The 110,016-nt window shown below is 46.1% G+C and carries 136 protein-coding genes, 3 pseudogenes and 1 riboswitch (1 of these 140 running past the window's edge); of the genes and pseudogenes, 60 read left to right on the top strand and 79 right to left on the bottom strand.

The annotated features are described in order from the left end of the window. The 8 genes from B2U10_RS08735 to B2U10_RS08700 all read left to right on the top strand — a co-directional run. On the top strand, positions 1–1,949 hold the 3' portion of the coding sequence (locus tag B2U10_RS08735; protein ID WP_290786877.1) for a DEAD/DEAH box helicase. It extends 661 nt beyond the left edge of the window; only the last 1,949 of its 2,610 coding nucleotides appear in the window; its start codon lies beyond the left edge, outside the window; it ends in the stop codon at positions 1,947–1,949. Further along, positions 1,946–2,476 carry a glycerol-3-phosphate acyltransferase gene (locus B2U10_RS08730; RefSeq protein ID WP_290786874.1) on the top strand — a complete coding sequence of 177 codons (531 nt, stop codon included), beginning with the start codon at positions 1,946–1,948 and terminating at the stop codon, positions 2,474–2,476. The genes B2U10_RS08735 and B2U10_RS08730 overlap by 4 nt, the downstream gene beginning before the upstream one ends. Positions 2,477–2,489: 13 nt before the next feature. Next, positions 2,490–4,040, top strand: coding sequence for a GNAT family N-acetyltransferase (locus B2U10_RS08725; RefSeq protein ID WP_290786871.1), 1,551 nt, complete (start codon positions 2,490–2,492; stop codon positions 4,038–4,040). Between the two features lie 290 nt (positions 4,041–4,330). After that, the gene (locus B2U10_RS08720) at positions 4,331–5,002 is read left to right on the top strand and encodes a 50S ribosomal protein L25/general stress protein Ctc (protein WP_214728666.1); all 672 of its coding nucleotides are present in this window, start codon (positions 4,331–4,333) and stop codon (positions 5,000–5,002) included. 95 nt (positions 5,003–5,097) lie between these two features. Further along, a riboswitch (TPP riboswitch) is annotated at positions 5,098–5,197 on the top strand. Between the two features lie 100 nt (positions 5,198–5,297). Further along, positions 5,298–5,870 carry an ECF transporter S component gene (locus B2U10_RS08715; RefSeq protein WP_290786868.1) on the top strand — a complete coding sequence of 191 codons (573 nt, stop codon included), beginning with the start codon at positions 5,298–5,300 and terminating at the stop codon, positions 5,868–5,870. After that, a complete protein-coding gene (locus tag B2U10_RS08710) occupies positions 5,867–7,396 on the top strand; it encodes an ABC transporter ATP-binding protein (protein WP_290786865.1) in 1,530 nt (509 codons plus the stop codon). The genes B2U10_RS08715 and B2U10_RS08710 overlap by 4 nt, the downstream gene beginning before the upstream one ends. Then, on the top strand, positions 7,368–8,090 hold the full coding sequence (locus B2U10_RS08705) for an energy-coupling factor transporter transmembrane component T family protein (RefSeq protein WP_290786862.1): 723 nt from the start codon (positions 7,368–7,370) through the stop codon (positions 8,088–8,090). The genes B2U10_RS08710 and B2U10_RS08705 overlap by 29 nt, the downstream gene beginning before the upstream one ends. A gap of 55 nt (positions 8,091–8,145) precedes the next feature. After that, positions 8,146–9,177: an NAD(P)/FAD-dependent oxidoreductase gene (locus tag B2U10_RS08700; protein WP_290786858.1), complete on the top strand. Its 1,032-nt coding sequence runs from the start codon at positions 8,146–8,148 to the stop codon at positions 9,175–9,177. A gap of 71 nt (positions 9,178–9,248) precedes the next feature. On the opposite strand, the gene B2U10_RS08695 is transcribed toward B2U10_RS08700, so the two are convergent. After that, a complete protein-coding gene (locus B2U10_RS08695; RefSeq protein WP_290786854.1) occupies positions 9,249–10,067 on the bottom strand; it encodes an alpha/beta fold hydrolase in 819 nt (272 codons plus the stop codon). Positions 10,068–10,221: 154 nt separating this feature from the next. Between B2U10_RS08695 and B2U10_RS08690 the strand changes: the two genes are divergently transcribed. Both B2U10_RS08690 and B2U10_RS08685 read left to right on the top strand, forming a co-directional pair. Next, entirely contained in the window at positions 10,222–11,490 is a 1,269-nt protein-coding gene (locus B2U10_RS08690) for a hypothetical protein (protein ID WP_290786851.1), read from the top strand. Then, entirely contained in the window at positions 11,487–12,758 is a 1,272-nt protein-coding gene (locus B2U10_RS08685) for a hypothetical protein (protein WP_290786848.1), read from the top strand. The genes B2U10_RS08690 and B2U10_RS08685 overlap by 4 nt, the downstream gene beginning before the upstream one ends. A 1-nt stretch (position 12,759) precedes the next feature. Here B2U10_RS08685 and B2U10_RS08680 read toward each other — a convergent pair whose 3' ends face one another. The 4 genes from B2U10_RS08680 to B2U10_RS08665 all read right to left on the bottom strand — a co-directional run bounded on the left by B2U10_RS08680 (position 12,760) and on the right by B2U10_RS08665 (position 14,526). Continuing rightward, positions 12,760–12,996, bottom strand: a complete 237-nt coding sequence (locus B2U10_RS08680; protein ID WP_035407893.1) for a hypothetical protein — start codon at positions 12,994–12,996, stop codon at positions 12,760–12,762. Between the two features lie 115 nt (positions 12,997–13,111). Further along, a complete protein-coding gene (locus tag B2U10_RS08675; protein ID WP_035407890.1) occupies positions 13,112–13,441 on the bottom strand; it encodes an antibiotic biosynthesis monooxygenase in 330 nt (109 codons plus the stop codon). 33 nt (positions 13,442–13,474) lie between these two features. Next, the gene (locus B2U10_RS08670; protein WP_035407887.1) at positions 13,475–14,098 is read right to left on the bottom strand and encodes a hypothetical protein; all 624 of its coding nucleotides are present in this window, start codon (positions 14,096–14,098) and stop codon (positions 13,475–13,477) included. Further along, positions 14,095–14,526, bottom strand: a complete 432-nt coding sequence (locus B2U10_RS08665; protein ID WP_290786844.1) for a GNAT family N-acetyltransferase — start codon at positions 14,524–14,526, stop codon at positions 14,095–14,097. Before B2U10_RS08665 ends, B2U10_RS08670 begins: the two co-directional genes overlap by 4 nt. Before the next feature lie 44 nt (positions 14,527–14,570). Between B2U10_RS08665 and B2U10_RS08660 the strand changes: the two genes are divergently transcribed. After that, the gene (locus B2U10_RS08660; RefSeq protein WP_290786841.1) at positions 14,571–15,356 is read left to right on the top strand and encodes a pentapeptide repeat-containing protein; all 786 of its coding nucleotides are present in this window, start codon (positions 14,571–14,573) and stop codon (positions 15,354–15,356) included. 70 nt (positions 15,357–15,426) lie between these two features. Here the strand turns inward: B2U10_RS08660 and B2U10_RS08655 are convergent, their stop codons facing one another. Both B2U10_RS08655 and B2U10_RS08650 read right to left on the bottom strand, forming a co-directional pair. Beyond that, complete coding sequence (locus B2U10_RS08655) at positions 15,427–16,128, bottom strand: nucleotidyltransferase domain-containing protein (RefSeq protein ID WP_290786839.1); 702 nt, start codon at positions 16,126–16,128, stop codon at positions 15,427–15,429. 10 nt (positions 16,129–16,138) lie between these two features. After that, positions 16,139–16,612, bottom strand: coding sequence for a hypothetical protein (locus B2U10_RS08650; RefSeq protein WP_035407879.1), 474 nt, complete (start codon positions 16,610–16,612; stop codon positions 16,139–16,141). Between the two features lie 199 nt (positions 16,613–16,811). Here B2U10_RS08650 and B2U10_RS08645 point away from each other — a divergent pair, with 199 nt between their 5' ends. Next, positions 16,812–17,381, top strand: a complete 570-nt coding sequence (locus tag B2U10_RS08645) for a recombinase family protein (RefSeq protein WP_290786837.1) — start codon at positions 16,812–16,814, stop codon at positions 17,379–17,381. Positions 17,382–17,407: 26 nt separating this feature from the next. Here the strand turns inward: B2U10_RS08645 and B2U10_RS08640 are convergent, their stop codons facing one another. Further along, entirely contained in the window at positions 17,408–17,815 is a 408-nt protein-coding gene (locus B2U10_RS08640; protein WP_035407875.1) for a hypothetical protein, read from the bottom strand. A 145-nt stretch (positions 17,816–17,960) separates the two neighbouring features. On the opposite strand from B2U10_RS08640, the gene B2U10_RS08635 reads away from it, so the two are divergent. Next, a complete protein-coding gene (locus B2U10_RS08635) occupies positions 17,961–18,344 on the top strand; it encodes a hypothetical protein (protein WP_035407873.1) in 384 nt (127 codons plus the stop codon). Between the two features lie 16 nt (positions 18,345–18,360). On the opposite strand, the gene B2U10_RS08630 is transcribed toward B2U10_RS08635, so the two are convergent. Beyond that, positions 18,361–18,888, bottom strand: coding sequence for a hypothetical protein (locus B2U10_RS08630; protein WP_290786835.1), 528 nt, complete (start codon positions 18,886–18,888; stop codon positions 18,361–18,363). A 110-nt stretch (positions 18,889–18,998) separates the two neighbouring features. Here B2U10_RS08630 and B2U10_RS08625 point away from each other — a divergent pair, with 110 nt between their 5' ends. Further along, the gene (locus tag B2U10_RS08625) at positions 18,999–19,598 is read left to right on the top strand and encodes a TetR/AcrR family transcriptional regulator (protein ID WP_035407868.1); all 600 of its coding nucleotides are present in this window, start codon (positions 18,999–19,001) and stop codon (positions 19,596–19,598) included. A gap of 40 nt (positions 19,599–19,638) precedes the next feature. Here the strand turns inward: B2U10_RS08625 and B2U10_RS08620 are convergent, their stop codons facing one another. From B2U10_RS08620 to B2U10_RS08590, 7 genes are all read right to left on the bottom strand, one after another. After that, positions 19,639–20,928 (bottom strand): MATE family efflux transporter, encoded by a 1,290-nt coding sequence (locus tag B2U10_RS08620; RefSeq protein WP_290786833.1) that lies wholly within the window; start codon positions 20,926–20,928, stop codon positions 19,639–19,641. Between the two features lie 384 nt (positions 20,929–21,312). Then, positions 21,313–22,227, bottom strand: a complete 915-nt coding sequence (locus B2U10_RS08615) for a methyl-accepting chemotaxis protein (RefSeq protein ID WP_290750521.1) — start codon at positions 22,225–22,227, stop codon at positions 21,313–21,315. 115 nt (positions 22,228–22,342) lie between these two features. Continuing rightward, complete coding sequence (locus B2U10_RS08610; protein ID WP_035407863.1) at positions 22,343–23,101, bottom strand: glucose 1-dehydrogenase; 759 nt, start codon at positions 23,099–23,101, stop codon at positions 22,343–22,345. A 580-nt stretch (positions 23,102–23,681) separates the two neighbouring features. After that, entirely contained in the window at positions 23,682–24,119 is a 438-nt protein-coding gene (locus B2U10_RS08605; protein ID WP_035407860.1) for an Asp23/Gls24 family envelope stress response protein, read from the bottom strand. A 42-nt stretch (positions 24,120–24,161) separates the two neighbouring features. Further along, the gene (locus tag B2U10_RS08600) at positions 24,162–24,368 is read right to left on the bottom strand and encodes a DUF2273 domain-containing protein (RefSeq protein WP_290750526.1); all 207 of its coding nucleotides are present in this window, start codon (positions 24,366–24,368) and stop codon (positions 24,162–24,164) included. 15 nt (positions 24,369–24,383) lie between these two features. After that, on the bottom strand, positions 24,384–24,926 hold the full coding sequence (gene amaP, locus B2U10_RS08595; protein WP_290750529.1) for an alkaline shock response membrane anchor protein AmaP: 543 nt from the start codon (positions 24,924–24,926) through the stop codon (positions 24,384–24,386). A 282-nt stretch (positions 24,927–25,208) separates the two neighbouring features. Beyond that, positions 25,209–25,658, bottom strand: a complete 450-nt coding sequence (locus tag B2U10_RS08590) for a hypothetical protein (RefSeq protein WP_290786831.1) — start codon at positions 25,656–25,658, stop codon at positions 25,209–25,211. Positions 25,659–25,743: 85 nt separating this feature from the next. Here B2U10_RS08590 and B2U10_RS08585 point away from each other — a divergent pair, with 85 nt between their 5' ends. Continuing rightward, positions 25,744–26,472 carry an SDR family oxidoreductase gene (locus B2U10_RS08585; protein ID WP_035407846.1) on the top strand — a complete coding sequence of 243 codons (729 nt, stop codon included), beginning with the start codon at positions 25,744–25,746 and terminating at the stop codon, positions 26,470–26,472. 65 nt (positions 26,473–26,537) lie between these two features. On the opposite strand, the gene B2U10_RS08580 is transcribed toward B2U10_RS08585, so the two are convergent. The 3 genes from B2U10_RS08580 to B2U10_RS08570 all read right to left on the bottom strand — a co-directional run bounded on the left by B2U10_RS08580 (position 26,538) and on the right by B2U10_RS08570 (position 28,760). Beyond that, the gene (locus B2U10_RS08580) at positions 26,538–27,506 is read right to left on the bottom strand and encodes an LLM class flavin-dependent oxidoreductase (protein ID WP_290786829.1); all 969 of its coding nucleotides are present in this window, start codon (positions 27,504–27,506) and stop codon (positions 26,538–26,540) included. Between the two features lie 62 nt (positions 27,507–27,568). Then, positions 27,569–28,258, bottom strand: a complete 690-nt coding sequence (locus B2U10_RS08575) for an ABC transporter ATP-binding protein (protein ID WP_050677982.1) — start codon at positions 28,256–28,258, stop codon at positions 27,569–27,571. A 109-nt stretch (positions 28,259–28,367) separates the two neighbouring features. Next, the gene (locus B2U10_RS08570) at positions 28,368–28,760 is read right to left on the bottom strand and encodes a hypothetical protein (RefSeq protein WP_050677983.1); all 393 of its coding nucleotides are present in this window, start codon (positions 28,758–28,760) and stop codon (positions 28,368–28,370) included. A 197-nt stretch (positions 28,761–28,957) separates the two neighbouring features. On the opposite strand from B2U10_RS08570, the gene B2U10_RS08565 reads away from it, so the two are divergent. Then, positions 28,958–29,476: a DUF4256 domain-containing protein gene (locus B2U10_RS08565; RefSeq protein WP_290786826.1), complete on the top strand. Its 519-nt coding sequence runs from the start codon at positions 28,958–28,960 to the stop codon at positions 29,474–29,476. A 138-nt stretch (positions 29,477–29,614) separates the two neighbouring features. Next, positions 29,615–30,478 carry a sensor domain-containing diguanylate cyclase gene (locus tag B2U10_RS08560; RefSeq protein ID WP_290786824.1) on the top strand — a complete coding sequence of 288 codons (864 nt, stop codon included), beginning with the start codon at positions 29,615–29,617 and terminating at the stop codon, positions 30,476–30,478. On the opposite strand, the gene B2U10_RS08555 is transcribed toward B2U10_RS08560, so the two are convergent. Both B2U10_RS08555 and B2U10_RS08550 read right to left on the bottom strand, forming a co-directional pair. After that, entirely contained in the window at positions 30,440–31,129 is a 690-nt protein-coding gene (locus tag B2U10_RS08555) for an alpha/beta fold hydrolase (protein ID WP_290786822.1), read from the bottom strand. The two genes, B2U10_RS08560 and B2U10_RS08555, sit on opposite strands and share 39 nt — an antisense overlap. Next, positions 31,126–31,962: an alpha/beta fold hydrolase gene (locus B2U10_RS08550; RefSeq protein WP_290787657.1), complete on the bottom strand. Its 837-nt coding sequence runs from the start codon at positions 31,960–31,962 to the stop codon at positions 31,126–31,128. Before B2U10_RS08550 ends, B2U10_RS08555 begins: the two co-directional genes overlap by 4 nt. 48 nt (positions 31,963–32,010) lie before the next feature. Between B2U10_RS08550 and B2U10_RS08545 the strand changes: the two genes are divergently transcribed. Further along, positions 32,011–32,679 carry an HAD family hydrolase gene (locus B2U10_RS08545; RefSeq protein ID WP_290786820.1) on the top strand — a complete coding sequence of 223 codons (669 nt, stop codon included), beginning with the start codon at positions 32,011–32,013 and terminating at the stop codon, positions 32,677–32,679. After that, complete coding sequence (locus B2U10_RS08540) at positions 32,676–33,059, top strand: GNAT family N-acetyltransferase (protein ID WP_290786818.1); 384 nt, start codon at positions 32,676–32,678, stop codon at positions 33,057–33,059. Before B2U10_RS08545 ends, B2U10_RS08540 begins: the two co-directional genes overlap by 4 nt. A gap of 99 nt (positions 33,060–33,158) precedes the next feature. On the opposite strand, the gene B2U10_RS08535 is transcribed toward B2U10_RS08540, so the two are convergent. Genes B2U10_RS08535 through B2U10_RS08530 form a run of 3 tightly spaced genes read right to left on the bottom strand, consistent with a single transcriptional unit; the run spans position 33,159 to position 34,100 of the window. Beyond that, a complete protein-coding gene (locus B2U10_RS08535) occupies positions 33,159–33,614 on the bottom strand; it encodes a hypothetical protein (protein WP_290786816.1) in 456 nt (151 codons plus the stop codon). Then, entirely contained in the window at positions 33,611–33,742 is a 132-nt protein-coding gene (locus B2U10_RS15555; RefSeq protein WP_369792027.1) for an RNA polymerase sigma factor, read from the bottom strand. The genes B2U10_RS08535 and B2U10_RS15555 overlap by 4 nt, the downstream gene beginning before the upstream one ends. Further along, entirely contained in the window at positions 33,732–34,100 is a 369-nt protein-coding gene (locus tag B2U10_RS08530; protein ID WP_290786814.1) for a sigma factor, read from the bottom strand. Before B2U10_RS08530 ends, B2U10_RS15555 begins: the two co-directional genes overlap by 11 nt. 158 nt (positions 34,101–34,258) lie before the next feature. On the opposite strand from B2U10_RS08530, the gene B2U10_RS08525 reads away from it, so the two are divergent. From B2U10_RS08525 to B2U10_RS08470, 12 genes are all read left to right on the top strand, one after another. After that, positions 34,259–34,669, top strand: coding sequence for a group-specific protein (locus B2U10_RS08525; RefSeq protein WP_290786811.1), 411 nt, complete (start codon positions 34,259–34,261; stop codon positions 34,667–34,669). Continuing rightward, on the top strand, positions 34,666–35,217 hold the full coding sequence (locus B2U10_RS08520; protein WP_290786809.1) for an AAA family ATPase: 552 nt from the start codon (positions 34,666–34,668) through the stop codon (positions 35,215–35,217). The genes B2U10_RS08525 and B2U10_RS08520 overlap by 4 nt, the downstream gene beginning before the upstream one ends. A gap of 179 nt (positions 35,218–35,396) precedes the next feature. After that, positions 35,397–36,203: a phosphotransferase gene (locus tag B2U10_RS08515; RefSeq protein WP_290786807.1), complete on the top strand. Its 807-nt coding sequence runs from the start codon at positions 35,397–35,399 to the stop codon at positions 36,201–36,203. Between the two features lie 53 nt (positions 36,204–36,256). After that, positions 36,257–36,688, top strand: a complete 432-nt coding sequence (locus tag B2U10_RS08510; protein ID WP_290786805.1) for a hypothetical protein — start codon at positions 36,257–36,259, stop codon at positions 36,686–36,688. 46 nt (positions 36,689–36,734) lie between these two features. After that, entirely contained in the window at positions 36,735–37,718 is a 984-nt protein-coding gene (locus B2U10_RS08505) for a DUF2268 domain-containing protein (protein ID WP_290786802.1), read from the top strand. Between the two features lie 9 nt (positions 37,719–37,727). Further along, positions 37,728–38,042 (top strand): hypothetical protein, encoded by a 315-nt coding sequence (locus B2U10_RS08500; RefSeq protein ID WP_290786799.1) that lies wholly within the window; start codon positions 37,728–37,730, stop codon positions 38,040–38,042. Positions 38,043–38,675: 633 nt separating this feature from the next. After that, positions 38,676–39,371 carry an ABC transporter ATP-binding protein gene (locus B2U10_RS08495; RefSeq protein ID WP_290786796.1) on the top strand — a complete coding sequence of 232 codons (696 nt, stop codon included), beginning with the start codon at positions 38,676–38,678 and terminating at the stop codon, positions 39,369–39,371. A gap of 26 nt (positions 39,372–39,397) precedes the next feature. Further along, complete coding sequence (locus B2U10_RS08490) at positions 39,398–40,171, top strand: hypothetical protein (RefSeq protein WP_290786793.1); 774 nt, start codon at positions 39,398–39,400, stop codon at positions 40,169–40,171. A 19-nt stretch (positions 40,172–40,190) separates the two neighbouring features. After that, a complete protein-coding gene (locus B2U10_RS08485; RefSeq protein ID WP_290786790.1) occupies positions 40,191–42,827 on the top strand; it encodes an ABC transporter permease in 2,637 nt (878 codons plus the stop codon). Positions 42,828–42,879: 52 nt separating this feature from the next. After that, a complete protein-coding gene (locus B2U10_RS08480; RefSeq protein WP_290786787.1) occupies positions 42,880–43,296 on the top strand; it encodes an NUDIX hydrolase in 417 nt (138 codons plus the stop codon). Between the two features lie 14 nt (positions 43,297–43,310). After that, entirely contained in the window at positions 43,311–45,938 is a 2,628-nt protein-coding gene (locus B2U10_RS08475) for an ABC transporter permease (RefSeq protein ID WP_290786784.1), read from the top strand. A 17-nt stretch (positions 45,939–45,955) separates the two neighbouring features. Then, positions 45,956–46,483, top strand: a complete 528-nt coding sequence (locus B2U10_RS08470; RefSeq protein WP_290786781.1) for an HAD-IIIA family hydrolase — start codon at positions 45,956–45,958, stop codon at positions 46,481–46,483. A 203-nt stretch (positions 46,484–46,686) separates the two neighbouring features. Here the strand turns inward: B2U10_RS08470 and B2U10_RS08465 are convergent, their stop codons facing one another. Continuing rightward, entirely contained in the window at positions 46,687–46,809 is a 123-nt protein-coding gene (locus B2U10_RS08465; protein ID WP_255344362.1) for a hypothetical protein, read from the bottom strand. A gap of 159 nt (positions 46,810–46,968) precedes the next feature. On the opposite strand from B2U10_RS08465, the gene B2U10_RS08460 reads away from it, so the two are divergent. Next, positions 46,969–48,225 (top strand): hypothetical protein, encoded by a 1,257-nt coding sequence (locus B2U10_RS08460; protein ID WP_290786778.1) that lies wholly within the window; start codon positions 46,969–46,971, stop codon positions 48,223–48,225. A gap of 30 nt (positions 48,226–48,255) precedes the next feature. Then, positions 48,256–49,530 carry a hypothetical protein gene (locus tag B2U10_RS08455; protein ID WP_290786774.1) on the top strand — a complete coding sequence of 425 codons (1,275 nt, stop codon included), beginning with the start codon at positions 48,256–48,258 and terminating at the stop codon, positions 49,528–49,530. On the opposite strand, the gene B2U10_RS08450 is transcribed toward B2U10_RS08455, so the two are convergent. Both B2U10_RS08450 and B2U10_RS08445 read right to left on the bottom strand, forming a co-directional pair. Then, positions 49,511–50,041, bottom strand: coding sequence for a hypothetical protein (locus B2U10_RS08450; RefSeq protein ID WP_290786771.1), 531 nt, complete (start codon positions 50,039–50,041; stop codon positions 49,511–49,513). The genes B2U10_RS08455 and B2U10_RS08450 overlap by 20 nt on opposite strands. Beyond that, the gene (locus B2U10_RS08445) at positions 50,038–50,625 is read right to left on the bottom strand and encodes a TetR/AcrR family transcriptional regulator (RefSeq protein WP_290786768.1); all 588 of its coding nucleotides are present in this window, start codon (positions 50,623–50,625) and stop codon (positions 50,038–50,040) included. Before B2U10_RS08445 ends, B2U10_RS08450 begins: the two co-directional genes overlap by 4 nt. A 154-nt stretch (positions 50,626–50,779) precedes the next feature. Between B2U10_RS08445 and B2U10_RS08440 the strand changes: the two genes are divergently transcribed. Both B2U10_RS08440 and B2U10_RS08435 read left to right on the top strand, forming a co-directional pair. Then, a complete protein-coding gene (locus B2U10_RS08440; protein WP_290786765.1) occupies positions 50,780–51,496 on the top strand; it encodes an ABC transporter ATP-binding protein in 717 nt (238 codons plus the stop codon). Continuing rightward, positions 51,496–52,509: an ABC transporter permease gene (locus tag B2U10_RS08435; RefSeq protein WP_290786762.1), complete on the top strand. Its 1,014-nt coding sequence runs from the start codon at positions 51,496–51,498 to the stop codon at positions 52,507–52,509. Before B2U10_RS08440 ends, B2U10_RS08435 begins: the two co-directional genes overlap by 1 nt. 15 nt (positions 52,510–52,524) lie before the next feature. Here the strand turns inward: B2U10_RS08435 and B2U10_RS08430 are convergent, their stop codons facing one another. Next, positions 52,525–53,229: a hypothetical protein gene (locus tag B2U10_RS08430; RefSeq protein WP_290786760.1), complete on the bottom strand. Its 705-nt coding sequence runs from the start codon at positions 53,227–53,229 to the stop codon at positions 52,525–52,527. An 82-nt stretch (positions 53,230–53,311) separates the two neighbouring features. Here B2U10_RS08430 and B2U10_RS08425 point away from each other — a divergent pair, with 82 nt between their 5' ends. From B2U10_RS08425 to B2U10_RS08415, 3 genes are all read left to right on the top strand, one after another. Next, positions 53,312–53,656, top strand: a complete 345-nt coding sequence (locus B2U10_RS08425; protein WP_290774776.1) for a DUF2200 domain-containing protein — start codon at positions 53,312–53,314, stop codon at positions 53,654–53,656. Positions 53,657–53,668: 12 nt separating this feature from the next. Then, entirely contained in the window at positions 53,669–53,839 is a 171-nt protein-coding gene (locus tag B2U10_RS08420) for a hypothetical protein (RefSeq protein WP_023468416.1), read from the top strand. Between the two features lie 75 nt (positions 53,840–53,914). After that, a complete protein-coding gene (locus B2U10_RS08415) occupies positions 53,915–54,124 on the top strand; it encodes a hypothetical protein (RefSeq protein WP_290786758.1) in 210 nt (69 codons plus the stop codon). Positions 54,125–54,183: 59 nt separating this feature from the next. On the opposite strand, the gene B2U10_RS08410 is transcribed toward B2U10_RS08415, so the two are convergent. The 7 genes from B2U10_RS08410 to B2U10_RS08380 all read right to left on the bottom strand — a co-directional run bounded on the left by B2U10_RS08410 (position 54,184) and on the right by B2U10_RS08380 (position 58,214). Then, a complete protein-coding gene (locus B2U10_RS08410) occupies positions 54,184–54,726 on the bottom strand; it encodes an NADPH-dependent FMN reductase (RefSeq protein WP_290786756.1) in 543 nt (180 codons plus the stop codon). Positions 54,727–54,771: 45 nt separating this feature from the next. Beyond that, the gene (locus B2U10_RS08405) at positions 54,772–55,755 is read right to left on the bottom strand and encodes a ring-cleaving dioxygenase (protein ID WP_290786754.1); all 984 of its coding nucleotides are present in this window, start codon (positions 55,753–55,755) and stop codon (positions 54,772–54,774) included. A 58-nt stretch (positions 55,756–55,813) separates the two neighbouring features. Next, the gene (locus B2U10_RS08400; RefSeq protein ID WP_290786752.1) at positions 55,814–56,248 is read right to left on the bottom strand and encodes a MarR family winged helix-turn-helix transcriptional regulator; all 435 of its coding nucleotides are present in this window, start codon (positions 56,246–56,248) and stop codon (positions 55,814–55,816) included. 136 nt (positions 56,249–56,384) lie between these two features. Further along, positions 56,385–57,008: a Type 1 glutamine amidotransferase-like domain-containing protein gene (locus tag B2U10_RS08395; RefSeq protein WP_290786750.1), complete on the bottom strand. Its 624-nt coding sequence runs from the start codon at positions 57,006–57,008 to the stop codon at positions 56,385–56,387. Between the two features lie 25 nt (positions 57,009–57,033). Next, on the bottom strand, positions 57,034–57,525 hold the full coding sequence (locus tag B2U10_RS08390) for a phosphotransferase family protein (RefSeq protein WP_290786748.1): 492 nt from the start codon (positions 57,523–57,525) through the stop codon (positions 57,034–57,036). A gap of 63 nt (positions 57,526–57,588) precedes the next feature. Beyond that, complete coding sequence (locus B2U10_RS08385; protein WP_290786746.1) at positions 57,589–57,792, bottom strand: hypothetical protein; 204 nt, start codon at positions 57,790–57,792, stop codon at positions 57,589–57,591. Beyond that, a complete protein-coding gene (locus B2U10_RS08380) occupies positions 57,789–58,214 on the bottom strand; it encodes an Lrp/AsnC family transcriptional regulator (RefSeq protein ID WP_290786744.1) in 426 nt (141 codons plus the stop codon). Before B2U10_RS08380 ends, B2U10_RS08385 begins: the two co-directional genes overlap by 4 nt. Before the next feature lie 136 nt (positions 58,215–58,350). On the opposite strand from B2U10_RS08380, the gene B2U10_RS08375 reads away from it, so the two are divergent. Continuing rightward, positions 58,351–58,509: a DUF1272 domain-containing protein gene (locus tag B2U10_RS08375; RefSeq protein ID WP_290786742.1), complete on the top strand. Its 159-nt coding sequence runs from the start codon at positions 58,351–58,353 to the stop codon at positions 58,507–58,509. A 35-nt stretch (positions 58,510–58,544) separates the two neighbouring features. Here B2U10_RS08375 and B2U10_RS08370 read toward each other — a convergent pair whose 3' ends face one another. Together B2U10_RS08370 and B2U10_RS08365 are read right to left on the bottom strand one after the other, a co-directional pair. Further along, complete coding sequence (locus tag B2U10_RS08370) at positions 58,545–59,009, bottom strand: DUF4188 domain-containing protein (protein ID WP_056061633.1); 465 nt, start codon at positions 59,007–59,009, stop codon at positions 58,545–58,547. A 1-nt stretch (position 59,010) separates the two neighbouring features. Beyond that, positions 59,011–59,547, bottom strand: a complete 537-nt coding sequence (locus B2U10_RS08365) for a PadR family transcriptional regulator (protein WP_290786740.1) — start codon at positions 59,545–59,547, stop codon at positions 59,011–59,013. 147 nt (positions 59,548–59,694) lie between these two features. On the opposite strand from B2U10_RS08365, the gene B2U10_RS08360 reads away from it, so the two are divergent. Continuing rightward, complete coding sequence (locus B2U10_RS08360) at positions 59,695–59,967, top strand: hypothetical protein (protein ID WP_290786738.1); 273 nt, start codon at positions 59,695–59,697, stop codon at positions 59,965–59,967. A gap of 8 nt (positions 59,968–59,975) precedes the next feature. On the opposite strand, the pseudogene B2U10_RS08355 reads toward B2U10_RS08360, so the two are convergent. Beyond that, positions 59,976–60,458 (bottom strand): annotated as a pseudogene (locus B2U10_RS08355) (histidine phosphatase family protein); the annotation flags it as partial. 68 nt (positions 60,459–60,526) lie between these two features. Further along, positions 60,527–61,189: a Type 1 glutamine amidotransferase-like domain-containing protein gene (locus B2U10_RS08350; RefSeq protein ID WP_290786736.1), complete on the bottom strand. Its 663-nt coding sequence runs from the start codon at positions 61,187–61,189 to the stop codon at positions 60,527–60,529. A gap of 152 nt (positions 61,190–61,341) precedes the next feature. Here B2U10_RS08350 and B2U10_RS08345 point away from each other — a divergent pair, with 152 nt between their 5' ends. From B2U10_RS08345 to B2U10_RS08330, 4 genes are all read left to right on the top strand, one after another. Further along, on the top strand, positions 61,342–62,049 hold the full coding sequence (locus B2U10_RS08345) for a hypothetical protein (RefSeq protein ID WP_290786733.1): 708 nt from the start codon (positions 61,342–61,344) through the stop codon (positions 62,047–62,049). 10 nt (positions 62,050–62,059) lie between these two features. Beyond that, positions 62,060–62,764: an ABC transporter ATP-binding protein gene (locus B2U10_RS08340; RefSeq protein ID WP_023468433.1), complete on the top strand. Its 705-nt coding sequence runs from the start codon at positions 62,060–62,062 to the stop codon at positions 62,762–62,764. A 105-nt stretch (positions 62,765–62,869) separates the two neighbouring features. Continuing rightward, a complete protein-coding gene (locus tag B2U10_RS08335; RefSeq protein WP_290786731.1) occupies positions 62,870–63,217 on the top strand; it encodes a hypothetical protein in 348 nt (115 codons plus the stop codon). After that, on the top strand, positions 63,198–63,416 hold the full coding sequence (locus B2U10_RS08330) for a helix-turn-helix domain-containing protein (protein ID WP_290786729.1): 219 nt from the start codon (positions 63,198–63,200) through the stop codon (positions 63,414–63,416). Before B2U10_RS08335 ends, B2U10_RS08330 begins: the two co-directional genes overlap by 20 nt. Here the strand turns inward: B2U10_RS08330 and B2U10_RS08325 are convergent. From B2U10_RS08325 to B2U10_RS08315, 3 genes are all read right to left on the bottom strand, one after another. Beyond that, a complete protein-coding gene (locus B2U10_RS08325) occupies positions 63,391–63,801 on the bottom strand; it encodes an SRPBCC family protein (RefSeq protein ID WP_290750681.1) in 411 nt (136 codons plus the stop codon). The two genes, B2U10_RS08330 and B2U10_RS08325, sit on opposite strands and share 26 nt — an antisense overlap. Positions 63,802–63,887: 86 nt before the next feature. Further along, complete coding sequence (locus B2U10_RS08320; protein WP_290786725.1) at positions 63,888–64,106, bottom strand: hypothetical protein; 219 nt, start codon at positions 64,104–64,106, stop codon at positions 63,888–63,890. Next, positions 64,103–65,389 carry a right-handed parallel beta-helix repeat-containing protein gene (locus B2U10_RS08315; RefSeq protein WP_290786724.1) on the bottom strand — a complete coding sequence of 429 codons (1,287 nt, stop codon included), beginning with the start codon at positions 65,387–65,389 and terminating at the stop codon, positions 64,103–64,105. Before B2U10_RS08315 ends, B2U10_RS08320 begins: the two co-directional genes overlap by 4 nt. Before the next feature lie 116 nt (positions 65,390–65,505). On the opposite strand from B2U10_RS08315, the gene B2U10_RS08310 reads away from it, so the two are divergent. Then, positions 65,506–66,084, top strand: coding sequence for a hypothetical protein (locus B2U10_RS08310; protein ID WP_290786722.1), 579 nt, complete (start codon positions 65,506–65,508; stop codon positions 66,082–66,084). A 36-nt stretch (positions 66,085–66,120) separates the two neighbouring features. Here the strand turns inward: B2U10_RS08310 and B2U10_RS08305 are convergent, their stop codons facing one another. Further along, positions 66,121–66,735 (bottom strand): histidine phosphatase family protein, encoded by a 615-nt coding sequence (locus B2U10_RS08305; protein ID WP_290786719.1) that lies wholly within the window; start codon positions 66,733–66,735, stop codon positions 66,121–66,123. Positions 66,736–66,879: 144 nt separating this feature from the next. On the opposite strand from B2U10_RS08305, the gene B2U10_RS08300 reads away from it, so the two are divergent. Further along, a complete protein-coding gene (locus tag B2U10_RS08300; RefSeq protein WP_290786717.1) occupies positions 66,880–67,767 on the top strand; it encodes an alpha/beta hydrolase in 888 nt (295 codons plus the stop codon). Between the two features lie 70 nt (positions 67,768–67,837). Here the strand turns inward: B2U10_RS08300 and B2U10_RS08295 are convergent, their stop codons facing one another. The 18 genes and pseudogenes from B2U10_RS08295 to B2U10_RS08210 all read right to left on the bottom strand — a co-directional run bounded on the left by B2U10_RS08295 (position 67,838) and on the right by B2U10_RS08210 (position 87,430). Next, complete coding sequence (locus B2U10_RS08295; RefSeq protein ID WP_035407717.1) at positions 67,838–69,238, bottom strand: MFS transporter; 1,401 nt, start codon at positions 69,236–69,238, stop codon at positions 67,838–67,840. A gap of 204 nt (positions 69,239–69,442) precedes the next feature. Continuing rightward, positions 69,443–70,129, bottom strand: a complete 687-nt coding sequence (locus tag B2U10_RS08290) for a hypothetical protein (protein ID WP_290786715.1) — start codon at positions 70,127–70,129, stop codon at positions 69,443–69,445. 67 nt (positions 70,130–70,196) lie between these two features. Next, a complete protein-coding gene (locus tag B2U10_RS08285) occupies positions 70,197–70,679 on the bottom strand; it encodes a nucleotidyltransferase family protein (RefSeq protein WP_290786713.1) in 483 nt (160 codons plus the stop codon). Between the two features lie 155 nt (positions 70,680–70,834). Next, on the bottom strand, positions 70,835–71,758 hold the full coding sequence (locus tag B2U10_RS08280) for a DMT family transporter (protein ID WP_290786711.1): 924 nt from the start codon (positions 71,756–71,758) through the stop codon (positions 70,835–70,837). Positions 71,759–71,863: 105 nt separating this feature from the next. Continuing rightward, the gene (locus B2U10_RS08275) at positions 71,864–72,334 is read right to left on the bottom strand and encodes a hypothetical protein (RefSeq protein WP_035407707.1); all 471 of its coding nucleotides are present in this window, start codon (positions 72,332–72,334) and stop codon (positions 71,864–71,866) included. Positions 72,335–72,365: 31 nt separating this feature from the next. Continuing rightward, complete coding sequence (locus tag B2U10_RS08270) at positions 72,366–72,683, bottom strand: hypothetical protein (protein ID WP_290786709.1); 318 nt, start codon at positions 72,681–72,683, stop codon at positions 72,366–72,368. 29 nt (positions 72,684–72,712) lie between these two features. Then, positions 72,713–75,157: an ABC transporter permease gene (locus tag B2U10_RS08265; protein WP_290786707.1), complete on the bottom strand. Its 2,445-nt coding sequence runs from the start codon at positions 75,155–75,157 to the stop codon at positions 72,713–72,715. Next, a pseudogene (locus B2U10_RS08260) lies at positions 75,154–75,897 on the bottom strand (ABC transporter ATP-binding protein). The gene B2U10_RS08265 and the pseudogene B2U10_RS08260 overlap by 4 nt, the downstream one beginning before the upstream one ends. Positions 75,898–76,382: 485 nt before the next feature. After that, positions 76,383–78,443 (bottom strand): beta-galactosidase, encoded by a 2,061-nt coding sequence (locus B2U10_RS08255; protein ID WP_290786705.1) that lies wholly within the window; start codon positions 78,441–78,443, stop codon positions 76,383–76,385. Between the two features lie 36 nt (positions 78,444–78,479). Then, a complete protein-coding gene (locus B2U10_RS08250) occupies positions 78,480–79,295 on the bottom strand; it encodes a sugar ABC transporter permease (protein ID WP_290787654.1) in 816 nt (271 codons plus the stop codon). A 38-nt stretch (positions 79,296–79,333) separates the two neighbouring features. Next, a complete protein-coding gene (locus B2U10_RS08245; RefSeq protein ID WP_290786703.1) occupies positions 79,334–80,590 on the bottom strand; it encodes a carbohydrate ABC transporter permease in 1,257 nt (418 codons plus the stop codon). 75 nt (positions 80,591–80,665) lie between these two features. Further along, positions 80,666–81,934, bottom strand: a complete 1,269-nt coding sequence (locus tag B2U10_RS08240) for a sugar ABC transporter substrate-binding protein (protein WP_290750730.1) — start codon at positions 81,932–81,934, stop codon at positions 80,666–80,668. A 115-nt stretch (positions 81,935–82,049) separates the two neighbouring features. After that, complete coding sequence (locus tag B2U10_RS08235) at positions 82,050–83,042, bottom strand: LacI family DNA-binding transcriptional regulator (RefSeq protein WP_214854065.1); 993 nt, start codon at positions 83,040–83,042, stop codon at positions 82,050–82,052. 284 nt (positions 83,043–83,326) lie between these two features. Next, a complete protein-coding gene (locus B2U10_RS08230) occupies positions 83,327–83,749 on the bottom strand; it encodes a cytidine deaminase (RefSeq protein ID WP_290786701.1) in 423 nt (140 codons plus the stop codon). A gap of 10 nt (positions 83,750–83,759) precedes the next feature. Beyond that, entirely contained in the window at positions 83,760–84,530 is a 771-nt protein-coding gene (locus B2U10_RS08225; protein ID WP_290786699.1) for an ABC transporter permease, read from the bottom strand. Next, positions 84,527–85,228, bottom strand: coding sequence for an ABC transporter ATP-binding protein (locus B2U10_RS08220; protein WP_290786697.1), 702 nt, complete (start codon positions 85,226–85,228; stop codon positions 84,527–84,529). The genes B2U10_RS08225 and B2U10_RS08220 overlap by 4 nt, the downstream gene beginning before the upstream one ends. Before the next feature lie 96 nt (positions 85,229–85,324). After that, positions 85,325–85,765 carry an NUDIX domain-containing protein gene (locus tag B2U10_RS08215; RefSeq protein ID WP_290786695.1) on the bottom strand — a complete coding sequence of 147 codons (441 nt, stop codon included), beginning with the start codon at positions 85,763–85,765 and terminating at the stop codon, positions 85,325–85,327. Between the two features lie 39 nt (positions 85,766–85,804). Further along, entirely contained in the window at positions 85,805–87,430 is a 1,626-nt protein-coding gene (locus B2U10_RS08210; protein ID WP_290786693.1) for a M3 family metallopeptidase, read from the bottom strand. 159 nt (positions 87,431–87,589) lie between these two features. Here B2U10_RS08210 and B2U10_RS08205 point away from each other — a divergent pair, with 159 nt between their 5' ends. Then, positions 87,590–87,796, top strand: coding sequence for a helix-turn-helix transcriptional regulator (locus B2U10_RS08205; RefSeq protein ID WP_035407684.1), 207 nt, complete (start codon positions 87,590–87,592; stop codon positions 87,794–87,796). Continuing rightward, positions 87,793–88,491, top strand: coding sequence for a DUF3169 family protein (locus B2U10_RS08200; protein WP_290786690.1), 699 nt, complete (start codon positions 87,793–87,795; stop codon positions 88,489–88,491). Before B2U10_RS08205 ends, B2U10_RS08200 begins: the two co-directional genes overlap by 4 nt. 44 nt (positions 88,492–88,535) lie before the next feature. On the opposite strand, the gene B2U10_RS08195 is transcribed toward B2U10_RS08200, so the two are convergent. Further along, entirely contained in the window at positions 88,536–88,685 is a 150-nt protein-coding gene (locus tag B2U10_RS08195; RefSeq protein WP_023468457.1) for a hypothetical protein, read from the bottom strand. A gap of 289 nt (positions 88,686–88,974) precedes the next feature. Between B2U10_RS08195 and B2U10_RS08185 the strand changes: the two genes are divergently transcribed. Next, a complete protein-coding gene (locus tag B2U10_RS08185) occupies positions 88,975–89,838 on the top strand; it encodes an NAD-dependent epimerase/dehydratase family protein (RefSeq protein WP_290786688.1) in 864 nt (287 codons plus the stop codon). 48 nt (positions 89,839–89,886) lie between these two features. Here B2U10_RS08185 and B2U10_RS08180 read toward each other — a convergent pair whose 3' ends face one another. Then, positions 89,887–90,885, bottom strand: a complete 999-nt coding sequence (locus B2U10_RS08180) for a phosphotransferase (protein WP_290786686.1) — start codon at positions 90,883–90,885, stop codon at positions 89,887–89,889. A 77-nt stretch (positions 90,886–90,962) separates the two neighbouring features. Here B2U10_RS08180 and B2U10_RS08175 point away from each other — a divergent pair, with 77 nt between their 5' ends. After that, on the top strand, positions 90,963–91,364 hold the full coding sequence (locus tag B2U10_RS08175; RefSeq protein WP_290758764.1) for a VOC family protein: 402 nt from the start codon (positions 90,963–90,965) through the stop codon (positions 91,362–91,364). Positions 91,365–91,373: 9 nt separating this feature from the next. Continuing rightward, positions 91,374–91,697 (top strand): YnfA family protein, encoded by a 324-nt coding sequence (locus tag B2U10_RS08170; protein WP_414655316.1) that lies wholly within the window; start codon positions 91,374–91,376, stop codon positions 91,695–91,697. 96 nt (positions 91,698–91,793) lie between these two features. Here B2U10_RS08170 and B2U10_RS08165 read toward each other — a convergent pair whose 3' ends face one another. From B2U10_RS08165 to B2U10_RS15550, 9 genes are all read right to left on the bottom strand, one after another. After that, positions 91,794–93,245 (bottom strand): 6-phospho-beta-glucosidase, encoded by a 1,452-nt coding sequence (locus B2U10_RS08165; RefSeq protein WP_214854095.1) that lies wholly within the window; start codon positions 93,243–93,245, stop codon positions 91,794–91,796. Between the two features lie 14 nt (positions 93,246–93,259). Next, positions 93,260–95,098 carry a beta-glucoside-specific PTS transporter subunit IIABC gene (locus tag B2U10_RS08160; protein ID WP_290786681.1) on the bottom strand — a complete coding sequence of 613 codons (1,839 nt, stop codon included), beginning with the start codon at positions 95,096–95,098 and terminating at the stop codon, positions 93,260–93,262. A 166-nt stretch (positions 95,099–95,264) separates the two neighbouring features. After that, a complete protein-coding gene (licT, locus tag B2U10_RS08155) occupies positions 95,265–96,107 on the bottom strand; it encodes a BglG family transcription antiterminator LicT (RefSeq protein ID WP_290773905.1) in 843 nt (280 codons plus the stop codon). Positions 96,108–96,282: 175 nt separating this feature from the next. Then, positions 96,283–96,582 (bottom strand): hypothetical protein, encoded by a 300-nt coding sequence (locus tag B2U10_RS08150; protein ID WP_290786678.1) that lies wholly within the window; start codon positions 96,580–96,582, stop codon positions 96,283–96,285. Positions 96,583–96,632: 50 nt separating this feature from the next. Next, a complete protein-coding gene (locus B2U10_RS08145) occupies positions 96,633–96,848 on the bottom strand; it encodes a helix-turn-helix transcriptional regulator (RefSeq protein WP_290773911.1) in 216 nt (71 codons plus the stop codon). 63 nt (positions 96,849–96,911) lie between these two features. Then, positions 96,912–97,064 (bottom strand): hypothetical protein, encoded by a 153-nt coding sequence (locus tag B2U10_RS08140; RefSeq protein ID WP_290786676.1) that lies wholly within the window; start codon positions 97,062–97,064, stop codon positions 96,912–96,914. 3 nt (positions 97,065–97,067) lie between these two features. Further along, positions 97,068–97,253, bottom strand: coding sequence for a GNAT family N-acetyltransferase (locus B2U10_RS08135; protein WP_290786674.1), 186 nt, complete (start codon positions 97,251–97,253; stop codon positions 97,068–97,070). Positions 97,254–97,333: 80 nt separating this feature from the next. Beyond that, positions 97,334–97,726, bottom strand: coding sequence for a DUF3147 family protein (locus tag B2U10_RS08130; RefSeq protein ID WP_290786672.1), 393 nt, complete (start codon positions 97,724–97,726; stop codon positions 97,334–97,336). A 147-nt stretch (positions 97,727–97,873) separates the two neighbouring features. Beyond that, entirely contained in the window at positions 97,874–98,095 is a 222-nt protein-coding gene (locus B2U10_RS15550; protein WP_414655315.1) for a MarR family transcriptional regulator, read from the bottom strand. A gap of 90 nt (positions 98,096–98,185) precedes the next feature. On the opposite strand from B2U10_RS15550, the gene B2U10_RS08125 reads away from it, so the two are divergent. Together B2U10_RS08125 and B2U10_RS08120 are read left to right on the top strand one after the other, a co-directional pair. Next, positions 98,186–98,542 (top strand): hypothetical protein, encoded by a 357-nt coding sequence (locus tag B2U10_RS08125; protein ID WP_290786670.1) that lies wholly within the window; start codon positions 98,186–98,188, stop codon positions 98,540–98,542. Between the two features lie 12 nt (positions 98,543–98,554). Then, entirely contained in the window at positions 98,555–99,322 is a 768-nt protein-coding gene (locus tag B2U10_RS08120; protein WP_290786668.1) for a nucleotidyltransferase domain-containing protein, read from the top strand. Here the strand turns inward: B2U10_RS08120 and B2U10_RS08115 are convergent. Beyond that, a pseudogene (locus B2U10_RS08115) lies at positions 99,311–99,995 on the bottom strand (SAM-dependent methyltransferase). The gene B2U10_RS08120 and the pseudogene B2U10_RS08115 overlap by 12 nt on opposite strands. A gap of 210 nt (positions 99,996–100,205) precedes the next feature. On the opposite strand from B2U10_RS08115, the gene B2U10_RS08110 reads away from it, so the two are divergent. Next, positions 100,206–100,841 carry a homing endonuclease associated repeat-containing protein gene (locus B2U10_RS08110; protein ID WP_290786665.1) on the top strand — a complete coding sequence of 212 codons (636 nt, stop codon included), beginning with the start codon at positions 100,206–100,208 and terminating at the stop codon, positions 100,839–100,841. Between the two features lie 48 nt (positions 100,842–100,889). On the opposite strand, the gene B2U10_RS08105 is transcribed toward B2U10_RS08110, so the two are convergent. The 3 genes from B2U10_RS08105 to B2U10_RS08095 are packed head-to-tail and all read right to left on the bottom strand — an operon-like array spanning position 100,890 to position 102,162. Beyond that, positions 100,890–101,300: a DUF4362 domain-containing protein gene (locus B2U10_RS08105; protein ID WP_056061751.1), complete on the bottom strand. Its 411-nt coding sequence runs from the start codon at positions 101,298–101,300 to the stop codon at positions 100,890–100,892. 18 nt (positions 101,301–101,318) lie between these two features. Further along, a complete protein-coding gene (locus B2U10_RS08100; protein WP_056061754.1) occupies positions 101,319–101,825 on the bottom strand; it encodes an SRPBCC family protein in 507 nt (168 codons plus the stop codon). Beyond that, a complete protein-coding gene (locus tag B2U10_RS08095) occupies positions 101,797–102,162 on the bottom strand; it encodes an ArsR/SmtB family transcription factor (protein ID WP_056061757.1) in 366 nt (121 codons plus the stop codon). The genes B2U10_RS08100 and B2U10_RS08095 overlap by 29 nt, the downstream gene beginning before the upstream one ends. Positions 102,163–102,298: 136 nt before the next feature. On the opposite strand from B2U10_RS08095, the gene B2U10_RS08090 reads away from it, so the two are divergent. Next, complete coding sequence (locus tag B2U10_RS08090; RefSeq protein WP_290786663.1) at positions 102,299–103,153, top strand: LysR family transcriptional regulator; 855 nt, start codon at positions 102,299–102,301, stop codon at positions 103,151–103,153. Here B2U10_RS08090 and B2U10_RS08085 read toward each other — a convergent pair. After that, positions 103,141–103,767: a hypothetical protein gene (locus B2U10_RS08085; RefSeq protein ID WP_290786662.1), complete on the bottom strand. Its 627-nt coding sequence runs from the start codon at positions 103,765–103,767 to the stop codon at positions 103,141–103,143. The genes B2U10_RS08090 and B2U10_RS08085 overlap by 13 nt on opposite strands. Before the next feature lie 118 nt (positions 103,768–103,885). On the opposite strand from B2U10_RS08085, the gene B2U10_RS08080 reads away from it, so the two are divergent. Beyond that, the gene (locus tag B2U10_RS08080; protein WP_290750812.1) at positions 103,886–104,653 is read left to right on the top strand and encodes an SDR family NAD(P)-dependent oxidoreductase; all 768 of its coding nucleotides are present in this window, start codon (positions 103,886–103,888) and stop codon (positions 104,651–104,653) included. Positions 104,654–104,715: 62 nt separating this feature from the next. Beyond that, positions 104,716–105,513, top strand: coding sequence for an SDR family NAD(P)-dependent oxidoreductase (locus B2U10_RS08075; RefSeq protein ID WP_290786661.1), 798 nt, complete (start codon positions 104,716–104,718; stop codon positions 105,511–105,513). A 36-nt stretch (positions 105,514–105,549) separates the two neighbouring features. Here B2U10_RS08075 and B2U10_RS08070 read toward each other — a convergent pair whose 3' ends face one another. Then, positions 105,550–106,797: a polysaccharide deacetylase family protein gene (locus B2U10_RS08070; RefSeq protein ID WP_290786659.1), complete on the bottom strand. Its 1,248-nt coding sequence runs from the start codon at positions 106,795–106,797 to the stop codon at positions 105,550–105,552. Positions 106,798–106,991: 194 nt separating this feature from the next. On the opposite strand from B2U10_RS08070, the gene B2U10_RS08065 reads away from it, so the two are divergent. After that, entirely contained in the window at positions 106,992–108,407 is a 1,416-nt protein-coding gene (locus tag B2U10_RS08065) for an NAD-dependent succinate-semialdehyde dehydrogenase (protein ID WP_290786657.1), read from the top strand. Positions 108,408–108,564: 157 nt separating this feature from the next. Then, positions 108,565–109,020 (top strand): NUDIX hydrolase, encoded by a 456-nt coding sequence (locus B2U10_RS08060; RefSeq protein ID WP_290773946.1) that lies wholly within the window; start codon positions 108,565–108,567, stop codon positions 109,018–109,020. An 11-nt stretch (positions 109,021–109,031) separates the two neighbouring features. On the opposite strand, the gene B2U10_RS08055 is transcribed toward B2U10_RS08060, so the two are convergent. Continuing rightward, positions 109,032–109,451 carry a carboxymuconolactone decarboxylase family protein gene (locus tag B2U10_RS08055; RefSeq protein ID WP_035407609.1) on the bottom strand — a complete coding sequence of 140 codons (420 nt, stop codon included), beginning with the start codon at positions 109,449–109,451 and terminating at the stop codon, positions 109,032–109,034. A 119-nt stretch (positions 109,452–109,570) separates the two neighbouring features. Here B2U10_RS08055 and B2U10_RS08050 point away from each other — a divergent pair, with 119 nt between their 5' ends. Next, complete coding sequence (locus tag B2U10_RS08050) at positions 109,571–110,002, top strand: Lrp/AsnC family transcriptional regulator (protein ID WP_290786654.1); 432 nt, start codon at positions 109,571–109,573, stop codon at positions 110,000–110,002. Positions 110,003–110,016 lie beyond the last annotated feature (14 nt).

The raw sequence follows: 110,016 nt of genomic DNA, 5'->3' as shown, positions 1-110,016 counted from the left end.
TCGATGAGACGATTTACGCTGGGCGCGATCAGGTAACGGAGCAAAGTGTCTTACGCTATTTACGTGAATTCCAAGCAACACCATCGAATTCGCACTATGTCATCACCAGTGATGCCGCGCAGTATGCTTTTTTGCGGAGTCTGCTTGACGAACGGGTTGCGCTCGGTCAACTGGAGTTATTTGCAACGCAAGCCATCCGAACGACGTTACCAAAAGGACCCTTTCATCCGCGGATCGAAGTCGACGTGACAGACCGCCTCGACTGGCTCGTATTCAACTTTTCGATGAATGGGATTCCGGAAGACGAGCTGAAACGTGTCCTGGAGTCGCTCGTCTTACAAAAACGCTATCATCGCTTGAAATCCGGACAGTTCGTATCTTTAGAGACACGAGCCTTTCAGCAGTTGCAACGGGTTCTCGCCCAGATGGAAGCGAGTGAACGCGACTTACGCGACGGGCGACTCGTCTTACCTGCCGTCCGGAACATGAAGCATCTGATCGGTGCCTCCATCCTGCATCTCCATGCCGATTTGCTCGAGAAATGGTTCGAATTGAAATCCGGACAAGGATTCCGGCTCGACTTGCCGAATTCATTAGAGTCACAACTCTATCCGTATCAACGGACGGGCATTCAATTTCTGAAGAATTTGGACGCGCAAGGATGTCACGGCATCTTGGCCGATGAGATGGGGCTTGGAAAGACAATTCAAGCGATTGGTTATATAGCAACGATTTCGGATAGTCGTGCACTGATCGTCGCACCAGCATCACTGCTCCGCAACTGGGAGGCGGAACTGAAGCGCTTTTTACCCGGTCGACCGGTTCATGTCGTGACGGGATCTCAAACTAGCCGACTTTCCGAACTGAAGTACTTGGCTGAAAACACAGTGACGATCGTCTCCTATACGACGCTTCGGACCGACGTCCGTCGCCATCCTGTATATGACGTCGTTTTCTTTGATGAAGCACAGCACTTGAAGAATCCGCAGTCACAAACGGTCAGTCAACTGCGACATCTGCAAGCAAAACGCCGGTTCGCCTTGACAGGAACACCACTTGAGAATCGGCCGCGCGATATCTGGTCGATCTTCCATGTCTTGTTTCCGGAATTACTGCCGGATTTAGCGACGTTTGAGAAATGGTCGTTTGATGACATGCAACAATTCATTCAACCATTTTTATTACGGCGTGAGAAAAAAGATGTCTTACAGGACTTACCAAAGAAGCAGATCGAGCATCATTATGTCGAGCTCGGACCGAATCAAAAACGGTTATATGCGTCGTATCTCGCCAAATTGCAACTCGAGACGCTGCAGCATTTAGACGAAACGAAACGTGAAGATCGTTTGAAGTTACTGGCGGGCTTAACGCGGTTGCGGCAAATTTGCAACGATCCGGGATTATTCGTCGAGGGGTACACAGGGGAAGCAACGAAACGAACGCGTCTGCTCTCACTGATTGCAGAAAAACGAGCAGCCGGAAAACGGATCTTGATCTTCTCGCAGTATACGCAAATGCTCGAGCGCATTCGTTCGGATCTCGCGCAACGTCACCTCCCCCACTTCCTATTGACGGGTGAGACACCGCTCGAAGACCGGGTCGCGTTATGCGACCGGTTCAATGACGGTGAAGTCGATCTCTTCTTGATTTCGCTTAAAGCTGGCGGAACGGGACTCAACCTCGCCTCCGCTGATACCGTCATCCTGTTTGACAGCTGGTGGAATCCGGCCGTCGAACAACAGGCAGCCGATCGCGCCCATCGGCTTGGACAACAGTCTGACGTGACGGTCATCAAATTGCTGACACGCGGAACGATCGAAGAGAAGATGACGGAATTACAAGATCGAAAAGCCAAAATGGTCGATGCCGTCCTGACGGCTCCAGACAGTGACGCCTTGACCGTCAAGGAACTCGTTCATCTCGTAACGACAAAGGAGGAACAACGGTGATCCTTGATCTCCTGCTTGGTTATCTCATCGGTAGTATTTTAGGTGGTACGCTCTTTAAGTACATTAGTCGTACCGATTTGGCACAGGTCGGTTCCGGAAACATCGGTGCCCGCAATGCCCATCGTGCCGGTGGGCTTCCGGCTTTTTTATTCGTTTATCTGTTTGATGCCGCGAAGACAGTCCTTGCGTTGCAGATCACTGACACGTTTTATCCGGTCGCCCTCGCCGTGCTCATCGGTCACTTGTTTCCGTTGTTTCACCCACGACGCGGCGGTAAAGGGTACGCTGTATTTTCCGGAATCGTCTTCGCTATCACGCCATGGGCATATCTTGCCGGATTAGGCATACTCGGTTTGTCTTATCTCGTAACGAAAGATAGTGTCAAAGCGGGGCTTATTCCGGTCGTTTTACTTCCGTTACTACCCGTCTTCTTAGACGCAGGGTCAGTCAATATCTTGTGTACCGTTGCCGTAAGTCTACTTGTCCTGTGGGCTCATGATGCACTCCACAAGCCAGCCATTACATAAGGAGGACGTCTCCATGATCGACTTTTCCATTGCAACTGCGGACGACGCGGAAGCAATCCATGAATTGAACTACCTCACCTTTACAGAAGAGATTCCGCAACATCAACCGAACATCGAACGGAAACGAATTGATCGATTCCATGATCAGAACACTTACTTGATCGGTAAGGAAGACGATCGACTCGTCGCGATGATCGCCATTCGAAAGCATCGTCCCTTTTCGCTTGAGGAAAAGGGCGTGACGCTAGAAGAGACACTGACGGACCCAGCGGAAATCCGCTTACTTAGCGTTCGTCCCGAATACCGCAATAGTCGTACGTTCATGCAATTGATGCGCTTTTTAATGGTCTACCTCGAGCGGGAGACGATTGATCATGTCTATATCAGTGGTACGACGCGGGAAGCAAAACTATACGCGCGGTTCGGCTTCACACCGATTGCAGCTACGCTTGGTAGTGGTGACGCCCAGTTTGTACCGATGTTGTTGTCGCGCGCAACATACGAACGATCCGTCATCGCGGATGTCTTACGTCCCCTGCATTTTCTAGCCGGTCCGGTCGAGGTTGCGCCGACGGTCCGTCAAGCGGCGCAACAAGCACCGCGTCCACATCGGACGGCCTCGATGCGGCAGCTCGATCAAGATTTACGTGGCCGAATGTGTCAGTTGCTGGATTTGCCACATGTCTCGATGGCCGTCGGCAGCGGTACGCTCGCCAATAATATTGTCGCGCAACAACTCACTGGACATGGATTGATCCTGAACGGCGGCGAGTTCGGTCAACGCTTGATTGATCACGCGTCACGTGCCGGCAAGTCCTTTGATGTCCATACGCTTCCCCCCGGTCACCCGATCGACTTGAAGCAACTCGCTCATCAATTGAGGCAAACGGCATACAACTGGATCTGGTTGACGCATTGTGAGACGTCAACGGGTGTTCTCTATGATCTTGATGCAGTAAAAGTGCTGTTAGATCAACGAACCGCACTCGTCGTCGATGCGATCAGCGCTGTTGGAACCGGACGTTTCTCATACGCTGGTTGCAAATTCGTCACGACTGTTTCCGGGAAAGCGATTGGTGGTTTACCGGGTCTTGCGTTCATTGGTCACGCAGATCGCGTCCTACCTTCTCTCTGTATTCCCCGTTATCTGGATTTAGGACTCTATGCGGAAGGGGTTGCCTTTTCCGGCTCGTCGAACCTGTTGCTTGCCTGTCAGGCAGCGCTTGATGCCCTCGATCTTAATCAAGCAGCAATCAAGATGACCTATCTCGAACAAGCCGTCCGCGCAACTGGATTCCAACTCCTCGCACAACAAGAAGCACAAGCGCCGGGAATACTGACGATCGTTCATCCGTCCGCAACCGATTTAGGCGACGCTCTGCGCATTCAGGGGTATCACGTCCAGTACGAAAGCGACTATCTCGTTTACAATCAGTGGCTTCAAATTTCGACGATGGGACAGACGACGATGCGGCAAATTGAACGTCTCGTTCGTGTTTTAGTTCGTGAAAATCAACGAATCATCATAAAGAATGAAAAAAACGAAAGACCTCTCAACCCCTGATTTCAAGCGGTTTGGAGGTCTTTCGACTTCAAAAAGATAAAAAAGAGGTTTATGGATTTAAAACATAGGGGTATAAACTCATTAGCACCGCATCAAACCGGTGACTTACTCACACATGTTTCTCAATATCAGCGTAATGACCTGGGAGAGAAATGCAAAGTCACGAAAGCGTCAGATTCATGAGAGTCTGAAACCGATTGTCTTAGCATGATTCATATTGTTCAGGATTCGTCCTGCTCCTACATTCATTACCTTTTGAGGGCTATACCAAATTCAAGGGGGAAATGAACATGTCAGTTAATTTAACAGCCGAAAAACGCGAGGTACGTCCACGCTCACTCCGTAAACAATTGCGTCATGAAGGAAAAGCTCTTGGCGTCGTGTATGGTTACAAAGTGGAAAGTACACCAATCGCATTTGAAGAAAAAGAATTGCTTAAAATCGTCCGAGAAAACGGTGAAAATGTCTTGATTTCACTCAAACTCGATGGTAAAAATATTAACGTCTTGATCAATCGCCGTGATATGGATGTCTTCACACCAACAGTCGATCACGTTGAATTCATCGCCGTGAAAATGGATGAAGAAACAGAAGTCGAAGCAGACGTTGTACTCGTTGGCGAAGCAGCCGGTGCAAAAGTTGGTGGCTTCCTATCACAAACACTCTTTAAAGTAACAGTCGCCGCTACACCAGATAAATTACCAGAGAACGTCGAAGTCGACGTCACGAACCTCGAAATCGGCGATTCGATTTCTGTAGCCGATCTTCCAGAACAAAAAGATTTCCGCATCGTTACAGAAGGCGATATTCAAGTCGCAGCTGTCGTCGAATCGACACTCGAGCAGGATCTTGAAGAAATCGAGGAAGCAGAGGCACAAGCAGAAGCTGGCGAAGACAACGAAGCGGAAGCAACAGAAGCGTCTTCAGAAGAAACAGCTGAAGAGAACGAAGACAATAAATAAGTCATTTAACGATACGCCCTTTGCGGCGTATCGTTTTTTTGTGTCTTGACAACAGACGCTGGATTGCCTAAAGTGAACAGCGTATCACCTATTACCATATCCACTAGGGGAGCCCAATTGGCTGAGACGATTCACTTCGGACCCTTCGAACCTGATCTAGTTCATACTAGCGTAGGAAAGTGGAGCGATCACATCCAATGACTCCTGCTGCGCGCAGTTTTTCTGAGGACCGCTCTCTTTTTTACGGAGGGCGGTCTTTTTTGGCGTCTCCCCCATTCAAAGGAGGACGTATCTAATGCAACACTGGAAAATGAAAGAAATCATGGTCATGATGATGCTCGCCGTCGCTTGCGGCGTCATCTATCTTGGTTGGTCAACACTCTGGTTACCGATCTCAGCGATCTTCGGTCCTGTCGGTGCCAACTGGATGTTTGGCATCTGGATCATTGCGAGTCCGCTCGTCGCAGCAATCATTCAAAAGCCAGGTGCCGCTTTAATTGCGGAAGTCGTCGCGGCAGCCGTCGAACTGTTCACAGGTAGTCATTTTGGTTTATCCGCTCTTCTGATCGGAGTCTGCCAAGGACTTGGTGCGGAACTCGTCTTCGCGATGACGCGTTACCGTCATTATGACACATGGACCTTGATGTTATCGGGTGTTGGAGCCGCGATTGGTAGCATCGTTTATAGTCTAATCGCGAACGGATTCGGTTACTACACAACGACGACGTTGCTTGCGACAACTGGCTTACAATTGATCAGCGGCGCATTACTCGGTGGCTTGCTTGCAGCCATTCTCGTCCGTCGCCTTGTTGCGACTGGTGTCTTGAACGGGTTTGCGGCAGGAAGTGCGAAACGAGAAATCGCATGATTACTGTCGACGACCTCAGCATCCGCTATCCCGGTCAGATGAAATCGGTGCTCAATCATGTATCGCTGACGATTGAGCAAGGGACGACCCTTCTGCTCGGACGAAGTGGGAGTGGCAAGACGACATTACTTCATGCCCTTGCCGGACTGACACCGGAAACGATTGAAGTCGAACAGACTGGTACCGTTACCCGGTCCGGTTCGGTCGGAATCTTGTTTCAAAATCCAGAAGAACAGTTCTGCATGGAGACGATCGGACGCGAAATCGCTTTTAGTTTAGAAAATCGCTCGATTCCGCGCGTGGAGATGGATGAACGAATTGAACGCTTACTCGCACTCGTCGGTCTCCCCCTCCCCTTCTCGACACCGATCGCGAGTCTATCCGGTGGAATGAAACAGCGTCTCGCGCTCGCAGCGGTCCTAGCACTTGAGCCGACGATCTTATTACTCGATGAACCAACGGCTCAGATTGATCCAATCGGACAACATGAGCTGATGGCGTTGATTTTTCGGATTCAAAAAGAACACGATTTAACGATCGTCTTGATCGAACACCAACTCGATGTCTGTTTGTCGTACGTCGACCAGGTCGTCTTGCTTGAGGACGGATCGATTACTGCGACAGCAGATCCACGGGATCTGTTCCCCCAAGATTACAAAGAGCTTCAAACGAAAGGTATTGCCGTTCCCTCTTTGTATCCGTATACGTTAGAGACATTACCCATAGATGGACCGCAAGCGGCGCGACTTCATGTGCCTTCCCCCGTCGCTACAGCTGGTCGCTCTTTGTTACACGTCGCTGCATTATCGACGAAAGCACCATATCCGCTGACCGATGCGACATTTTCCCTGCAGACAGGAGAATGGGTGATGCTGCTTGGGGCAAATGGATCTGGGAAAAGTACATTGCTTGCGACACTCGGGCGGTTGCTTCCCAATCGTGGAACGTATCAGCTCCAGGGACGTCCGGTTCATCGTTACTCCCGGCGTCGCTTTTATGAGCACGTTGGCTATGTCTTTCAACAACCGGATCTGCAGTTTCTTAAGCTGACGGTCGAAGCGGAAATCGACTGGAGCCACCGGGCAACGACGAACGTTAAGCGCGCGGCGTTGCTCGAACGGCTGGAACTGACATCTGTCAAACAGCAGTCACCACTTGCTCTTAGTACGGGGCAACAACGACGGCTCAGCGTCGCAACGATGCTCGGACAAACGAAAGACTTATTGTTGCTCGATGAACCGACCTTCGGACAAGATGGATTGACGACACGACGCTTAATGGAACAGTTACAGATGGAACAACAGAACGGTACGACACTCGTCATGGCGACGCATGATGTGGAGCTCGTCGCCCGGTATGCGGATCGTGTCCTCGTCATGGAGCAAGGACGGATTGCTTTTGACGGTCGCCCAAGCGAGTTGTTCGCTGACGTTCCATTACTCGAGCGCTGTCAGCTACAACGTCCACTTTCGTACCAATTCCAGGAGGTGAAACGTGATGCAAACGAACGTGTCCCCGTTCGCTAAACTCAATCCCGTCATTAAGGGAAGCGGATTGTTTTTGATCATGTTTGCCTTGATTGCAACGAATGACTGGGTCAAAACGTTAGTATTCCTGAGTTTTGCTATCGCACTGCTACTCCTTTCCGGATGGGGTCCTTTTGATTTCTTGAAGCGACTTGCGCCGTATAGTCTATTATTCTTATTGACGTTCTGGATGATGGCGGCTTTCGGCAAAGGAACGAATACTCTTTGGTCGTTTGGTTGGTTTCATGTCACGTCGGAAAGCGTCGCGCACGGCTGGTTACTTGCCTTGCGGATGGCCACGTTCGTCTGCTTGAGCCTCGCTTTCGTCACGACGACCGACGCGACCCGTTTCGTAATGAGCTTGATCCATCAGGCGAAGTTATCGCCCCGCTTTGCTTACGGATTCCTTGCCGGGATTCGCTTTCTGCCGCAACTGGTCGAAGAAGTCCGCGTTTTGCGGCAAGTCCGGATGATTCGCAATGTGCACAGTCGCTTTCCTGGTGATGGATTTCTTTCAATTGGCTTACCGCTCTTCTCACGATCGATCCAGCGGGCAGAACGGATGGCGATTGCTCTCGAAGCCCGTCACTTTTCAGCAGAGCGAACGTATTACGAGGTACCGGTCGTTCAGCGTCAGGATATTATTTATCTCGTGATCATCCTCCTATTCATCAGTCTTGTCTTTTGGCTATGATTACCGCCACCCGTATCCGGGTACACTCTAGCAAGACAGATTGAAGGAGAACGACATGAAACGTATCCTCTTGATTGGTGCAGGTCACGCTCACCTGCATTGCATTACACACGGACCAACAGAAGACGTCGAGTGGCTGGTCCTGAACGCCTCGACGTACCAATATTACTCGGGCATGTACTCTGGACTTGCTGACGGAACATACGACATGGATGAGATGCGTATTGACGTCGCCGCCTTATGTCGTGCCTATGATAAACCATTCATCAAGGAGACCGTCATCAAAGTCGACCCTGTTGAAAAGGTCGTCTTCGGTGCATCCGGCAGACGTTACACCTATGACGTCGTCTCAACGAATATCGGTTCATTCGACTGGTCGGAAGATACGACGCGATTATCGATTAAACCGAATTACCGGTTACCGGATACATTAAAGCGACTGCAACAAGCAAAGCGTCCGGTCGTGATTGGGAGCGGAGCAGCTGCCGTCGAGATGGCGGCGTCCTTGAAAGCGGCGGGTGTACCGATCACATTGATCACGGATCCAGATATCCTTTCTCGTCATCCGGCAGCGGAAGCTATTACGAGACGGTTAAAAGAACTCGAAGTGTACTGGATCCGGGAACGTCCTATAGATGACGAACTACCACTCCGCTTTACGCATCATCCACCAATCGAGTCAGATGCAATCGTCCGCTTGACGGGTGCCAAAGCTCCGGCATTGTTTGCAGACAGCAATCTCTTCACCGAAGACGGATTTTTACTCGTCAATGAACAGTTACAAGCACTCGATCATCCAAGTTTGTTTGCTGCGGGTGACGCGGCGACCCTCGTCGCCTACCCCGACATTCCGAAGAATGGTGTCACAGCTGTCCGACAAGCGCCAATTTTGCTTACGAACCTTTTACGATACCTAGAGGAAGAAGCACTGCAAACCTATCGTCCGCAAACGAACTATTTGACGATTTTATCGATGGGACCGCGTCATGCGGTTTCCCTATATGGTCGTCATTATTCGACGCACCCGTTCGGTTGGTACCTGAAGCGCTGGATCGATCAACGGTTCATGCGGAAGTATCGCTCTTAAAAGCGTGCGCCGGCGCACGCTTTTTCTGTACACAAAAACAAGCCATGGACGCGTGTCCATGGCTTGTTGAATTAGACGGTTTGATTTCCTTTAACGTACGCCAGTAATGTCTCGTTGAACTTCTCTTGTTCGTCAAGCAACATCCCGTGTCCACTCTCTTCGAAGACTTCGAGGCGCGCATGTGGGATTTCCTTTTGCATCTCTTCCGCAAACTCGAACGGACAGACTTGGTCTTTTTTACCGTGGATGATTAACGTATTAACTTTGATGTTTTCGAGTTTTCCACGTAAGTCTTCGTCACGCAAGGCGATTGCTGACTGAATCGTTCCGTGGGATGAAGCGGCGATGCTAAGACCATGGAACCATTGTTGCAGCGGTTCTGGATGTTCCTTCGCAAAGAAGATTTCACCGAATCCTTTGAGCATCGACGGACGATCCTGTTTCGTATCGGCAATCAAAGCATCGACTTCTACTTTCGTCATTCCGTATGGATAGCCGTCGCGTTGTGTAAAGACAGGTGCCGCAGCTCCAGCGAGAACAAGTTTACTGACTTTTGAGTCCCCGTATTGCAAGAGATAGGACAAGGCGATTCCTCCTCCCATCGAGAAGCCGAGCAACGTGACATTCGTTAATTTCAGCTGTTCGATGACTTCGTTAACGTCGGACGCCATCGTCTTATAGTCATATCCCGTTGCCGGCGCATCTGATTTGCCATAACCACGATAATCGATTCCAACGTAACGGTACCCTTCTTCGACGAGCAGATTCTTTTGATACTCGAACATGTTGTTGTTTGCTGGCCAGCCGTGTAAAAAGACGACCGGTTGACCCGATCCGACATCCTCAACGTAAATCTTCGTGCCATCAACTGCTTGAATGAATGTACCCATCATAAAACCCCCATAGTAATAGATTGACCATGCATGCATCTATTATTCCCGAGTCGAGGGATGTCAAACATCTTGATGTTGAAACGTTATAGAAAATTCTGTCTATTATAGAAAATATGGTAAAATACAGACAATCGTATAGAGGAGGTTTTTCATGAGACGCTATATACATACTGGTATTCTCGCAGGAGCAGTTCTTCTTGCCGGATGCGGAAAAGAACAATACTTAGATCTTACATATGATGCTAATTACTGGGGCGGTATCTCGACTACCTTTGATGGTCAAGAGATACCGGATCTCCCGAAAAAACAAACGGCGGCTTTGTTGAAGGCTTGTCAGCAAAAACCAGACATGAAGCACTTACCTGATCGATATGTGCAACACGAAGGATTTGATTTATACTTCCTGCCTCCGAGTGTCCAAGGGCGCGAGTTCCAACACGTCCGTTTCCTGTCAGACGAAAAAAAGGACTATTTGGCGTGTCAGCCGATTCGCCACGCGGATTATGCGATCCACCAAATCAAGCGCAGTGATTACCCATTCGTCGATTGGTCGAACCAACCGCTTAAAGCTAAATCGACAGACGTTCGCTTTAAGCCTGTCCCAAAAGAAGTGACGGATCAACAAAAACAAGAAAATGAAGAAAGTAAAGACACGAAAGGACTTGGTCGTTACCTTTTCCCATCGTATCAATTGTCCTTACCACCGGAAGGACAATTCGTTCTCTTCATGAAAGACAAAAATAAGGATAAAGAACAAACACTTTTTGAGACGACCGAGTCCCGAGCCGGTTCCGAATTGAATTTAGCTTTTCGTGTCATTCCGAATAGTGGTTTGCAGCACACATCGATCGAACTCATGACCAGTGGTGATCGTATCGGAATTCCATCCGTCATTCAAGACCATGTAATGGGGCAATCGTATCAAATCAAGCGAAAACAACTTCCTGCTACGCTTTCAGTGGGACAGACGGTTCCTTTTGCGACTGTTTGGAAGAAAGAAGGAGGCAAAATCGTTCAAGAAACATCGCTATATATGCGTCTCAATCAGACCTACAAAAAACCTGCGAATTACAAATATGGCTTTCTTGATGCATCACCAACCACATATGTCGGTTACATTCACGACTCACCAAAGCAGCTCGTCGATAACGATTTTAAATTCATCTCGGCCATTCCGGATAAACTAGCAAAAAAAATGGCTCAAGAATTAAAAGAGACCGATGTGATGGAGCCACAAGGAACAAAGCTGAAACAGAAAAAATTGACCTTGATCCGCAAAGGAAAAAGTCAAACGTTCGAACTATTCGAACGCAAACGAGCTAAAAAGCTTGAAATCTATGTGGTCAAACCGGGATCAAAGAAAGGTGCGAAGCTGTCAGGTACGACAAGTGAAGCACTTAGTGAGGTGCTCAATCAATGAATAAACGTTACTGGATCGGACTAACACTTGGAGCGACACTAGCATTAAGCGGTTGCCAAAGTGACGCCCCGAATTTTAAATGGGATTACTTATCACAAATGTATGATGGAGGGCAATTCAACGAAAAAGAATCTCGCACTTTGTCAGCTAAAGAGCAAACCGTCATTCAAAAAACGTGTGCGTCTAAAGCGAGCGATGCACCCGTCAATTACGCTGTCGGTAACATCTATTCCGTCATGATGACGAATCCGTTCGAAGATTATGATAGTCAAACCGTTCGTTACGTGAAAGCTGGGAAAAAGACGTATTTATATTGTCAGACATCGTCTAAAGATGGGTATTATCCGTTACCAAAGAAAGAAGACATCTTCAAGAAGACTACTCTGACTCCACAACGGAAGAACTTTAGCATGAAGCCTGTTGTATTAAAAAAAGACGACTGGTTCAATCCTGATGAGAAGATCGCAGACCATTCTGCTCGAAAATTAGAACTTCCAGGATCAGGTTACCTCGTCATCGAGGCAACGGATGTCACAAAAAAAGATGCACGGACGACGACTTTCGCATACGCGAATTCTCTGACACCGTTCACCCGTGATGTCAATCTCTATCTCGTCTACAATCAACAATACGATTCGACATACGACGTTTCGGTTCGTATACCGCAGTTGTATGGTGGACGCCGTGCGGAACACCCGATCCATTCAATGAAACAACCAGGAAAGGTCCGATTCGTTCCGGGTGACGGCACGCCGGAGCATTATGGAACGGTCATCGCAACGGAGAAAAACGGACGCGAATTCCGCTACGAATTATCGATTCGCCATACGATGCAACAACCGACTGAACTCCAAGTCCAAGGACCGGATCGAACAACAGACGACGACGTTGCGGAAAACCAAAACGAGACACTGTTCCATCAAAAACAGTTTTCGCATATCCGTTTTGAAGAAGATGATCGAGGAAATCATTTTTCGGAAAAAGATATTGATTGGGAAAACATGATCATGATGACAAGTGATGAATCCGGGAAATTAAAAAAAGCGATCAAGACGAGTGAACAGGCTGATGTGCGGGGCAAGAGGGCGAAGTGGAAATACTTGACGTTCCGAAAAGGCGTGACTGGTCAACAGTACGAAGTCTATCTTGATAAACGCGTCAAAAAGACTGACATCTACTTAAAGGATCCAAAGCGTGACGTGTCGATTCACTTATCAGCAACGGGTCGTGACATCATCCTCCCTTTATTCGAGCAGTATGAAAAATGACTTATGTCATGAAGACGAAGTGTTGTAGTAAATAAATCAAGGAACACCAGAAGATGAAGGCGATCCCCTCTCGCAACCACTCTTTACGTGTCAACGGTTCACGTAAGAAGGAGACGCAAGCAAACAGTAAGACGAAGAAGTAGAGATAAATGAAGCCACCGCTCGTCAAGAAACCGAAGAGCAGGATCATACCACCGAGGACGGATAGGCTAGAGACGACAGGTTTACGATAGACCATGCGATGCCACCTCGTTTCATCTAGTTTGTTAGAATATACCCAGATTACGGTAAAACAATCTAATGTATTATTACACACAAGACCCCCGAGAAGAATCCTCTCAGGGGTCTTGTATTTATTCTGTTGCAGCGCTATGGTCGGCGACGATCGCATATTCCGTGACGGTATTCGACGTCACGAGCGGTTTGACTTCGGACGTTCCGTTATCTCGTTTATGGTGAACCCCTTTATACGCTTGACTCTCCTGCCATGCATGAAACGCCGCTTGATTCGACCATGTCGTCATGATCGTGACGATGTCTTCTTCTTCCTGACTAATATCGACGAGGACTTGCATCCGGTGGAACCCCTCCATCCGTTCGATTCCCTTCGTCGTCTTAAAACGCGCTGCGACTTGATCTGCTGCGCCCTTCACGACGTGTAGCTGATTCATGACGATCCACATGTTCTTTTCCCCCTTTTTTTCGTCTTCAGTATACTAAAAGTCACGGGTCATAGAAAACGCAGATGCGTTTTCGCTTAATGACGTCAAGCGTTGGATCGTCTCTTTTCCATCCATACGCGTCGCGATCATTTCGAAGTAGAGCGAATGCGGGAAGGCGTCCGGTAACGGTTGGATGGTATGGAAACGTTCCTGACCCGCGACGGTTAACGAGCGCTGCATCGGACGTAATGGTACTTCCCCATCAGCCGTCATCTTATACGGCTCGAACCGAATCGTTTTCATTTGTTTTGAGCCATTCATGCCGTAGGCGACGAGATACCGACCTTCCGGTGTCGCAAGTAACCGTCCCTCGAACCAATCCGCCTCCGTCGTCTGCTTGGTGCGAATGATTCGATCGATTCGTTGTGCCTCATCATTTTGTTGCAGGAGCAGAAACAAGCGATCATGTTTTGCTTCAAGATATGCGACGGCATAATGTTCAGACAATCGTTCGACGAAGTAGACATCACGCGCTTCGATCGATGTGTTCGTCATCTGTTTATATAACTTCGTGACCGTTTTTGCAGTGAAGGAAGGGGTCTCTGGACGCTGGTACATCCCCGTCAATGCTCCGAGTACTAATCCAATAACTAAAATAAAAAGAAGTCGGCGTTTCATCGGTCGACCTGCTTGACGAGCAGGTGATAGCTAGCACCCGGAGGATAATCATCGATTCGCCCGACTTCGATGAATCCCTGTCGTTCATAAAACGAGAGCGCTTGAAATGAAAAGGTCTCAACACGGATTCGGTCGATTCCTGCTTCTCGTGCCCATGTTTCTAATCGATGAAATAACGTCGTGCCAAGTCCACTTCCCCGCTCCTCCTCGACCACAAAGAACCATTCAATATGTACCCAGCCCCAATACGCATCTCCTGTGATGCCACCGATCGGTTGATCGTTTCGCATCGCAAGTAATGTGACGGCTTGTGTTCCATTTAACCGTTTTTTGGCATGAAACGGCGAAGTCTCGACGTTATAGCGTCGCACCTGTTGTCTGATCCAATCTTGTCCGTCTTCATTTTCATTGAGTTGAAATTGCAGCATATCCGGACTCCTTTCTTGCTATAGTAGTAGTGGAGGTGAATACGATGGAACCCACATTCCAAATTGATTGTACGAAGTGTTTTGGTTTATGTTGTACGGCACTCGCTTTTTCGAAATCCAGTGATTTCGGTCATGATAAACCGGAAGCGACACCGTGTCGCAATCTTGACGCGGATTACAGCTGCCGCATCCATGAGCGGTTACGCAATAGCGGCTACAAAGGCTGTACCGTCTATGATTGTTTTGGTGCCGGGCAACATTTGTCACAGCGGACGTTTCAAGGCGATGATGCACCAAAGCGACGCCAAGCGATTTATGCTGCCTTCCCGAAGATGGTTCACTTGTTTGAGATGATGTGGTACGTAACGGACGGAAAACGTGATGTCACGCGTGACATGCACAATCAACTCGATGAGATGCTTGTCGCGTTGACCGGATACGCTGCCTTACCGGCGGATCAATTTGCACGGCTTGACCTGATGTCAATCCGTCAAACCGTCCGCCCCCTCCTTGAAATGATCGCTTCTCGTGTTCAAGTTCAGTATAGCGGAAGACGCGACCAGACACCACGCGACTGGGTAGGAAAACAGCTACAAGGACGAGATTTTTCAGGTGCCAGCGTTCAGAACCAGTGGTTGCTGGCGACGAACTTGTCGAATAGCCGTTTGTGCGGTGTCAACTTTCTCGGAGCTGATCTGCGAGACTGTAACGTCAAAGACGCGGATTTGACAGACGCGCTCTTTTTGACACAAGCACAAATCAATGCCGCAATCGGCAATGCAGCGACACAGTTACCGCCGCGTTTGCTCCGTCCGTCCCATTGGCGTTAAACAGAAGCGAACGATAAAGAGACACGTTTTCGGATCATCGACCGAAAACGTGTCTCTTTTTATATGCTTGTTATCTTTTGCCGAGCATAAAGCCGTCAAAATAACGCCCGCCAAACGGTGCGAGATAATCGTCGACTAACGCGATGACGGCTCGGCGGTCATTCGACTGATAATACAACTCAAAAGCCATTGTGTGTCGACTGGCATATTCTTCGTCAAACTCCGCAAGAGCACGAATTGTCCACTTCCCTTGTCCGATGTAGCGTTGATTGGCACGAAGGACGAATTCGATGCTCTGTTCATATAAACGTGATGCAATCGCTAGACCTTCTGCGCGGTTCGTCACACTCTCGAAGTCGTCGAGCAAGTCACTTAAAAAATAACGCGCGCGTTGTTGCTCCGGATTCGACCACGCAACAGGTCCATCTGCCAATTGTTGAACGGCTTCCTTGCGGACAGAGGCAAGGTGTGGATGATCCTCGATCGTCCAGCTGTCAGCAATCATGCGTTGCAGGGACGGGCGACCACGTTCCCGGTCACTCTCGAAAAAATGCGCGATCGTCTCAAAGGAATGGACGAATGCTTCGATCGGGACACCGTCATAGGTAAACGATTCCCGATATGCCTGCCGTCGCCTTGCTTCAAAGATGATTAAATCGACATCTGATTGTACGATCGCTTGTCCTCGCGTATGACTACCGGCAAGTAAGACGGCACAATGATCCGGATAACGTGACGCGACGAGCGGCATGATCCAATCACACCACTCCATGCGTGTCCACTTAGTCTTCAACTTGTTCACCAATCCCGGAGAAGACGGCTAGTTCGTCACCCGGTACGGCAACGATCGTCGCGTCGGCTCGGTGTGGCGCGAGACCGATATCGATCGCCCACGATTCGTAATATGTATCCGATCCGTTCAGGACGAGCGTTTGTCCGTTACTGAAGGTCAAGAATAAATGTGGTGCCGTCTTGCCGATCCGGACACCCGTGATCCGTTCCGCGTGCAATGAGACGATCAAGTGTAGCATCTCTTCCTTTGTTGCATGGCGAACGACCCAATTCTGTGTCGTCTCGACATCACCATAAAATAGACGGTCCGTTTCGATCCGAAGTCGCAGTTCAGGCGCTGTCGTATCGAACAAATTGATGAATTCGAGCGTGACGTAGCCTGCGACATGAACCGTCGCCAATTGTGTTCCGATGAAATAGGTCGTCAAAAGCTGACGGGCGAGTTGATGATCTTCTTTGTTCATGATGAGCACCTCATTTAAAAAGAATGAATGGTATAAGGATGAGTCCGAGAAACTTACTTCCACTCAATTTACCACAAATTAGTCGATCCGAACATGAGAAGAAAGGCTTGTTTTCGGTTTTCTACGGCACGAAGGTGAGAATACGGTATACTGATGAGGAACTGACGTCGATCGTGATCGACAGAGAGGAGCTTCATCCATGCAATATTTCTATATGAGACCCTATCCGGATGATCCAGACTGTTCTGCGCAACAAGCAGAGGCGAATCAGATTGATGTGACGGTACGTGTCGTTGAGACCCATGATTCGGCCAAACGCCGGACGGAACTTGAACAGATGCTTGAGACGCTGCAAGCGGGAGACGAAGTCATCGTCACGCATCTCTATGTCTTAGCAGACTCGACGCGACACTTGATTGAGATGCTCGAACAAATGGAGACACGTGGCGCGACACTGTGGTCGCTCCGCGAACAGATTCGCACGAGCGAACGGACATCTTTGTCGTTCCTTGAAACGGCCCGCCACCTGGTCCAGTTGCAAAGTGATGTCATCAGCATGTCAACGCGTGCCGGACTCTCAAAAGCAAAAGAGCAAGGAAAACAGACCGGCCGACCGCGCAAACCCGATGAAAATGTCCGCCGCGCGATTGCGATGTATCAAAGCAAAGAGTATTCGCTCGCTGATATACGAGAACAGACCGGTATTAGTAAAAGTACGTTATACCGATATCTCGAAAGCGAGACGATCGATGCAACGGATAAAGGCTGACTCCATTGTGGAATCAGCCTTTTTTGTCAGCTATTTTGCTTTAATGTGTTGCCGAGCCATTTTTGGAGGGCTTTACCGCCTTCATAGAACGAACAATCCCGTAATTCATACGTATGACCGCCTTGTTCAATCAAGTCGAGGAACGTATTCCCGACGTCCCGGTTTTCCCATTTCCGCTGATCCGTCAAATACTTGAAGCCAAAGTTACACTCGACGTTGAAGATGATGTGGAAGGGTTCCTTGAAAGATTGGACGGCGCGGATCATCTCGATCAAAATCATTCGTTTTGGTGAAGACGCTTCGAACGTATCGAACAGTGTCGTCCGGCGTCCGTGAAACTCGATGACACGGATTGCGCGTCCGGTATCAGCTTTAAAGTCATAACTCGTCCGAATCGAGACGATGATTTCACGTTGGTCTGGTTGTACTGGCATGGTGTATCGCTTCCTTTCTCTCGGTCGATTATAGCATGGACCTGTTCAATTTCAATAGATGTCAACGACTCAGTCTCAAGAAGGATTGTCGTAACCCAAAATTTGTCTTATACTAAAATTACCAAATACATAAAGGAGCGTTTTCGTGAAACATCTATTTTCGATACTCCTCTCGGCGAGCCTCTTGTTCACGGGTTGCTACTGCACTCTCGACGAACGGACGGACGAGCCACACTTCAAATCACGTGCCCGCTCCATCTCCTCGTATCATACTTTCGACATCGAATACGCGAAAGGACTACGTAAGGAACAAGTCTCAAACCGTACGGTTACCGTGACGGATTCAAATGGTGAGCGGATGCAAACGGAGATTGAAGTCCTAGACGGCAAAGAAATCCGAATCAAACCACCGCGTACTGGATATAAAAAAGGACGTCGCTACATCATCCACATTCTGGATTCAATCGACGCCCGGAAAGAAGTACATACGAATACGATTCGGGAACGAACCTTCACTGTCGACCGCTGACAGCCAAGGTTCGTTTTTATTTAGAGCGAGCTGGAAAAACGGTATAACTCATCGAGATGACGCCATCAATCACAAGAACGAGTCCCCACAGTTGTAACGTCCGCAAGAGGCTTTCGGTTTGTTCGGTATTTCCGAGCCAGAGAATCATTGCTCCGAGTAAGGCACCACCAATCAAGAATGCCAGGATGTGCCGATAGAATCCGTTGCGTTCCCGTCGCGCACGCGATATGCGTTCTTTTGCTACTTGTTCCTTGAGGATCACCCGGCGATACACCCCATCCGCCCAAGCAATCATCTGCTTCCCAAATGCGAGCGATACGCCGATGTAAATCGCAGCAAGTCCGTGTGCAAGCGTAGCTGTGCTACCGCGACTTAAGTCAAACACTGTTAAGACCAGTAAGACGATATCAATCACGGGTGACATCGCCATCAATCGAAAACCGAGCTTCTCTCGTCTGAATCCATAACGCACGATCAGTCCTGCGACGATGAATACCCAAAATAGAATTTCACAACAAACGATTGCCCAAGCGACGAGTTGCATCGTGATCCTCTCCTTTTTTAATACGACTGTATTATAAAGATAACATCACATTCGTCACTTGACTAGTCTTTTTAATACATTCGTGCTAAAAAAGCTGATATACTTAATGTATGCCAAAACAAGTCAATCACGAAGAACGAAAACGCCTCATCGCAAAAGCAACGTGGCGCACGATTTCTAATGTCGGTATCGAACAAGCTAGCGTCCGGACGATCGCCAAGGAAGCAGGTCTGTCCCTTGGTGCCTTACGGTATTACTTCACGACCCAAGAAGAATTGCTCCGTTTCTCGATGCAACTCGTTCAAGAACGGGTCCAAGAACGCATTACAACCATTTTCGAGAGAGGAGGAACACCAGAAGAGACGTTATGCAACGTCTTACTAGAAGTCTTGCCGTATGCACCTGAGCATCAGCTTGAGATGCAGGTCTGGTTCCAATTCATGATGTCTGCATATGCGTCTCAATCAACAGAGAATCCAGACGATATTTACCACATGTGTCTGGTATTACTGACACGGATTCCGGACGGTACGTTCCGAGCAGATATAGACATCGAGCTTGAGAGCGAACGTCTCGCAGCACTCGTTGATGGATTAGCCTTTCATGCGCTGTTTCGACCAGAACGTCTCCCGAAAGAACGATTGCGTCATGTCCTTGTCCATCACTTGAATGCCCTATTCGTCCGTCCTTTAGCGATCGACGACAAATAACCCGAAGTTCCTTCATCTGCATGAGGGAACTTCGGGTTATTCATTGTTTCACTTCTACGAGGATCAACGATAAAGAGCGGATTAAAAAGAACGTCAGAAATGCTGACCAGACTCCTTGATTGTCAAAACTTGATGTCGACAACAGCACAATCGCAAAACCGATCCCTGCTTGAATCATCGAGTTCCGGACTGGAGTTGCCTCGACACGACCAGCAAAGATTCCTTCGTAAATCATCGCCCACCCGGCAATCAGCGGTAGGATGATGATCCAGAGATAATAGTCGCGCGCCGCGTCTAGGATCGATTCTTCTGAAGTGAACAACTGAAGCAGCGGTGTTTCAAGGAATAGGAGCACAAGTGACCAGAACACGACTGAGTAGAATCCGAACGTCCGTGCTAAACGGACACTCGTCCGGTATGCTTCCTGATCTTGATGCCCTCTCGCCCGACCGACAAGAACGGTTGACGCATGACCGAGTCCACCGAACCAATAAGAGATCAGATACTGAATCTGCAGTAGGATCGCATTGGCTGCAAGGATATCCGGTCCGAATTGTCCTCCCGCTCGTGTAAACCAGCCGGTAACGAGTAACAGGAAAATCGTTCGAATGAATAAATCTCGATTGACACGAAAGAATTTCCGGTAGGCGTGCCAATCCGTCAAGGCACGCAGTTCGTCGCGCGTCATCAACAAATGACTCCGAATCAGATAGAGACTGCAGGCGACAATGCTGATTTCCGCGATGACGGTCGCAAGCGCAATTCCAGCAACACCGGTGTTCAATCCGTAGACGAATCCAATATCGAGTACGACGTTAACCCCGATACTGAATAATTGGACGAACAAAGCATGTTTGACTTGTCCCGTTCCGATTAACCAGCCAAGTAACGCATAACCCATCAAGACGAATGGTGCGCCAATCATCCGGTACGAGATGTATGTCTTGACCGCATCCAGCAAATCAGCGGGTGGCGCAAGTAAATAGAGTCCAATCTGTTCAAGCGGCTGGCGGAATAACAAAATGAGCAAACCGATACAAGCTGCTAGGAACAGCGGTCGGTAGAGCGAAATCCGTAAGGCATGGGCGTCATTCGCGCCGCTTGCCTGAGCACTGAATCCTGTCGTACTGACTTTTAAAAAGCCGAACAACCAGTAGATTGTATTAAAGAAGACGGCACCAACAGCAATGCCACCGATCGCGCGCGGATCATCCGATTGACCGATGACGATGGTATCGGTCACACCAAGCAACGGTGTCGCAATACTTGAGAGAATGAGCGGATAGGCAAGTAACCAAAACGTTTTGTGGTTCGGTTGAGTACTCACCATACTAGTTGGACCTTCATATGTAAGACAAATGATGTAGTAGTTGGTTCAAAAATCATTGGTTCACATCCCTTCAAAGTAATTTTCGAACATACAAGGTATGTAAGCCCTAAGGATATCAAACTCTTTTTCTAAAGACTATGGTTTTAGTAGCATGAACCAATTGTATAGATTAAACTTTATGTCGGATTTAAAATTACAAGAGTAAATTTGGTAAGTGAAATAAATAGTGTGATATTTTCTTTATTTGCGATCTTTTCGTATTCTTTTTCTACCTCTATAACAGCATTGCATTGCTAATTGTTTGCCATATTTTTTTGTAAATGCATAAAAAGAAGCCGGACCTAGGGTCTGACTTCTTAAGTCTATTTAAATAGTGTCACTCGTTCATAAGACATCGACGAATTGTTTTGCCTGGTGCTCCAGTTGTTTCGCAGAATCAGCCAACTGATCGAACTCACTCACCGTATGTTCAAGCTGACCGGTACTATCCTTTACCTTGCTTGAAATCCGTTCGATACTGTGCGAGACCTCCTTGATCCGCTCAACGATCCCTTCGATATTCTCCTTGATTTCTCCGATCGAATGCGAGACTTTATTCGACAGGTTTCGGACTTCGGTCGCGACGACATCGAATCCGCGTCCATGTTCTCCAGCACGTGCTGCCTCAATGGCCGCATTCAAGGCGAGTAGATTCGTCTGCGCGGCAATTTCACGGATCGTCTTGACGATGTCAGTGATCGAGTTTGCATCTTTACGCAAGGCGACAAGACTCGATAAGTTCTCGACGGATTCCGACTCGATTTGTTGGACAGTCGCAAGAACGTTCAAACCGTCTTGTCGACCACTTTCCGATTTGACCGTCAAGAAAGCTGATGTTTCGTTGAGTTCGGCCGCCATTCGTAAAACGTCCTGCTGGCGAATCGTGATGTCCGATGCAATTTTCGAGACCCCGACGACCCGACGTCCGTCATCCGAGTAAATCGGCATATATGTCGCTTCGAGCCACTTCTGTTGTCCGTCAGCAGCCCGGCGTTCAATCTTATCCTGATACGTGATGCCTTGCATCAATTTTCGCCAAAACAACTCGTACTCTGGACTATTAACGAAAGCCGGAAAACAGAGATCACGATGGTATTTACCGATTAACTCTTCCACTTCGTACCCCATCGTCCGGGCAAACAACTCATTTACGTATGCGACTTTGCGTCGATCGTCAAAACGAATGATGGCTAGATTTTGTTCGATTGCCCGGATGACTTGTGTGTCGGTGACCTGTGTTACTTGCTCACGCATCGACATGCCGATTCCTCCCTGGATTCAAACTAAGGTCATGATTTACCTATTGTCATATTATCCCTTATATCGACAAGTTCCTGCTATTTTAAATTAAAATCTAGTAAATAAAGTATTCAATTTAATACGCACTCCATCCCCCATCTGCGACGACGATTGCCCCGTTGATGAAACTCGCCTCGTCGGACACGAGAAATAATGCCAAATTTGCGATTTCATTCGGCTGACCGGCTCGTGGATTGAGACCCATGCCAAGCATCGCGCGCCCCATCCCGAATTCATTCAGGTTCGACATCGATTGTCCGATGTTCGTCTCGACAGCGCCAGGTGCGATTCCGTTACAGCGAATACCATCTCCGGCATAAAAGAAGGCGGTATTCTTCGTCAGACCGATGACGGCATGTTTGGAAGCCGTATAGGCTGCTCCTGCTCGGGCACCGTTCAGACCGCCAATCGAGATGTTGTTCAGAATCACGCCACCTCCGACTTCTTTAAAGTGTTTGACCGCTTCGCGCATCAGACGCATCGTTCCTGTCGTATTGACTGCAAGGATATGATCCCAACGTTCATCTGAGATGTCTGCCACGCCCTCCATCCCGTCCATGATCCCGGCATTATTGACGAGAACGTCCAGTTTACCGAAAGCGTCGATTGCTTGTTTGATGAGTTGTCCTGCTGCCTTTTGTTGTGCGATATCACTCGCAACAGCCATCGCTTCTCCGCCCGCTTCCTTGATGTCAGAGACGACCCGTTCAACGGTTTCCAACCGAATGTCCGCTGCGACGATTCGTGCGCCTTCTTGTGCAAACAATTTTGCCATGGCTTCACCCATTCCTGAGCCGGCTCCGGTGACGATGATCGTTTTTCCTGTTAGTCGCATCTTGAATCATCCTTTCGTCTATCATGATACTAATCTATTCCCGTTCTCATCATCAAATGTATCAAACGTCATGTCGATTCCATGAAAAAAAGACCCGACGAGTTTCGTCAGGTCCTATAGCTAGTTCGTTGTAATTGGTTCATCGCGACTTCAGCACGTAGTCGCCGTCCGATTTTCAACGATGCTTGGAATATACTTGGATCAAATAATCTAAAGTGACTATCAATCCAGTTTTGTCGATAAATTTCATATGCTTGTCTAACGATTTCTTCATCTGACAACTGTTCCATGTCTATTTCCGAGCAGTCGAAATCATCCACACCGAACTCGAAACCACAACATGGACAAATTTCGTTACTCCCCGCAAAGTGTTCATAATATGGCGGACCCTCGAGTTTATCAAATCCACATACGGGACAGATATAATACGGATCGTTTTGTTTCAAAGATACATCCCCTTCTCAAACAATGATCAATCTTATATATATCGTACCTCATCCATCCGCTACTATTGAAAATTACGTCATTTTTTACACACATAAAAAAAGACCCGACGAGTTTGGCGGGTCTTTCGACTTGCTTATTGCAGTTCGCGGCTTTTTTCTTCTTGTTCGTTGTTTGATTTATTTTTAGCTTCGAACTCGGCACGTGTCATGACGTCCTCGACATGCATATTGACTTCAACGACTTCAAGACCTGTCATGTCACTGATTGATTTTTTGATTTTAGCGACCGTCTCTTGGAAAATTGACGGAATATTTTTGCCGTATTCGACGATGACTTTCAAATCAAGTGCAACTTGACGTTCTCCCACTTCAGCGCCAATTCCTTTTGTGATATCTTCCGTGCTCCGGAGACGATCCGTCAGTCCACTCATGAATCCACCACTCATTGACAAGATGCCTGTCACTTCGTTCGACGCGATCCCAGCAATTTTTTTGATGACTTGATCTTCGAATGTCAATTTATTCTCGCGTACCACTTCGTTTTCAGTTGTTGGGTTTACTTCGTTTGCCATTTGAAATCTCTCCTTTTAAATGTTTAGTAAGTTATATATGAATCAGTCCTTTTGAAAGAACTGAATCCACCCTTCAATGTCGAGCGCACCATCGCGCCATTTTCCAATTAAAAATCCAATTGCTGCGAAGGCAACGATAAGGATTGTCGGACCAAAGCCAATCGTCAGGAATAAGATGGCGAGGATTAGACCGGCAAGTCCCCCGATCAGTCGGAACCGATACGGATAGAGTGCTTCTCTTGTCTTCATGTTCCCTCTCCTCCTTTAGACGACACGTTCCGATGTTTTCGTTTTCGTGTCACTGATCGTGACTTTCGTACTCGTTACTGGCAACTCAAGTAAGGATTCGACAGCTTGTTTAGCTCGTTCTTGAATATCCTTCGCAATCGTCGGTAACCCATCTTGTCCAAAGACCGAGCAGTCGACTTTTAAAGCGACCGTTTCTTTTTTCGAATGGATATCGGCATGGACACGCGGTGTCCGTACACCACCGATCCCACGAATCGACTCTAAAGCCGTCCGTTCGATCGTCTCCTTCGAAATCGTAATCGTTCCGTCACCCGTTTGAATCAACAGTCGTTGACCTTTCGAGCGGCTAAATAATCCTGTGAATAATAGAATGACGAATACGAATGCTAAAAATCCTCCAATGGATAGAACGGTATAGCTATACCATTGCTGATCCTGCCACTGCTCGATTAACGAACTAAGCCGTGGAACATCATACACACCGAGCACAAGCAGCCCGACACTGATTAGTCCGAGTATGCCTATGATGACGAGTAAGAATCGATTGAACCCATTCATCTGCACCTCTCCTTTACGATTATTAACTTCTTTCACCTAGGTGATTCAACACATGAAATATTATGTGTATGGTGTGTTTATTCCCGTTCATTAGAACCCGAAACATTTAAATACACTTTCGTTCAAATGTTCATATATTCTGATTATTCAGACTAAATCAATCAAAACTAGTGCTTTATTTACTATATTCCGCGAAAAAAACCACTTCCAACTTAAGAAGAGGTCAGTATTCGATTTATTTATCATTAAACATATATCCTGTCAATATGTTTTTTCTGTTTTTCATTTCACATCAATTGGAAAGGCAAAATCGCCATTACCTTCTTTCCAATCGGCTTTAATCTGATAGACATACTTTCCGGGAGTCGAAGGAACGGTAATCCGCTCAATCTTCTTATATGTTTTCATCTCTTTATGATCTTTGACCGACCATAAGACCATCGCGATGGACTTCGGAGCTGGTCCGTCTTCAAAACGAATCGTCAATCGATCTTCAGGATTGGCTCGCGTACTCGAATCACCTTTTACTAAATCGACGGCTTCGGCCTTTGCATCAGCTGTTTCCCCGCGAAACATGCCTGACCAACTATAGGTACCTCTATATACCTTTACTTCACGGTTTTCGATTGTCACGGTAGGTTCTGGTGGTTGATGTCGAAATGGATCACGTGAAAAAAACCATCCGACTGCAATCGCACTCATAATCAATCCAATAAATAGAAAACGTTTCATAGACAAACCTCCTACGTGATGTTTTTAAATCAACAAAAGCGGCAATATCTCTCAAGGAGTACGTTATTCAGAAGGAGGAGTTCAGATGATTCAAGATAAAGTCGTCATCATTACAGGGGCATCAAGCGGTATTGGGGAAGCAACCGCGAAAGAGCTTGCGAAACAAGGAGCAAAACTCGTTCTTGCGGCACGTCGGGAAGATCGTTTGCAAGAGCTTGTCAAAGCGGTTGAAGCTGAAGGTGGTCAAGCCGTTTATCAAGTGACGGATGTTACCGATCGTGAGCAAGTTGATGCACTCGCAAAACTTGCGAAAGACAAGTTTGGTTCTGTTGATGTCATCGTCAACAACGCTGGATTAATGCCACTATCGCACCTCCATAAGAATCAGCAGGACGAATGGAACACGATGGTCGACGTCAACATTAAAGGCGTCCTTCATGGAATCGGAGCAGTCCTGCCGTATATGCGCGAACAAAAAAGCGGACATGTCATCAACATCTCTTCTGTCGCCGGTCATGAAGTCATGCCGTCGAGCGCCGTCTACAGCGGTACGAAATTCGCGGTGCGCGCCATCACGGAAGGTCTTCGTAAGGAAGAATCGGTCGACAATCACATCCGTGCAACAATCATCTCACCGGGAGCGGTCGATACGGAATTGAAGGACCATATCTCGGATGAAGAGATCAAACAAGGAATTGGTGACTTGAAAGCCATTGATGCGAGCGCGATTGCGCGTGCCATCGCATATGCTGTCAACGAACCAGAAGATGTCGCGGTCAACGAGATCTTAATTCGTCCGACAGCGCAACGTTAATTGAATGTAGATGTGTAGACAGGACCCCTCATTAGCAAAACATCTATTGAGGGGTCCTGTTCTGTTTAAAGAAGTCGCTCCGCGATGAGCTGGTACGACTGCAATCGCTTTTCTTGATCAAAGGCATTGTTGATGAGTAAAAACTGATCTGTTTGATAACGCGTTGCTAATGCTTCAAGCTCCTGCGCAACAACGTCCGGTGTACCGACAATCGCTCGCCGTCGATCTTTACGGATCCGTTCCGCTTGAACGTCATTCAAGATTTTTGCTTCAGTCGAGGCAAACGACGGAACGATTGAATTGCCGAGTCGAACGCCTTGAATCCAGGCATCTTGAGTTCGAGCGAGACGTTCTGCTTCTTCTTGCGTCGGGGCACAGATAACGAAAACGCAGACGATGACGTCTGTTCCTCCTGCCTCACGATAAGTGGAAAGTGTCTCTTCCCAACGATCTGGATTAATAAAGTGACCAAAAACGAGACCACGGTCTTGTTCTGCAGCAATTTGCGCACTACGTGGCGACAGACCAAGGATTGAGATCGGAGACGCTTGCCGATCACGCGGTGTCGTCTTGACGATCCGGTACGGGTGTCGATTCGATAGACTATCTGTCAAGAAGCCAGCCGTTTCCTGAACGAGTCGACTAAACTCAGCTGCCCGATTTTTTTCACCATCTGTCAAGGCAAGTCGTGTCCGCTCACTTCCACCCGGAGAATTGCCGATCCCAAGTTCGATCCGTCCCGGATAAAAGGCGTCGAGTGTTGCAAAACTCTCGGCCACTTTTAGCGGATGATACTGCGGCAACAACACTCCACCTGAACCAAGCTTGATTTTTGACGTCTTCGCACCCATTCGGGCGATGAACAACTCCGGTGCCGCACTGAGCAAACCGTTCGTATTATGGTGTTCGGCGAACCAGTACCGTTCGTAACCGAGTCGCTCGGCTTCTAAGACGAGTCGTTCCGTCGCTTCCATCGTCGCTTCGACCGTATCGCCCTCATGTAACGGTACTTGATCCAATATTCCTAGTCGCATCACGCATTCCTCCTCTACCCTTTCAGTGTAAAGGGTGGAGGAACGGAGTTCAAAAACGAGGCTCAGACTCGCACGAGACGATCTTCGATGATGACGCCATCTCGCATCTCGATCGTTCGGTTCGCCCGTTCTGCGAGTGCCGGATCGTGGGTGACGAACAAGACGCCGCAGCCCTTCTCTTCGTTTAATGACCGTAAAAGATTGAAGATGATTTCTCCCGTATCCGTATCGAGGTTCCCTGTCGGCTCATCGGCAAGCAACCATTTCGGTTCATGGACGAGTGCTCGGGCAACGGCGACCCGTTGCTGTTGTCCACCGGAAAGTTGCGACGGCAAACTGCCTGCTTTATCAGCGAGACCGACTTGCGCGAGTAACTGCTCGGCGCGTTCTTTTTTATCGTATGGTACTTTCCGACCGAACAGAGGCGCCATGACATTCTCAAGCGCTGTCAGCGTCGGAATCAAATGAAACTGTTGGAAGATGAAGCCGATGTTTTCGAAACGGAAATCGGATAGTTCCTTACTGTTCAATTTATTGATCGGCTTTCCGTCATAATGCAACTCCCCACTCGTCGGACGATCGAGTGTCCCGATCAGGCTGAGTAACGTTGATTTTCCGGATCCTGAAGGTCCAATGATCGAGATGAAGTCACCTGCCTCAAGCGTCACATCGATGTCTTGTAACGCATGTGTCTCGACACCGTCTCCCGAAAATGATTTTCCCATCTGTTTGCATTGAAATGTTCCTTCCATATGTAAGCCCTCCATATATTCATGATAACGTACTATTCAAGAATTTATTGGGAATTCCTTCTAAATGAAAGGAAATAAAAAACAGCATTCTTGAGGAACAAGAATACTGTCAAGAAACACGTGGTTGAATGGAGACGAAATTTTTACGATAGACGAGTTCATACGGTAAGACGAACAATAGGCAAGCGAGAGCCGTGAATTGGATCATGCTACCGAATGGTGGTAACGGAGACAATGACGCATCATGCCACGCTTCATATAGACCGATGAATAGAAATAAGACGACAGCACTCGTCGTCACGTAGATGAGTAGACGAAGGGTCAATGGATAATGACGGACGATCCACAACATCGGTAAACCAAAGATAAAATAGGATAACGTCATCGCAAACGTTCCGAACTGATAGACGATCTCAAAGTCGATCGTCGTCAAGAACGAATACGCTGTGAACGCTAAGAACGAAAGAATCGTCACAACAGCCGCATAACTGATCCAGCGCATACGGTTGGGCTCCTCTCCTGAATGTCGTTCCTGTTCGCGCAATCGCGACAGAAACCGGATATGTACAATTAGTGTAGGCAGTCCGATTTCATTTGTCAATTGTCTTCAGATTGACTTATTCAGTCACTAAACGATTGCACTGGAAGCGGATTCATTGAATAATGGAAAAAAGGAACTAGGAAAGTGAGGTTTTACCGATGGAGGACCAATTCACGAAATTTTGTGATCGCTTTGAAGCTACTCCTGATCGCCATGAGGGTCTTTCGTATGACGAGGTCGAGTCACGACTGACGTCTTCGAAACAAGCAGCCCTCGCTTGGATGGAACAGACAGGCGGAGAGCCGAATGTCGTAACCCTTGATGGACGATTCGTCATCGTCGACACTGTCAAAGAGAGTCCGTCTGGTCGTCGAAGTGTCTGTCTGGACGAATCCGCTCGACTTGGTCGAAAGAAAAATGCGCCTGCCGCAAGTGTCGAGTCGATGATTGAGACGCTAGAGGTGCACCTCTTAACACCTGAACAGTATCAAACACTGCAGACGCAGTTTTCGTTTGACGAAAAAACCTCCAGTTGGCTTGCGACGCCGGACGTGATTCGTCAAAAAGGTGGCGCCTTATTCGGAGATCGTCGCTATGAGACGACGTTCATCTACCACAACGGGGCGGATTCCTATTATGCGAGCCGAGGATTTCGTGTTTTACTTGAATTGGAATAAGCCAAAAACCGCTTCGTAGTCCAAACGAAGCGGTTTTTTACAATAATAGGGAATAATACCCAATCGTGATATGATGGACGTTGAGTACAGGAGGTGGACGTCATATTTGTATTGGGATTGATTATGGGTAGTCTTTTAATGTTGCTCAGTTTCCGGTTATTCCACCAGCAACAACCGGATACAATTGCGTTATGTAAAGATATCTTCTATGTGTTTGAAGTCCAGCCGGAATATCGATTTCGATATATCAGTCCGTCCCTCGATGACCATATCGGCAAGGGAGTGGCAACAGCCAGCTATATGGATCCGGATCAGTGTTTTGCAAGGATTCATCCGGAAGACATCGAAGTCTTGATGTCGAAGATTTCGGGCGACTGTGACTACGATCAACCGTTCCGGCAACGCTGGCGGACAAATGACGGGACGTACGTCTGGTTCGAAGAATATGCGACACCAATTCGCGAAAACGGACAGATTGTTGCCATCCAAGGGGTGATCCGTAACATTGACGAGCAGTTGAAATCACAACAGGCACTGCTCGATCAATACCGTATCGATGCCTTGACACGGCTTGGGAATCGCCATGCCTTCAACGAGGCTGTCCGCAATCTCGATCAAGAGAAGACGACGTATGGATTGATTCTGCTTGACTTGAATGAACTAAAGGAGCTCAACGACCGATTCGGTCACGCGGTCGGTGACGCCTTGCTTGAACAAACAGGACTTTGCATCCGCCGCTTAACAGATCATGGTTACCGGATCGGTGGTGATGAATTCGTCTTGATCGACGATAGTGCGTCAATTGACACGTTTGAGGCATTCGTCGAACACGTCCGCTCGACGTTCGCGACGCACGAGATTGAACTCGCGATCGGTGCCGTTCATTCGACAACAGGACGCCGGATCGACGACGTCCTGCATGAGGCAGATGTACGGATGTATCAAGAGAAGATGAAAAAACGCTTAAGTTGTCAGCATGGATTGATGCGCTTGAAGCAGTAAGGCGTTGAAGCGTTCCGGTTGATCGAGATTCGCCGTATGCCCGGCTCCCTCGACCGGTAAGACGATGACGTTCGGCACGTGTTCCGCAATGAACGCGGTTGCGTCGACTTCGTACGTTTCATTCGTTCCGTTTAGGATGACGACCGGCAAGGTGATCGACTGCAACATCGATTCCGTCAGTGCCGGGAAACGGAACGTCATCAAATCGAGGACTGCCCGTGCTGTCGTTTTCCAGGCAGGACCATGCAACTGTTCAAATTGGTCGGCAATTTCCGGTGCTTGTTGTTCGAGGTCGAGGAAAAACTCTCGTTGTTCGCGCATCAGCGGTTCCATCGCTTTAGGAATGAATGGTGAAAAACCCGTGATACATACACCTTCGAGTTCGTCCGGTGGGTCGAGTGCCAGTTGCATCGCAAGAGTCGCGCCGAGCGACAACCCGAGAATCCATCCTAGACCTTCCTGTGCCATCCGTTCGCGGATGGCACGTGTTGCTTGTTGTAGGTAATCCTCCGTTGCCGGTTCCGTCGTCATTCCGTGACCAGGTAGATCGATCGGAATGAACGTAAAATCATCCGCTAGAGCGGATAGTTGTGGCGCAAAGTGTGTCGCTGCCGTTCCCATTAACCCATGCAGTACGTACATGCGTGTCATACGGTAAACTCCTTCGGTTGATGTAGTGTTAATATCGCGTTTACGATGACGTCCGGACGATCGCGATGCATCAGGTGAGATGTGCCCGGAACGAACGTCACGTTCGCCTGATAGGATAGATTCGCCTGTCGCCATATTAATTCCTGCCATTTATTTTCCATTCGTTCGAGTTCATCTTCCGGAAAACCAGCTGTTATCATCGTCTGGATTGAGTTCGTTTTATCCCGACCGAGAACGGTCAGCGGGAACCCAAGGTCACGCATGAGTGGCTGAAGCGCCTTCGCATCACTCTTCCACTTTGAAATGATGGCATGCATCGCCTGATAGTACGCTGGGTTCCAGTCCGTACGTTCGTCACCATCCGGGAAACGGTCACGTAAATCGGTTGCTGTCGCTAATTCCGCGAATCGTTCGATCCAGACGGCGTCATTTCCTTCTTGATCGAGCGTCGGTGTATCGAGCTGATCAAGTTCTGCTAAGTCAACGGATGTCGCCTCAACAAGGACAATACCGGCGACACGTTTCGGATAATGTAAAGCGAAAGCTTGTGCGACGAGACCGCCGTAGGAATGCCCGACGAGTGTGACCGGTGTCGTGATGTTCGTTGCGCTGAGGAACTGGTCGATTTGCTGTAAGATGCCTGTCGTTCCGTTCATATAATCGTCCGACCATTCGTGCGGATGGAAGCTGACGACGCGATAGTCTGGCACTAAATTTGTCAAAATGTCCGACCAGTCCTGATACGTCCCACCGAGCGAGGGTAATAACAACAATGGTCGACCTGTCGAACCGTTATCATAGTACGTCACTTGTTTCTCTTGTTGCTGAATCATTCGTTCCAATGAAATCACTCCTCTATGGTATGAAAGGTGTTGTTGATCTTGATTCGTGCGCTATTGTTTGATTTAGACGAGACATTACATGACCGGAGCGGGTCTCTTCCCTCCTTTCTCGAGAACCAATATGAGCGTTTTTCAGCTCAAATCTCGCCTATTGCGCTAGACGAATACGTCAGCGTCTTCTTAGAGCTTGATCAAGGCGGCCGGGTCTGGAAGGACGTCGTCTATGCCGAGATGATTCGGCTCTTCCAGTTGTCGCTTTCTATTGAAGTACTGCTACACGACTACGTGACGCGTTACCCGATCTTCGCACTGAGCTTCCCTGGCGTTACTACCTTTTTTGCGCAATTACCTCCCGAGTTACCGATTGGTTTGCTCTCGAACGGTAGAACGTTGTTTCAACGTGCCGTCCTTGACGCGATTGCACTCACTTCTGCCTTTACGCAGATCGGAATCTCGGAGCAAGAAGGCTTACGTAAACCGGATCCGGGGTTTTTCTTACGTGTGACAGAACGTTTAAGTGTTCGTCCAGAAGAGGTGCTGTTTGTTGGAGACAACTACGATCACGATATCCTACCGGCGCGAGCGCTCGGTATGCAGACCATTAGGAAGCGCACGGGCGATGTTGCGTTGACCGACGCCCAATTTTCGGACTGGTACCAGTTGCCGCTTACGTTACACAACCTTATTCCAAAGGAGACTCATCTATGACTGAACAGATTCGCCGTTTCCAACCTGAAGATTTTGATCAGATTCATCGCTTGAACGAATTAGAAGGGTGGCAGGATCTCGTCGCTGATCAAGAGCGGACGCGTGAAGCATGGATCAATGCGAATGCCGCTTACGTCCTCGAGTGCGACGGACAAGTCGTTGCTTATGTCCGTGCTTTGACAGATGGTTTCGTGACGACGTATGTCTGTGAGCTCCTCGTCAGCCGCGAGGCACGCAAGCAAGGATACGGACAACAGTTGCTCGATCACTTGCAACATACCTATCCGACGCGGATTGATTTACTGGCAACCCGTCAGTCTGCTCCTTTCTATGAAGAGCAAGAATTTCGTGCTTTCTATGGATTCCGTAAATCACGATGACGTGAACGACTTCGATTAACTCTTGCTCGTCACGTTGTAGCCCATCTCCTGATAAAAGTGATGGGCTGTTTCGTGTTCCAGTCGAATGCCACTGTTCACTTACTGTGTTGGCGACAAAATCATTACCCGTTCTCGGCCCTCTTCCTCACCAACGACTAGCACATGCTCGGATACCGGATCGTTCTTGACTTGAAAGACGGTAAATGCATCAAGGTTCGATGCAAAATCAGATGTGTCCTGTTCTAGTTTCGTATCGGTCAAGACATCGTCAGTAACGCCAATTCGCTTCCCTTTCAGCTGTTGCCAGTCTGGATCCGTGATTCTTTTTGCTACCGTGTAAAACTGTTCATCATAATACATGCCGACCACCACCGATTGCGATGATTGTTCGGGAACGGTCTCTAGTAAGGAACTAAAACCAACGATCGTCAGACCAGCTGCGAGACAGGCGGCTTGTACGGAACGCCGACGTCGTCTCGCTTTCCTAATGCCTTGGACCGTCCGTTGTCTGACGGATGACGGTACATCAATCAAGATTGATCGCTCATGACTCATAGGCTCATTCCCTTCTGTCGTCGACGTATTTTCTCAAGTGCACGGTACAACGTGCTTTTGACTGTACTCAGTGGCACATTGAATGTGTCTGCAATCTCTTGCAAGGACAAATCCTCTTCATACCGCAAGTAGACGATTGAGCGTTCGGTCGGCTCGAGGATCTCGAGCAAATCCTTTAGATACAAACGGACGCTCTTCAAATGACGTAGTTGGACTGAGTTCAACTGTCAACGGTTGAAACGACGCACGCTGTTGCTTGAACGCACAATTCATCATAATTCGCATCAACCACGTCTTAAAATACGAGGCATCACGTAGACTCTTTCGCGCACGCCACGCTCGATACGCGACCTCTTGGACATTTTCAAGTGCCGCTTCCTCTTCTTTTAGATAAATGAAGGAGATACGGTATATATAGTCCTCTTCTGCGAATAAAGCTGCTTCAAAAGCAGCGTCGGATAATGCTGCACCGGTTTTTCGAAACACATCGGCATCCTCCTCTTTTGCAATCACTCCCTTATTAGATACGCAACACATTTAAAAAGTTTCATTTTTTTCAAATTTTTCTTATAATTCCCTTTTATTGAGTGAATGAATTCGATAGGATGGGACACAGAGAGATAAAAAAGGAGGATGTACGACGAATGAAACTCTATATCGCTTCTCGCTTTGACCACATTTTGACCGTCCGCTGGCTCCGGGATGAACTCCGCTTGCGTGGTCACGATTTAACATACGACTGGACGAAGAACGACCGGGCAGAAGATTCTGAAGCATTAAGAAAAATTGGTCTTGAGGAATTCGAAGCTGTCAAGCAAGCGGACGCCTTTGTCCTCGTTTTACCAGCAGGAAAAAGTAGCCACGTCGAACTCGGGATTGCGCTTGCGACGAATCGACCGATTTATTTATGTATGCCGGATGCGACTTATTTCACCGGACCGTTAGCAAGTACGTTTTATCATATCGGGCGAACGACTCCTTGCTTCGGTACGAAGGAAGAGTGGCTAACGCAAATCATTGCCGATCGCTTACCCGAGGAACAACTAACGTCATGAGGACGGTCCTGTTGACGATCGGTCCGACACATGCCGGGAAAACGACGTTCGCCAAAAAGCTTGCCTATCGTCTCCCCTCAAGCCTTATCATCGATCAGGATCTACAAGCACGCTTTTTGCTCGAACATTATCCGGATCTCGTCCCAACAGAAGGTCCGAATCACATCAAACATGACTTGACGGGATGGTTGATCGAAAAGGCGATTACTTCCTCCTTTGAGACAATCATTTTATGTAATGCCAACACTACACGGACCGGTCGGAAACAGCTGTTAAATCAATTTCCCCGTTCGACGTTCCGCTCGATCCTCGTCTGGTTCGATTTACCCGAAGCAATCCTTTCAAACCGACTGACTTACTCCAATCGCGATGGAAGAGAAATTCGTGGTAACTCGTCGTATCACGACATCTATCAGCGGCAACGAATCGAGTCGCCAGTTTCCAGCGAAGCGGACAAAGTCGTTCGTCTTCGTTCGACGGAAGACGTTGAAACATTCCTCGAACATGTCACGAATTCGTCGCAGGATTCTCTCTTCGATGAAGTGTGACTGATTGAAGAACATTACAATCGCAAGTAAAGCACGAACATGAGATTCGACCTTCTTCCGACTTTTTGATCGTCGATTCCAGTCTTGTGGTAAAGACAATCCGTTTCTTTTAAGCGGATTCATAATGACCAGACGATATGTAACCGATTACAAATGAAACAAAGAAAGTAGGAGCGATTATGTCTGAAGAACAACGATTGACTGGCGGAAATGTCTCCGCCGTCTATCAAAAAGGCAACTATGTCTATCGTACACAAAATGAGAACAGTCCAAATATTCATCGTCTATTACGCCATTTAGAAGCGAAACATCTATCCGGTGTTCCCCGCTTCGTCGGTATCGATGAACAAAATCGAGAAATCCTGACCTTCCTCCCCGGTGAGACGGCAGACTATCCGCTAAAAGCATACATGTGGCAAGACGATGTCATAAAAGACGTCGCGCGATTAATGCGCAAGTATCATGACGCTACAGTCGACTTCGAAACCAGTGACTGGGAGCCATTGATCAACACCCCTATTCCATACGAAGTCATCTGCCACAATGATTTTGCTGTCTATAATACGATTTTTCAGGATCAACGTCTTAGTGGCGTGATCGACTTTGATTTTGCAGCACCCGGACCACGTGCATGGGACATCGTCTACGCGCTCTATACGTTCGTCCCGCTCAGCAGTAGACGGCAAGCACCTGACGGATCCGTTCTTGCCTATTCACCGGAGCAAGATGATGCACGCTTTGCCGAACGAGTGAGTCGATTCCTTGATGCTTATGGTTATGAAGGTCCGCGTTCCGAATTGCTACCGATGTTATTGTTGCGCGTCGAAGCGCTATATCTGTTGATTGATCAACGAGCTGTCGACGGCGATGTTGCCTTCATGAAGATGAAAGAAGAGGGTCACGATACACATTATCGAGCAGAACATCGTTTCATCGCGGAACATGGTCCGAAATGGTTCATCGATAAAGATTCATCAGAAAAATAATAGTTTATCTTTCACGTTAGATGTCCGTGATCTTCATAGAGGAGTGATTTCCCGTGAAAACGATTGATCTTGATTTTTTACTGACGACTGAAGAATACGAACTTGAACTGGATAAGATGTCGCTAAAGGCAAATGATCATTATGCGATTGATTTCTATTTTTATGGGGCTGACGAAGCGTTCAAGCTTATAATCAACGATCCTTCGCGTGATTACTTTTTGATGCGTTTTGAAAAGTACGCCGTCTTCCTAGGAACGTTACAAGAGCATGGCATCATCGACGAGAAGCTTCAAAATCCATATCCAGTCGTGAGGTCAAAAGAATCGATGTTCGGTGATTTTGCTGCGAAGTTTATGAAAACGGACGAAATCTATACTGAACGGGGAGACTTGCACTTATTTGCCATCAGGACACATGAACAGGAGGTTTATATTTTGTCCTACAGCGATCCGATCGTCATTGATCATGTGGCGAAAGAGGATTGATATAGAAAGCAGTTGTTACATCATAAAAAAGGAGGATGAACGTATCTTGAAAAAATCATTGATATTACTTTTAACTGCTCCCCTTCTGTTTTTGTCTGCTTGTACAGAGAAGCAAAAGACAACACAACCCACTACTGAACTGTTATCGAAGAGTACAAAAGTAAAATCCGAATCTGTAAAAATCGATGCCGAAAGTACATTGAACATTGTTTTTCTTTATGAACCATATAAACAATATCTACAATCGTCCTTAAAAAACAATGATCCTGAAGAAGATAAAAAGAATTATGCAAAATATGTCTTAAGCTATATCGACAAAATCGGGGAAAAGGAGCAGTTTGCGACAGCCGACTTGAAAGGTTTCCCGATGTTGCAATCAACCGTGTACGAACAAGAGCTACTCGACAAAATCGAGAACTTGATGAAACAACAAGATGACATTACAAAAATCATTAAAAAAAATTACATCGCTTCTCATAAGATCCTTCCCAAAAAGAAAAGTACCATCATCGTCGCTCCGGTTAATCCTGAATCCTCTTTCGATCTTCAGTCAATGAAAGGTGTTACAGGAGCAGCCTATAAAGATGCATTCATTCTCTATCTGGATACAAACTACGATAAAGACATCCTGGCATATTCGACGGCACACGAATATCATCACTTAGTCCTCAAGGATACACCTGATTTTAGTTTAAGTACGACTCTTAATTCCGTCATCGTTGAAGGAAAGGCAGATGCCTTTGCCGACCGAATCGTCAAAGGCGTCTCCCCTCCATGGAATGTCGAAATGGATGAAGCAACGAAGAAACATGTCGTACATCTGGTCAACAGCTATGAAGTATCACAACTCGACTTCGTCGTAGGTAACAAACAAAAAGAGATTCCTCGCTGGAGTAACTACATTTTGGGACGTGATATCCTCAATCACTATTTTGAGTCGCATCCAGATCAGTCCATTACTGACTGGACCTATACGAATCAAGCAGATATCTTAAAAGGGTACACGTATCAAAAGATTCTTGAACAATGAGGTGCTTTCATGAAATACATATGTCCCGTCTGCGGATATGCGCAAATGGACGACGTTGCTTATGACGAAAATGGTGACGCTTCGTTTGAACTTTGTTCTTGCTGCGGCTTTCAGTTCGGAGTAGACGATAATGTCGAAATCGAGGACGGTATCTTTTTATCGAGAAGTGAGACACATGACTTGTATCGCTCAAACTGGCTCAAAGAAGGTGCTAAAGTCTTTAGCCCTTATGCCTTTGAGCCTGGTACAGGAAAGGGTGAACCTTTAGCGAGAACGGCTTTGAAAAAACAATTACGAGCAATTCATATCAGACTAGAAACATAAAAAAGGAGCGCCGCTTTTCACGATGACTCGTGTGAGTTCGCGCTCCTTTTTTATGTCATCATGCTCGAATCTCGTGCATCATCAACAAAACGGTCACGATAGTTCCTTGATGCAATTGATTCTCAATCGTTACCTCACCATCATGTGAATTGATCATCCGTTTGACGATTAACAGACACGTCTAGTAAATCAAGGATAATTTGAAGTGATTTCTTCGTCCACTGTCGTTCCAATATTACGTGTGACGTCCGAGGTTGTTTATCGAGGCGGTACCGTTTCCTTTCAATGACCGTCTACCGATTTATTGTTTCAAGCGTTTCTGAGAAATAGAAGAATATTTTTAATATCTTCGACTCCACTACTCTTTTCGTTCCTTATGCCTCTCATCGTCCTAAAAAGATGGTGGTATCAATTCACAGGAGCATCAGCATGATTCTTCCACTGATCCATAACCTTTTCTTGCGTATTCATTTCATTTTAAATATCTCCTTAGATTGGGGTTAATCCAATCTTAGAGAGAAGTTATAAGAAAAACATAAATGAGTAAGGATTTCGAAAATAAAAACACAATAGACAAAATTTTCTAAAAATAATACACTATATTTAACCAAATTATGTAAAAGGAGTGGTCACATGAATATTACCTTTCAAGATGTTTCGCACTCGTTTGAGCGAAGCGGTGTCCGGACCGATGTCTTGCATCAACTAAACGGACAATTTTTGCAATCGGAAGTAACGGCACTCGTCGGTCCGTCCGGGTCCGGAAAATCGACGTTCCTTAGTCTCCTTGGTTCGCTCGATCGTCCGTCGTCCGGTCAGATTCTCTATGACAGACAGGACATTACGTCTTGGAAGAACAAACGGTTATCACAATTCCGCTCGCAAGAGATCGGCTTCATCTTCCAGCAGTTTCATCTCCTACCGTCACTGACGGTGTCTGAAAACCTAAAGGTCGCCTTGTTAAAACAAAAGACGTCGTTTAATCAAGACGAGCGAATCCTCGAGCTGCTCGATCGGGTCGGACTCGACGACAAACGAAATGCTTTACCTGCTCAACTATCCGGCGGGCAGCAACAACGGGTGGCAATCGCCCGCGCCTTGTTGCATCATCCGCAATGGATTCTTGCAGATGAGCCGACTGGTAATCTTGATTCCATGACCGGTGACGCGATTTTTGAACTGTTGCTAGAACTGCATCGTGAAGACAAATGTGGCGTTTTATTTGTCACACACGACTTAGAACTCGCCGAACGCGCTGACCGAATTCTCTTCATGCAGGATGGTCGGATCGTCGAAGACCGCCGAAAACGCACGGTGCAAAGTGTCTAAGTACTGTTTATGAGGAGGTGTCTGCGATGCAAACGTTTCGAAGCAAACTGATTGCGAGTTTCATTGGCTCTATTGTCGTTTTTCTATTGTTGTCCGTATCGACGCAGTCTGCGTATGAAGCGTTTCGGAATGCGGACTTCTCGGAACAAGAGACGACGATTGTGCGAGATTGTAATCATGATGACTTATCAAAACTTATTTTCAAAAAAAATAGTTGTAAACTCGATAACACAATCGACGAAAATTCTGAAGGTGAAATTTTAGGTATAAGTACAGGTAAAACGGAAAAAGTGGATGGAACAGCACGTGGAAAAGCCAATGCTACCAAGTCGCCAGGCTTTTTGGAATCAGCCGAAGAAAAGGCAGGCTCTAGTTTTTCGATCATCCTTCTCTTGTTGCTTCTTGTCGGAAGTTTCATCATTTATTTTGTAATCAAAAAACGAAAGCGACTCACAGGAAAACATACTTTAGACATTACGGAGACTATGGAAGATCAATCAAATCTTTCTTTCAAGAATAAAACTTCGTCTACAACAACTCAGTCTATGCCTACTCCTCCTATAGAATCATTACGCCTGATGCTATTTGATTTTAACCAACGATTACCACGAGCCCTCAAGCGGCAAAGTCATGAGTCGTTGACAGACTGGACGGAGCGCATTCATCTGGTGACGCCACTCTCTCCTTACTTCGTCACCCGCTACGCAGCGCAAGCAGAAGTAGAAGCACTCGATGCACAAGCGATTCACCATTTCGAACAAGATCTTGCACATTATTTAAAGACGCAAATCTCCCAATAACAAGCAAAGGAGACTACATATGCTTCGTTTCGTCATCAATCAATGGCGCCGGCAGCGCGGGAAATTCATCCTTACGCTCGTCGGTGCGCTCATCATCAGCGCCGGACTCAGTCTGATGTTCAACTTGACCGACTCCAGTCAGGGAACGGTCGAACAAACATTACAAAAGAAATGGTCGTCTGCGTATGACATCGTCGTACGACCGAAAGGCAGTCAGCTTGCAAGTGAGTCGAATGATTTACTCGAACCGAACTATTTAAATGGTATCAATGGTGGAATTTCCTTTGAACAATACCAACAAATCAAACAAATGAATGCGATTGATATTGCAGCTCCGGTTGCTGTTATGGGATATGTAAACTCTGTTACTTCGTTTAAAAATGTATTGAAGTTTCCAAGCGAACCCGGTATGTATCGTCTAACAGAAACGAATTTTATCGAAAATGGTTTTACGAGAGAACGTCAATCGCATAGCGTCATCCATATCTCTCAAGGTACGAAAGTAAATGTTCCGAAAAATGCTTCTTTTTTCAATGAACCCATTGAAACGTTTAAAAATGCAATTGCAAGAAACCCAGTATTGATTGTTGGAATCGACCCTGTCGAGGAAGCTCGACTTGTCGGATTAGATAAAAGTGTTCGATTAAATAAAAAGTCTCGATATTTCAACAGCACAGATCAACATCAATCCGGTAATTATTCGGACGAACACATCATACCTGTCTTAATAAATCCAAACTCCTTTAATAGAGGAAGCTATGAATATACAATCGAAAAATTAGATGCCCCCTTTAAAACAGAGCAGGATCAACAGAAGCTGATTGATAGTCTAGTAAAAAAACAACCGAAGCGTTCAGTTCTTCGTTCAGTGTTAACTACGTATCCTGCAAAAAAAATACAGCATCTCGAAATTCCAGCATCTAAAGTGGAAGAAAACTACCTTCAAACACTTATAGAAAAGACAAATTCTACGTATGTTGATATGACAAGCGCTGAAGGAGCCCAACTACTATATAAATCTGGACCACTCTCGTTTAAGCCAGCCAATAGTCCATATCCAAGTCGCTGGAAGACTGCCTATGAAGTATCGGCTTCGCCAACTGAGATCAAAAATTGGACATATGGAAAACAGTTTTTCCCTAAAAAAGGTTTCCGTTCCCTTGAATCCGTCGGACGTAAGATCAAAAAACCAAAACCAGGTGAGTTGGATACCGTCTTCCCATACCTTGCATTCAATGTCGTCGGACTATACGATCCAAATAACATCAAGGTCTCAAAAGATCCACTGAATGAGTTACCCATGGAAACATATCGTCCCTCGTCTGCTGATCTTGTTTTAGATGCGAAGAGCGAACCTGTCAATCCTGCAAAATCAATTGATACATCTGGTAATCCCGTAGGATTGTTGACAAGTTCTCCAAACATCCTAACGACGATTGATAGTGCACGAGCAATCAATGGCGAACAATCGATTTCCTCAATTCGTCTGAAAGTGAAAGGTGCAACGACCGTCAGCGAAGAATCAGAACAACTGCTACAAGATGTGAAACAACAAATCGAGCGAGAAACCGGTCTCATCGCTACAATCACAAAAGGTTCATCTCCTCAACCGGTTGTCACAAAAGTCGTCGATGAAGGTAAGACGCTCGGTTGGATCGAACAACCATGGATTCACATCGGTGCTGCGATAACAATCTTCCGCGAGACGAGCGTCGGTTTCTCAGGCGTCATCTTCGCGATGCTCGCTGTCGCGATTGTCTATGTCCTCGCGACAAGCTATGTCTCGATGCTCGCGCGCAGAAAAGAGTTCGCTGTTTTACTCGCACTCGGCTGGCGGACGAAGGATCTTTATAAAATCGTCTTGATCGAGGCTGCGATCCTCGCTGGATTTGTCTCGACGGTTGCCTTAATTGTCGAAGGGATCTTCTCATATGTTCGTAATGAAGCGATGAACGGCTGGAGTCTTCTTTGGATCGCGCTGTTCAGTCTCGTTATTTACCTGGCTGGTGCGACCTGGTCGGCGTGGACGATCCGTCGCATCTCACCTTATGAAGCGATTAAGACCGGTGAATACGCGAAAGCAGCTCGCGTCGGACTGAAACTTCGTTCGACCGTGACACTCGCACTGAAGGAACTGATCGGGAAATGGAAGCGCAATAGCCTGTCCGTCCTCTCGATTGCTTTACCGACTGCTCTCTTAACCTTCTTCCTGTTCGTGACATTCCATTTACAGGGTGTCCTTTACACGTCGTGGCTCGGACAATTCGTCGCCCTGCAAGTCGGTCCGATGCATTACGTGACGATGGGTGTTGCGATCACAATCGCCATTTTAACGACGGGAGAGATCATGTGGCAAAACGTCACCGATCGTCGCGCTTCACTCGCCGTCTTAAAAGCGCTCGGCTGGACGAACGGTGCAATCCGTCAATTGATCGTCCTCGAAGGCTTCCTGGTCGGTCTCATTTCCGGAGTCATTGGACTGATTGTCGCCTACACGACGATTTACGTTCTATACGACCTTGTTCCATGGAATGAACCGTTGTTGATTGGCGTATCGCTCGCCTTACCGATTCTGTTCGGTGTCATCGCGGCGTTCATCCCAGCACAACTGGCCGCTCGTGTTCAACCGTATCAAGAACTCAAAGATGCATCTTAATATTTGGCGGAGGGGCAACAGACGTTGTCCCTCTCTTCACATGAGGAAGTCTATGTTCCCTACATCGATCTATTCGTTATCAGCAGGAGCGGTCGTCTTGAATGACCAAAACGAGATTCTTTTAATCCAAGGACCGGATCACGGCTGGGAGTTTCCGGGTGGCATCGTCGAGCCTGGGGAAAGTGCAGCTGACGGTATCATTCGCGAAGTCAAAGAAGAGTCTGGAATTGAGATTGAAATCGTGAAATTTTGCGGCATCTATCAAAACCTCGAGGCGAATGTCTGTGCGACCTGTTGGCTTGCAAAAGCGATTGGTGGTCAACCGCAGACGAGCAGTGAAAGTTTAGCAGTCGGTTTTTTCTCGCTCGAAGAAGTGTTACGACGTGTAACGTGGTCGAACTTCAGCGAACGAATCTTACATATCTTAGATGAACAGTCTCATCCATTTTTCGTAGCCTTTACCCCATAAAAGGAGGAATGACGATGTTCCGTTTTGTCTTAAATCAATGGCGCCGGCAGCGCGGGAAATTCATCCTGACGCTTGTCGGTGCCCTGATCATCAGTGCCGGGCTCAGTTTGATGTTCAACTTGACGGACTCCAGTCAAGGAACGGTTGAACAGACGTTACAAAAGAAATGGTCGTCTGCGTATGATATCGTCGTGCGACCGAAAGGCAGTCAGATGTCGACGGAGTCGAGAAAGTTACTCGAACCGAATTATCTCAATGGAATCAACGGTGGGATTTCGTTTAAACAATATCAACAAATCAAGCAAATGGATGCGATTGATATCGCAGCCCCGGTGGCTGTCATGGGATACGCTAATATTGGCATCTCGATTCCAAATCAAATCCACTTTCCGAAAAAGCCTGGTATTTATCGATTGACTAATTCACATTATGGTGCTGGTGGATTTACAAAAGAACTCATTGCACAGGATAGTGCCTACTTTTCAACTATTGAAGAACCGCTCGTTCCTCCAAACACGCGATTGATCAGTCTTCAAGATCCGCAAGATTTTTCATCCGTACAACCCTTTACCTATAGTCTTATCGTCGGAATCGATCCGGAGGCGGAAGCGCAACTCGTCGGTTTGGATAAGAGCATCCTGAATCAGAAGAAGTTTCGTTACTTCAATCAAGAGGATGTTCCCTCAGCCAGCAAGGAGAGTTCTAACGCATTCAACATTCCGGTATTGATCAATCCAAAATCCTTCAATACGGGATATAGTCACTTCAAGTTAGAACAAGTTAACGTCGATCTGAAAACGAAACAAGCACGTGATACATTCTATCAACGACTAGCTAAATCGAACGATCCTCAACCTCTCGATCAAGAAAAACGCAAGATCATCCAAGACATTAAAGTCGATGCCTCTAAAGTCGAGAGCGTTTATTTCGATTCTCTACTCGGTCAAAAAACTAAGGTACTTCCGCAAGCAGAAGCATATACTAACGCTCAACTCGTCGCCCAGACAGGCTCTTTGACATATCAAACGGTGAAGAGTCCGTTCCCTACACGATGGAAGGATGCTTATGAAGTGCATACAGCACCTACTGCATTCAAAAACGCTATATTACCATCCACTTATCTTCCGAAGCGCGGCTTCCGGACCGTAGATTCTTATGAAATAAAAATGAAAAAATCGGATCAATCTGATTTTAAGTCAATGAATCCTTATCTGACGTTCAATGTCGTCGGTTTGTATGATCCGAACAAGATCAATGTGTCCAAAGATCCATTGAACGAATTACCGATGGAGACCTATCGACCATCGGCTGCGAGTATCGTACTTGACTCAAAAAATGAACCGGTCAATCCTGCTCAACCGATCAACACGACCGGGAATCCAATTGGTCTGTTAACGAACTCTCCAAACGTTCTCACGACAATCGATAGTGTCCAAAAGGTGATGGGCGACCAATCGATTTCATCGATCCGGTTAAAAGTAAAGGGTGCTTCTTCTGTCGGTGAACAGTCAGATAAAACCTTACAACGTATCAAGTCGGAAATCGAACAAGAGACTGGTCTTATCGCTACAATCACAAAAGGTTCATCTCCTCAACCGGTCGTCACGAAGGTTGTCGATGACGGCAAGACGCTCGGTTGGATTGAACAACCATGGATCCACATCGGTGCTGCGATGACAATCTTCCGCGAGACGAGTGTCGGTTTCTCAGGCGTCATCTTCGCGATGCTTGCCGTCGCGATTGTCTATGTCCTCGCGACGAGTTATGTCTCGATGCTCGCTCGCCGGAAAGAATTCGCTGTCTTACTAGCACTTGGCTGGCGGACGAAGGATCTCTATAAAATCGTTTTGATCGAGGCGGCGATACTCGCTGGATTCGTTTCAACAATCGCCTTGATCGTCGAAAGCATCTTCTCATATGTCCGTAATGAAGCGATGAACGGCTGGAGCCTTCTCTGGATCGCACTGTTCAGTCTTGTCATCTACCTCGCCGGCGCCGCCTGGTCGGCGTGGACGATTCGCCGCATCTCACCGTACGAAGCGATCAAGACCGGTGAATACGCGAAAGCCGCTCGTGTCGGACTGAAACTTCGTTCGACGGTGACACTCGCACTAAAGGAACTGATCGGGAAATGGAAACGGAATAGTTTATCCGTTCTCTCAATCGCTTTACCGACAGCTCTCTTGACCTTCTTCTTATTCGTGACGTTCCATTTACAAGGTGTTCTCTATACATCATGGCTCGGTCAATTCGTCGCCTTACAAGTCGGTCCAATGCATTACGTGACGATGGGTGTTGCAATTACGATCGCCATATTGACAACGGGAGAGATCATGTGGCAAAACGTCACCGATCGCCGCGCCTCACTTGCCGTCCTAAAAGCACTCGGCTGGACGAACGGCGCGATCCGTCAATTGATCGTCCTTGAAGGTTTCCTTATCGGTCTCTTTTCCGGTATCGTCGGACTGTTAATTGCTTACACGACAATTTATACACTATACAATCTTGTTCCGTGGAATGAACCGTTATTGATTGGTGTGTCGCTTGCCTTACCGATTTTGTTCGGTGTCATCGCTGCCTTCGTCCCAGCTCAACTGGCCGCACGTGTTCAACCGTACCAAGAACTCAAAGATGCTTCGTAAACTAAGGAGTTGTACACATGAATTCTATTCAAGCAATATTTCTTGACCGAGACGGGACGATTGGTGGAGATGACACTGTCCACTATCCTAGAACGTTTGCGTTATTTCCGTACGTTCCTTCGCTAATCGAACGCTTACGTAACCAAGGGATTTTACTGATTGCGTTTACGAATCAACCTGGTGTCTCCAAAGGATTGGCGCGTGAAGAGGATTTTCGAACAGAATTACAGAGCTTCGGCTTTGATGATACGCTGATTTGTCCGCATGCAGCGGAAGATCGCTGCACTTGTCGCAAACCATCACCAAATTTATTATGGCAGGCACAAGCAAAACACGATCTCCAACTCGAGCAATGTGTCGTCATCGGGGATCGCTGGAGTGATATGGTGGCAGCTGCTCGTGCCGGATGTATCAAAATCTTAGTCCGGACAGGTGCCGGAGAGAGCTCAATCCGCGATTACGCCGACCGATTAGAGCAAGCAAACGTCGACTATATCGCCGACGACTTGGCAGAGGCAATCGCTTGGCTCGACAAGCAAAACTGAATAAACGAAAAGGCGCAATTCCGTAAACGGAAGTTGCGCCTTTTGTTATTTCTTGGAACGTTTCGATTGAGAAGCTACGAAGATACTGTTCGCTAACACAAATAAGATTGCAAACCATGTCCAAAATGACATGCTACCGCCTCCTTTTGATGATGCGAGGGTACTTAAACTGTCTTCTTGTTCTTACCAAAAAGTTCCTGCAATCATTTGTTAGCGATTTTTCGTAATAGATAGAGTGCATAGATGATCGATGGGATCGCCATCGCCATAAGAATGAGATGGACACTCCCAAATAAAAGATTCATTGCTAGACTAAAATCTGACACTTTTGTTTCCTCCTACGTTTCAATGGTCCTTATATTTATTTTACTATAATAATACATTAATCTATATTCTAAGCCTTACAATTATGTAATAATTTTCAATTCCGCTTCATCACAAGGAGATTCACGTTACACTGAACGTACGAAATAGAGGTGAATACGTTGCATGCTTTAACGAAACAGCTGACTGATTATATGCTCGAGAAATATCATTTAACTGATTATGTGCTCTACGAATCGTCCTACACGCAAAACAAAATGAACGACCAAACCGGTTACTCTTTCGAAACGTTCTGGATTCCGCGTGGTACATCGGTCATCGAGGAAGAGGATGGCACGATGCTTCCTGAAGGAACGGTGCAGATTACAATTGACCCTGTCACGAAACGAACGACGACGTTATCCTTACACGGTCCGAACTCGATTCATTCCGTGCCTGACGATTTACGTGATCCAACCACTCGGATGACATGGATCGAATCAGAGACCGATATGATCCATGGTACGCATTTCATGCTCAAAGAAGAAAACGACACTTTTTTCAGTTATGTGAGTTGTCACGAAGGGATTCGGCTGTCTCCCGGTTGTTTCATTCACTTAACGTTAACGGAAAATGGTCAACTCGATGAGTTGTTCCTATACGGCCCTCATCCGAGTGATCATCATGTGAAACAGGAACCTTTCGCTTTAACGCTCGAGGACATCGACTCGCTAGCTAAACAACAAATAAAGCGGTTCTCCTATACAAAACCAGGACATCAATACGCGCATACTGTCGTCGAGACGATCGTGACGCAAGAAGGATCTATCCTTTTGCCTAGTAAACTGGATTTCACGTCATCACTCGATCGAAATGACATCTTAACGTGGGCAAATCCGTCAACTTCAATTCTCAAACGCCATCCTTTCCAATCAGCAGCAAGTGTGACAGCAGAGGATGTGATCATGCAGACCGAACATCCTGATTTTCGTCCGATCCAGCAAGAGACGGTGAACGCCTGTCGAAACGCGATTCAAGAAATCGTCCAAAACGTTTACCCTAGTGAATCCGGACAATGGATGATTCGTCATATCTACCGGCAACACCCTTACCTTGCTGTCAAATTATCTCGCGCGAATCCGACGTCCTGTGTTGATCAGCAAAGACGCGTCACGATTCTCCTTGATGAAAAGACGCTTGACTGGATTAGCTTGACCGACGATCAGGAACTCCATACCGTGTTCGCATCTGTTACTGCACCAGAGCTCGAGGATGATCAGCAAGATGTCATTTTCAATGCATTACGTCCGTACCTTTTGCTCACGCCGCGTTATGTGTTCGATATCTCAAAAGGTCAATACGTTCTTTGTGGTTTGCTTGACTCGAACCATGCCTACTTACCAGCAACAAATGAGGTCGTTTTAATACGTGATCTATAAAGTGAAGTTAGATATAAAGGAGTGAACGAGTTGCATCCATTAACGAAAGATTTAATCTCCCATATCCAAGACAAATATCAACTGAACGATTATGTCTTACATGAAACCTTCTATCGCCGTGAAAAAATTCGTGGTGAAACGCAATATTCGCTTGAGACATGTTGGTTCCCCATCAATCACGGTCCTTTGTCTGAAGACGAGAGTTATCCAGACTGTACGATAGAGATTCAAGTCGATACGGCTACAAAACGAACAACTTCGATTCATGTACATGGCGCTGTCACGATTCATTCTCTTCCAGAGGATTTACGTGATTCAGACATACGGATTGCTTGGCTTGAGCAAGAATTAGGAATGACGTTCGAGAAGCAGTTCATGTTCCTTACGCATCAAGATTCCCTGTATCAGTATGTCAGCTGTCATCACGGAATTCGCCTCTCCCCTGGTCTGTTCATATCGCTTGAGCTAACGAATGAAGGAGCGCTCGATTCTTTCGGTATCTATGGAACCCCCGCGCTGAGTAACAAGTATCCGACTGAACCGTTCACATTGTCACCTGTACAAATCACACCGATCATTTCAGAACAGATACGGTTCTGTTTACTACCTGGTGAGCAACAACCAATACAAGCGCATGCAATTGAAGAAATCTTTGTTTCTCAAGACGGCTTGCGCACGTATCCTCTAAGTAATCCCGAAACTTCGTCCGTTGCCATGAACGAGATCGTGACATGGGACAAACCGTCCACGTTCTCCTATACGCGCAAATTGATTAAGCGGCGAGACACCGTCACGGCACTCGATGCCGAAGCTCAAACGCCACATCCGGATTACCGACCGTTGACTGACGGGATGCTGGAAACATGTCAGTCGATTGCTGTAGATCTCATCGCTGCGGAATATCCTGAGGAGTCCGGAGCGTGGACGATTCAAGAAATCCATCGGGATTTTCCATTCATTAACGTAGTAGTACGCCGGACTCGTGACGACATAAATCTCGCTTACAAACGTCGTTTGACGATTCTTCTGATGGAAGATACTTTTGAAGTCAGCCTAATCGTTGATAACGAAGCATTTATTGACCTCTTTCATGATTCGACACAAGGATTGCCAAATAGCGTTCCCGAAGAAGTCATACGTCACGCACTCATGCCTTACCTGACATTGAAACCGTATTATGTCTTCGAGCGGGCACTTGACCACTATGTTCTCTGTGGTTTGCTTGACTCGAACCACGCTTATTTACCGGCAACAAATGAGGTCGTCTTACTCGACGACCTGTATGTCATTTCAGCCACTGATTGATTCGCTTCTTTACTACTTGCGGAAGAACGAGGCTTCTCAGCTGTTCGAGACGCTTACGGTCCACTTCCCGTTTTGTAAATACGTCTTCAATCATCGTGACCTTTTGTTCCCGCTCTGGAATCAGTTGATAGATGACGTACCAATCGACGAGTGCCATGAACGGACGTCCAGCTGAATCGATCGATTGTTCATCAAACGGATAGACGAACACGCCCTCGTCATGACGAACCTGAAGTCCGCTCATCAGATCAAGATCGATTCCTTCGATCATAAATTCTTGGAATACTTCCGTTGCATAGAGTGACGTCTCGTCTTGTTCAACGACAGTTCCCATCTCAGATAACAATAGGACTGCCCGTTCGGCGTCTTCTAGTGCGACGACGAGATCGATGTCGAACGGAGTGACAGGCAGTCCATGATGTGCTAGCAGCAATGAACCACCGATGCCGAAGCGAATTTGCTCTTGTTGTAATGCCTTGACGATATAGGCTAATACTTCCTGTAAGTTCATCGCCGGAACCCTGCCGCTCGAAACGGTCCTTCCATCGAAATCGTAAAGATGATCCGGGCAATCTCTTCCGGGGTCGTCTCATTAGGATGACTCAACCACGATTCAATGACACCGAGATGGGCAGCAGAAAGATAGGCGATGAGATAGTCTTCTGGAACGAGTCGTTCCCCCTGTTCGTGTAACCCTGAAAAAAGAATCTGTTGCATGTAATCACGGACGCGCTTCCGAAACATCCCGTCACTCGTCGGACTGAGCAAGATTCGCATCAGCGTCCGATTCTCATAGAGAAAGATCAAAAACGGAATGATTCGCCGGTACGGAGAGTCCTCCGTTTTGTTGATTAGGACAAAGGGAATCTCCCGTTCGAATGTCGCTTCGATCTTTTCAAAGATCTCATTCGTCATCCGTTCGAGCAGTTCGTATTTATCCGCGTAATGATGGTAGAATGTCCCGCGGTTGACTTCAGCGCGTTCCGTCAATAACTTGATCGTCACGGCGTCAAAGCCGACTTCGTCGATCAACTGAAGGAACGTTTCGCGTATTCTGCGGTCAGTCCGAATGATGCGTAAATCCTGTTTTTTCATCAATATCGCCTCTTTCTTCAACAGTTTGTCGGAATGTGTCGCTTAAGCGACAGATGGACGTCAACTGGTCATTGCTCCCAGTTTCTCTCCCTTTTATAATGAAATTAATCAACACGTTGTTCAATAATTATTTTATAAAAGGAGGGAGAATACGATGGATTTACGACTACACGGTGTATCGAAATCGTTTCATCAGCAGACTGTCCTCCAACAGATTGATCTTTTGATTCCGTCCGGTGAGATTTGTGGCTTGCTCGGTCCGTCAGGTTCTGGTAAGACGACACTGATTCGTTTGATGATTGGTGCGATCCAGGCAGACGCAGGTTCGATTCAGATTGGTGACACTTCGATGCCAAGCTTCAAGATGTTATCGCAGATTGGTTTCATGCCACAAAACGATGCTTTGTATGAGGATTTATCGGGGCTTGCGAACCTGCATTTTTTCGGTTCCTTATACAACATGTCCCGTCAGGATTTAGCAAAACGCATCGAGGAGGTCTTGACACTCGTCGATTTAACGAATGATCAAAAAAAGCTCGTTCGCCATTATTCCGGCGGGATGAAGAAACGATTGTCCCTCGCCATCTCAATCTTGCATCGTCCGACCGTCTTATTCCTGGATGAGCCGACCGTCGGGATTGATCCCGTGTTACGCCGCCAGATTTGGAATCAATTCCAAGCGATTCGTGCGCAAGGTACGACGATCGTCGTCTCGACCCATGTCATGGACGAAATCAATGAATGTGACCGGGCAGCATTGATTTATAACGGTCGAATCATCGCCTACGATCCGCTCGACCGTTTGCTCGCACAGACTGAAAACGGTCAGGTCGAGGAACTGTTCCTGCTCGCTGGAAAGGACGTGACGTGATGTGGCAACTCGCACTACGGGTCATCCGTCAAACGTTGAACGATAAACGAAGCGTCGGACTCATTTTACTTGCTCCGTTATTAATCTTCACCTTGATCTATTTCCTACTTGGAAACGATGACTACACGCCTGTCGTCGCCATCAGTCAAGATGTACCGGCTCCGGTCTCACAAGCGATTGAAAAACAGGATCTGTCGATTAAAACGTATAACGGCAGCGATGCTGACGCCTATCTCAAGAATCATGAAACGGTCGACGTCGTCTTAGACATGGAAGACAGTCAGCTAGCGTTGAACCTCCGCGAACCTTCGACGAAAAGTTCCAAAGCACTACGCGAGATTCAAGCTGGACTGGCATCCCTGCAACCGACGATGCAACTTGAGACGAACTATCTCTATGGTGATGTCGATCAATCGACCTTTGATGCGCTTGGCTTCGTCTTTTTATCGCTGTTCTCATTCTTCTTCGTCTTTATCTTGTCAGCAATGGCACTCGTCAAAGAACGCAGTGGCGGCACGCTCGAGCGGTTGATGATGACACCGATTCGCCAAACCGACGTCATCTTCGGCTATACGCTCGGTTATAGCGTCTTCGCCTCGATCCAGGCGATTCTTGTCGTCCTGTACGCGACGACCGTTCTTGACTTACCGTCTGAAGGTTCGATCATCTGGGTCTTCCTGACGATGCTTGGACTTGCCGTCGTCGCGGTCTTGTTCGGGGCAACGATTTCGATCTTTGCCCAGTCTGAATTACAAGTCGTCCAGTTGATTCCTTTTACGATCATTCCGCAGATCTTCTTCTCCGGTTTGATTCCGCTCGATTTAATCCCGTACGGACTCGGTAACATCGGATATATCACCCCGATTTTCTACGGAGCGAGTGCGATTAAAGAGGTACTCGTCTACGGCAACGGTTGGTCAAGCATCTGGCCGTACTGGCTCGGATTATTTCTCTACGGAGCCGCCTTATTCCTGTTGAACATGCTCGCTCTCAATAAATATCGCGGACACTAAAAAAGACACGGCTGATTACACGAGCCGTGTCTGATTTTGCTTAAGCTGTTCAAGGAAAACAGTCCGTCGAGAAGGATCAAGTGTCTGTTCTGCCACGTCGGCATACCGAACGAGCTGATAGATCTCATACGGAACCGTGACCTCTAAACGTGTTAACCACTCCGTCAGCGTCTCATGTGTCCGTCGCTGTTGCGCTGGAGCAAGTGACCGATTGAACGCGCGCACTGCTTCACGAATTTTTGAATCAAGAATACTGTCTTCTGATGAGGACTGGACTTCAGGCGTTAGCGTTAGCGATAGAGCGGTTCGTTTTGGTTGATGCCTTGGTGGAAATGACCACTGCATGCGGTTGAATCGTTGTCGACGATACAGATAGAAGATGATCACTAAAGCGACAATCCAAGGAGTCACACGAGCGATTTGATTGATCGCATCCGTCAAGAAGCCTCGTCCAAGCTCAATCGGTTTTTTCTTTTTAGGTTCCTTCCGATATTCTTCGTGCCCGCTTTTTGAAGAATCCAGTTGTTCGATGATTTGCTCTTTTTTCGCATAGATGACCTTTTTAGTCGGTAAAATCGTACTCGGAACACGTACCCAGTTTCCTGTCGATTGATCAATCGGTGGATCGATCAATGCCTGATACGATAGTTTTACACCTACGACGCCTAAAAATAGTACTAGGCACGTCATGAAAGTCATTCCAATGATTCGACGTCTCATTTCATCCTGCACCTCCAAACCGACTTAAAATCCTTGAAACAAGACCTTTTCCCATATGTTACCATGAAAGGAGGCGATTCAGATGAGTTACGAAAAAGTATTTCAAATGCCGATGCAGCAGCTGTATCAGGTATACCGTCAAAAAGTCGAGCGCAAGCAACGGACGCAAGACGAGCTTGATGACGTGCTGTTCTGGTTGACCGGACACACGCAATCAACTCTTGAACAAGCCATACAAACCCAAACTGTCGCAGCCTTTTTCGAGCACGCACCCGACCTGAACGAACGCCGACTTTTAGTCACTGGCGTCATCTGCGGGATTCGTGTGGAAAATCTAACGGATCCGCACATTCGTAACATCCGGATTCTCGACAAACTCGTCGATGAGTTGGCGAAAGGAAAAGCGTTAGCTAAAATCTTACGATAAGGAGGAATGCTGATGTCTACTTTACTCAGTACACTGGCGATCCTCGTCATGGTGACCAGTGTGACCTATTTCATCGTCTATCAAGTCAAACGAAATAAAGGAACCCATCGTTCACCCGTCTATCGACTTGCTTTTAGTGGTCTGTTGGTCGGCTTGATGGTCAGTTATTTTTTGTTGACGTGAGTCGTGATTTTTAGTTTTTGATTTAAACAATAAAATCATTAATACAGTATTTGAAATAATGAAGGAGGTATACGATTGAAGATTCGAAAATGGATTCTTCCGCTTTCGCTACTCATCTGTCTCGCCTCACCGAATGCCGCAACAACATATGTGAAATGGACGGTCGCTCCGACGGGTCACTATCTCGAACGTCTTCAAGCGGCTGACATTCCTTATAAAGTCCGCCAACACACGCTTTACATTCAAGAAAAGGATCTGCGCCGCGTCACGTCGTGTTGTACATGATAACGATAGAAAACCCCCTCATTTCGCTGAAATGAGGGGGTTTTCTGATCAATCACGATTTAGCGAATTGTTTTTAACGCCGTTGCCCACGGAATGACTTGATCGAGCATTTGGTTGACCGATGTTTCTTGAACGGCTGCCGCTTTTAAGACCGATCCGTTCTCGAAATCCGTGAACAAGGATAACGCCGGATGCACACGGACATCGGCAATCAATAACTCACCGAGGATGCCACGCAAGTGTTCTGCCGCCCGAGCTCCACCGACAGAACCGTAAGAGACGATCCCTGCTGCTTTATTGTTCCATTCGATCCGTAGATAATCGAGCGCGTTCTTGAGTGAGGCTGCGATTGAGTGGTTGTATTCCTGAACGATGAAGACGAATCCGTCTTGTGCTGCGACATCCTTCGACCAAGCAGCAGCACCTGATGCATCCGCGTCTTTTTCACCTAGAAGCGGTAATTTGTAGTCGGCGATATCAAGAATCGTGTAGTTTGCATCCCCCCGTTGATCCGCGAGTTGTTTGATCCAGTTCCCGACTTGTGGGCTGAGACGTCCTTCACGTGTAGATCCTAAGATGATCCCAATGTTTAATTTCTCCATTTTTATTTCCTCCTCTTATTTAGATGCTGTCAGTTCACTTTCCTATTAAAGATATTCTTTTTCGATGTTGCGCGTACTCCGGACCGTATCGATTGGACGGACCATTTGTTCGATCTGTGCTCGTTGTGGCTCGAGGAATGGTGGTAATGACAATTTCTCCCCGACCGTTTCGTATGGCTCATCACCCATGAAACCAGGACCATCTGTTGCCCATTCGAACAAGACACCGCGAGCGACACGAGCGTAGAGCGATTCGAAGAAGAAGCGATCGACGTAACCGGACGTGTTGAAGCGTAGCTGTTGCATCCGCTCGATCCATTCCTGTAAGGCAGCCGTATCTTCGACGCGGAAGGCGACGTGGTGCACCGTTCCGAATCCTTGACGTCCGCTTGGTAGAACGACGTTATGCTCGACGATGACTTGGGCACCATTTCCGCCTTCACCCATCTCGAACAAATGCAGTGAACCAGCTTGATCGACTTCGCGCATCAACATCGCTTGTTCGAGTACCGCTTTTAAGTTGTTAAATTCCGCGATCCGGATGTGAATTGGACCGAGTCCCGTGATTGCGAACTCGAGTGGCACCGGACCGTTTTGCCACGGTGTGCCGGAAGCGACACCTTGATTGTGCTCGTCAGAGATCAACATGTATTGTTGCTCATCGAAATCGACGAACGAGAGCGTCTGCTTGCCGAATTGTTCTTTGATACCACGGTGCTTGACGTCGTATTTGTCAAAGCGTTTAATCCAGTATTCAAGTGCCGCATCCGTTGGAACACGGAACGCCGTCTTGAAGATTTCATTCGTTCCGTGTGATCCTTTTTGAATACCAGGGAAATCAAAGAACGTCATATCCGTGCCGGCAGATCCTTTATCATCGGCGAAGAATAAGTGATACGTCTGGATGTCATCCTGATTGACGGTCTTCTTGACCAATCGCATTCCTAGGACGTTCGTAAAGAAGTCATAGTTTTTCTCTGCACTGCTCGTAATCGCCGTCACGTGGTGGATTCCTTTTAGTTCATTCATGAAAAATCGCTCCTTTAATCGTTATTATCTCGAATTCGAGATATCAGTCTAAAAAATTTTATTGTTTTTTTGCTTGATAGCCGATTGTTTTGGCTGTCTCGATGAATGCTTCGAGGTCTGACGGGGCTATCCCTTGAAATACTTGATTAATCGCTTGCTCGTGCTTTGGAAAAATCGTTTCCATCAGTTGGTGCCCTTCAGAGGTCAGTTCCGCAAATGTCACGCGCCGATCTTCTGGACATGCTTTACGGAAGACATAATTCTTTTTTTCGAGCTTATCGATGACATAGGTGATGCTACTGCTCGTAATCAAGACTTTTTTCCCAATCAATTGAATCGGTTGCCTGCCCCTGTGAAACAGCAACTCAAGAACCGAAAAATCCGTCGGGTTCAGTCCCCACTGCGCAACGTCCTTCTTGATGACTTCATGTAACGCATCGACTGCGCGCACCATGACTGTCAATGCTTTCAAGTTCGGATTCGGTCGCGTCATTTCGTTCACCTCTTTTGTATCTTTAATTCGTATATCTTTAATTCGAGATAAATATACCATCTCAATTTTTGTTCGTCAACTGTTTTGATTCACTTTAAATGATGATAAACAATCTAGATGTTCGAAGCGTTTATCATCATTTAAAACAAAGCACGTGCCCTTCTCCTAATCGATAGTGATCTGTCTCAGATTGAATATAGACCGTATCGTCAGGTAATCCGATCGCATAATTCATTTGAGGCAGGTATTCCTGAAAACGGGCTGCCCGTTTTTTCTGGTTCAAGTGCGGACAAAGGCAACCGTTCAGCCAACCTTGCCCCGAATCCAGGCAATAGCCCGTTCCGCCCTCACTCGTTCGGATTCCGTATTCCATCGCATAGATCGCTCCAGCGCTGACACCGACGTACCACTTTCCACGCTTGATGGCTTGTTCAAGCAATACATCCATGCCTTTTACAGCAAAAGTCTTGACGAGTAACGGATAATTGCCACCACCGACATAAAGAATGTCGGCATTTTCTATTAGTCGTCGTTGCGTCTCCATGGATTGTTCGTCGTCAAACAGCGTGACGATCGAGACAATCGCTCCAATTGCTTCATATGTATCTCGAAATTGTTGTTGGTATAGCAATTCATCTCGACTTGCCGTCGGCAGGAAGACGATATGTGGTGCGTGTTTCGTCAGTTGAACGACATGCCGATTGATGAATTGATGAGACGGAGCAACCAGTTGACCGCCTCCGATTAGCATGAGATTCATCTTTTTTCTCCTTTGCAGCGGCTTTTTAGAAAAAGGAATACAGTCCGTGTTTGTAATAATCAAATTCTCGTGTAGTTAGTCGCTCAAAGCGATAGCCTTCATAAAAGGCATCGAGTGATACCGGATCATTGATGATTGGACTGATGGCGAGAGCGATATCATACCGCCGATCGCCCGGTCTCATCGCTCCGACATCAACGAACGAGAGCTTTCCGTCCGTCGCGACCAACAGATTGTCTGTCGTACAGTCGCCATGAATCCAACTGGCAGTTATCGGCTCCGGACAGGAGGACTTTAGTTGTTTCAGTAAATCCATCGTGCCGGACGTCCAAACAGATGTGACATAACGTTCCGCTGTCATGAGTCGTTCCGTTAACCATTCCTGTGACGTTCCCCCTGTCATGCGTTGATGAAACTGGAAAAGATACGTTCCGAACGCTTGCCACAGCTGAATCCGTTGCTCACTTGTCGCCTGTCTTAAGGCTGTCGTCAACGTCATCCCGTCTCGCCACTGCATCAATAGATGACTTAGCTGTTCCGTCTTTAAAAAGCCGACGTACTCAGGTAGGAACCCTGACTCTCATTGCATCCATTTTTCTAAGACAATTGCTTCTTCTGCGAGCCATTCTTGGTATCTCGCTTCCGTAGAAGTCTTGAGTAAGTATTTTCCTGTTTTCGTTTCAACCCGGTAGACCGTCGATGTTCCCCCTTGCTCACCGAGTTGTTCGATGTACTCGATATCCCCCGTCAGTTGTTCGATCCGTACACGTGTCGCTTCCGTCATACCGTATATCCCGTGAACGGCACTGGCGTCGACAGCCGAATCCAGGTCGATGGTTTGCCGTAGACCGATGCATCATCGAGAAAACGTTCCAGTGTTGCAACGGACGCGGTTTGCAACTTGACCATGAAGTTATAGCTACCGGTCAGGCGGTGACACTCGACGACTTCTGGATGTCCTTTACAAAATTCAATCAAGCCTGCGCAGCGTGTCTCTTCGAACATGACGATCGCGAGTAACCCTTGCGCGAGTGCTTCTGGATTAATGACAGCGCGGAACCCTTCGATGATTCCCGCGTCCTCCATTTTTCGGACCCGTTCGTTGACGGCAGGTGCCGATAATCCGATCTGTCGTCCGAGTTCCGACCAGGGGATCCGTGCATCATCTTGCAGAATCCGGACAATCTGTTGATCAATCTGGTCCATTTTCCATCCTCCTTCTGATTCAAAACCACTTTCTTCAAATTAACATGGAATCAAAGGAAAATATAGCCTTTTACTTTGTTCTGTTGCTGTGTTCATTGAATAGTATTTCTTATACTACTAATAGGAGGTGATACGCATGGAACCAACCTGTGTCCGGTGCCAAGAAACGATTGAAACGACGGTCTATCAATGTTCACATGCTTGTACGTTTTGCGAACCGTGTACAAAAACGCTCAATCATATTTGTCAAAACTGTGGGGAGCTGCTCGAACCCGCCACGCCAGTCACTATATAAAAAGACGGATGCCTCGGCACCCGTCTTTTGTCTATTCAGATCGTCTCTTGCGACTGTCGTTCGGCTAATCGTCCTTTCGCTTGTTCTTGATGCGGTTTGATCGCCGACTCGCCAAGTGCTTTCGCAAGACCACGTGTCGGAAGATTGACATACATCGACTCATAATTGCTGACTTCGAACGTCTCGTGAAAGATCCCGACCGCTTCTGATGTCCGTGCCTTCTGATTGAATCGTTTCCACGCCGTCAAATGGCGCGAACCATGGGCATATGCCACCAACTCTTCCGTTGAACGCCAGTATTGAATCAACGTCACGGATCGCCAGCCGACAAGGGACTCATGCGAAATCAGTCCGACATCGTTCGCATAACACTCTTGCAGCATCGGTCCCATCGCTTGGACCGTCGGCAACCATTGCCGGACGGAGCGCAGGCGATTGATCCGTAACCCGATGATGAACACGACGACGTCTTTGTTCGGAGTCGCAATGATCCGTTTCATGTCAATTTCCTCCTTTAAGGGTCTCAAGAGAAGCGTCACACCAGTCGAGTAACGCCCGTGTTTTTCGAATGCCATAATCAAGCGTCAGCAACCAATAAACGGCGTCGTTTGAGTCAGGATAAGAACGAATCATCGCATCAATTGCTTGATACGTCTCGAGCCGCTCTTCGAGCAAGCGTGCATGCTCCTGAATCTTCTGCATCGTGACGTCTTTTGAAACATGGCGGGCAAAATAAAGCTTCAACAATAAGTCGTTTCGTTGCACTGGCAAATCAACGGACGGTTCAGCGACCCACCGCGCGAGCTCCACATGTCCGTTTTCCGTCAGGGAGAATTGTTTTCGTTCCCCATCCGTAACCTCTTCCACGATCAATCCTTCCGCTTCTAACCGTTTCAGTGTCGGGTAGACTTGGCCGAAACTGATCTTCCAAAAGTGGTTCAAGCTCGTTTCGATCGTATGTTTCATCTCATAACCAGACGTACATCCGCTGGCGAGGAGTCCGAGAATCGCATAACGGGTCATGTTTTCTTTTGGCATCAGTCCCTCCCCTATCTAAAAGTTACTATCTTTTAGATAGAGCTCCCATTCATTCGAAACACAAACTGGAAATTTTATGGATGAAGCAGGAATTCGTGTTTTAAAACCGAATACCTGTTCATATACCTCATTCAAAGGAGTTCTCACATGACATACGCTAAAGCTTCTATCTTTTTCAGTCTGATTGGTCTGTTCATTGCCTATATGATTTTCCCACCAATTAACTGGCCATTCGGTCCAAACTCGATGATTACGATTCCGATCGGACTTGCCATTTATCTGTTCGGAATCGGTCTTGGGATCGTCGCTTTCAGACGACGCGAGCCCGGGATTCTTAAATATGTCAGTCTCACCTGTGCCATTCCGCTCGGCGTGCTGCTACTACTCTTTCTCGGTTTCATCTTCAGCGGTCAAATTTAATCGTCTTTCTATAGATGTTCATGAGACGCTTTCTTGAGGGCATCGAATGTCAACAGGTGAATCGCTGGACTCGACATGGCATCTAACCATCCGTTCGCCGCTCGCCCAGTATATTTTTCAAGAACTAACGCTAATACAAGTCCATGTGTCGCGACAACCACTTGTTGATTCGGATGCATGTCATGGAGCTTTTCGATGGCTGCTACAGCACGATCAAGTGCCATGCGATTCGACTCTCCACCAACTTCAGAGTAATCGGCGTCTAAAAATAACTGTCTCAATACTTCCTCGAGTCTCTCAGTCGTTAATCGTTCATCGATTAGTTGAAAAAGTCGCTCTTGAAATGGAACCGTTATGACCTGCATGTTCCTCTGATTCGCAAGTGGGCGAACGGAATCCATCGCCCGTCGCATTGGACTCGAATAAATGGCGTCAATCGGTATCGTTCTAAAGAACACCACTAGTTTCTGCGCTTGCTGTTGACCTGCATCGGTTAAACCTCGTTCACGATCACTCCCCGTTTTGACCGATTCACAATGTCAGACGAAATAAATCGTTGTCATTGCAATTTGACCCAATTTCCTTCAGATATCACGTCGACGTTTGAACCGATGACACGGATCGCTGTCGCGTCGTCGATCGCGTACGCTGGATTCGTCAGCCTCTTTGCCCACTCTTTTGCTGCTTGCATGTGATTATCTAGTAACTGCGGGTGATCGAGATGCGGGAAGATCGAAAAATCAACGAGACCGAGTGTTGCGTCCGATTGCTCCGGGGTCTTTTGCCATTCGACGAACTCCGTTCCGATACGGGGAGTGAGCACCATGCTACCGGCACTCATCCCGACATAAACACCGGTCAGTTGCGGTAATAGTCGATCAAAGCCCGATTCGACGAACCAGTGATGTAGAAATAGCGGATCCCCACCATTGACGAGGATGACATCCGCTTGTTCGACCGCTGGTTGCCAAATTGCTGGATCAACCACTGAAACCGCTGATAATTCCAACAGACCGACTGACTTCCATCCTACATCGACCATTGGTGCCTCATCTTTTCCTTGAATGAAGTTGACAGCGAGGTCCATCCCCCTTTTTAGTGCGTAAGACGCTGTCGTGATTGCAATGGCATGACATTCTTCAATCGGTTTTTCGAGCATCTCCAGTAACGCTTGATGAATCGACGCATTTTGTATCCCACCGGAAGTTAAGAGATACTTCATCATGACACCTCCCGTTCTTTGCTTCAGTTTACAATATTTAAGCGCTTTTGATATGCTTACTTTTATTAACAAATCACTTATTAAGGAACTTTTATCCAATTTTATTCGTATAAAAATAGACAGCATCATATTTTTATGAACGGGAGGCACATATGTACTCGATTCCTAGCTACTTCATACTTTACTTAAAAATCATGCTGACGGATAAGATTCCGGTCTTTTGGTCGTTGATCTTCCCATTGATTCTCGCGTTCGTCTTCGGGTCACGACTCGATTTCACAGAGAGCAGTTTCCTATCATTTCTTGCACTCTTTTGGGGCTATATCTTACTTTCGATTTATGTCAACGGCATTGGTCTCCAACTTGCCCGGATGCGGGAACATGGTTTGATGAAGACGTATATCATGATTTCCGGTAGTAAGATTGGTTGTATTCTCGCACTCGTTCTCGTTCAGCTCGTATTTGCAGCCGTTAGTTTAACGGTCTTTACGACAGTCCTGATGCTCGTATTCGGCCTCTTCTCACCTTTAACGTTGTTACTCGCTTATCTCGTCTTGGTGCTCAGCATCTCGCTTGCTTTTGCAAGCATCGCCTTGACGATGCTTCCGGCTAAGATTTCGAGTATGTCGACATTAATCAACATCGTCATGTATCCTCTGTTCTTGTTCGCGAATAGCCAACCGGATCGTTGGTACAGTTACTTGAATCCTTTTTATGTCATGAAAACACTTGGTCTCGCTGTCTCTGAGCACGTTACGGGAGCATCGTTCCTTATCTTGACCGTCGTACTCGTCATTTATCTGTTACTTGGTCTATTCTCTGTCAAACGTTTTAATCTCATGTCATTACTGACCCGATAGGAGGATTCAGATGCACGTTCAACACGTACGCTTCAACTATCCGAAATCACCTGATCTGTTACACGATGTCTCCTTTTCGCTTGTTCCCGGGAAACTGAACGTCTTGATCGGGATGAACGGTGCCGGGAAAACGACACTGTTTGATTGCATGACCGGCGCCTTACCGATCACGTCCGGAGAACTGGACTTACCCGATATCTCGGACATTCTCTATTTGACGCAATTCATCTATTACTCGGATGAATTAAAGGGCAAGGATGTCGCCGTCTTCGTCGGTCGGCTCGCTCGTTTGAAAGCATATCGCAAGCAAGAGACGTATACGCGTCATCTGAAACAGCCACGAGAGCTCGATCTATTCGCTCATCTATGGGAGATGAAAATCGGTAAGATGTCCGCTGGTGAAAAGAAATGGTTGTTCGTCACCCTGTTGACGACAGTACCGCGTTCGCTCTACATTTTTGACGAGCCGACAAGTGGCGTTGATCCGGCAACACGACTTCATATCATGCGACGCTTCGAGCAGATGACAGCAAACGGTCAAACGTGCCTCTTCTCGACCCATCAATTACATGATCTATTGCATACCGATGCCCATGTCATCTTCCTTCATCAAGGTCGTATTTTGTACGAAGGCGACTTCAAGGATTGGTTGAACCGATTTGAGACGACAGATCCGGACGTCGCGTTCGTCCAAATGCTTGAACTAGCAGGGTAACGTTAACCACCTCTCTTTTGGAGGTGGTTTTTTTGTAATATTTGAAATGTAGGTTTTCGAAAAACATGTACAGGATATACACATTATAAGAAAGGAGGTCGTCCGATGAACTTCATTTCCGGTCAAGCATTTATCACGATGATGGATTCACTTTTCAACGAAGAGGAATGGAATCGACACGTCTTATACATCACTGCGAATTCAGCAGCTATCCACTTACAAAAACGATCTACCACCATTCTCTCGCATCCTATGGAATATCAGATTTCGTTTCTCGTGCATTTACCAACGCTAGAAAAACGACTGATCGTCAAAACGAATCAACAGGAGACGCATCAATTTTTCTTTGATCCAATGGCTTCCATCGATTGTATGTGCTCTAGTTTAATGCCGTGGACGAATCCAGGGCGATTCAATGAGGAGGAAAACGTTCATGTCCACCAACACTCTTGAACAACGCATCAATGCCGTCCTCGATTGTTTGGCGGCCGCAAAGGACTACCAACGTATCGCCGGAAGGCATGATGTGTCGTATCAACAATTGTATAACTGGGTCCGGCGCTATGAGAGCGGTGGTATTCCTGCCCTGACGGATCGCCGTGGTCGGAAGTTACGAAGCGAACGATTTACTTCGACTCAGCATACGCCTTGAACCGATCAAGGATCGCCTGCCAGCCCGCTTGTTGCATTTCAGGCGGGTTGATTGTTTCGGCATCAAACGATTCGACGACTTCGGTCTGTTCCCCGTTTCGAGTGAAGTCGATCGTCACCTGACGACCATCCTCGAGGACATACGCAATGCGTTCGTAGGGAACGATTGCTTCATATGTACCCGTGAAATCAAATCCCATGCTACCGTCTTTTGCTTCCATTCGATTCGTGAATTGACCACCGACCGTCAAATCATTCGTTGACGCCGTCGTATGCCAATCGTCAGACGCTGCGTTCCAGCGTTTGATGTCTTCCGGTGCGTTCCAGATCTCCCACACGGTCTCGACCGGACGGTCAATCACGGCTTGAATCGTCAGTTTCGTCATCATTCTTCCTCCTTACTAATTGAAGTTCCCTCCCTATTTCGAGGACGATTAAATGAATTCCTTGTTATTTTCGATTAATTCAGGTGTTAATTTGAACGCTTTGTTTTCCATACCATGAACATTAGAATCGCCGGAACGAGACAGATGATTGCATCGGTAACGGTCGGCAGTCGTAACGCGGGACTTGTTAAAAACCGAACGCCTTCCACTGTCCAAATCGTTAACATTAAGGCGGTCAACGCTGCAAGCCGCCAGCGTTTCGGAACCCGGATCCAGTAAGCGAGGAGTCGCTCCGATAACTTCATCTTCCTTCCACCTTTCGGACCGCTTTCAGAAAGCTTTGTTCTGTTTTATAGGAGGCGTCGCGCCACATGAAACGTTTTGTATGCTGGAACGTATTTTTCTCAAACTGATTTCCCGAACTCGTCTTGAAGTAATGGGCGACACTTAACGAACCATCGAATGTGTTTTTGATGATCTTGTTGTCATGGACATCATGCTGGACGAGCAATTGACCACCCTCGAGCCCTTTCGTATCATTCCCGATCAGCTGATTTTGCTCGATCCGAACACGTTTTGTACCGCCTCGCTTCGTGTCATACCCACCAATCGCAATTCCGGTGTAGACATTTTGCCGTACATCATTCTGGCGGAGGATGACATCTTCTGCGTACCGTCCGGCATGTTCACTCGTCACTTCAATCCCGATATCACTCGCTTCGACAAGATTTTTCTCAATCGTCAAATTCTTCCCACCATCGACATAGATACCGGCTGCGCTGTATTCCTTCCCGTAAGCAGGATTGCCGTAGCTCGACGTCCGGTAGACACGATTTTCCGACACGACGCCCTCACGGACGTAGTCGTCTTTTTTCGACTGAGCAACCCCTTCGTGTCCGATCAAATCAATACCGATGTTGTCGTTATCCCGTACGACGTTCTTCGTCACCCGGAAATGTTTGACGTTCCCGTTTAAGACGAGGGCTTCACTGAAACCGAGACGATTCTGCTCGACTCGGTTGCCGGTGATCGTCAGGTGACGAATCGCTCCCGTTCCGTAGACGGCGATGCCGTGTGCATTCCCATCTTTCGCGAGCGTCTTAATCTGGCGAACCGTATTATCCTTCAACGTGATGTGTGATCCTGATCCCGTGACCAAAATGCCGATCGGTGTCGCGTCCGACCGTTTCGACTGAACGGCTTCGATCGTCAGTCCTTGGATTGTCACATATTTTTGATCCTTAATCTGGATGATCGGTAAGGTTGCGTCTCGATCTTTAATGTTTTCCCCATTTAAGACGACTCGTTCTTGTTTATAATTCCGAAAGACGATTGGATGTTGTTTCGTTCCACTTTGCCTAACGTTCAGCTTCTCGTGATACGTTCCTTTTCGCAAGTAGACTGTCGTACCCGCAGTCGCTTTTAGTGTCGCCTGTCGGATCGTTTTAAACGGATGCTTCAACGTGCCGGTATTTTTATCACTGCCGTTCGGTGCGACGTATAACGATTTTGCCGTCGATTCGGCCTCTTCCCCCGTCGAGGCACAACCGACGAGCAGGACGGTTGCTAATAACCATTTGCCTTTCATGATTTCCTCCTTTATTTAGCAAGAACATTGTCGGTATAATCTAGGTATCATTTCTAATTTTTTGAATATTTTATTTTTTCTCGATTCACTATGACTATGGAAAAGAGTAACACGTTATGAAATACGCGCTCTTATTCACCCTTCCCTTCTTGCTTGCTGGTTGCACAACGGAAGCAACCGTCCTTCCTAAAGAGACCGTCAAGATCAAGAAGTCTTCCTTTTCGATCACACCTTCTACCGCAAAGGACGAGTCGCAGCAACAGCGGACATTTTTCTTAACTGGTGCACTCGATCGCCCGCTCCAGCTCAAAGCGGTCCAATTTGACGATACAGAACCACCAAAGGTGCTGATCGACAAATCGATTCCTGCCGGTACATATGATCGCACACCGTTCCAGTTGACGTATGATTTGAACCTGCTCAACGATTCGCATGCCTTCACCTATTCGCTTGATACGAAGAATGGTATTCCTGAGACGAAAACGGTCTATACCTTACCTCAAAACGTCCAGACTGACAGCGGTCAATTCAATGATCAGAAACAGACGAATGCTTCATTCTATCCCTTACTCCTCAAACGCTATACGACAGGAGAATCGATCATCGGTCGCTCGATCGACACGTTATCCTCTCCTCACCTAAAGGTCAGAAAACAAGAAGGCGCAATTTTGATCTATTTGACGAAATCACGATAAGGAGAACGGCGGACCGAGAAAAAGTCCGCCGTTTTTTTAGTCCGCTATGACATGCGACATGTCAGCTTCTAATCGGATTATGGCTTCCCCATCCGTATATTCGACGATCGTCAAACTCGTTCCATGAATGAACGGCGGATCCCATAATGTCGCGAACGACTTACGTTGAAGATGTGTCAGCAAGATGTTAAGAAAGATGCCGTGGGTGACGATTAAGATGTTTTCGTCTTCTTCATGGTCAGCCAGTCGTTCCAAAAATGATAGAATGCGCTCCCGGACCGCGTCAAAGGATTCTCCACTCTCCGGTATGTAGGTATGCGGCGTTTGCCAAAATGCAGCATGAGCAAGCGGATGCGCGACTTCAATTTCCGCCGCCGTCCGTCCTTCCCAGGTTCCCATGTGCATTTCACGTAATCGATCGTCGATGGTGACCGGAATCGCTGGATCAAGATCCATCATTCGAACTGTTTCTTGGACGCGACCAATCGGACTGATATAGAGATGATCCAGATGAATTTCACGTAAGCGGTGACCAAGGTCCCGCGCATTCTGTCTGCCCTTTGCTGTCAAGGGAGAGTCTTCCCAGCCTTGCATTCGTTTTTCTAAGTTCCATTCCGTCTCGCCATGACGCGTAATGTAAAGTGTTGGCATCTGTTCCATCCTTTCGATTTCTAGTTTCTTTCAAAAGTGTATCAAACTCTGGCTGCTTTTTCCTGCAACTAGAGAAAACGAATCCAGAAGAGAAATTCACCAATCCGTTCGGTATGATGAAGATAGACCTAAAGGAGGAATTCGATGAATCGCCAAGAGATGATTGACCTTGCCAAACAAATCCGCTCAGATGAGGAACGTCCTCAAGTCACACCTCCTCATCCACCGCAAGCGACCACGACTACGCTACAAGTGCCGACTTCAGTCGGAGATATCCGAGTGTTGCGCCACTCACCGATTGATGCAGTAGAACCGTTACCTGGATTCATCAGTTTCCATGGTGGCGGCTTCATCACCGGAACGCCAGAAATGGACGAACCATGGAATCTGTTTCTCGCTGAGACCGCCAACTGTCATGTTTTTAATATCGAGTACCCATTAGCACCGGAGCATCCATTCCCCGTTCCAGTCCTCGTCACCTATGAGGTCGTCCAGTGGATATTTCAACATGCTGATACGCTACACCTCGATGCTTCGCGTATCGCGATCGGGGGACATAGTGCTGGTGGGAACCTCGCTACTGCCATATCGTTATGGAACGCCGAGCAGACACATCCGGTTCCGCTCATTGCTCAAATCCTTGACTACCCTCCACTCGATCTCGCAACGGACCCAGCGGACAAACCGTTTTTTAAAGAAGCCATACCTACTGAGCAGGCACGGCAGTTCAATGCGATGTACATCGCTCGCGCGGAAGATGCGTATCATCACCTTGCTTCGCCACTCTATGCGGCTCAACTCGAAGCATTACCGAAGACGCTCGTCCTGACGGCGGAGCTCGACTCGCTGGCGCAGGAAGCGCGGCAGTATGCGAAACGACTTCAAGCAGCAGGTGTTCACGTCGAACACCTGGAATTTGCCGGACAACCCCATGCCTTTACGCATCACGGTGACGCAAACGTAGCGCTTCAGGCTTGGCAACGGATTGCTGATTTTCTTCGGCATGCCTTTCAAGCTACTGAACGTTCGTAACGTTGCATCACAAATTCATGAAAAGCAACAGTCCCTCACTCCATCGAGTAAGGGACTGTTCGTTTTATCGTCATTCTTTTTTGTCATCTTCTTTCCACCACAGCGCATCTTCTGGATTTTTTGCGACTTCATGTACTTCCTGTTCCGAAGCAACCGTCGGATGTGATCCTTTGAGCGCCTTACCTGCTGTGTTCTCAAAGAAAAAGAAGAATGTGATGAAGCCAATGACGCTGACGGCTGTCAGGTAATAGGCTGGAGCGAGTGGATCTTCTGTCGTGTGCACAAGCCAGGTCGAGACGAGTGGGGTCGTCCCACCAAAGATCGACACTGCGATATTAAAGGTAACGGAAAGCGTCCGGTATCGCACATCTGAATAAAAAATACTTGGCAACAGACTTGGCATTGTTCCCTCGAAAATTGACAAAAAGAAACCAATAATGAAGATCCCGATGCCGACGAATAACAACCAGTCTTGCCCGATTAGGAAGAATGAGAGGATCGATGTTAAGGCTAACCCCGTCAATCCAAGCAGTACCAATCGTCGATTGCCGCGTCGATCGCTCAAGCGACCGAACGAGAAAGCGAGCGGAATCATGATGATCATGACACCGGTGATTAACATCGTACTCGTTGCACTCGGTAGACCGATGATTTCATCCAGATAAGACGGCATATAGGATAACAACATATAGTTCGTGATGTTATAGAAAGCAACGGCGATAAAGCAGACGATGATGTCTTTCCGGTGTTCTTGGATGATCGTCCGAAACGTCGCTTGTTCCTGTTCACTCTCATCGATCTCATTCTCGAAAATCGGTGACTCATCCAAGTGTCGCCGAAGATAAAGACCAAATAATCCGAGTGGTGCGCCTAAGATGAAGGGAATACGCCATCCCCAAGATGACATTTGATCGTCTGATAGAGAGACGAACAAGATCGTCGCTAACACGGAAGCAAGAATATACCCAGCTAATGTTCCAATTTCAAGACCACTACCGTACGCGCTCCGGTGTTTATCGGGTGAAGACTCGGCGATATAGACCATCGCACCAGCATATTCACCACCAGTCGAAAAGCCTTGCAAGATCCTTGCCAACAGTAAAAGAATCGGTGCCCAGACACCGATTTGATCGTAGGTCGGTAGCAGACCAATTAACAAAGTCGAAAATGCCATCATGACGATCGTCGTCGTCAAGACGACTTTTCGTCCTAGACGGTCGCCCATTCGTCCAAAGATCAATCCGCCGAGTGGTCGCATCAAAAAGGCGATCGCAAACGTCGCAAACGTAAAGACCAGCTTCAGTTCATCATTTTCTACACCACTAAAGAAATTTTGACTGATGATGACGGCGAGGTAGGAGTACAACCCAAAATCAAACCACTCCATCGCATTGCCGATTCCGGTCGCATAGACACTCTTTTTCGTTTGCGCCGGATCAACGACATTGACATGTTCCCTTCTGAATCGCATGAAGTTCTCACTTCCTTTTCTATGAATGCGTTACGATTAACAACTCACCTCACCTGTACGACCATCGATCGCTTTCATTATTTTCAACATATGATTTCATGAATAAGATTCCCGCTATGCATGACAGATAAACGCTCCTCGACCTCAACCATGTACAATTTCCAACTGGGTCATAAAAATAAAAAAAGATCCCCCATGGCGGATCTAAAAGTCATCGGATAGCTTCGAAATCGGACTGTCTGGAGATGCCGTGATGAGTCGAAGCAGAACTTTTTCTGGTCGATCACTGATGAGCCAGATGACGGAGGTCCCGTTTCGATAGGCAAGATTAAGTTGTTTCCCTTGCTTTTGAATATGTATTTTCAACCCATTGATAGTGCGTGTTCGTTCTCCGAATCGAGCTGGAATACGCTCATTTTCCAGTCGAGTCTCAATCACTGTATAATGACGATTCGTTACAAGTTTCGTCGCCATTTTTTTCTTATTCCCTTCCCACGATAGACTCCCTGCGATCGTCTCACCTTTCGTTGCTTGATCTCGAATGAGATCCATCGAACTGCTTAACATCCAGTTCGACTTCTTTTCATAAATCATTAGTGAATCATATCGTCCATCGATGACGCTTGCTAGCAGTAAATTATAGTCATCGAATCGCGCGTCCACTCGGAAATCGTCTTGCTTTAACGTATAGGTGGACTTGTCACTCAAGTCATATTTAAACTGATGCTCGGCCGTCTCTACAGCAGTCGGATAGGAGCCACTGTCGAACAAACTCGTACCATCAACGTGAATCTTTTCCTTCACCTCGTTCTTTTCCGGTGCGCATCCGCTGATACAGAGGAGTCCTACTAGTAGAAGCGGTATCGTTTTTTTATAACTGATTCGTTTCATCACATACGCTCCTTCTTGTTTCATTTACATATTTGTAGACCCGGGTCGTCTTGCCATCCTTTTTCGATCACACGTCGCTGAAAAATCGAATGACGCGCGGTACCGACTTGAAAAGGTGGTGTCGGGCGAATGATTCGATCCGTAAAGTCATCTCCCCGTATGGAAGATAGAGTTCAAAGTCTGGTCGTCTCGTCACGCCGATTGCCGTGACGGTTTCAGGAAACTGTGCGATTGCATCTTGCGCTGATGCGTAAGGTGGCAAATCACTCACGAGATGCATCCGTGCTTGATTCTTGACGGACCACGGTAAATCTATCCATTCACATAATTGCCGCTCATGTCTTTTTTCCGTCGCTTCAGAAATATCCGATGGGTCAAAATAGACGATATCGATGTCCGACTGTGCGTTTTGATCAATGCCCCAAATCTTCGAACGAAGGACACCGGCACAAATCCACCAATCTGGTAAATCGAGTCGTTCTACGATCTCTAGCATTTGTTGTAATTCATCGTCTTCTCGTAATCGTCGTTCGATATCCACTAGATTCATGCATTTCTCCTCCGAATCCACTTCCTAAATGATGATTCTTTCTTCAGTTTACCTCAATTCATCGATTAGGAAATTATTTTCTGCTTTTTATTGAGAACGATTAAACAAACAGCTCGTTCTCAACGTATCTATCCATACGTTCGAACGAGCTGTTCTTAAATGCGGATCAACACGATACCTCCAAGCATGACAAGCAGACTGACGATCTGCACACCCGTGACCGGTTGTTTTTTTGCACCGAACCAACCGAAGCGGTCAATTAATAAGCTTCCGGTCAGTAACCCGATCGTGACGATGACGACGGCGAGTCCCGTACCAACGAGCGGAACGATGAAGGCATTGCCGGCAACGAACAATGCACCAATCAATCCCCCAATCCAAATCCACGCGGGAAGTGGTTGGGTGCGATCCATTTGCCACTTTGTTCGTAGGATCAGATTTAGCAGCAGTAAGGTAACCGTTCCGATGACGAATGAGATTAATGCCCCTTTTACAGCTGACCCGAGAACACTTCCGAGATGGCCATTGATGGCCGTTTGAGCTGCGCTCATCATTCCCGTAACAATTCCGAGAATACGCCAAACGAGTAACGAGTTCTCTCGTGACTCCACATGTTGCTTCCGTCGTCGTGCCAAATAGTCACCGAGCGCGACCGTCCCAACGACGCCGAACAAAACAAGAATTGCTCCGATGATCCGTGTCAGCGAGAGTGTAGTAACGTTCGCTTCAAACAATCCGAAATGATCAATCAACAGTCCCATGACGACCTGACCGAAAATCGGCATGATGACCGTTTGGACACCTCCGAGTCGCGGAAATAGCAAGATGTTCCCGGTCAAATAGATGACACCGAGTATCCCCCCAGCCCAGATCCAGAACGGTTCATCGGCAACAGCCGTGAGACCTGTGAGATTGCCATCGACAAGCAGCACGAGAAGTAGTAAGAATAGTGAGCCGATCGAAAAGGAAATCAGCGAAGCGAGGAACGGTGACCCGACGACGCCCCGCAATCGCGTATTGACACTCGTTTGAACCGGTACGAGCAAACCGATGATAAATCCAATGATGATTGCAAGCATACGAGGACCTCCTTATTCATGTGCCCTTTCATCATACGGCAGTCTCGCACGCTGAAGCGACCGGAATGCTCAAAAAGGAGCCGGTTCAACGACCGGCTCCACGAATTAAATCTTTTTCCACGACTTCGGATGCGTCCGCAATTCCTTCTTCGTCGGATGCTCGACATCGAGACGTTTTCCGTTTCGTTCAAGTAGCATATCTGATACGAGCAAAGCGATAGCAAACACGACGTAGACGGCAAAACTTAGGAAAAATGGTAAATCGAATACGATTAGTATTGGAAAGAATAATCCCATTAAGATGACGAACAGAAAATCCGTTACATACTGCCATTGAATGATTTTCTTCATCTGTGGTTCTATCGTTAAAGCCATATCACGTTCGACTTCTTGCGAGTGGATCCGCGCAATCCAGACTAGTGCTACAAATAATAAAAATAGTGGCCAGTACATGTCCCGATTGGCGACGACCAACAGGATGCTAAAGCCGTACAGTAACGAGCTGTACAAACGTGGTTTAGCTAGTTGACGTTTTTCTTCTTGAATGAACGCGATACGTTCGGCTTTCGTTTTCATTTAAATCCCCCAACTGATTCAACGTACCTGTTTAATCTGATCGAACGGTTCGTGATCGACCGATGTATTCGACCTTATTCTGAAATACGCGGTACATCCGGTATTCTCCAGTCGGTGCCGATTTCAATTGAACGGCAATCTGGTGACGTCGTGATTTTGATGATTCGGACGCTACGAAATAAGGTTTGACTGACGCGATATTGTCGCGCCCGAACTGCTTCGTCACGTGCCGAACGACTTGCACTTCAACAATCTGCTCATAGGTTGCATCCCGTTCATCTGCGATCATCCACCAACCAACACTGCCAATCACTACAAGTAATAGAATCGCCCCGATCGTTTTTCGCATTTCGATCCCCCCGGTTCACTTGCCTATACTTACTGTTTCAATTCGTGAACGAGGTTTTCCTGCTTCCGTCGGGTGACGAACCAAGCGATGGCTAGGACAAGCACCACCAAACCGGCAATAGTTCCAGCAATCGTCGGGACGTTGAGATAGAATGATCCTGTATCATCAATCCGTGTCACGAAGATTGTCGCACCAAGACCACTGATCAGTCCAAAGATGATGCCGCTCCCAATGAACAAGAGCATTTGAATGAGTGTCAATTGACGCAGCCTGTTTCGAGTCAGCGCAATCGTTCGTAGCAAGGCATACTCGCCTCGTTTTCCACTCACGAAACTGAGTAAGGCGTTTGCAAGTCCGAACCAGACGGATCCACTCATGACGACAAGCGCAATGATGAAGACGAACCAACGTTCCGTCGTTTGTTGCTCCGCATCATGAAGCGTGTCAGATAGTCGATTCATTTGCAATGTCGGATAACTTTGCGTGATCTCTGATAATTTTTTTGTCACTTGCGCCTTCTTTAACTCGGATGGAACGTCGATAAAGACATTCAAGATGTGATCGCTTGGTTGCCGTAGCTCCTCGTTCCGCCAATCCACGAGGATGTCTGGTGTTATCTTCTTTTCGATTCCAACGATTCGGAATTGACCGAGCGAAACACTTCGTTCTTGTTCCCCGTCCCATCGACCGAGCGGCAACGTATCGCCTTTTTGGAGACTGTGTTTTTTAGCGAAGGTACGTGAGATGATGATTCCGTCTGTGTCACTCGTCTGTTCTCCCTCTAAGACGTCAAGACGACGATAGTCCGTCACTTCGTACTCGATTGAGACATCTTCCTGAGGCAACTGGTATTCAAAGGAGCTTCGAGACGATAGGAAGGTCGCTTTTGCGCCAGGTAGGTCCGTTTCAATTTGCCGAATCAATTGTAGCGGGTCTCCTTGCGATCCTTCATCTAAACGACTCTTTAAGACGACCTCCGTCGGATATTGGCTGATGATGTACTTCCGCTCGTTTTGTTGCACCGTCTCAAGGAACGTCGATCCGATGACGACGATGATCATTAAGACTTGAACGATCAGCATCAACCAGGCATTTTTCCGAAGTTGCGGCAACACGCCCCGGAAGGCGACGAAACTCGTCGGTCCCGCTAACCGACGAACGATCGGTTCCGCTCGATGGAGCACTCCTTTCAAGAGGAGCGGCGTCGCGAGATACATCGTCAGTAAAAAAGCGACGGTCGCACCGAGCCAGGCGATCGCCCGTGACCCACCCGTACTGGCAATCACTTCAGCGAATAATACTAAGCTGCCGGTCAATCCACTGCTGAACAGGACGAGACGTTTTCGCCGGGTCGGTCGTGACGCCGTTTTCAGATTTTCTCGCAAAACGTGGAGTGGTAACACATCCCGTTTTCGATAAGCCGTACTCGCGAGCAACAGCAGAATTAACAAGGCACTACCGAACGTTACGAGCATCAAGAACGCTCCCTGATCAATCATGAGGGAGACGATCATTTTACCCTCTGTCGGCCATACGAGTTGACCAAGTAACGGTAAGCAAATACTGCCTAGAATCGTAAGCATCATTCCGGCTAAGACAATCAACCCAGATTGAACGAAGAACAGCTGGAACAGTTGTCGTGTTGTCGCTCCAAGCGTCCGCATGATCGCAAATTGGACAGCATGTTTGCGTAAATACAAGTCGAAGTTCGCCATCAAGATGAAGCCGGAGACGACAAGGATCAGTACTGACAAGATTCCGATGTAGCCGTTCAGCGCCGGTGAGAGCGCTTGCCCCTCCGCAAGTTCAACCCGGAGCTTCGGATTCGCTTTGACGAGTGTATCGGCATAGTGGACGAAATCCACCTCTTTTTTTAGATTGAGCAAGACGGCTTTCGTTTCGATTGGATGGTTCTTTTTCAGATCAGCATACGAAAGCAAGACTTGATCTTGCGAAGCTTCAGATGTTTTTGTATTTGGTAAAATCTCACGGATTCGATACGTCGCTTCTCCAACGCGAAGCGTTTGTCCGACACTACGATCAAGCGACGTCGCGAGTCGAGCTGACACGATCGCTTCTCCCTGTTTCAAATCGTTCGTGAAATGATACCGACTTTTCGCCAGGGCATCCGAATGAACTCCCATCGTTTCCACGTCGGCCATCGTTTGACCAGCGACGCGCGCTGTCGTCTGTAAGATCGACTCTGCGTCCAAGACATCGTGATCCTTTTTAAGTTGCTCAAACACGGACTGATCCGCCTGCTCATCTTCAGGTGTATATTTGACCGTCAGATCGACTTGACCGTATCTTTGTTCACGATCCGCTTCGATTGCGGCTTGATTATGTAGTAAAAAAATGACCATCGTTAAGACGAGACCAATCGAAATCATGACGCTTCCGATTGAGGTCAATAGAATCATCGGACTTTTACGGTACAGTCGGTGAGAAAGACGGAAGAGATGTTGTCGTTTCATACAGCCCCCACGAACTGTTCGTATGTTTCTAAGATCGGTGCCACGTCTCCGGTCGACAGCTGATCGGCGACGATCTGTCCATCATGGAAATACAGTACACGTTTCGCATGAGCAGCTACGGTCGCATCATGGGTCACGAGCAGGATGCTCGTCTGTTGTTCGCGATTGAGTTCTTGAAGCAATTGCATGATTTCAGCAGATGTCTTGAAATCGAGGTTACCCGTCGGCTCATCCGCTAAGATGATCGGTGGTCGACTGATCAAGGCACGTGCGATTGCGACACGTTGTTGCTGTCCACCCGACAGCTCTTGCGGTCGATGATTGTTCCATTTCGTCAGTCCGACTCGTTTGAGCCAAATCTCTACCTCTTGATTGATCGTTTTGTCATCCATCCCCTTCAACATCAATGGTAAGGCGATGTTCTCCTAGACCGTCAAATCATCGAGCAGGTGAAATGATTGAAAGATGAACCCAATGTGTTGCTGACGGTATAACGTCGCAGCAGGTTCAGTGAAGATGTCGCGTTGCCGTTTTTCTTTTAAGGTCAACGTTCCACTAGTTGGTGTGTCAAGTGCCCCTACTATATTCAATAGTGTACTTTTTCCGGAGCCACTTGTTCCCATGATGGCGATGAAACCACCTTCTTCTAACGTGAAGGAGATTTGTTTTAATGCCTCGACCGTTTCTGTTCCCCGCGTATAGGTTTTTGATAATCGTTCTATTTCTAATAAACTGTCCACCAAGATCCCTCCAGCAACATGATATCATTATAATAACCAATATAAGTATTTTTTAGAATTAAATACATAAAAAGCTGTTATACGCAAATTATCATGGGAATAAAAGGAATTGTACTCATTTGAACGAGCTAGTCCTAATAAGGAAAAAGCAAACATACAAATTAGAAAGTAAGTGAATAGATGATTATTACGTTAGATCACTACATTCAAGAACAGAAGGTTTACTCGAAATAAAAAACACGAACATCGAACACTCTTAGTTGTTCAAGGCAGTTTGGAATTCGATCAACTCGAAATCAAGTCAAAGACAATTTAAGCCGATTGACTATTACTTCGTAAACTCGAAAGGACCTCCTTACCGAATGATAAGGAGGTCCTACGTTTTTTCAATTTCGATAACGATTCACAACACAGTCTCGTTTTCTGAGTTTATTTTATACAATCCCTTCCACCAGATATCCACAATACACTTTCAAACAACATTGTTATTCGGCGCTACACTTCACAATCTTTACTTCATACGGTTGTAGTAATACATTTCCGATGAGTCGTTCTCCCGTCAAATAGTCTTCGACTGGTTTTTTTAGTTCAATCGTTTTGCGTTCTTCCGAAAAATTCATGATAAATCCGTAGATAGACGACGCATCGATTCTCACCTGCACCGAGACACCTTCTGGATGTTCAATCTGAAGAGGCGATAGCAAATTCAACGAAGAGATGATTTCTGCATAAAAATCGTTTTGGAATCGCTCCTCCAACCTTCCACCAATGTACCAAGCGACGCCCTCTCCGTGATTATTCCGCGTCACTGCCGCTGTGTCAGCATAAAAGTCTTCTGTATAAACTCCAACTGTTTCAGCTGTCACTACTTTCAAGACTGTCGCATAATCCTTTAGTTCATATGTCTTATCGCGGAACTTCACTCCATTTTTATCCATTGGGTATAGCGTATCGTTTTCAACTGGCTCGATTCCGAACATCGTTTTTAACTCACTTGGCCATCCACCAAAATAAGTTAAGTCAGATTCATCAACTAGGCCGGTCAAATACGTCGATATGAGAGTCCCACCTTGCGCGACGAATCGATTTAACCGTTCGATTGTCTCTTGACTGATTAAATAAAGCATCGGAACGATCAACAGTTTGTAACCATCAAAATCTTGTTCTTTTGTAATGACATCTACCGGAATATCACGCTCGTAAAACGCCCGGTAATGTTCTTGGAGTGTTTGGGGATAACGCTTCGTGTCATTCGAAAATCCTTGCGCATCGTCAAATGCCCAGTTGTTCTCCCAGTCGTATAAAATCGCAACTTCGGCTGGACGATGTGTACCAACGACTTCATCTAAATGTTCTAACAAACGACCGACTTCTGCAACTTCTTGAAAGACACGATTTTCAGAACTTCCATCATGATCGACGACTGCCCCATGAAATTTTTCAGATGACCCTCGAGATTTACGCCACTGGAAGTAAAGTACGCTATCCGAACCATGGGCAATCATTTGCATCGAAGATAACAAATGCATTCCTGGTCGTTTAGCTTTATTGACAGGATGCCAATTAACGGCACTCGGCGTCGATTCCATTAACAAGAACGGTTGTTGTTTTAGATTACGAAATAGATCGTTAATAAATCCGACCTTCATCGCCAAACGACTCGTTGACTCCCTGTCGTTATGCCAAGCTGGATACGCATCCCAGCTCACGACATCAACATATTTCGCGAACTGACTATAATCAAGCGACTGGAAGGGAATCAAGTCATCCGTATCTGCCATGAAATTGGTAGTCACCGGTATATTCGGAGTCACTTCGCGTAATGGCTGAATTTCATTTTGATAGAAATTAATGGTTTGATCCGTGATAAAACGACGCCAATCTAAATTTAAGCCGTGGACCATGCTTTCGCCGATTGGCGACGGCGATTCAATCTGAGACCACTCATTGAACGTATGGCTCCAAAATGCTCCCCACCAAGCAGCATTCAGCCGATCAAGTGTTTTATATTTTTCTTGTAACCAGATACGAAAAGCGGATTGGCATTGATCACAATGACACTCTCCCCCGTATTCATTCGAGATATGCCACATCAATAATGCCGGATGTTTCCCATAACGATTCGCCAATAGTCGATTGATGTGTTGCGTTTTTTGCCGATAAACACGCGAACTGAAACAATGATTATGACGTCCGCCATGAAGCTGTCGAACCCGTCGTTCATCGACGCGCAATACTTCAGGATATGCTTGCGATAACCATGCGGGTCTCGCTCCACTCGGTGTCGCTAAAATTACATTTCCACCATTTTGATGAATGTCATCTATGATTCGATCCAACCACTCGAACGTGTAAACCCCTTCTTCCGGCTCTAATGCACTCCAGGCAAAAATGCCGATGGAGTACGTATTCGTATGAGCGAGACGCATCAATTCGATATCTTGGCGTAAGACATGCGGAACATCCAACCATTGATCTGGATTATAGTCTCCACCATGGAGCATTCGCCTAGCAGACGTTACATAAGATTTACCTGATTTCTCCATAGATATTCCTCTCCTAAAAAAACTGATTTCTATCTATTACCCTTTTGTTCCACCAGCCGTCAAACCGGCTACGAAATGCCTCTGGAGCAGAACGAAGACGACAGCGATCGGAATACTAATCAAAATCGCACCTGCTGCAAATGTCGTATAACTTGCTCCCATCGCTTCATTCACTAAGTTAAATAGACCGATGGGTAATGTATAGGATTCTTGTGTTCGAAGTATCGTCGATGCCAAAACAAAGTCTCCAAGTGGTCCGGTGAACCCATTCATCGCAATGACCGCTAACATTGGTCGACATAATGGCATGATGATTTGAAGGAATATTCTTGTATTACTTGCACCATCCAACTTTGCACTTTCATCTAAGTCTAATGGAATTGAGTCCATATAACCCTTCATCAAGTACGTATTCATCGGAATTTGCCCGCCTATGTACAATAAAATTAACAACCAATGGCTGTTCATCATCCCTAGAATTTGCGCTAGCACGAACAACGCGATTAAAGCCGAAAATTGAGGAATCATTTGAAGTAACAAAAATAAAGTCAATGCTTGATTACGTCCTTTGAAACGAAAACGCGAAAAAGCATATGCAGTGAAAGAGACACTAATGACAGTTCCAATCATCGTAAACAAACTGATTTTCAATGAGTTCATGTACCACTGACTATATTGAAGGCTTTCTTTTCCAGCAAATAATTCGCGGTAGTGATCAAGTGTAGGATTTTTCGGAATGAGCGATGTACTGACCAAACTATTTCCTGGATTAAAACTCGCACCAATCGTCCATAGGAGTGGATAAAAGATGGCGAGCGATACGACTAACAAAATGACATAGGTGATCGTCATACGAATGAAACGTAGTCTTTTTATATTCGACACTAGCGTCACGCTCCTTCCTTAAACGAATTTGTTCGTCTAAACTGCCAAAGCGCAATTGTAATGACAAAAATCGATAGTAAAATCGTTAAAGCCGCGGCTAGTGCATATTGACCTGATTGCATCGTCAATTTGTAAATCCAAGATACGAGAATATCGGTCCCTCCCGCATTCGATCCAGGTACAGACGGACCACCACCATTGAACAGATAAATGATATTGAAGTTGTTGAAATTAAATGTAAACTGCGTAATGATGATTGGCGACATCGCAAGTAATACCATCGGCATCGTGATGAAGCGGAATTTTGCAAAGAATGAAGCGCCATCGATTGTCGCCGCTTCATATAAATCTTCAGGAATCGATTGCAAGACTCCTGTCGTGACAAGAAACACATAGGGAAAGCCTAACCACCCTTGCATGAATACGAGTGCCACCCTTGTCCACTTTTCGTTCGTCAGCCAAGGTATGGCGTCGATGCCAAAAAATGCGAGGACATCGTTGTTAATTGAACCAAAACTATCATTGAATAGTCCCGCGAATACTAGAATCGTCACGAATCCTGGAACTGCCCAAGGAAGGACGAATATTGTTCGAATGACTTTTTTAAAACGAACTTCTTTCTGGTTGACAAGAACCGCTAAAAATATCCCGACTGAAATTTGTAAGGTCGATGCGACTAATGTCCAAACAATCGTCCATGACAACACATCAAAGAATGTCGATCGCCATATATCGACTGTGAATATTTGAACAAATGTAGAAAAACCGACCCAATCAGCTAATTTTGCTGGTGGAGAATGATAAAGATCATAGTTCGTGAAGGCTAAAGCAAAACTAAATAAAATCGGAAAAATAACCGCAAAAATCAAGAGAAACAATGCTGGACTACTTACTAAATAAGGGTATCCTTGTCCAATCAGGTTCAAGTAATCTGATTTGAATGAACTTATATGTAATCCATCGTCTCTTTTTTGTCCTGTTCGATATGCATCTCGAAGATTATAAAAATATAGGGCAAGACCGAACATCAATACAATAATAGCGATGATACCTTGTGCTAGTAAGAATATAGAGTTGTCTCGCGGCACTTCCGTACCAAGCGTCATGATACCCCACAACCCCATATTCAACAAGTCAGCGAACGCAATTAAAAATGCAATACTTACCGTAAATAACAACACGCCTTTAATCCACTGACGATGATACAATTGCCCGAGTCCGGGAATCACTGACAAAAGCATACCTATTCTACGATGTTGCACGCCTTTCACCTCTTCACAAATTATTTAGCAACAGACTGCATCAATGGGCTAACCGACGGATCGGAGTCATCCTTCTCATTTTGAGCTGTGCTTCGCTTTAATTTGTCCTTCAATGGTATCAACGGCTTGAGTCATCGCCTGTTTCGGTTCAGCTTTTCCTGTTGCGATGGTTTGGAGGGCTGCATCGACTGGCTTCCATACTTCATTCATTTCTGGGATATTCGGTGTCAACTCAGCGAATTTTGATTGTTCTGCCACGGCTTGAGCTGCTGGACTTTTTGTAACGATCGGGTCATTCGCCAATGCACTGATGGCAGGTACTTCTTTAGTGATTTCGAAGCGTTTTTTTGAATTTTCTTCGTTCGTTAAATAGAGCGCTAATTTTTCAGTAAGCTCTGCGTGTTTTGAATAGCTACTAACGTTATAACTTTTTACACCTAAAAATGAACTCATATTTTTCCCATTTTCAAGCTCAGGAAGTTTGGCGACCCCAAAATCGATGCCCGCTTTCTCAAATGGTCCAACATTCCATGGACCAGAGATGATAGCTGCTGCCTTTCCTTCCATAAACAGTGATTCCAAAACGTTAATCCCTTGTTCACCAATAATTCCCGACGGAAACAGCTTCTCCTTGTAGAATTTTTGAATGTGGTTTGCTCCTTCGATTGCGCCAGCATTCGCTAAACCGATGTCTTTTGTGTCGTATACTCCACTTTCCGAACGCTTGAATATGTAACTGCCATATCCACTCATGACACTCTGCGCATAATAAACTTGGTCAAACAATGCTAAAAAACCGAACGACTTTTCAGTTTTCATCTTTTTCGACAATGTATACCAATCTTCTATCGTTTTAGGTAACGCTTTATCTGAGACTAATTTCTTGTTGTAATATAGAATCGTCGTCTCCACAGCTTTAGGCACGCCGTAAATTTTGCCCTTGACGATTTGTGAATCAAGTGCAACATCCGTATATTGAGACTGGACTTCTTTCGGAACCTTTATTTCTTTTATGATTCCTTCCGTTACTGCCGTTCCGATTTGGTCTCCAGGCATAGTCAATAAATCGGGACCTGTTCCGGCAGGTCCGTCCAACCGGAGATCTTCAATTTGTTTTGCGTACGGTTTTTCAACAACTTTGATGTTAACATCATTCTCTTTTTCAAATCGTTTCACAGCAGACTTGATTCCTTCGCTTTTTTCGATATCTTCCCAAACAATCAATTTGATTTTTCCATTTTGAGTCTCTGTATTTTTTGCTTCATCTTGCGGACCACACGCAGCTAACGACATACTCAATACAAAACCACTAAGCACAGCAGAATATTTTAATTGTTTTTTCATAAAAAAACCAAACCTCCTTAGAGAATTGTAAAACACAAATGAAGGCGCTTTAACAAATAAAATATAACACCCTAAAAAGATTTAGTAAATAATTTTAGTAAAAATTTTACTAAAATTAAATGGTGCTCTTTCTCATAATTAACTCAGAACCTATATACAATGTTTTTACTACTTTTCGTTTTTCAATGATTTGTTCAAGTAATAAGTGAATCGCGTTTTTACAAATTTCTTCAATATCAATATTGAAAGTCGTCAAGGGAGGCGAAACATACTTCGCGATACTCGTATTATTCACACTGATCAGGCTGACGCGGTTCGGGACATCAATTTGTTTTTCGTGAAGTGCTTGCAGACAGCCGACGGCGATTGGATCTGCCGCTACAAAAAAAGCGGTTGGCATATTTTCACCAAGGCGTTCAATCGCTTGACTCATTAAAAAATAGCCATTATCAACTGAAAAACCATGATGACAGAAGATAAATGTCTCATTTAGCATTCCTTCTTGCTGCATATACTTACGAAAAGCACGTTCCCGCCCATCCATTTCTTCTACATTTGTATCAGCATTCTGAAAAGTTCCACCGATAAATCCAATTTCTTTATGTCCCTGCTGCTTCAGAACTTCTATTGTCTTTCGTGTGATTTGGTCAAGGTCTGGACGCACCGAATCATAGTGTTCAGCATCTGGTGTCGAATCTATGAAGACTCCATTAGTCGTCAACTCTCTTAAATATTCCAGTTCTCGATCCATAAAAGAACCCACTGCAATAAATCCCTCGATGTTTAGCGGAATCTTTTCAATCCCATCCGCTACTTTGTAGGTCGTTAACTCCATGTTATTCTCCCTAGCCAATCTCTCGATCGCAATTCGCATCGTGTGAAAATAAATATCTTCAAGCTCCTCTTTATCTGTCAACCAATACAAAAAAGCAATATTTTTAACGAGTGATTTCATCGTCTTTTTTTTGTAACCAAGCTCTTCAGCCACCTCAAATATCCGCGTTCGCGTCTCATCACCAACCGATAAACTTAAATCATTATTTAATACTCGTGAAACTGTCGAAATGGAACAACCTACTTTTTTAGCAATATCTTTAATCGTCGCCAAATGATAACACTCCTTTTAAATTTAGATTCAAGTAAAATTTTTAAGTAAAATTACAAATTTTATATTTTAAAATTATACCTTTCTTTTTTTATATTACTTCATAATTCATAAAAAGAGGAAGGAAACCATAATGAGAAGAAAAGAATGCATTAACGATGTTGAGCTTTTTTCAATTACAAAACTAAGTGTTCTACAAAAAGAAAAACGAAGAAACTACACATCTCAGACGATGATAGTTCCTTCGTTTCTTTTTTAAATCAACAAATTTTTTTCCATTCTTATAATCACGAACGAACATATTTAAGTGGAATTAAGTCTGCAATCCGCACTTTCGTCAACTGATCGTCGATCTTCAAGAGGACAAATGCGTCCGGTGCATAATCAGAAATCAATTCGCGACACATGCCGCACGGACTGACGACATGAATCGTTCGGTCCGTCTCATCCGAATAGGGATGTCGAACTGCGACGATCGTCTCAAAATCTGTCAATCCATCCGTGATGGCGGAACCGATTGTGATGGCTTCCGCGCACACCGTCACTCGTCCGATATAGGCTTCGACGTGAACGCCCACTTTCGTCGCGCCATCTTTCGTCCGTAGAGCAGCTGCGACGTGATGTTTATCGTCAGCATAGCGGCTTTGAATCGTTTCGGTTGCTAGTTCGACCAGTTGCAGGTCGGCTTCTGTAATGGGATAAGTCTGCATAACGTGCTCCTTACATATCTTTTTTCTTATAGGTCAAACCGATGAATTGTGCTTTTTCATTGAACAGTCGACGGTAGGATAGAAAACCAACGAGGACCGATGCCATCGCTGCCGTCGTCAAAATCAGGAATAAGATCAACAGTTGATAGAGGACTGCTTCCATCGGATCCGCGCCACCGATGATCAACCCACTCATCATCCCAGGCAATTGGACGAGCCCCATCGTTTTTTGCGCTTCGATCGTTGGAATCATGCTTGTCCGGATCGCGCCTTTTAAGCTCGTATCAATCGCTGTCTTCGCGTCTCCACCAAGTGAAAGAATTAGTTCGATGACCTCGTCGCTCCGTTCGACCTCGTCCTTGAACTTATTAAGGAACAACAAGGACAAAATCATACAGTTCCCGATGACCATCCCGCTGATTGGAATGACTTGCTGGGCTTCAAACGGAATGATTCGTAACCCGAGCAAAATGCCCATCGTCAATGCTTCGACCGCAATCAGTGTGAACAAGATGATCCACTGGATCCCGGGAATCCCGTCTCCTTTACGGATGACGTTGAGTGTCGCTGCACCGATCATCAACAAAATCATCAGTAACATGAAGATTGGACTACCGCTTTCAAAGACGAACGTCAGGATATACCCGATGATCAAGAGTTGGACAATCGATCGAATGGTCGCAATGATAATGTCCTTCTCTAAACCAAGCCGTAACGTCCGCGCTAAGACGAGGGGGATCAAAATGAAGATCAGCGAAGTTGCCAATTGGAGGTAACTCATACCGATTCCCCCTTCAAAAATGCTTGCGTCTCTGCTTGACCCTTTGAAACGAGTTCTTTAAAAGCACCAGACTCGATCAATCGACCGTCTTTTAAAAACCAGACGTCGTCGCTGACCCGCTTGGCTTGCACCAAGTCATGCGTAATCCAAATGATCGTCGTCTGCAACTCCTGCTGTAAATCAAGAATCAGCTTCTCAATCTCCTGCACCATCCGGTAATCAAGGCTTGCCGTGATTTCGTCGAGCAACAGGATGTCCGGTCGATTGACGAGGGTCCGCGCAATTCCGAGTCGGCTTCGTTCGCCACCCGATAAGTCTTTGACCGGTCGCTCAAGTTCGACGGATAGCTCAACCTGCTGTAGCAAGCGTTCCGCCTCTTCGCGTGGTAACGATTCCCCGATGATCGATTTCGGTAAATTAATATTATCGTAGACGGTACCTGGAATCATCGGCGCGCTTTGGAACGCCATTCCGATCCGTTTGCGGACGTCGAGCAGATTCATCTGCTCGAGTGGTTCGCCTCGAAAACAAATTTCGCCGCGATCGGGAGAAATAAGTCCGTTGATGTGTTTCAATGTCGTGGATTTTCCGGCACCACTCGGTCCGACGAGCGTCGTAATGACACCTTCGCGGAACTCACCCGTTATTTCGTGTAAGATGTGTTGATAGCTGACTTCGTCAAACGTAAGAATCGACATACTGTGTGTTCACCTGACTTTCTACAAATTTCGGGTAAGGCTCCTGTAATGTTGTACCCGAAAATCCGGCACCTTAGTACGTCAAGCGACACTTCCTTACGCGTGAATGATCTCTCCGGCAAAATCATACGGTACCGTTCGACCAGCAAAAAGCGACTCTTTTGACGCTTCTGGTAAATTAAGATGTTTGAACGCTTCTTCACGGTCCATCCAGACGAGTCCGGAAATTTCTTCTGGAACATTCGTCTTCAATTGACCGGAAGTGATTTCTCCCGCGAAGAAGAAAAACAGACAATGTTCCCCCGCTTGCGGGAAGAATGCTTCCGCCACATGAACGATATCCCCTGGAATGATGGTAAAGCCCGTCTCCTCCAACACTTCGCGTGTGATTGCAGTATGTAGCGTTTCGTCATGTTCGACGGTTCCTCCCGGCAGTGTATAGTAGTCACCGTGTTCGCCACGGTTCTCGACCATCAATATCTGACTGCCTGTAGTATTGAATAACGTCGTATAGACAATGTTTTTACGTATATTCATGTTCGTCCTCCTATCGTTTTGTACATCTGTCGCTCCGGATTAAGACTTTCTCTTTTTAACATCTTCATCGTCTAATTGATCTAACTCATTTATCCAAGCTTCGATTTGACCTTCTAGAAATGTCAGCAACTCTCTCATTTTCGCATCATTCGGTAAGAATGACACACCCGCTCTCGCATAAACCTCTTGAAGCGAATGGGTTTGACTGAGCGCTAAAGCTGCAAGGAAGTCCTTCATCGTTTGGTCAGGATCTTTCGTATAACGGTGATACAACTGAAGAGCGGCAAGCTGCGCTATAGCATACTCAATGTAATAGAAAGGCGTCTCAAAGAGATGAATGACACTCATCCATTCGAGTCCTTTCCAATCAGGCGTTTCCGACCAATCGAGGATGTCCGTATCATAGGTCTCCCGGAGACGTGCAAAAGAAGCTTGTCGTTCTTCCGGCAGATGGTCAGGGTGAGCATAGAGCCATGATTGAAAACGATCGACGATGATCGTTTGCGGCAAGAACTCCACTATCGAACGGATCTGTTCGAGTTTCGCTCGGGCAACGTCTCTTCGATCTGGAATCACTTGGTGCCACTCGTTCATCGTCAACAGCTCAAGTGACATGGCGGCGAATTCCCCTACTTCGAGCGGAATCGGTTGAAGTCCATCATACGTCTCTTTCATTGCATCGTGATGGACGGCATGCCCCATCTCGTGCATGAAGATGACGAGATCATCGAATGTCTGCATACGATTCATGAACAAGAATGATTGACGTTCGACGGGTAAATACTCACAAAATCCTCCTCCAGCTTTGTTTGAACGGGCATCGATATCGAGATGAACCGCTTGGCGCATTTCTTGTAATATGTCAGCAAAAGACGGATGAACGCTCTCAAGAATCGCTTGTGCCTTATCTAAAAATGAAGCGTCAGAACCGGTTATGCGATGATCAATCTGCGTATAGGCCGATTGCCGGACGTCCCACGGATGGAGCGCCTGTTTGCCAAGAAACGTTTGTTGCTCGAGCTGAAATTGCTGTTTAACCGGTCGGAAATAAGTTTGAACGATGCTGGCGTAATGATTGACATCCTTGCTTGAATAATCGATACGACCAAGCTCCGAAAAAGCCAATTCTTCGTAACCCGCCTGATGGCTTGCAGAAGCACGCACTTGTCGCAAGTCGACAAGTTGCGAAAATAATCGTTGAATGACGGATTCATTCGTCCGGAACGCTTCTTCAATCGATAAGAATGCTTGTTTCCGTGTCGGCTCATCTGCATCAAATAAGGCGGCATAGAGATCAGAAACCGCTTCTCCTGATTGTGTCAGCATCGTTGCCTCAATCCGAAGATACTCTTGGATGAGACGCGCTTCCTCTTCCGTTACACTCGTCGCTCTGAGTGACTGTTTCCAGAGTGCTCGCGTTCGGAGTGGGACATCGTCGCGAGAGATAAGATTCATTTTTACCGAACGTCTTAACGTATCGAGTTTGTCTGATAGCTGCTGACGTCCTTGTTCGTATGTATTACTTGCGTCCGAGTCTGTCACGTCTTGGAGATAGGTGATTTTTTGTTTGAGTAGTGTCTCTTCGATTTGTAGAACCGAAGCGATTCGGCACGCAACATCCTCATCATGATAAAAAACATCGTTTACAGATGACTGAGATTTCATCGATGTGTTTCACATCTCCTTTCGACTTATTCTAGTATACAATTTATCCCATCGATATGATTGATTTACATATTAATGACCATCATATTATCTTTTTTGACTATTATCGTTGTCAAAAAGACTATGATAAGTTACATTATATAGGAGGTGAATCCCTATATGAAATCCCGCTTAAAAGAATTACGTGCTCGTCACGGATGGAATCAGTCTGAACTGGCGCGGCGTGCAAACATTTCACGCCAGACAATCAGCTTAATCGAGCGTGAAGAATTCATGCCTTCGCTATTGATTGCTGTCAAAATTTCTCGTGTGTTTGATACGCCGTTAGAAGAAATTTTTTATTTTGATGAGGAGGAATTAATATGAAAAAAGAAGCAATCAAAGTCATCATCGCAGCACTGCTCGGTTTCATTAGTAGCTATATCGTCATGTCTGTCTTCAAACATACCAGCTTGTCAAAGTTTGAACTATCGCTCTATCTTAATTACATATTCACTGGTCTTTTCGTTATCTTGACGGTTCTTACCCTCAGTTATATCATGCGCTATTTGCAAATTCGTCAATTGACTCGACGTCCTGTTTCTTCAGACGACGAGGATGCGATTGACGGTCAAGTGAATCGATACTATGCGGATGGCATGATGATGGTTCAGGTTTCTACTCTTCTCAGCATCGGTCTCGCATCTTTTAGCATCATCGAAAATCATTTCGGACTTCATTTATTACTAAGTGGTCTCTTTTTCATCATCAGTAGTTTTGCATCCTATTATTATCTTAATCTTATGCGTCACATCTACCCAAACCGTGATTTCCCAAAGTACTCGGAAACAAACTATGTCAAAAAGCTATTTGCCGCCTCAGATGACGGAGAACGACACGTCATGTTAGAGGGGCTCATCCGTTCACAGTCTTCGTTGCAACTCCTATTGATGGGTGTCATCGTCGTATTGGTCATTTATTCGTATGAAACCGGACAGTCTCAGATCTTCGCAATCAGTTTATTGATTATCGCCTTGATTTGGAGCAACGCGAAATATTTCCTTTATGTACGCAATCGCTAAAAAGGAGCATACAGTCAATCGACCGGATGCTCCTTGACATGCCTTCAAAAATCACGATGATTTTGCTGCTGATGGACGTCGTGCTGGTTCAGCGTATACTCCTGATCATCGAGCGAACGATGTTTCGACTGACTGCGCGCTGAAATGAACCAGACGACTCCACCGACGGCGAGAAAAATAGCAATGAAGATCATAGACACCTTCCTTTAGATTCCTTTTTTACTTTATTCTTTCAACACCCTTAATTTTCCTTTACGATAAGGTAGAAGATAAAAATATATAGGGAGCGATAGGATGTTTGGTAAAGAACCGACATGCATTCATTGTGGCAAAACGATCGAAGGAAACGAAAAGGTTTTATATCCAGATGCGTTATCCAAAACATCGCGGGATGACGGAAGTAAAAGCTTACTTAAAAAGCGAAGGTCGTTTCATTTGTGAGAAATGTTTCGCTGAAAAGACGGAGTCAAAGGAGTAAGCATCATGAACTTAAACGAGAGTACGATTTTGATTACAGGGATGACCGGGACGCTTGGCTCACGTGTCGCGCGACGTTTTCTTAAAGAAGCGTGTGAAGTTCGAGGACTCTATCGTTCTCAGGAACAGGCGGATCACTATTCAACAAATGACGTTATTCCAATCATCGGCGAGCTCGGTAATCCGGCTTCGCTTGTTGCAGCACTTCAAGGCGTCGATCTCTTGATCCACTGTGCTGCCTACCTTGGGGATGACCCCGACTTAGCGGAAGAAGCAAACGTCACAGGTGTGAAACATCTCGCCGATGCTGCAACAAATGCTTGTGTCAAGCGCATCATACATATCTCGACGACTTCCGTTTACGGAGAAGTCGTGAGTGGACATTTTTCGGAAACGTCACCGCTCCTACCGTCAGAGCACGTCTACATTCATACAAAGCAGTTATCGGAACGCCTGTTACAGGAATATACACCCGATTCCGATTTAATCATCCTCCGACCTGGTTCTATTTGTGCCGAGAAACAATCCTACTGGGGGGATCGACAAGTCGAGCGGATGAAAGTGGCAGATCTCATTACTTGGGTACACCCGGAAGACGTCGTTCCGTGGATCCATGCGGATAACCTAGTCGAGATGATTGTTCTTGCTGCAACAAATGCGCAAGATGGGGACATCTTTAATGCGATTGATGTTAATCTGCCAGAAACAGATTTCCGCATGAAATTGATTGAAGCAAGTGGTAAACAAATTCAAGCACCAGATCGTCCAGCGGAACAAGCGACATTTTCGAATGACCGGATCAAGCAACTCGGGTATGTTTCGTTTCGTACTCCTGAATCAACCGTTGAACATCTAGTCAAATCATTTTAATAACGAAAGAGGCATCGAATCGAATGATTCAATGCCTCTTTCTGATTATCACCTTGCCAATATCCCCTTAATCCAGAGATTCCGGTCGTGAACCTGTAGTTCTTTTATCGTTAAAAGGACCTGCTCTGTTCCGAGCGTTCGTTCCGCTTCAGGAACACTGCGTTTCCCGAGTGAACGATCCAGATTGAACTTCAGCCAATCCAACTTTCCTTGGACACTGATATCGATGACATGAAGCCAGTCGACATCAGGCAAACGTTGATTTATCGTATAACCAGCAAGAACTGCGTTAAATCGATCACGATCAAACGTATCGTCTTTACGTTTTGACCAATAACAGGCGGTTTCAAATACGTCGACGGCTCGATGAATCAATCCTGCAGACTCCCAGTCGATCAAGACCGGACCATTCGTTGTCCAGAGAACATTTTTCGGATCAAGATCACGATGGCTGACGATCCAGTCTTCAGGTAGTTGCAGTTTTGCTTCCAGTGCTAATCGTTCCAGTCGTTGCAGTTGTTCCTGCTCTTCGACTAGCAACTGTAGCCAGTCTGATTGCTGTCGCTTTCCTTCTTCTAGGTAATCGTTCCAATCGATTGGCATACTGGAGGTATCCGGCTGTGAAAAACCAGTCGTCGCCACGGAAAGACCATGTAACCTTCCTAGTTGAACTCCGATTTGTCGTGCATGTGCCGGTCGAATTTGATCGGCTGATAACGTCTCGCCATCGACCCAATCAAACAAAAGGAAATCAGAACCATTAATCGTCTGTACCACTTGATCGTTGACGCGACGTGCTGGTAATGCTGCTAAGTAAAGAGATGCTTGCATCGCAACGTCTTCTGACATTTTAAAGTTGTTTCGTGCTTCAGAGCGTCGCATGATTTCCGGATTCAATCGTTTTAAGACATAGAATCCTGTTGTTGTCTGTAGTCGCCACGACTCATGCAGAAGACCACCCGTCAATCGGACAGGTTCGCTGATCGTTTGCCCTAACGAAAAACGTTCACACATCAAATTTATGGCATGTTGCATCGTATTCTCCATTTCTATTACTCCAACTGATTCGCGAAATGCTACACTAGTTCTGCATGATTTCATTGAACACGAAGGAAGGTTTTAGTATGAAACAAATTCATCACATCTGCATTCAGACGACAGATTACGTCGCATCCAAACAATTTTATGAACAGCTCGGGTTCACGCTCGTTCAGGAATCGCCTGGTTTTCATGATCGCGACTTTAACAGCTGGTTACGACTCGGTGATTTCTATATCGAGTTACAGACACCCAAATCCGGTCAACCGTTCACCGATTACACGAAACAAGCAGCGGGTCCTGTTCATTTCGCCCTCTATGTTGACGACTTGCAAGAGGAAGTAACACGACTGGAACAACTCGGGATGCCTTTTTTACCAAAACACGGTGGCAACATCTATTTCGTCGTCGATGGACATCTGAGTAAATTAAAAGCACCGGAAGGAACGATCATCGAATTGCGTGATACGTTTGCGATCGAGGGTTGAATCGTGATCATGTCGGCTTTCATTTTCTTTATTGCTGGTTTAAGTGAGATTGGTGGCGGATATCTGATTTGGCTATGGCTAAGAGTGGGACGACCTTCGTACTTCGGTCTGATTGGTGGATTGATCCTGATTTTATATGGCATCATTGCTACGTTTCAGCAATTTCCAACATTCAGTCGCGTCTATGCAGCTTATGGTGGTGTATTCATCGTCATGTCCGTATTTTGGGGCTGGATCGTAGATCGTAAATCACCAGATACCTATGACATAATTGGTACCTTAATCTGTTTAATCGGTGTCAGCGTCATGCTGTTTGCTCCACGCCACGGTTAAAGTAACATAACTTCTTACTACATATCATTAATAATAGCTAAATAGCTAACGACGCGTATCTTAGAAGTACTCAGGTACACATCGTTAGCTATACTTTTATTTAATTTTAATATGTTTTTGATCTTCTATACAGGCACCATTAGATGCAATTACTTTTTTATACCAATCAAAGGACGCCTTCTTCCGTCTACTATTCGTTCCGCTACCATCATCATGACGATCTACATAAATATAGCCATACCGTTTTGCATATTCACCGGAAGACGCACTGACGAGATCGATACATCCCCAACTCGTATAACCGATGAGTTCTACTCCGTCTTGTATCGATTCGTACATTGCTCGAATATGATCTGTTAAATAAGAAATCCGATAGTCATCTTGAATGTTTCCTTCTCCATCCAATTCATCAAATGCACCTAAGCCATTTTCGACGATGAATAAGGGAAGTTGATAACGGTCGTATAGCTGATTTGCCGTTAGACGGAGTCCTTTCGGATCAATCGTCCATCCCCATTCTGATTGATTCAAATATGGATTTTTGACAGTCGGGAACACATTCCCCGCCGTCATTTTATCCAGTATTTCTGGATCAGTACTGATACAGCGACTCGAATAATAGCTAAAACCAATAAAGTCCACTGTGTGGTTGCGTAATAGTTCAATATCACCTTGTTCCATCTGAATTTCAATACCAGCCTCTTTCAATTGTCTTAATGCATAACCCGGATAGGCACCGCGAGCTTGTACATCAATGAAGAAGAAATTCTCACGATCACGTTCCATTGCTTTTTCGACGTCATCTGGATTACAGGTATAAGGATACGTCATGGCTGCTGCCAACATACACCCTACTTGAAGATTCGGATTGATCGTATGAGCAATTTCCACGGCACGCGCACTCGCTACCAATTGATGATGTGCCGCTTGATACTGAATCTGTTGTCGATTCTCTCCTTCTGCGAATACTAATCCAGCTCCCATGTAAGGAAGATGGAACAACATATTTATTTCATTGAAAGTCATCCAATAACGTACTTTCGAATGATAACGGGATACGATCGCCTCAACATATCGTTCGAAGAATGTGACCATTTTTCGATTACGCCAACTTCCATAATGCTCTACTAAATGAACGGGTACATCAAAGTGTGCCATTGTAACGACTGGCTCAATTCCATATTTTAATAATTCATCGAACACCTCATCGTAAAACTTCAATCCTTGTTCATTTGGTTGTTCTTCATCACCCTTTGGGAAGATACGTGCCCATGAAATCGATAAACGAAGCGCTTTAAAACCCATTTCAGCGAATAGAGCGATATCCTCCTTATAACGATGATAAAAATCAATCGCCTCATGGGATGGATAAATTAATTCTGGAAGGGGCTCATAATGCGATAATTCTCCCTTCATAACGGCTCTTCGAGTTGAACCACTAGGAATTAAATCAACGGAAGATAATCCTTTCCCATCGGATAAATAGGCACCTTCTGCTTGATTGGCCGCAATAGCGCCACCCCATAAAAAGTTTTTTGGAAATTGCATCGTCTCATCCTTTCTTATGCAAAAGCAGGTTTATTGTATTCACTTACTGAAATTTGATCTTGATCAATCGTAATTTGTCGTTCTTCTGATAAATTCGTGAAAATCACAGGTGTGATGATGTCATATCCTTCCGCTTGAATCGATTCAATATCAAAAGTGATTAATACATCTCCTGGTTCGATTTTCTGGTCTTGTGCGACGTGTAATTCAAAGTGAGTTCCATCTAAGCGTACCGTATCAATCCCAACATGAATGAGGATTTCCATCCCATTCTCTGATCGAATACCAATCGCATGCTTGCTTGCAAATATAGCAGTTACTTGACCTGATACTGGGGCGATTACTTTTCCTTCAGTTGGAACGACTGCGAAACCTTGTCCCATCGCTCCACTCGCAAATACACTATCAGAAACTTTTTCGAGAGAAACGATTTGACCTGAAACTGGGCTTGGAATCGTCATATCTGTTGATGCACGAACATTTTTTTCTGCTTCTTTTTCAATCGGATCATCTTCAAATCCAAGGATGTATGTTAAGACCATCGATAAAAAGAATGAGACACCGACACCAATTAACAACCCGTAAAATGCTGTCATACTATCGCCAATGAAGACGGGTAACGTCAATAATCCCGGAGGACCAGAAGCTACTGCTACACTTCCAAAATGCCCTACGATCCCTCCCCCCACTGCTGCACTAATGACAGCCGCAATGAAAGGACGCTTTAAGCGTAAAGTGACTCCATATACGGCAGGTTCTGTAATACCGAATAACGCGGTAATTCCCGTAGAACCTGCTAATGTTTTTAACTTTTTATTTTTTGAACGAAGCATGACACCGAATGATGCTCCTGCCTGTGCAAAAATTGCTGGAGCTGTTGCCGGTTTGATGTAATCATATCCTTTAGTGGCAATGTTATTGATGAAAATCGGAACGACTCCCCAGTGAATACCGAAAATGACGAGGACTTGCCATACACCAGCAATGAACGCCCCTGCTAAAATTGGGTTAAATGCTAATACCTTTAGAATGAAGGCAGCAATCAAGTCGCCTGACGTGACACCGATTGGTCCAAACACGATTAACGTTAATGGAACGATTGTAATGAGAGCAATCAAAGGTGTAACAAAATTTTTAACACTCTCATGGACATGTCGATTGAAGAATTTTTCAACATAACTCATAACCCAAACGGCAAGAATGATTGGAATGACCGTAGATGTATATGACATCATCGTCACGGGTATACCGAAGAATGTCGTCGTGACTGCATCCGTCTTCAGTTGAATGATTGTTGGATAGATTAAAGCACCCGCTACTGTCATGGCAACAAATTGATTGGCACCAAACTTCCGCGCTGATGTAACCGCTAACAAAATAGGTAAAAAGTAAAAGAGACTATCCGCTGTAGCATTTAAGATGATATACGTTGTTTCAGTAGGAATTAACCAACCTGCATTCGTCGCAATCGCAAGTAAACCCTTTAAGATACCAGCTCCCGCCATGACACCAAGCAATGGCGTAAAAATACTTGAAATAATATCGATTGCTCGACCAAAAATGTTTCCTTTTTCATTTGTCTTACTAGTTTCTGTCGACTCCTCCATCAGCTTTGTTTGTTTTCCAATTGCTTGATATACCTCAGGTACTGTATTTCCGACAACGACCTGAAACTGCCCTCCGCTCTCTTTTACAGCAATGACACCTTCTAGTTTTTCAAGTTTTAATTTATCAGCCTTTGCTTTGTCTTTAAGTACGAAACGTAGTCGAGTCGCGCAATGAACAAGTGAACTAACGTTTTGTTCGCCTCCGACAGATTCAATGATTTTTTTTGCTAATTGATCGTATTTCATAAGACACCTCCATAGTTGATAGACACAAAAAGAAACCTAGGTGAAACAAGACGTATTTTCATGAAATACGTTACTTGTTCTCATCTAGGTTTCGCCTGCTTGACCAGTAACAATCCCAATAAATATATATTTAATAAACAAATAATAACATTTTTACTTTTATATGTCAACTACTCTTTTTTTCTTTAATTAATCTTGTGATATGAACCGTTAGGTATAATTTTTCTTCATCCGTCAACCGATAATCATATTTTGTCTGAATAAAGGAAGAAATTTTTTCAGTACAAATATAGGACTTGGGATATTGCATTTTCACTAGATCAAAAAGCGCACTCTCATCTCCTTCATATTCGGTTCGCGTCACGAGTCGTTGTGCAAAAAATTTGAGATGAGTAACAAAACGATGATAGGCGAGAGTATTCTCATCCCACTCCAGTGCAAAGTGGTATTTTACGAGATTCAATACTTCTTGAATGACTTTTGTCATTGAAACGATATTCGGCATCTCTTCGTTTAATTCAGCATTCACTATATGAAGTGCAATATAGGCTGCTTCGTCTTCAGGTAATTTAATATTGAATTTTTCTTCAACCAATTTAAGCGCTTGCAAACCTACATTAAACTCATCTTGGTATAAACGCTTAATCTCCCAAAGCAATACATTTTTGATCTCTAAACCTTTTTCATGACGTTCTAATGCAAAATGCAAATGGTCGGCAAGAGCGATGTAGACAAGTTCATTGAGTTTTTTTCCAAGCGTCAATTTAGCAATCGTTACGATATCATCAGTCAAGACGATGATTTCTTCAGGAATTTCTTGAAGTAATAATTTAAATCGTTCATGATTACCTGCATCATCGAGATAAAAGACTTTTTCTACATCTGAGGCTAATATCGTCTGTCCTGAATTCCGCTTAAATCCGATTCCCTTCCCCATGACGACTCGCTCACGCCCTACTTCGTCAAATACACTAATAACATTGTTGTTAAAAATTTGGTGAATGATCATCGGTGACCTCCTTTCAAATCAGGAAAAATAGAAAAACCCAAATCAAACGTCACTCACGGTTTCAGTGACGCTGATTTGGGTTTCGCCTGCTTGACCAGTAACAATCCCTATTCCATTACATTCTATACCATTGTTGATAACGGTTACAAGTATCATTTTATAAACATTCAGTTCTTCATATCTTTCGATTCACGTACAACAATGTAATTGGGAAGAGTAAGATATGTCCTCCTAATGCCAATAACACCGCAAATTGAATGTCTTGAATAATCGACAGATTGACGAGTACTAAAATCAAGTAAAGATAACCAATACTAATTATATAGGCGATGTGTCCACTACGCGTCTTCACCTCTCTTTGTCGCTCGTCGTATGGTTCGTTTGCTGAGAAACTCATGCTTGTGATAAATGATGTGATACCTGCTAAAATCAGTACGATGCCAATCGTTTTTATTTCTGGAATTTCCTTCGTCATGTATATACCTATTACGATTAGAGCAATTTCAAACAATGTATTTAATCGTTTCATTTTACTCCCCCTTCGCTCGTTCGTCTCGGTGTAAAGATGTCTTCGATTCGTTGCTCAAACAAATCAGCCAGTGCAAAAGCGAGGTCAAGTGACGGATTATACCGCTCTTTTTCGATGGAAATGACCGTCTGACGCGATACGTTCAATCGTTTTGCCAGTTCGCCTTGCGACCAACCTCGTCCCTCGCGCATCTTCTTGACCTGATTTTTCATAGTTCCACCTCACTTATTCCACTATATGTAAATAACGCACCACCTGTCAAGTTTCCTTTACACCTACTTCAAACGCTCCCACATGATATACCGATCGTCGCTCCCAATCTGAATCAATTCCGCTTTTTCAAGCACCCTGATCGATGCTTGATTCGTCAAATCCGTCTTTGCGAGTACAGCCTTCACTTCGGTTTGGTCGAACACCCAATCAATCAAGGCTCAGACGGCTACCGTCGCAAAACCTCGATTGAGAAACGCTGGTAACAAACCATAACCGATTTCGACTGCTTGTCGCGAGTCTGGTTTCCTTTTGAATCCAATATCTCCGACTACCTGCCCGTCTTTTGTCATGACGAGCCAACTTCCCCAGTACAGCATCAATGGATCTGACGCGAGTAACGTCAAGTGATGCTGTACTTCAGGTCCGTTCTCGTATTGCTATTGTTGTAAACGCGTTACGTCTGTCGCTGTGCATGGATAAATCGTCAATCGTTCTGTTTGAAGGGTTTCCATCGCTTTCTCTCCTTTTCCGTTACGTCTGCCACCACTGTTGTAGATAACGTTGAACATACCAACAGACGATAAAAAAACTCGTTGCACCAACTATACTGAAAAACACAGGAATCCCTAAGCGAATGAGCCAATACAAGACAGCTAGCAATAAAAAATGTCGCCGGTAACCCGAGTAATACACTCTTTAAAAATGTACTGAGCTCGGTCCGTTCACTTCCTTGTTTGACGAGCCAGGCGAAACTGATCAGACCAACGACCGGCAACGCGGACAATACGCCACCTAGTGACGGTGAACGACGGGCAACTTCGGTAACGAGACCGATGACCACTGCGCTTGACAATACCTTAACGAGAAAAGCAATCATCTGCAGCCTCCCGCAATAATCGAAACGCCTGTTCAATTGTCTGTTAGTCTGTTTTTGACATCGTAGCAAGCACTCGATTCAACCGTTCAGGATCAAGTTCTGTGTGACGCCGAACGATGGTATCTCCATCATTTGTTAAATCGATCGTTACTTGACGTTGCTCTTCCGGATTCCGTTTTTTTCGATATAACCTAATTTCTCCAACTTCTTGACGTGCTCGGACGTCGTATTATGTGAGAGGCGAAATGCCTCGGCAATCTCCTTGATCGTCGGATTCGTCGCAAATTGAATTTGTTGGAGAATACGTACACTCTGGTGAGATAGGTTTTCTTTGAACCGTGACTGTAGTCGGTTGTAAATTTTTTTCAAAATCAGATGAAATCATGATGCTCCCCCTTATATCGCATAACCCGAATATATCGAAATTACGATATATAACTAGAGAAAGAGGTGTGTTTCATGAAAAAAGTTTTAGCTACTACAATGTTAATTGTTCTTTGTCTCAGTGGATGCCAGGAAGAGACGACGATTACAACGACAGACCTCATCGCGGCTGAAGCCATCGAACAAAATCAAGATGTGGTCCGCTTAAATGACCGTGTTTATCGACTGGATCAATTAGTAACTGCCTCGGATCTCTCCTTAACACCTGGTCCACGTATCAAAAAAATGCGATCCGAAACGACACTCAAGGACGGCATGGCGAATCGACTTAAGAGCGGTACGGTCATCTATCAAGAAAAAGATGATACGATGTTTTTATATGTGCAGCGAAACAAGACCTGGTATCGCTATCAATCAATTCCTGAAGGATGAGGAGGAAAACAGATGCAGTATCCAACGACATTTGGCACGAAAAATGGCTACATCCACAATCCAACTTCCGCTGAAGCAATTCCTGTCCGTTATCGTACCGTGATTCGCGACGTCGTCGCCTATGTACAAACCTTATCCGCATTTCATGGCGTGTACTTGTATGGCAGCGTTGCAAAAGGAACGGCTCGTCCCTTTGAATCCGATCTCGATTTTACACTGATTTTGACAGAACCGTTGACGGAAGAAGAACACATGCAGTTAGATGAACGGACAGAACATTGGCTGACGAACTATCCATTTGTCACCAAAATCGATTATGACATCGGTCTGCTTGGCGACGTCATACGGGATGACGAAGCACTTCGCTGGGGCGTCTGGTTGAAGTCCGTCAACTTATTTTTGGCAGGCGAAAATCTCCAAAGTCGATTTCCGTCTCTTCGTCCGACATGCGCTCTTGGTTTCGCGTTAAACGGTGGGTTATGCGAACAGTTGAAAACTGATTTATTTCTCCTAGAAACAGGTCAGGTCGCTCTGCTTGATTCGGATTCAATCGTGAAACGGATTGTTCGGAGCGCCTATCACCTCATCTTAGAGAAAGATCAAAGCTTCGTGCATGACCTAGAGACACTCCGACCGATCCTGTTTCATTATTTTCCTGACGAACCGCGCTTTTTGTCACTGTTCGCCGCTTACGATACGCAACAAATCGTCTCTCTGGAAGATGTCCGTTATTTTATTGATTGGTTCTCAACTCGGATGTCGGACGAGTCAATTCTTTAATCGAAACAAACCGGTCCACAGTCCAGCATGATCAAATAATGCCTCTGGATTGTCGACGGGTTTCATTTCCGTTAGTTCGATGATGTCGAATGCATCGAATATGGAGAGTAATCGCTCTTTCGTATAGCCAAGTCCACCTTGGAGACTATTTTCCTGATAGACTTCCCAGTCCGTCAACGTCGCCCCGCCAAGCGGTCCGCCCGCAATAAAACAGGTCAGCCCAAAATATCCTCCTGGTCGTAGCATCTCTTTCAGTCGCGTCACGTAGATCAAACGGCGATGTGGCGCCATATGGTGAAAACAGCCTGAATCGTAAATGAAATCATATGTATTCTGTTCTGTCGTCTCTAGAAAATCTTGCTTTCGAAACGCAACATGCGCTCTAGTCTGTTGTGCTTGTTCCGTTGCCCATTCTAACGCGGTTGCTGAAAGATCCAGTCCTGTCACCGAGAAATCGTGTGTTGCGAGATAGATCGCATTTCGCCCCGGTCCTGTTCCGAGATCTAGAACGTCATCTGGCGAGATCCAACCCTGTTCGACATAGCGAACTAAGTTCTCATCAGGAATATTCTTAAAAAAACGGGACCGGTTTCTTCCGATCTTCATAAAACTTGTCCCAAAACGGTCCTGGTTCACGCAGTCGCGCATCGAGCATCTTTAAAATATCCTCCATCGTATCAATCGTCTAAATTTCTGTCCTTGATCAGTCACCCCTCTTTTCTTCTATAATAAAATATTCGTATATCACCTCTGATTCCCCTGTATTTCCTGGATGAGAATGCGCTATTTTTCTTACCTTACGATATTGTTAGTATGTTCTCGAAATCGCTCATGCTACACTAGCCTTTAATTGAAACAACCATTCAAAAGGGAGATATCTTGCATGCGTCAACATCCGACTTCCACTTCTACCTTAGCAACGGATGAGAAGATCATCCGCTTGATTCAAGGTCTTCATCAAATGCACCATTCACCTATGAAAGCTACCCATTATCAAAAGTTAGCGGCTCAACTTCCTTACCCATCACTTGAAGAAATCAATGCACGATTCGGCTCGTGGGCACACCTTTTAGAGAAAGCTGGCATCGTCAAGGCTTCTCACTTATCGACCAAAGACCGGATGACGTTGAATCGCCCGGCTGCGGTCAAACGAACGAAACGGTGGTCAATCGAAGAAAGCGTCGCCTTTTATGTCGCACAAAAAGGAACGAACATGACGATTCGCTCCTACACGGAATTACGGGATTTACATCCAGAGATGTTAAGTGCGAATACGATCATTCGTCGGTTCGGTACGTGGAAAAAAGCCTTAGCACACTTCGACCTCACCTCGAACGGTTTCTTCACTGACCAAGACTGCCTAGAAGCACTTAAACAAGCTGCAGTAACTCATGGACCGCTATTGACGAGTCAGCAGTATGCTAAGTGGGCACGTGCGCACCAAGCACCTTCACTGACTTTATTGATTGAACGTTTTTCAAGTTGGCGTGAAGCTTTGCGTCGTCTTGATAGCGAATGAAAAGGATCGTGCCCGCTGATCATTTCGACGGGACACGATCCTTTTTGATTATTGTTTTGGTAATCGTAGCAATTCATGATCCGTTCCTTCAGCGCATTTACTTAACGTATAGATTGCCTCTTGCTTCACGATCGTTTTATCGAGTTGCTGACAGACTTCATTCTTTCGATCGTCGTCTGTTGAACCGAACTGATCACGTGATGCATCAGACGAATACTGATACGTCTTGCCGTCATACTCGACGTCATACACAATCGGATCTCCCTCGGTCGTGTAGGCTGTGATGCGAATCTGATCTGATTTTCCTTGCTTCGACTTATTCAAAAAAGACTCGAATCGGTCGCTGTTCTCAACACCTTTCTGGACGATTATGTCGCCGTTCTCCTTTGCCTCTTCCATCGTGTATTTTCCGCAACCTACTAAGAATAGGATACATAAAGCCAAACCGATCTTCCGCACCAAAACATCGACTCCTTCTTACTGTTTCGTCAATAGGTGATCTAGGCGATACAGTTGCGACGTGAAACCTTCCTTCATTCCCATCCCCAGCACTTCTTGCACAGCTGCTTCCGTTTCGTAGGTCGATTCAAAGACAATCAAGGTCGTTTCTCCATGGTCAATGAATGTCGTGACATTTTCACTACCTGGTAAATTTTCAGAGATAGCTCCTGACGCGTCGGAGAAGTAATCGGCATGACTATAGGTGTTCGGGGCATCGATATGTCTAAAAATTGCTTTCCCCCACGACTCCATGCCATAAAAATCACCTTGTGTTGGATCGACACACCGCATGCAATAATGCCAAACGCCGTCCGGTTGAAATTCGAACGTTTTGATTGTCGTCTCCCAGCCTTCTGGTCCCCACCAGGCTTCGAGTTGCTCTTTTTCCGTGAATGCGGCAAAGACGATTTCTCGCGGTGCCTCACAAACCCATTCCATTCGTAGCACCTTACCATCAATCGATGTCTTCAGTTCCTTTTTCATTCGTCTCGTCTCCCTTCGCGGATGATTGCATCCGCTGCAAATGTTCATCTAGACGATACATGCGTGCTTCCATCTGAGCCATTGTGTTACTCCACGTGACAAGTTCTCGAAAAGCTTCTGGACGAAGGCTATACAAGCGACGATTCGCCTGCCGCTCGACAGTGATTAGTTCTGCGTCAAGCAACAGCTTTAAGTGCTTCGAGGTTTGCGGTTGGCGTAAGTGTAGTTGATCGGCTAACTCATTGACGGAGCGAGGACCTTTTCGTAATGCTTCGATGAGTTGTAATCGTATTGGGTCGCCGAGTGCTGAAAATCGTGCGGACATCTGCTCGTTCATATCCGTTCACCTCTTTATTTTATATATTCCCAATTCAGAATATTCCAAACCAAGAATATAAAAAGTGCAAAATGATTGTCAGACGCGTTCAAATAACGTACGTTCTAGACAACCTGTATGAAAAGAGCGTGAACCAATGAAGACCGAATGGATGGAAGCATTTCTCGTCACTGCAGAAACCGGAAGCCTGACGAAAGCAAGCGAAGTACTGCATATGACGCAACCGGCATTAAGTAAACAAATCAAGAGTCTTGAGAGTGCGCTCGAAGTCTCGCTGTTGCATCGATCAGCACATGGTGTCACGTTGACGCATGCAGGCGAAATCGTCTTTGAAGAGAGCCGTGAACTCCTTGACCGGATTGATCAAATGAAACAGCGGATTGGTACGATCGATGAACGGACGACGCTGACGCTCGGATCATGGCCGAGCGTCGCGATGACGTATTTACCGCGTCATGTCTCACGTCACGCGACGGCCCCGGATCTCAAGTTGAAGACGGCGCATACGACGATCGATTTGATGCAAGGGCTTGAAGAACGCCGATACGATGCTGTTTTACTCGACGATCGTCATCATATCCATCCGTATCATACGACGCATTTATATACGGAGATTTTTTTGCTTTACGTGCATCAAGACGATGAACGATTTATAGGCTGCACGTCAGTTGCGTTTGATCAAATTCGAAATGCCTCTTTTTTATCGCTCCCGATTGATTGCGATTCGACGAACATCCTAAAAGACGCGTTCATCGAACGAGGTGCCGTCTATCAGGCAGAAAACGAGATGGAATTCGGATCGAGCGTCCTCGGTTTCATTCGCGCCGGGCTCGGCATCGCCCTGTTACCGGAGATTTTTCAAGACGGACTATCCCCTGAAATCAAGACGTTACCGGTTGATGGGTTTGATGTCGTCCGCAAATTGTCACTCGTCTCACGAGACGCCTCCCATCATGCCATCCTGCTTGATTTACTCGGTCAGTCGCGTTGAAGATGCACTTGTAGTTCATTCCTTAGATCATCGACCTGATCTTGCGAAATCGCCGAGTCCGGTGTCTCACCGTACCGGACGAGATGATAGATCGATGGATCGAGCGTGACATCAATCCGCTGTAACCATTCGCCGACCGTCTCTTCGGAGCGGCGGCGTTTTTGTCGTGTCAGTTTTCGATCGAACGTTTGTAACAGACGGCGAATCTCTGACTCTGATTCTTCACCAACAAGTGTTTGTCGTATCGAACGATTCTGTGTAAACACTGGCGGCGGCTCCATTAAATCGTCGATTACATTCTCTCGTCTGCGTCGTTTTCGTAAACGCTTCAAGAAGTAGCGTACACTGAAGAGGACAATCAGTAGTATGACAAGACCGACGACACCGTAAAAGGTAACAACTCCTAATGCATCCTTATCCGCAAATCCCTCGCTTCGTACATCTATCTTTTGTTTGGTCGGTTTACCTTCTTCTCCTCCTCCATTAACTATAATTTGGGCTTGAGAAGTTGCCGGATCATAAAAGAAATAACGGTAGACTTCCGTTCCGACCAATTGAATAGCTAAAAGACTCACGAGTGCTATACATAATGTCATAACTAAACCACGCTTCATCTCATCCCTCCTTTTCAATATTTTACCATTATCATTTCGAAATGCATTGATTTTTCTTTCTTTTCAGTCTATTTTTCATTAGAGTAAGGAGTGACTCTCAATAAAAGGACGTGACATCATGTATCTTCCTAGTTTTTCGTTAACGAATCAAACATTTCTCATCACCGGAGCTGGGCGAGGCATTGGACGGGCACTTGCTATCGGGATGGCAGAAGCTGGTGCCGACATCATTCTCGTCGCCCGGACGGAACGCGACTTAAAGGAGACAGCGCAAGAAATCGAACGACTCGGTCGAACGGCTTACATATTCCCGTGCGACATCACTGACCGGAAACAAGTCGTCGAGACGGTAGCTCGAGCTTATGAACAAGTACCGCAGATTGATGGACTCGTCAACAATGCCGGAATGAACATTCGCTCGAAGGCACTCGATGTAACAGAAGACGAGTGGGAAACGATTCAACAGACGAATCTGAAATCCGCCTTCTTCTTTGCTCAAGAAATCGGGAAACGAATGCAAGAGACAGGTGGAAGTATTCTGAACATCGCCTCCGTCGCGGGGCACGTCGCTTTACGGACCGGTGTCGTGTATGCGACGACGAAGGCGGCGATGATTCAGATGACGAAAGTACTGGCGCTTGAATGGGGACCACGAAACATTCGTGTCAACGCGATCGGACCGTGGTATTTTAAAACACCGCTGACGGAACCCTTACTAAAAGATCCTACATATCTGCAGGAGATCGTTGACGTGACACCACTCGGTCGGGTGGGTGAATTAGAAGAGCTCGTTGGTCCAGTTGTCTTCTTATCATCTGCCGCTGCCCGTTACGTGACGGGACAAACACTTTATGTTGATGGCGGGATGACGATTAAAGGATTTTAAAACAGAAGAAGACGGATGCGCATCTGCCCATCCGTCTTCTCATATCTGAAAGGAGTTTCATCATGCCAAAACGTATTGCACTCGTAGCTGGCGCCTCCCGTGGCGCCGGACGTGGCATCGCTTATGCTTTAGGTGACGCCGGAATGATTGTTTACGTCACGGGACGAAGTACGAATGAACAGACGACGGACAATCGTAGCGAGACGATCGAAGAGACGGCTGCTGGTGTCACGGCACGCGACGGACTTGGCATCCCGGTCGTTTGTGACCATACAAGTCTTGATGATATCGATCGTCTCATTCAGCAGATCCAACATCAACATGGTCGAATCGATCTCCTCGTCAATTGTGTATTCGGTGGTTCGGAAAGCCACTTGCCGTCTGGAACCGGACGACGGTTTTGGGAGCGACCACCAGAACATTGGGACGCGATGATGTCTGCCGGACCACAAGCGTATTTGTGGACGATTCGGGCTGCGATGCCATTACTGCAACAGAGTCCAGCCGCGCTCGTCATCAATCTGACGTCATTCGCTCCAGATCAGGTGGCAGGAAACCTCTATTATGATTTGGCGATGCAAACGATTAATCGAATGACACACGTCATGGCGCAGGAGTTAGATCAGACGACCATTTCTGTCATCGCACTCTGCCCCGGTTTCATGCGAACGGAACGGGTCGTCGATGCCGGTTTCGCGAGTGCCGCGACTGAATCGACGACCTATATCGGACGAGCCGTTGCAGCGCTGATGGCGGATGACGCCGTTAGCCGTTATTCTGGACAAGCCATCTTCGTTGCCGATCTCGCGAAGACGTATCACTTTACAGATCAGGACGGGACGCAGCCACTACCGTTTTAATTGCTTTACTCGATGGATTAACTAGTTTTCAATCACTCACTTCCGTTCCGGTCGCGCTGGATCAAAGACCTTTTTCGCATCAAAGAATGGATCGAGGACACTCGTCTTTCCAGCAACGGCTTGACGTAGACGAATCCCGTCAACGTTGATTCGGGCTTGACGGAAATAGTCGGGACCAACTTGTTTCCACGCATGTTGACTCGCATCCACATTAAAGAAATAGCGGAAACCGCTATCGATGAGCAAACGATATTTCTCACCAGAATAATCGTGCCAATCTCCGACATCACTGCCGTACGGATAAATCAATTGCGGCGTTTTTCCGATCAGCGGTGCTACGTCCTGTTTGTAGCGTTTAAGATCAGCGCGAATCGTCGTGACTGATTCTTTCCCGACCCAAATATGTCCGTACGTATGACTCGCGAACTGCCAGCCGTCCTGTTTTAATGCGACAGCGGCCTGCTTCGCTTGATTTCGTGCCGTTTCAACCTTTTCATTGTGTCCGTATTGATTGTAGGAGGAACGATAACCGAGCACCCCGTTGTAACCTGTGATGCCGAGCAACCCTTTTGCTCCTTTATAGGAAAAGTCAGGATGAGACTGGACGAACGCATCAACGAGCGGTACGAGATCATAAGCACCATCCGGCTTTCCGACCATCTCGTTGACGATTTTACCATCCTTCACTTTCAAATTCTTCGCAAATCCATCCCCTTCCATGTATTCATAATAATTGACGTCGTCCTGAGAAAGAACGAGCGGTTGTTTTCCTTTTGGTAAACGGACGGGTGTCTCGACGATCTTGCCGTTCATCTCTTTTGCTAAATCCGTCGGTCGAACGAGTACGTAATCGTTTTTGTATAACGCATCTAAGATTCGTTCGAACTCCTGTTGCGTTACCATATAATCATCGTATCCTGCTTCCTTCCGGTCGCCGTCAAATGCTCGTTTTGGATCGGCAATCAATGAATGGAAAAAGAGATGCGGCACAGGTTTCGTCACAGGCAGGAGCGCCTGCTTTTTCTGTTCGTATTCTTTCGTTCTTTGTATCGTCTCTTTTGTGCGTACAGGTTTTAATACCTTGATTGCTCGCTCATAATCGTACTGGGCAGCGTAACGCTCGGCACGCTGTATCGTCTTTTCTATGTATGCTTGCTGAGTAGCTTGCCTTTTTTGTTCAGTTTCTCGTGGTTTTTCAGACTTTTTCTCGGCGACTTCGCTTCCCCCACATCCACTTAGTAGTAAACTTAGCACCACACCGCTAATGATCCAGTTCCGTTTCATGACTTTCGACCCCTTTATCAATTTTGACATTTTCATTCCCCATTTATTGTAACTGTTCCCGATTATTCAGTCGATTAACTATTTTGTTGAGTCATTCCGTTTCGTTATGACGGTCCATCCAAAGCGGAACTTCCGCTCATTCGTTTTGAGGTGTTTAATGGAGGACGTAATGAAATTCACGGAGGTGCAACAAGATGATTGAAAAGAACTTAGTTAATGGTGAATGGTACGATAAGTCAGAAACGATTCCGGTCTATGACCCAGCAACGAAAGCATTGCTCGGACATGTTCCGGCCAGTTCAGCGGAAGACGCACAACGTTCCGTTGACGCAGCGAGCGAAGCATTCGTGAAGTGGTCAAACGAAACCGCAGACACACGTGCGAATTTAGTCGATGCCTGGTATCGCTTGATCAATGAACACCGCGAGGAACTCGCCCGAATCATGACGACGGAACAAGGGAAACCGTATGTCGAAGCGCTCGGTGAAGTCGATTACGGCAATCAATATGTTCGTTGGTACGCTGAAGAAGCACGTCGGATTTACGGTGAAACGATTCCGGCTTCCGTTCCAGGAAAGCGACTGTTCGTCGAAAAAGAACCGGTTGGTGTCGTTGCAGCAATCACACCGTGGAACTTCCCGGCAGCGATGATCACACGTAAACTCGCACCGGCTCTTGCAGCAGGTTGTACGATCGTCCTTAAACCATCGGAAGAGACACCGTTTACGGCACTTCGCCTCGTTGAACTAGCAGAAGAAGCAGGTATCCCTAAAGGTGTCATCAATGTCCTAACAGGTGACGCGGCAACAATCAGTGGTGTCTGGCAAGCCGATTCCCGTGTTCGCAAAATCACGTTCACAGGTTCAACAGCCGTTGGGAAATTGATCATGCGCCAAGCAGCCGATACGATGAAAAAACTATCACTTGAACTCGGTGGTCACGCACCCTTCATCGTCACGGAAAATGCGGATCTCGATAAAGCTGTCGAAGGGGCAATGCGTTCAAAATTCCGCAACGGTGGTCAAGCGTGTGTCGCGACGAACCGTTTCTATGTGCAAGCATCTGTCCTTGATGCATTCACGGAAAAATTCACAGCAGCCGTCAAACAACTACAAGTCGGGAACGGCATGGACGCTGACTCGACAGTTGGTCCATTGATCAATGCGAAAGCCGTTGCAAAAGTCAAAGCACACATCGATGACGCTGTCGCAAAAGGAGCAACGATTTTGACTGGTGGTACGATTGACGAATCGGTCGGCTACTTCGTCACACCGACCGTGCTTGCGAATGTCACGGAAGATATGCTTTGCATGCAGGAAGAGACGTTTGGTCCGCTCGCACCGATCTCTGTCTTTGAGACACTTGATGAAGTCATCGAACGGGCGAACAACACACCATACGGACTTGCGGCTTACGCGTTCTCTGAACGCATCGATGAAGCATTGATGCTCGGAAAACGACTCGAATACGGGATCGTTGGTCTGAACGATGGCGCACCATCTGCTGCACAAGCTCCATTTGGTGGCTATAAAGAGAGTGGTCTTGGCCGCGAAGGTGGCGTCTACGGCATCGAAGATTATCTCGAGGTCAAATACTTGTCACTCGGTTAATCGATTAAAAATTTCGCTTGAAACAAACGATCTTTGCTCATAGGTCACCCCTCATTTCTAAATCGAAATGAGGGGTTTTTGTACGGCTGATGCTTACATACTATTTTGTAAGGTATGATTGAATTCAAATGATTATACGAAAAGGAGTGATTAAACAATGGATGTCATCACATTCGGGCAGAGACAACAGAACCAACACTACATCACGAGACCTGCTGTTTATGCGGTCATGCGCGACCCTCAAACAGGTAAAATCGCCGTCATTCAAAAAAAGGACGGCAAGTTGTTTCTTCCGGGTGGAGGTATTGAAGCCAATGAGACGCCAGAAGAATGTTTAAAAAGAGAGGTACTTGAAGAAACGGGAATGGACGTCAATATCGGTGATTTCATCGGACGAGCCAATCAATATTTCTATTCACAAAATGAAACGACATATTATTTGAACGAAGGGCAGTTCTATCGTTGTGATGCTGGAGAGGAAGTACAAAGTCCAATCGAGGATGATCATGTCTTACAATGGATCGATCCGGCTGATGCAATCGATCATCTATTTCATGAACATCAAAGATGGACTGTTCAGAATGCACTAAAGAAAAAATATAAAAGTGTGTAAAAAAAGTAAAATCAGGGACTATCAATTGGCTGTAAATTCATGATTGCTCCGTAGTATTGAGATGCTGTACAAAACGTAATGAATGCACATAATTCACTGATTTCTGGAATAGTAAATGTTTCATTCATGAGTAAAAATATTGAATCAGGGATATTTCCTTTCACCTTTAAAAAAAGATCTGCAAATCCAGTTGCTAAAATCATTTTTTCATCCATCATTTTTTTCTTTGGCTTTCCTTTTGCCTTGCAATATGCACATCCATTTGATTGCGCTAATGTTCTTCTAACTTGTTCTTTCACATCCGAACTTAAGGCTCCCTCTTCAATCAAATCTTTTTCTAGCCTTGTCCAACTGGATAAGATTTTAGGATTATGACCTAGTAATTTTTGAAATGGTGTTTCTCCTATTTGGGATAAAGGTATTTTTGTCATTTTATTCACTCCTTCTACAATAATTTTATATAATGATTAAAAATTATCACATTTCATTTGAAACAAATATCGAACTAATACTTTATATCCAACAACTTATTTTGAAGGAGGATTTACATTTGAAAATCGATATGATTGATCGACAAATATTAAATGAACTGACTCAAGATAGTCGACTGTCGATGCGTTCATTAGCTAAACGAATTAATTTATCAGCTCCTTCCATAACAGAGCGTGTCCGACAAATGGAATCTTTTGGACTCATTAAAGAATACAGTTTAAAAATCGATTACGAAAAGCTAGGTTCTCCTATTGAATGTTTAGTAGAAGCAACCATTAAAGAAGGACGGTACGATTCATTTAAAAATCATATTCAGCAACTTACTAACGTTGACTTTTGTTATCGAATATCTGGTGATTCTTGCTTCATGCTAAAATTACATTTCCAAACGTTTCAAGAGGCAGAATTTTTTATAGAACAAATCCATCCTTATGCGCATACAGTTACTCGTTTTATTTTTTCAGAAGTTGGCACTCAAGTCGTGATATAAAAAAAGACAAGAAG

Source organism: Exiguobacterium sp. UBA7533, assembly GCF_002479335.1.
In the GTDB taxonomy this organism is placed as follows: domain Bacteria; phylum Bacillota; class Bacilli; order Exiguobacteriales; family Exiguobacteriaceae; genus Exiguobacterium_A.
The sequence above is the reverse complement of the archived record's forward strand: the minus strand, read 5'-3'. Positions and strand labels throughout refer to the sequence as shown.

What these genes read in the sequence shown, in the direction of transcription:
- B2U10_RS08370 (WP_056061633.1), bottom strand. Translation starts at nt 59,009, where the DNA reads ATGAAACGGATCATTGCGACTCCGAACAAAGACGTCGTCGTGTTCATC.
- B2U10_RS08250 (WP_290787654.1), bottom strand. Translation starts at nt 79,295, where the DNA reads ATGACGATCACCTATGTCATTTTGTTAGTCGTATCGCTCGCCATCTTT.
- B2U10_RS08480 (WP_290786787.1), top strand. Translation starts at nt 42,880, where the DNA reads ATGTTCCCTACATCGATCTATTCGTTATCAGCAGGAGCGGTCGTCTTG.
- B2U10_RS08720 (WP_214728666.1), top strand. Translation starts at nt 4,331, where the DNA reads ATGTCAGTTAATTTAACAGCCGAAAAACGCGAGGTACGTCCACGCTCA.
- B2U10_RS08290 (WP_290786715.1), bottom strand. Translation starts at nt 70,129, where the DNA reads ATGAAACGAATCAGTTATAAAAAAACGATACCGCTTCTACTAGTAGGA.
- B2U10_RS08365 (WP_290786740.1), bottom strand. Translation starts at nt 59,547, where the DNA reads ATGCCAAAAGAAAACATGACCCGTTATGCGATTCTCGGACTCCTCGCC.
- B2U10_RS08650 (WP_035407879.1), bottom strand. Translation starts at nt 16,612, where the DNA reads ATGAACAAAGAAGATCATCAACTCGCCCGTCAGCTTTTGACGACCTAT.
- B2U10_RS08665 (WP_290786844.1), bottom strand. Translation starts at nt 14,526, where the DNA reads ATGCTGCAATTTCAACTCAATGAAAATGAAGACGGACAAGATTGGATC.
- B2U10_RS08700 (WP_290786858.1), top strand. Translation starts at nt 8,146, where the DNA reads ATGAAACGTATCCTCTTGATTGGTGCAGGTCACGCTCACCTGCATTGC.
- B2U10_RS08625 (WP_035407868.1), top strand. Translation starts at nt 18,999, where the DNA reads ATGCCAAAACAAGTCAATCACGAAGAACGAAAACGCCTCATCGCAAAA.
- B2U10_RS08180 (WP_290786686.1), bottom strand. Translation starts at nt 90,885, where the DNA reads ATGGAGAATACGATGCAACATGCCATAAATTTGATGTGTGAACGTTTT.
- B2U10_RS08395 (WP_290786750.1), bottom strand. Translation starts at nt 57,008, where the DNA reads ATGAATCTCATGCTAATCGGAGGCGGTCAACTGGTTGCTCCGTCTCAT.
- B2U10_RS08145 (WP_290773911.1), bottom strand. Translation starts at nt 96,848, where the DNA reads ATGAAAAATCAGGTCAAGAAGATGCGCGAGGGACGAGGTTGGTCGCAA.
- amaP (WP_290750529.1), bottom strand. Translation starts at nt 24,926, where the DNA reads ATGAATGGGTTCAATCGATTCTTACTCGTCATCATAGGCATACTCGGA.
- B2U10_RS08210 (WP_290786693.1), bottom strand. Translation starts at nt 87,430, where the DNA reads ATGAAATCTCAGTCATCTGTAAACGATGTTTTTTATCATGATGAGGAT.
- B2U10_RS08400 (WP_290786752.1), bottom strand. Translation starts at nt 56,248, where the DNA reads ATGACGCGACCGAATCCGAACTTGAAAGCATTGACAGTCATGGTGCGC.
- B2U10_RS08420 (WP_023468416.1), top strand. Translation starts at nt 53,669, where the DNA reads ATGTCTACTTTACTCAGTACACTGGCGATCCTCGTCATGGTGACCAGT.
- B2U10_RS08600 (WP_290750526.1), bottom strand. Translation starts at nt 24,368, where the DNA reads ATGAAGACAAGAGAAGCACTCTATCCGTATCGGTTCCGACTGATCGGG.
- B2U10_RS08205 (WP_035407684.1), top strand. Translation starts at nt 87,590, where the DNA reads ATGAAATCCCGCTTAAAAGAATTACGTGCTCGTCACGGATGGAATCAG.
- B2U10_RS08695 (WP_290786854.1), bottom strand. Translation starts at nt 10,067, where the DNA reads ATGGGTACATTCATTCAAGCAGTTGATGGCACGAAGATTTACGTTGAG.
- B2U10_RS08705 (WP_290786862.1), top strand. Translation starts at nt 7,368, where the DNA reads ATGCAAACGAACGTGTCCCCGTTCGCTAAACTCAATCCCGTCATTAAG.
- B2U10_RS08615 (WP_290750521.1), bottom strand. Translation starts at nt 22,227, where the DNA reads ATGTCGATGCGTGAGCAAGTAACACAGGTCACCGACACACAAGTCATC.
- B2U10_RS08280 (WP_290786711.1), bottom strand. Translation starts at nt 71,758, where the DNA reads ATGCTTGCAATCATCATTGGATTTATCATCGGTTTGCTCGTACCGGTT.
- B2U10_RS08500 (WP_290786799.1), top strand. Translation starts at nt 37,728, where the DNA reads ATGAAATACATATGTCCCGTCTGCGGATATGCGCAAATGGACGACGTT.
- B2U10_RS08725 (WP_290786871.1), top strand. Translation starts at nt 2,490, where the DNA reads ATGATCGACTTTTCCATTGCAACTGCGGACGACGCGGAAGCAATCCAT.
- B2U10_RS08565 (WP_290786826.1), top strand. Translation starts at nt 28,958, where the DNA reads ATGGAGGACCAATTCACGAAATTTTGTGATCGCTTTGAAGCTACTCCT.
- B2U10_RS08410 (WP_290786756.1), bottom strand. Translation starts at nt 54,726, where the DNA reads ATGGAGAAATTAAACATTGGGATCATCTTAGGATCTACACGTGAAGGA.
- B2U10_RS08580 (WP_290786829.1), bottom strand. Translation starts at nt 27,506, where the DNA reads ATGCGACTAGGAATATTGGATCAAGTACCGTTACATGAGGGCGATACG.
- B2U10_RS08675 (WP_035407890.1), bottom strand. Translation starts at nt 13,441, where the DNA reads ATGTGGATCGTCATGAATCAGCTACACGTCGTGAAGGGCGCAGCAGAT.
- B2U10_RS08305 (WP_290786719.1), bottom strand. Translation starts at nt 66,735, where the DNA reads ATGCCAACACTTTACATTACGCGTCATGGCGAGACGGAATGGAACTTA.
- B2U10_RS08300 (WP_290786717.1), top strand. Translation starts at nt 66,880, where the DNA reads ATGAATCGCCAAGAGATGATTGACCTTGCCAAACAAATCCGCTCAGAT.
- B2U10_RS08690 (WP_290786851.1), top strand. Translation starts at nt 10,222, where the DNA reads ATGAGACGCTATATACATACTGGTATTCTCGCAGGAGCAGTTCTTCTT.
- B2U10_RS08710 (WP_290786865.1), top strand. Translation starts at nt 5,867, where the DNA reads ATGATTACTGTCGACGACCTCAGCATCCGCTATCCCGGTCAGATGAAA.
- B2U10_RS08445 (WP_290786768.1), bottom strand. Translation starts at nt 50,625, where the DNA reads ATGAAAAAACAGGATTTACGCATCATTCGGACTGACCGCAGAATACGC.
- B2U10_RS08310 (WP_290786722.1), top strand. Translation starts at nt 65,506, where the DNA reads ATGAAATACGCGCTCTTATTCACCCTTCCCTTCTTGCTTGCTGGTTGC.
- B2U10_RS08375 (WP_290786742.1), top strand. Translation starts at nt 58,351, where the DNA reads ATGGAACCAACCTGTGTCCGGTGCCAAGAAACGATTGAAACGACGGTC.
- B2U10_RS08405 (WP_290786754.1), bottom strand. Translation starts at nt 55,755, where the DNA reads ATGAATGAACTAAAAGGAATCCACCACGTGACGGCGATTACGAGCAGT.
- B2U10_RS08335 (WP_290786731.1), top strand. Translation starts at nt 62,870, where the DNA reads ATGAACTTCATTTCCGGTCAAGCATTTATCACGATGATGGATTCACTT.
- B2U10_RS08715 (WP_290786868.1), top strand. Translation starts at nt 5,298, where the DNA reads ATGCAACACTGGAAAATGAAAGAAATCATGGTCATGATGATGCTCGCC.
- B2U10_RS08165 (WP_214854095.1), bottom strand. Translation starts at nt 93,245, where the DNA reads ATGCAATTTCCAAAAAACTTTTTATGGGGTGGCGCTATTGCGGCCAAT.
- B2U10_RS08060 (WP_290773946.1), top strand. Translation starts at nt 108,565, where the DNA reads ATGGATGTCATCACATTCGGGCAGAGACAACAGAACCAACACTACATC.
- B2U10_RS08125 (WP_290786670.1), top strand. Translation starts at nt 98,186, where the DNA reads ATGAAAAAAGTTTTAGCTACTACAATGTTAATTGTTCTTTGTCTCAGT.
- B2U10_RS08380 (WP_290786744.1), bottom strand. Translation starts at nt 58,214, where the DNA reads ATGGACCAGATTGATCAACAGATTGTCCGGATTCTGCAAGATGATGCA.
- B2U10_RS08160 (WP_290786681.1), bottom strand. Translation starts at nt 95,098, where the DNA reads ATGAAATACGATCAATTAGCAAAAAAAATCATTGAATCTGTCGGAGGC.
- B2U10_RS08605 (WP_035407860.1), bottom strand. Translation starts at nt 24,119, where the DNA reads ATGGCAAACGAAGTAAACCCAACAACTGAAAACGAAGTGGTACGCGAG.
- B2U10_RS08495 (WP_290786796.1), top strand. Translation starts at nt 38,676, where the DNA reads ATGAATATTACCTTTCAAGATGTTTCGCACTCGTTTGAGCGAAGCGGT.
- B2U10_RS08435 (WP_290786762.1), top strand. Translation starts at nt 51,496, where the DNA reads ATGTGGCAACTCGCACTACGGGTCATCCGTCAAACGTTGAACGATAAA.
- B2U10_RS08120 (WP_290786668.1), top strand. Translation starts at nt 98,555, where the DNA reads ATGCAGTATCCAACGACATTTGGCACGAAAAATGGCTACATCCACAAT.
- B2U10_RS08520 (WP_290786809.1), top strand. Translation starts at nt 34,666, where the DNA reads ATGAGGACGGTCCTGTTGACGATCGGTCCGACACATGCCGGGAAAACG.
- B2U10_RS08655 (WP_290786839.1), bottom strand. Translation starts at nt 16,128, where the DNA reads ATGGAGTGGTGTGATTGGATCATGCCGCTCGTCGCGTCACGTTATCCG.
- B2U10_RS08070 (WP_290786659.1), bottom strand. Translation starts at nt 106,797, where the DNA reads ATGAAACGGAACTGGATCATTAGCGGTGTGGTGCTAAGTTTACTACTA.
- B2U10_RS08540 (WP_290786818.1), top strand. Translation starts at nt 32,676, where the DNA reads ATGACTGAACAGATTCGCCGTTTCCAACCTGAAGATTTTGATCAGATT.
- B2U10_RS08440 (WP_290786765.1), top strand. Translation starts at nt 50,780, where the DNA reads ATGGATTTACGACTACACGGTGTATCGAAATCGTTTCATCAGCAGACT.
- B2U10_RS08575 (WP_050677982.1), bottom strand. Translation starts at nt 28,258, where the DNA reads ATGGAAGGAACATTTCAATGCAAACAGATGGGAAAATCATTTTCGGGA.
- B2U10_RS08090 (WP_290786663.1), top strand. Translation starts at nt 102,299, where the DNA reads ATGAAGACCGAATGGATGGAAGCATTTCTCGTCACTGCAGAAACCGGA.
- B2U10_RS08240 (WP_290750730.1), bottom strand. Translation starts at nt 81,934, where the DNA reads ATGAAAAAACAATTAAAATATTCTGCTGTGCTTAGTGGTTTTGTATTG.
- B2U10_RS08095 (WP_056061757.1), bottom strand. Translation starts at nt 102,162, where the DNA reads ATGAACGAGCAGATGTCCGCACGATTTTCAGCACTCGGCGACCCAATA.
- B2U10_RS08085 (WP_290786662.1), bottom strand. Translation starts at nt 103,767, where the DNA reads ATGAAGCGTGGTTTAGTTATGACATTATGTATAGCACTCGTGAGTCTT.
- B2U10_RS08185 (WP_290786688.1), top strand. Translation starts at nt 88,975, where the DNA reads ATGAACTTAAACGAGAGTACGATTTTGATTACAGGGATGACCGGGACG.
- B2U10_RS08285 (WP_290786713.1), bottom strand. Translation starts at nt 70,679, where the DNA reads ATGAATCTAGTGGATATCGAACGACGATTACGAGAAGACGATGAATTA.
- B2U10_RS08660 (WP_290786841.1), top strand. Translation starts at nt 14,571, where the DNA reads ATGGAACCCACATTCCAAATTGATTGTACGAAGTGTTTTGGTTTATGT.
- B2U10_RS08150 (WP_290786678.1), bottom strand. Translation starts at nt 96,582, where the DNA reads ATGACGAAGGAAATTCCAGAAATAAAAACGATTGGCATCGTACTGATT.
- B2U10_RS08680 (WP_035407893.1), bottom strand. Translation starts at nt 12,996, where the DNA reads ATGGTCTATCGTAAACCTGTCGTCTCTAGCCTATCCGTCCTCGGTGGT.
- B2U10_RS08195 (WP_023468457.1), bottom strand. Translation starts at nt 88,685, where the DNA reads ATGATCTTCATTGCTATTTTTCTCGCCGTCGGTGGAGTCGTCTGGTTC.
- B2U10_RS08325 (WP_290750681.1), bottom strand. Translation starts at nt 63,801, where the DNA reads ATGACGAAACTGACGATTCAAGCCGTGATTGACCGTCCGGTCGAGACC.
- B2U10_RS08470 (WP_290786781.1), top strand. Translation starts at nt 45,956, where the DNA reads ATGAATTCTATTCAAGCAATATTTCTTGACCGAGACGGGACGATTGGT.
- B2U10_RS08685 (WP_290786848.1), top strand. Translation starts at nt 11,487, where the DNA reads ATGAATAAACGTTACTGGATCGGACTAACACTTGGAGCGACACTAGCA.
- B2U10_RS08385 (WP_290786746.1), bottom strand. Translation starts at nt 57,792, where the DNA reads ATGACGGAAGCGACACGTGTACGGATCGAACAACTGACGGGGGATATC.
- B2U10_RS08450 (WP_290786771.1), bottom strand. Translation starts at nt 50,041, where the DNA reads ATGAACTTACAGGAAGTATTAGCCTATATCGTCAAGGCATTACAACAA.
- B2U10_RS08515 (WP_290786807.1), top strand. Translation starts at nt 35,397, where the DNA reads ATGTCTGAAGAACAACGATTGACTGGCGGAAATGTCTCCGCCGTCTAT.
- B2U10_RS08225 (WP_290786699.1), bottom strand. Translation starts at nt 84,530, where the DNA reads ATGAGTTACCTCCAATTGGCAACTTCGCTGATCTTCATTTTGATCCCC.
- licT (WP_290773905.1), bottom strand. Translation starts at nt 96,107, where the DNA reads ATGATCATTCACCAAATTTTTAACAACAATGTTATTAGTGTATTTGAC.
- B2U10_RS08485 (WP_290786790.1), top strand. Translation starts at nt 40,191, where the DNA reads ATGCTTCGTTTCGTCATCAATCAATGGCGCCGGCAGCGCGGGAAATTC.
- B2U10_RS08390 (WP_290786748.1), bottom strand. Translation starts at nt 57,525, where the DNA reads ATGCAGTGGCGAGACGGGATGACGTTGACGACAGCCTTAAGACAGGCG.
- B2U10_RS08275 (WP_035407707.1), bottom strand. Translation starts at nt 72,334, where the DNA reads ATGAAAACGAAAGCCGAACGTATCGCGTTCATTCAAGAAGAAAAACGT.
- B2U10_RS08110 (WP_290786665.1), top strand. Translation starts at nt 100,206, where the DNA reads ATGCGTCAACATCCGACTTCCACTTCTACCTTAGCAACGGATGAGAAG.
- B2U10_RS08345 (WP_290786733.1), top strand. Translation starts at nt 61,342, where the DNA reads ATGTACTCGATTCCTAGCTACTTCATACTTTACTTAAAAATCATGCTG.
- B2U10_RS08100 (WP_056061754.1), bottom strand. Translation starts at nt 101,825, where the DNA reads ATGAAAAAGGAACTGAAGACATCGATTGATGGTAAGGTGCTACGAATG.
- B2U10_RS08550 (WP_290787657.1), bottom strand. Translation starts at nt 31,962, where the DNA reads ATGATTCAGCAACAAGAGAAACAAGTGACGTACTATGATAACGGTTCG.
- B2U10_RS08175 (WP_290758764.1), top strand. Translation starts at nt 90,963, where the DNA reads ATGAAACAAATTCATCACATCTGCATTCAGACGACAGATTACGTCGCA.
- B2U10_RS08620 (WP_290786833.1), bottom strand. Translation starts at nt 20,928, where the DNA reads ATGGTGAGTACTCAACCGAACCACAAAACGTTTTGGTTACTTGCCTAT.
- B2U10_RS08220 (WP_290786697.1), bottom strand. Translation starts at nt 85,228, where the DNA reads ATGTCGATTCTTACGTTTGACGAAGTCAGCTATCAACACATCTTACAC.
- B2U10_RS08080 (WP_290750812.1), top strand. Translation starts at nt 103,886, where the DNA reads ATGTATCTTCCTAGTTTTTCGTTAACGAATCAAACATTTCTCATCACC.
- B2U10_RS08645 (WP_290786837.1), top strand. Translation starts at nt 16,812, where the DNA reads ATGCAATATTTCTATATGAGACCCTATCCGGATGATCCAGACTGTTCT.
- B2U10_RS08065 (WP_290786657.1), top strand. Translation starts at nt 106,992, where the DNA reads ATGATTGAAAAGAACTTAGTTAATGGTGAATGGTACGATAAGTCAGAA.
- B2U10_RS08535 (WP_290786816.1), bottom strand. Translation starts at nt 33,614, where the DNA reads ATGAGTCATGAGCGATCAATCTTGATTGATGTACCGTCATCCGTCAGA.
- B2U10_RS08270 (WP_290786709.1), bottom strand. Translation starts at nt 72,683, where the DNA reads ATGCGAAAAACGATCGGGGCGATTCTATTACTTGTAGTGATTGGCAGT.
- B2U10_RS08350 (WP_290786736.1), bottom strand. Translation starts at nt 61,189, where the DNA reads ATGAAGTATCTCTTAACTTCCGGTGGGATACAAAATGCGTCGATTCAT.
- B2U10_RS08430 (WP_290786760.1), bottom strand. Translation starts at nt 53,229, where the DNA reads ATGAGACGTCGAATCATTGGAATGACTTTCATGACGTGCCTAGTACTA.
- B2U10_RS08295 (WP_035407717.1), bottom strand. Translation starts at nt 69,238, where the DNA reads ATGCGATTCAGAAGGGAACATGTCAATGTCGTTGATCCGGCGCAAACG.
- B2U10_RS08555 (WP_290786822.1), bottom strand. Translation starts at nt 31,129, where the DNA reads ATGACACGCATGTACGTACTGCATGGGTTAATGGGAACGGCAGCGACA.
- B2U10_RS08200 (WP_290786690.1), top strand. Translation starts at nt 87,793, where the DNA reads ATGAAAAAAGAAGCAATCAAAGTCATCATCGCAGCACTGCTCGGTTTC.
- B2U10_RS08630 (WP_290786835.1), bottom strand. Translation starts at nt 18,888, where the DNA reads ATGCAACTCGTCGCTTGGGCAATCGTTTGTTGTGAAATTCTATTTTGG.
- B2U10_RS08590 (WP_290786831.1), bottom strand. Translation starts at nt 25,658, where the DNA reads ATGAAACGTTTTCTATTTATTGGATTGATTATGAGTGCGATTGCAGTC.
- B2U10_RS08230 (WP_290786701.1), bottom strand. Translation starts at nt 83,749, where the DNA reads ATGCAGACTTATCCCATTACAGAAGCCGACCTGCAACTGGTCGAACTA.
- B2U10_RS08640 (WP_035407875.1), bottom strand. Translation starts at nt 17,815, where the DNA reads ATGCCAGTACAACCAGACCAACGTGAAATCATCGTCTCGATTCGGACG.
- B2U10_RS08475 (WP_290786784.1), top strand. Translation starts at nt 43,311, where the DNA reads ATGTTCCGTTTTGTCTTAAATCAATGGCGCCGGCAGCGCGGGAAATTC.
- B2U10_RS08320 (WP_290786725.1), bottom strand. Translation starts at nt 64,106, where the DNA reads ATGAAGTTATCGGAGCGACTCCTCGCTTACTGGATCCGGGTTCCGAAA.
- B2U10_RS08360 (WP_290786738.1), top strand. Translation starts at nt 59,695, where the DNA reads ATGACATACGCTAAAGCTTCTATCTTTTTCAGTCTGATTGGTCTGTTC.
- B2U10_RS08265 (WP_290786707.1), bottom strand. Translation starts at nt 75,157, where the DNA reads ATGAAACGACAACATCTCTTCCGTCTTTCTCACCGACTGTACCGTAAA.
- B2U10_RS08610 (WP_035407863.1), bottom strand. Translation starts at nt 23,101, where the DNA reads ATGCGACTAACAGGAAAAACGATCATCGTCACCGGAGCCGGCTCAGGA.
- B2U10_RS08130 (WP_290786672.1), bottom strand. Translation starts at nt 97,726, where the DNA reads ATGATTGCTTTTCTCGTTAAGGTATTGTCAAGCGCAGTGGTCATCGGT.
- B2U10_RS08315 (WP_290786724.1), bottom strand. Translation starts at nt 65,389, where the DNA reads ATGAAAGGCAAATGGTTATTAGCAACCGTCCTGCTCGTCGGTTGTGCC.
- B2U10_RS08490 (WP_290786793.1), top strand. Translation starts at nt 39,398, where the DNA reads ATGCAAACGTTTCGAAGCAAACTGATTGCGAGTTTCATTGGCTCTATT.
- B2U10_RS08570 (WP_050677983.1), bottom strand. Translation starts at nt 28,760, where the DNA reads ATGCGCTGGATCAGTTATGCGGCTGTTGTGACGATTCTTTCGTTCTTA.
- B2U10_RS08670 (WP_035407887.1), bottom strand. Translation starts at nt 14,098, where the DNA reads ATGAAACGCCGACTTCTTTTTATTTTAGTTATTGGATTAGTACTCGGA.
- B2U10_RS08425 (WP_290774776.1), top strand. Translation starts at nt 53,312, where the DNA reads ATGAGTTACGAAAAAGTATTTCAAATGCCGATGCAGCAGCTGTATCAG.
- B2U10_RS08330 (WP_290786729.1), top strand. Translation starts at nt 63,198, where the DNA reads ATGTCCACCAACACTCTTGAACAACGCATCAATGCCGTCCTCGATTGT.
- B2U10_RS08215 (WP_290786695.1), bottom strand. Translation starts at nt 85,765, where the DNA reads ATGAATATACGTAAAAACATTGTCTATACGACGTTATTCAATACTACA.
- B2U10_RS08075 (WP_290786661.1), top strand. Translation starts at nt 104,716, where the DNA reads ATGCCAAAACGTATTGCACTCGTAGCTGGCGCCTCCCGTGGCGCCGGA.
- B2U10_RS08525 (WP_290786811.1), top strand. Translation starts at nt 34,259, where the DNA reads ATGAAACTCTATATCGCTTCTCGCTTTGACCACATTTTGACCGTCCGC.
- B2U10_RS08585 (WP_035407846.1), top strand. Translation starts at nt 25,744, where the DNA reads ATGATTCAAGATAAAGTCGTCATCATTACAGGGGCATCAAGCGGTATT.
- B2U10_RS08340 (WP_023468433.1), top strand. Translation starts at nt 62,060, where the DNA reads ATGCACGTTCAACACGTACGCTTCAACTATCCGAAATCACCTGATCTG.
- B2U10_RS08055 (WP_035407609.1), bottom strand. Translation starts at nt 109,451, where the DNA reads ATGACAAAAATACCTTTATCCCAAATAGGAGAAACACCATTTCAAAAA.
- B2U10_RS08255 (WP_290786705.1), bottom strand. Translation starts at nt 78,443, where the DNA reads ATGGAGAAATCAGGTAAATCTTATGTAACGTCTGCTAGGCGAATGCTC.
- B2U10_RS08170 (WP_414655316.1), top strand. Translation starts at nt 91,374, where the DNA reads ATGTCGGCTTTCATTTTCTTTATTGCTGGTTTAAGTGAGATTGGTGGC.
- B2U10_RS08560 (WP_290786824.1), top strand. Translation starts at nt 29,615, where the DNA reads ATGTTGCTCAGTTTCCGGTTATTCCACCAGCAACAACCGGATACAATT.